The following is a 115,343-nucleotide window of genomic DNA, read 5'->3' on the forward strand; positions in this document are numbered from 1 at the left end:
ACGCCCGGTTACATTTCGAACCCGGAAGCTAAGCCTTTCAGCGCCGATGGTACTGCAGGGGGGACCCTGTGGGAGAGTAGGACGCCGCCGAACAACCCGCCCTTTTAGCTCAGTCGGTAGAGCGTCTCCATGGTAAGGAGAAGGTCAACGGTTCGATTCCGTTAAAGGGCTCTGACTTGACAAAAAGGCCCCCGCCAACAGGCGGGGGCCTTTCTTGCGTTCTAGCCTCGTTCTCGGTGCGACGCCATCGAAGGGGAGGACGAGGGAATGCAGCGACGGGAAGAGGCTGAGGTCGAGTTCGACAGGGCCTGGAACGACGCCCGCCACACGCGGGTGGAGTTGCCGGCCGTGGACGTGAACCGCGTGCTCGCGGAGCGGTACGCGACCGAGCGGCCGGTGCTCCTGACACGGGCCTCGCTCTGGGACATGGAAGTACGGAAGGCCGGAGATCCCGCGTCCTTCATCCCGTACGTCGTGGAGGAGGGGACCGCGGAGGCCTGGGTGCCCGGGCGGTCGGGCGGCGAGTTGGGCGACCGCTTCGTCAGGAAGTCGAGCCAGAAGCTGTGGCGCGACCCCGAGCGGTACGGGCTCGTGCTCGAGGAGGTGTGGCTCGACCACGAACGACAGGTCGTCACCTTCCTGGGGCGGGCGGAACTTCCCGACGCGCGGGGCGACCTGCTGAAGGCGGACACGGGGCAGCCGCTGTTCCACGTACAGCACGGGGTGGCGGGTACCGAGGAGCGGCCGACGAACACCTGGCGGATCGTCCTGCTGACCGCCGAGGCCGACGAAGAACTCCTGGACGTCTTCCGGGCGATGGCGGCCGACCCGTGGCTCCCCGGATTCGTGGAGAACTACGTGCGCGACGTGCTCGGCGTCGAGCCGACCCGTCGCGACACCGCCTGAACGACGGCGCGGGACCCCTTACGTGGCCTCGCGCTGGTGGGGGACGCGGAAGGCCAGGATGGCCATGTCGTCCGAGGCGGGCTCGGCCGCGAAGCGCTCAACGGCGCGCAGGACGCGGGAGGCGACGGCGCCGGCGGTCAGGCCCGTACAGGTCGTGAGGACCTCGGCCAGGCCGTCGTCGCCGAGCATGCGGCTGCCCTCGCGGCGTTCGGTGACCCCGTCGGTGACGCACAGCAGGACGTCGCCCGGGTCCAGGGTGAGGGTCTGCTCGTAGAGGTCGAGGTCGTCGATCACGCCCAGCAGGGGCTGCGGCTCCGCGTACGGGGTGACCTCACCGTCCGGGCGCAGGCGCAGCGGGAGGGGGTGGCCGGCGCAGACGACCTTCATCAGGGCGCCGCCGTCGGGCTGGGGGTGCAGCTCGCCGTAGAGGAGGGTGAGGAAGCGGCTGCGGGCGCCCTCGTCGAGGATGGCCGCGTTCAGCCGCTCCAGGACCGCGGGGCCGCCGAGGCCCTCGCGGGCCAGGAGGCGCAGGGCGTGGCGGGCGAGGCCCGTGACCGCGGCCGCCTCGGGGCCGGTGCCGCAGACGTCGCCGATGGCGAAGCCGTACGCGCCGTCGCGGATCGGGAAGACGTCGTAGAAGTCGCCTCCGACCTCGTTGCCCTCGCCGGCCGCGCGGTAGATGACCTCGACCTCCATACCGGGGATTGCGGGGGAGCCGGGCGGCAGCAGGCTGCGCTGGAGCGAGCGGCTGATCGCGGTGCGCTCGGAGTAGAGGCGGGCGTTGTCCAGGGCGAGCGCGGCCCGGCGGGAGAGGTCGTCGGCCAGTTCGAGGATCTCCTGGCGGAAGTGCTCCTCGTGGGGGCGGCCGAGGGTGAGCATGCCGATGACCCGGTTGCGGGCCAGGAGCGGCAGGACCACCGTGTCCCCGCCGACGGCGGAGGTGGCGGCGGGCCAGGGGCGGGCGCCCGCCTCGCGGACCGGCTCGGGCGGATCCACCTGTGCCAGGAGGGCCTTCAGGCCGTCGATGCGTTCCTCGTCCTCGTGGAGGACGTAGGCGAGGTAGGGGTCGGAGGCCTGGTCGGCGATGGTGTAGACGGCGCACCAGGTGGCCAGGGTGGGGACGGTCATCTGGGCCATGAGGGCCAGCGTCTGGTCCCGGTCGAGGGTGCCGGCCAGCAGGTCGGAGGCCTCGACGAGGAAGGAGAGGGAGCCGCGGCGCAGGCGTTCCAGCTCGCCGAGGCGGGCGGACTCGACGGCGAGGGCGATGCGGTCCGCGGCGAACTGGAGGCGCAGGGCGTCCTCGTTGTCGTAGAGGCCGGGGCCTTCCGCGGCGACGCCGAGGGAGCCCGTGAGGCGGCCCTCGACCTTGAGGGGCACGGTGATCACCGAGCGCATGCCGGTGGACTCCAGGAGCGGGATGGCTCCGGGGACGGCCGTGAGGTCGTCGTGGACGGCGGGCATGCGGGCGGAGCCGTAGCGGGCGGTGCCGGCCTCGACGGGGACGCGGGCGAAGCGCTGGCGGGTGGAGGGCAGGCCGGTCGTGGCCCGGACCTCCAGTTCCGTCTCGTCGTCGGTGGCCAGCAGGAGGAAGGCGGCGTCCGCGTCGAGCATGTCGCGGGCCCGCTCCACCGTGCGCTGGAGGAGGCCGTCGAGGTCGTCGGGGGCGGGGGAGCCGATGAACACCTCGAAGGGGTCCGCGGGGCGGGGCTCGGAGTGCGGGGAGCCGTCGGAGGAGGCGACGCGTACGGGGCTCTGGAGCAGGGCGCGCTCGTCGTCGTGGACGAGGAGGCAGACGATGGACGGCTCGCCGTGGGCGTCGCGGACGCGCAGGTGGGAGGCGTAGACGGGGATCACGCGGCCGTCGGCGCCGCGGATGCCGTAGCTGCCCTCCCAGCGGGACAGGCGCAGGGCCTCGGCGATGCCGGTGCCGGTGCCGGGGGTCTGGGGCCAGGCGGCCAGTTCGGCGAGCGGGCGGCCGACGACCTTCTCGGCGGGGTAGCCGAAGATGTTCTCGGCGTCGTCGTTCCAGGCGCGGACCTGGTCGGCGGCGTCGATCTGGAGGACGGCGACCCGGACCCGGCTCTCGGCCAGGGGCAGGAAGCTGTCCGGGACGACGGGCCCCGCCGAGCGGGTACCGACCGGCCGGTCCGGCAGGTCGAGGCGGAACCACACGTGTTTCTGCGTGGCGGTGTACTCGACGCCCCAGCGGGTGGCGAGGGCGGCGCACAGCATGAGGCCGCGGCCGCTCTCGCGGTCGGCGTCGGCGTACGGGAGCCGGCCGGGCGGCTGGAGGGGGAGCTCGCGCTCGGGGTAGCGGTCGGCGACCTCGACGCGTACGCCGTCCTCGGCGCGCAGGCACAGGACCTCGGCGCGGGTGCCGGCGTGGACGACGGCGTTCGTGACGAGCTCGCTGGTGAGCACCACGGCGTCGTCGACGATGTCGGCGAAGCCCCAGCCGTGCAGGGTGTCGCGGACGAACGCGCGGGCGGCGGCGACCGAGCGCCCTTGAGGGTCGAAACTGGCAGCCGCCCGTGCCGTGATCACGAGTCTCCTTCGACGCGGTTGGACATCGGATGCCAGGTTACTTACCTTCGCGGGCGCCAGGAGGCCGTCGTACGGGATTCCACCCGCAGGGTGCGGCCCGTGTGCGATGGTGCCGAAGTGTTATGGCCGTGTTCGGCCGGGGTGAAACACTGGGCAGGCTTGAAGAGCCGGGATCTGGATATTCGGATGTCCGGTGGAACAGCGGTCGACCCTTTCGGGAGGGACACGGTGGAGTCTGGCGCGGCGGTGCGTCGTACGGGAACGCGCCCGAAGGGCGGACGCGCCCGGCGGAACGGGACGACGGAGGTCGATACCGCCGCTCTGAACCGGTTGCTCACGGCACTGGTGTCGATGCGGGACGGGAACTTCCGCAAGCGGCTGACGGTGTCCGGCGAGGGCGTGATGGCGGAGATCGCCGCCGTCTACAACGAGGTCGCCGACCGCAACCTCCACCTGACCGGGGAGCTGTCCCGGGTCCGGCGGACGGTGGGCCGTGAGGGCAAGCTGAGCGAGCGGCTGGAGACGGGGGCCTGCGAGGGGTCCTGGGCGGCGGCGATCGACGCCTCGAACCAGCTCGTGGACGATCTCGCCCGGCCGGTGTCCGAGGTGGGCCGGGTGCTGTCGGCGGTGGCCGAGGGCGACCTGGACCAGCGGATGGACCTGCGGACGAAGAGTCCGGACGGGGTGGGGCACCCGCTGCGCGGGGAGTTCCTGAAGGTCGGGCGTACGGTCAACAACCTGGTCGACCAGCTGTCCGCGTTCACCGACGAGGTGACGCGGGTCGCGCTGGAGGTCGGCACCGAGGGCAAGCTCGGCGGTCAGGCCCAGGTGCGCGGGATGTCCGGTTCGTGGAAGGACCTGACCGACTCCGTCAACACGATGGCGTACCGGCTCACCGCCCAGGTGCGTGACATCGCCCTCGTGACGACGGCGGTGGCCAAGGGCGATCTGTCGCGCAAGGTCACGGTGCACGTGGCCGGCGAGATGCTCCAGCTGAAGAACACCGTGAACACGATGGTGGACCAGCTGTCCTCGTTCTCCTCCGAGGTGACGCGGGTGGCCCGTGAGGTGGGTACCGAGGGGGAGCTGGGCGGCCAGGCGAAGGTGCCCGGGGTCGCGGGCGTGTGGAAGGACCTGACCGACTCCGTCAACACGATGGCGGGCAACCTGACCGCCCAGGTGCGCGGGATCGCGCAGGTGACGACGGCGGTCGCGAACGGTGACCTGTCGCAGAAGGTGCGGGTGAGCGCGCGCGGCGAGGTGGCGCAGCTCGCCGAGACGATCAACCAGATGACCGAGACGCTGCGGACCTTCGCGGACGAGGTCACGCGCGTGGCCAGTGAGGTCGGGGCGAAGGGTCTGCTCGGTGGTCAGGCGCAGGTGCCGGGTGCGGCGGGGACGTGGAAGGACCTCACCGACTCGGTGAACACGGTCTTCCGCAACCTCACGACGCAGGTGCGCGACATCGCGCAGGTGACGACGGCGGTCGCGAACGGCGATCTGTCGCAGAAGGTCACCGTCGACGTGGCCGGCGAGATGCTGGAGCTGAAGAACACCGTCAACACGATGGTGGACCAGCTCCAGTCCTTCGGTTCCGAAGTGACCCGGGTGGCCCGTGAGGTCGGTGTCGAGGGTGAGCTCGGTGGTCAGGCGCAGGTGCCGGGTGCGGCGGGGACGTGGAAGGACCTCACCGACTCGGTGAACACCGCCTTCCGCAACCTGACGGGGCAGGTGCGCAACATCGCGCAGGTGACGACGGCGGTCGCGAACGGCGATCTGTCGCAGAAGGTCACCGTCGACGTCTCGGGCGAGATGCTCCAGCTGAAGAACACCGTGAACACGATGGTGGACCAGCTGTCGTCGTTCGCCGACCAGGTCACGCGGATGGCGCGGGACGTGGGTACGGAGGGCCGGCTGGGCGGTCAGGCCCGGGTGGAGGGGGTGTCGGGCACCTGGAAGGAGCTGACGGACTCCGTCAACTTCATGGCGGGGAACCTGACCTCGCAGGTGCGCCAGATCGCGCAGGTGACGACGGCGGTGGCGCGCGGTGACCTGTCGCAGAAGATCGACGTGGACGCGCGCGGCGAGATCCTGGAGCTGAAGAACACCATCAACACGATGGTGGACCAGCTGTCGGCGTTCGCGGAGCAGGTGACCCGGGTCGCCCGGGACGTGGGTACGGAGGGTCGGCTCGGCGGTCAGGCGCAGGTGCCGGGCGTGGCCGGGGTGTGGCGCGACCTGACCGACTCGGTGAACGGCATGGCGGGGAACCTGACCTCGCAGGTCCGCAACATCGCGCAGGTCGCGACGGCGGTGGCGCGCGGTGACCTGTCGCAGAAGATCGACGTGGACGCGCGCGGCGAGATCCTGGAGCTGAAGAACACCCTCAACACGATGGTCGACCAGCTCTCGAACTTCGCGGAGCAGGTGACGCGGGTGGCCCGTGAGGTGGGCACCGAGGGCATCCTGGGCGGTCAGGCCGAGGTGAAGGGGGTCTCCGGGACCTGGAAGGACCTCACGCAGTCCGTCAACTTCATGGCGAACAACCTGACCTCGCAGGTGCGCAACATCGCGGAGGTGACCACGGCGGTCGCCACCGGCGACCTGTCGAAGAAGATCACCGTCGACGCCAAGGGCGAGATCCTCGAACTGGTCACCACCGTGAACACGATGGTCGACCAGCTGTCGTCCTTCGCGGAGCAGGTGACGCGGGTGGCCCGTGAGGTGGGCTCCGAGGGCATCCTGGGCGGTCAGGCGCGGGTGCGCGGGGTGACCGGCATCTGGAAGGACCTGACCGACAACGTCAACCTGATGGCGAACAACCTGACCTCTCAGGTGCGCAACATCTCGCAGGTGTCGGCGGCCGTCGCCAACGGCGATCTGACGAAGAAGGTCACCGTCGAGGCGCGCGGCGAGGTCGCGCAGCTCGCCGACACGGTGAACACGATGGTCAAGACGCTGTCGTCGTTCGCGGACGAGGTCACGCGCGTGGCGCGTGAGGTGGGTACGGAGGGCCGGCTGGGCGGTCAAGCGCACGTGCCGGGGGTCTCGGGCACGTGGAAGGACCTCACGGACTCGGTGAACTTCATGGCCTCCAACCTCACCGGTCAGGTGCGGCAGATCGCCATGGTCACGACCGCCATCGCCAAGGGCGACATGACCAAGAAGATCGACATCGACGCGCGCGGCGAGATCCTGGAACTGAAGACGACGATCAACACGATGGTCGACCAGCTGTCGTCGTTCGCCGACCAGGTGACGCGGGTGGCCCGTGAGGTGGGCACCGAGGGCATCCTCGGCGGTCAGGCCCGGGTCCGCGACGTCGACGGGACCTGGCGCGACCTCACCGAGTCGGTGAACGAGATGGCCGGGAACCTCACCCGTCAGGTGCGGGCGATCGCGGCCGTGGCGACGGCGGTCACCCGGGGCGACCTGAGCCTGAAGGTCGACGTGGACGCGGCCGGTGAGATCCAGGTGCTCCAGGACAACATCAACACGATGATCGTGAACCTGCGCGACACCACCTTGGCCAACAAGGAGCAGGACTGGCTCAAGGGCAACCTCGCCCGGATCTCCGCGCTCATGCAGGGGCGCCGGGAGCTGGACGACGTGGCCTCGCTGATCATGAGCGAGCTGACCCCGGTGGTCGCCGCGCAGCACGGTGCCTTCTTCCTGGCGCTGCCCACGGGCGGCGGTGCCGAGATCGGGGCGGAGGGAGCCGGGGAGGGCTCGTACGAGCTGCGGATGCGCGGGAGCTACGCGTACGCCGGAAGCCAGATGCCCATCTCCTTCCGGCCGGGCGAGGGGCTGATCGGGACGGTCGCCGAGGAGAAGCGGACCATCCTGGTGGAGAACACCCCGCCCGGCTACCTGAAGATCTCCTCGGGGTTGGGCGAGGCGCCGCCGGCGCACGTGATCGTCCTGCCGGTGCTGTTCGAGGGGAAGACGTTGGGCGTCATCGAGCTGGCCTCCTTCCAGCCGTTCACGCAGATCCAGAAGGACTTCCTCAGCCAGATCGCCGAGATGATCGGGACGAGCGTCAACACGATCTCCGTCAACTCCAAGACGGAGGTGCTCCTCAAGCAGTCGCAGGAGATGACCGAGCAGCTGCGCGAGCGGTCGGACGAGTTGGAGAACCGGCAGAAGGCCCTCCAGGCCGCCAACGCGGAGCTGGAGGAGAAGGCCGAGCTGCTGGCCCAGCAGAACCGGGACATCGAGGTGAAGAACACCGAGATCGAGGAGGCCCGCCAGGTCCTGGAGGAGCGGGCGGAGCAGCTCGCGGTCTCGATGCGCTACAAGAGCGAGTTCCTGGCGAACATGTCGCACGAGCTGCGCACGCCGCTCAACTCGCTGCTGATCCTGGCCAAGCTGCTCGCCGACAACGCCGACGAGAACCTGTCGCCGAAGCAGGTGGAGTTCGCCGAGACCATCCACGGCGCGGGTTCCGACCTGCTCCAGCTGATCAACGACATCCTCGACCTGTCGAAGGTCGAGGCCGGGAAGATGGACGTCTCGCCGACCCGGATCGCGCTGGTGCAGCTGGTCGACTACGTGGAGGCCACCTTCCGGCCGTTGACCGCGGAGAAGGGGCTCGACTTCTCGGTACGGGTCTCCCCGGAGCTGCCGGCGACCCTGCACACCGACGAGCAGCGGCTCCTGCAGGTGCTGCGCAACCTGCTGTCGAACGCGGTGAAGTTCACCGACAACGGGGCGGTGGAGCTGGTCATCCGCCCGGCCGGCGGCGACGTGCCGACGGCGATCCGGGAGCAGTTGCTGGAGGCCGGTTCGCTGCGCGACGCGGACGCGGACCTGATCGCCTTCTCGGTGACGGACACCGGCATCGGGATCGCCGAGAGCAAGATGCTGGTGATCTTCGAGGCGTTCAAGCAGGCCGACGGGACCACGAGCCGCAAGTACGGCGGCACCGGTCTCGGGCTGTCCATCAGCCGGGAGATCGCCCGGCTGCTGGGCGGGGAGATCCACGCGGCGAGCGAGCCCGGCCGGGGGTCGACGTTCACGCTCTACCTGCCGCTGCACCCGAGCGAGCTGCCGCCGCAGGGGTACGCGCCGCCCACCCCGGGCGGGGCGCGCGGGGAGTACCGCAGGGCGGTCGAGGAGGCGGGGGAGCGGATGCCGGAGCTGCCGGCCGCTTCGGCCGAGGTGCCCGTCGCGGGAGCGTTCTCCCGCGACGCGGCGCCGGTGCGGCCGGCGCTGCCGGCGGCGGAGTCCGGGGGGCAGGGTTCGTCGGCGCTGTTCCGGCGGCGCCGCAAGCCGGTGCCCGCCGCGCTGCCGCGCACCGAGGTGCCGGGGCAGTCGGACGGCGAGGCGTGGGAGGCGCAGGAGCCTTTGCCGACGCCGCCGCGGAACTACGACTTCCACGGTGAGCGGGTGTTGATCGTGGACGACGACGTGCGCAACGTCTTCGCGCTGACGAGCGTGCTGGAGCAGCACGGGCTGGCGGTCCTCTACGCCGAGAACGGGCGGGAGGGCATCGAGGTCCTGGAGCAGCACGACGACGTGGCGGTGGTCCTGATGGACATCATGATGCCGGAGATGGACGGGTACGCGACGACTTCGGCGATCCGGCGGATGCCGCAGTTCGCGGGGCTGCCGATCATCGCGCTGACGGCGAAGGCGATGAAGGGCGACCGGGAGAAGGCCATCGACTCCGGGGCCTCCGACTACGTCACCAAGCCCGTGGAGCCCGATTACCTGCTGTCGGTGATGGAAGGGCACATGCGCGGGGACGGATGACGGGTCCGTGAAGACGGGAGGGCGCGGGGGAACCTTCCGCCCTCCCGTCACGTTTCCGCTTCGTGCACAGTGACATCTTGGTGACAGGGTGTGGCGATCTCGGGACTGGGGCTACGATGACCGGCACAAGGACGGACGGCTCAAGGATGCCGTCCTCTGGGGCGGGGCCCGGCGCACAGGCCGGAGCCAGGAGCCGGGGAGGCCCCATGCCGGGGCGAGGAGGACAGGGCATGGTGCAGAAGGCCAAGATCCTCCTGGTCGACGACCGGCCGGAGAATCTGCTGGCGCTGGAGGCCATCCTCTCCGCGCTCGATCAGACACTGGTCCGGGCGTCGTCGGGGGAGGAAGCGCTCAAGGCGCTGCTGACGGACGATTTCGCGGTCATCCTGCTGGATGTCCAGATGCCGGGAATGGACGGGTTCGAGACGGCCGCGCACATCAAGCGGCGCGAGCGTACCCGGGACATCCCGATCATCTTCCTCACCGCGATCAACCACGGTCCCCACCACACCTTCCGCGGGTACGCGGCGGGCGCGGTGGACTACATCTCGAAGCCCTTCGACCCGTGGGTGCTGCGCGCCAAGGTCTCGGTCTTCGTGGAGCTGTACACGAAGAACTGCCAGCTGAGGGAGCAGGCGGCGCTGCTGCGCCTGCAACTGGAGGGCGGCGGGTCCAACGGTGACGGCAGCAAGGAGACGGCCGGCCTGCTGGCCGAGCTCTCCGCGCGGCTCGCGGCGGTGGAGGAGCAGGCGGAGGCGCTGACCAAGCAGCTCGGCGAGGACTCGGCCGAGGCCGCGGTGGTGGCGACGGCCGCCCATCTGGAGCGCAAGCTGACGGGGCTGCGGCGGGCGTTGGATGCGCTGGAGCCGGGTACCGGCGGGGTCGCGCCGGTGTTGCCCGCGCAGGGCTGAGCGGCGGTCTTCCCCCGGGGCGCGCGGCCGGGGTCGCGCCGTGCGCGACCCCGCGAACGGGCTTCGACCGGGATCCGTCTGGGTGGGCGTCAGGTCTGGTGCGGCGTCAAAGCGCGTACGTACGGGGCGACACGAACGGGTGAAGGGGTGGGCACGCGTGTCCACCGGCGTGCGCACCGGTAACCTCGGCCCCATGGCCTCAAGTACGTCCGGCAAGGGTTCCCCGAGCACCGCCGGCGCCGCGAAGGGCCGCACCGGCCGTACGACGGCGCCGGCCAAGAAGGCTGCTCCCGCCCGCAAGCCGCCCGCGAAGAAGGCCGCGGCGGCCAAGCGTCCCCCGGTCAAGAAGGTCGCCGCCAAACCGGCGCCGTCCCCGACCGGGGGCGTGCTGCGGTTGGTGCGCGCCTGTTGGCTCGGCATCGCGCACGCCGTCGGCGCGGTCCTGCGCGGTGTCGGTCGCGGTGCCAAGAACCTGGACCCGGCCCACCGCAAGGACGGCGTCGCGCTGCTGTTGCTGGCGCTCGCGCTGATCGTCGCCGCCGGCACCTGGTCGAACCTCAGCGGGCCCGTCGGGGACCTGGTGACGATGCTGGTCACCGGCGCCTTCGGCCGGCTCGACCTGCTCGTGCCGATCCTGCTCGCCGTCATGGCGGCACGTTTCATCCGCCACCCCGAGCAGACGGACGCCAACGGCCGCATCGGCGTCGGCCTGTCCGCCCTGGTGGTCGGGGTCCTCGGGCTCGTGCACATCGCCTGCGGGGCGCCGGGCCGCGACGAGGGCACCACCGCCATGCAGAACGCGGGCGGGCTCATCGGCTGGGGCGCCTCCAAGCCGCTCATCTTCACCATGGGCGCCCCGCTGGCGGTGCCCATGCTGGTGCTGCTCACGCTGTTCGGGGTGCTCGTGGTCACCGCGACCCCGGTCAACGCCATCCCGCAGCGCCTGCGGAAGCTGGGCATCCGCCTGGGGATCATCGCGCCGAACGAGTACGACGAGGGGTACGGGGAGCCCGAGGGCGCCGGCCGCGACCGGCAGGACCGCCACGACGCCGAACAGTGGCGCGCCCGTACCGGGGCGCCGGGCGCGCCGGAGGACCCGGTCGACGCCGCCGAGGAGGCCGCGTTGGCCCGTCGGCGCCGGCCGCGGCGCGGCGCCGGGCGGCCGGGGGAGCGCGAGATGGACGCCGTCGACGTGGCCGCGGCGGCCGCCGCCGCGCTGGACGGGGCCGTCTACGGAGGACTGCCGCCGTCCGCGCTGGTCGCCGACCTCACCCAGGGCATCTCCGGCGAGCGCGACGGCGTGGAGATCACCGCCCCCGTGCCGCCCGCGCGGGCGGAGGTCCCGCCCGTGCCCACTGCGCCCCCCACCGCGCCCCCCGCCACGCCCGCCGTGCCGCCCACCGTGGCGGCCGGTCCGCCCCCGGGCGCCGCCGAGGACCGCGACGCGCCGCACGAGCGGACCGCCGCGGTGTCCGGGACGCTGTCGGTGCCCGACCTGACGAAGACGCCGCCGCCGGCCCAGCCGCTGCCGCCGCGCGCCGAGCAGCTCCAGCTGCGCGGGGACATCACGTACGCGCTGCCCTCGCTGGACCTGCTGGAGAAGGGCGGGCCCGGCAAGACCCGCAGCGCAGCGAACGACGCGGTCGTCGCCTCGCTGACGAACGTCTTCACCGAGTTCAAGGTCGACGCGCAGGTCACCGGCTTCACCCGGGGGCCGACGGTCACCCGCTACGAGGTCACGCTCGGCGCGGCGGTCAAGGTCGAGCGGATCACGGCGCTGGCGAAGAACATCGCCTACGCCGTGGCCTCCCCGGACGTGCGCATCATCAGCCCGATCCCGGGCAAGTCGGCCGTCGGCATCGAGATCCCGAACACCGACCGCGAGATGGTCAACCTGGGTGACGTCCTGCGCCTCGCGGACGCCGCCGAGGACGACCACCCGATGCTGGTCGCGCTCGGCAAGGACGTCGAGGGCGGCTACGTCATGGCCAACCTCGCGAAGATGCCGCACGTCCTGGTCGCGGGCGCCACCGGCTCCGGCAAGTCCTCCTGCATCAACTGCCTGATCACCTCGATCATGGTGCGGGCCACCCCGGAGGAGGTGCGGATGGTGCTGGTCGACCCCAAGCGGGTCGAGCTGACCGCCTACGAGGGCATCCCGCACCTGATCACGCCGATCATCACCAACCCGAAGCGGGCCGCCGAGGCCCTGCAGTGGGTGGTCAAGGAGATGGACCTCCGCTACGACGACCTGGCCGCCTTCGGCTTCCGGCACATCGACGACTTCAACCAGGCCATCCGGGACGGCAAGATCACCCTGCCGCCGGGCAGCGAGCGCGAGCTCAACCCGTACCCGTACCTGCTGGTGATCGTCGACGAGCTCGCGGACCTGATGATGGTCGCCCCGCGCGACGTGGAGGACTCGATCGTCCGCATCACCCAGCTCGCCCGCGCGGCGGGCATCCACCTGGTGCTCGCCACCCAGCGCCCCTCGGTGGACGTGGTGACCGGACTGATCAAGGCGAACGTGCCCTCGCGGCTCGCCTTCGCGACCTCCTCGCTCGCCGACAGCCGCGTCATCCTGGACCAGCCCGGCGCGGAGAAGCTGATCGGCAAGGGTGACGGGCTGTTCCTGCCGATGGGTGCGAACAAGCCGATCCGCCTCCAGGGCGCCTTCGTCACCGAGGAGGAGGTCCAGGCGGTCGTCGGGCACTGCAAGCAGCAGATGACGCCCGTCTTCCGGGACGACGTGACCGTCGGGCAGAAGCAGAAGAAGGAGATCGACGAGGAGATCGGCGACGACCTCGACCTGCTGTGCCAGGCGGCGGAGCTGGTGGTCTCCACCCAGTTCGGCTCCACCTCGATGCTCCAGCGCAAGCTGCGGGTGGGCTTCGCCAAGGCCGGGCGGTTGATGGACCTCATGGAGTCGCGGGGGGTCGTCGGCCCGAGCGAGGGTTCGAAGGCGCGCGACGTACTGGTCAAGCCGGACGAACTGGACGGGGTGCTCGCGGTGATCCGGGGCGAGGGCCCGGCGTAGGGCCGGGGCGGGGGGCTCGCGCGGGGGCGGGGGCGACGGCGGGGGACCGCGGGGGGAACAGGGACCGGACGGCGCCCGCCGGGCTCACTCGACCGTATGGGATCCGCGGGCAACCGTTTCCCTTGGGCGTGCGTCAAGTTGAGGGAGGCAGCCGCGGGTGTTCCCGAAGCCATTCGGATGGCGTAGGGAGCGGACCCTCCGGTTGCCCCACCCTTTCGTCACCCCCCTAGACTGGTAATCCAGCAGGTGGCTACACGCTCGAAAGGCGCCCACGTGTCCATCGGCAACGCCAACTCCCCCGAAGAAGAGCGGCCTTCGACCGACGACCGGTCCGAGGACCGCCTCGTCAAGCCCCCCGCCGAGGAACCGTCCATCGGGACGGTCCTCAAGAAGGCCCGGATCGCCGCCGGGCTCACCGTCGACGAGGTCAGTTCCACCACCCGCGTGCGCATCCCGATCGTGCACGCGATCGAGGAGGACGACTTCACGCGGTGCGGTGGCGACGTCTACGCCCGAGGCCACATCCGTACCCTCGCCCGCGCCGTCGACATCGATCCGGCACCCCTGATCGAGAGCTACGACGCGGCCCACGGCGGTCGGCCGGCACCCACCCCCGCCGCGCCGATGTTCGACGCCGAGCGCATCCGTCCCGAACGGCAGCGACCCAACTGGACCGCCGCCATGGTCGCCGCCATCGTCGCCGTGATCGGCTTCGTGGGCTTCACGGCCTTCGGCGGCGGCGACGACGGCGGCAAGCGACCCGTGGCGGAAGGTTCCGCCGCCGCCCGACCCGCGGGAAAGCCGGCCACGCAGCCCCAGCAGCCCGCGGGGAAGCCGGCCGACACCACCGGGCAGACCCCGCGGGCGCCCAAGCCGGAGCCCTCGGACAGCGCCATCGCGGCGGCTCCCAAGGACCTCGTCACGGTCGTCCTGACGGCCGACACCGGCGAGAGCTGGATCTCCGCGAAGGACCACAGCGGCCGACTGCTGTTCGACGGCACCCTCGCGCAGGGCGAGTCGAAGACGTTCACCGACAAGGAGTCCGTCGACCTCGTACTCGGCGACGCCGGGGCCGTCAAGCTGTTCGTGAACGGCAAGGAGATCAAGGACGACTTCCAGCCGGGACAGGTCGAACGTCTCACCTACACCAGGAACGACCCGGCCGAGGGCCAGGCCCAGGCGGGCTGACCAGCACGGAACGAGAAATTCCAGATCCCCGGGATCCCGCGCGGCACCGGCCGCCGGCCCCGGGGATCTTGCTGTCGGGGGACGTGAGGCGGGGGTCGGCGCCGGGACGAAGTAGTCTTGAGTCCATGCCCGAACGCCGTACCGTCGCCCTTGTCACTCTTGGCTGCGCCCGTAACGAGGTGGACTCGGAGGAGCTCGCAGGCCGCTTGGCGGCGGATGGCTGGGAGCTCGTCGAGGACGCCTCCGACGCGGATGTGGCCGTCGTCAACACCTGTGGCTTCGTCGAAGCCGCCAAGAAGGACTCCGTAGACGCCCTGCTGGAAGCCAACGATCTCAAGGATCACGGCAAGACCCAGGCCGTCGTCGCCGTCGGCTGCATGGCCGAGCGCTACGGCAAGGAACTCGCCGAAGCGCTCCCCGAAGCCGACGGAGTCCTCGGTTTCGACGACTACGCCGACATCTCCAACCGCCTCCAGACCATCCTCAACGGTGGCAGCGTCGAGGCCCACACCCCGCGCGACCGCCGCAAGCTGCTGCCGATCAGCCCCGCCGAGCGCCAGAGCGCCGACGTGTCCCTGCCCGGCCACGCGCAGGCGCCCGCCGAGGAGCCGGCCCCCGCGCCCGCCGACCTCCCCGACGGCCTCGCGCCCGCCTCCGGGCCCCGCGCGCCCCTGCGCCGCCGCCTGGACAAGAGCCCGGTCGCCTCGGTCAAGCTCGCCTCCGGCTGCGACCGCCGCTGCTCCTTCTGCGCCATCCCGTCCTTCCGCGGCTCCTTCATCTCGCGCCGCCCCAGCGACGTGCTGGGCGAGACGCGCTGGCTGGCCGAGCAGGGCGTCAAGGAGGTCATGCTGGTCTCCGAGAACAACACCTCGTACGGCAAGGACCTCGGCGACATCCGCCTGCTGGAGACCCTGCTGCCGGAGCTCGCCGCCGTGGACGGCATCGAGCGCGTCCGCGTCAGCTACCTCCAGCCCGCCGAGATGCGCCCCGGCCTGATCGACGTACTGACCTCGACGCCCAAGGTCGTCCCGTACTTCGACCTGTCCTTCCAGCACTCGGCCCCCGACGTGCTGCGCGCCATGCGCCGCTTCGGTGACACCGACCGCTTCCTGGAGCTGCTGGACACCATCCGTTCCAAGGCCCCGCAGGCCGGCGTCCGCTCCAACTTCATCGTCGGCTTCCCCGGCGAGACCGAGGCGGACTTCGCCGAGCTGGAGCGTTTCCTCACCCACGCGCGGCTCGACGCCATCGGCGTCTTCGGCTACTCCGACGAGGACGGCACCGAGGCCGTCACCTACGAGAACAAGCTCGACGAGGACACGATCGCCGAGCGCCTGGCCCACATGCAGCGCCTCGCCGAGGAACTGACCTCGCAGCGCGCCGAGGAGCGGATCGGGGAGACCCTGGAGGTCCTCGTCGAGTCCGTGGAGTCCCTGGACGAGGACGGCGAGGGCGCCTACGGCCGCGCCGCCCACCAGGCACCCGAAACCGACGGCCAGGTCGTCTTCACCGACGGCACGGGCCTGGTCCCGGGGCGTATCGTCACGGCAAAGGTGGTCGGCACCCTCGGTGTGGACCTCGTGGCCGAGCCCCTGGGCGTGGATCTTGAGGAGGCGGCCGGATGACCGGAGTCCCGGCATCTGCGGCGGGCGGGACCGGCCGCCGGCCCGTACCCGGCGCGAAGCTCGGGGCTGCGGCCGTCAACCAGGCCAGCCTGTGGAACATCGCCAACATCCTGACGATGATCCGGCTCGTGCTCGTGCCGGGATTCGTCCTGCTGCTGCTCGCCGACGGGGGATACGACCCCGTCTGGCGGGCGCTGGCGTGGGCGGCCTTCGCCGTCGCCATGATCACGGACATCTTCGACGGGCACCTCGCCCGGACGTACAACCTGGTCACCGACTTCGGGAAGATCGCCGACCCCATCGCCGACAAGGCGATCATGGGGTCGGCGCTCGTCTGTCTGTCGTGGCTCGGCGAGCTGCCCTGGTGGGTGACCGGGGTGATCCTCGGCCGGGAGCTCGGCATCACGCTGATGCGCTTCTGGGTGATCCGCTACGGCGTGATCCCCGCCAGCCGGGGCGGGAAGCTGAAGACCCTCGCCCAGGGCACGGCCGTGGGCATGTACGTGCTCGCCCTGACCGGGCCGCTGGCGACCCTGCGGTTCTGGGTGATGGCGGTGGCCGTCGTGCTGACCGTCGTGACGGGCCTGGACTACGTACGGCAGGCCATCGTGCTGCGCCGGGCCGGATTGGCCGCGGAGCGGGCCGAGAGGTGACATACGGGGCGGGGGAGTCGCCGGACGCCGCGCTCGCGGCGGAAGCCGGCGTGCGGGCGGCCGAAGAGGTCCTGCGGCTGCTCGCGCAGAGTGACCAGACCCTCGCGGTGGCGGAGTCCCTGACCGGCGGGATGGTGGCCGCCGAGCTCACGTCGGTGCCCGGGGCCTCGCGCTCCTTCCGCGGCTCGGTCACCGCCTACGCCACCGAGCTGAAGCACCGGGTGCTCGGGGTGGACGCGGAACTGCTGGCGGCGCACGGCGCGGTGAACGCGCAGGTCGCGCAGGAGATGGCCGTCGGGGTACGGCGTGCGCTGGGCGCTTCGTGGGGGATCGCGACGACGGGAGTGGCCGGTCCCGACCCCCAGGACGGGCAGCCGGTGGGCACGGTTTTCGTCGCCGTAGCGGGCCCGTCGGGCAGGAAAACGGTCCGTCTGTGGTTGAACGGCTCCCGTGCGGAAATCCGTAGGGAGAGTGCACGCACAGTGCTCGAACTTCTCTCGAGCGAACTCCGCGAGAATCTGCGGGGGCAGGATACGGAACAGAACGGGGGGATTTGATGTTTGCAGCCCTGAGTGAACACGACATCGCTCCCCGCACGGCCGCGGCGCGAGGCGGTACGGTGGGGCGTGAAGGTTACGGCTACACGGTCAGAGGAGGGAGCCACCGATGATTCTGCTCCGTCGCCTGCTGGGTGACGTGCTGCGTCGGCAGCGCCAGCGCCAGGGCCGTACTCTGCGCGAAGTCTCCTCGTCCGCCCGAGTTTCTCTCGGCTATCTCTCCGAGGTGGAGCGGGGGCAGAAGGAGGCGTCCTCCGAGCTGCTCTCCGCGATCTGCGACGCGTTGGACGTACGGATGTCCGAGCTGATGCGCGAAGTCAGTGACGAGCTGTCGCTGGCGGAGCTTGCGCAGTCGGCCGCTGCAAGCGAACCGGTGCCGGCACCGGTGCGCCCGATGCTCAATTCCGTCTCCGTGGCCTCGGTCACGGGCGGACCCGAACGGGTGACCATCAAGGCACCCGTGGAAGCGGTGAACGTCGTAGCCGCTTGAGTGCACACGTGAGCGTGTGAGCGTGGTGAGGGCCCCGGACGGTGCGTGAAGCACCGGCCGGGGCCCTTCGCCGTGCCGGGGGCGTGGGCGGGGCGCCGCGCGGGTGTTCTGGGTGCGGGCGCGGGGGCGGTGCGGGAGGATGGGGCCGTCCGTGAACCGGCCCGCTGGGAGGTCGCCGTGCGGCGGTTACTGCACATACCTCCGACCGTGGCCCTCGCGGTGGCCGTGGGCGCCCTGTGGTGGTGGGCCGTCCTGAGGCTGGCGCTGGCGCCGGACGAGGCCGGGCCCGTGGAGGGCGCGGTGGCGGTGGGCGGCTGGGGGCTGGGGCTCCTGCCGGTGCACTGCGCGCCCTGGCGGCCGGTGGCCCGGCGGCCGCGGAAGGCCGCCCGGGGTGCCGACGGGGCGGGCGCGGGGCCCGGCGGGGCGAGGGGCGAGGGCGTCGCGGGGCGGCGTCCGCGCGGGGGCCGGGAGGTCACCAGGGCATCGACACTCCCCCGTTCGGGCGAAGGATCTGGCCCGTCATGAACGAAGAGGCGTCGGAGGCCAGGTAGAGGACCGCTTGAGCGATGTCCTCGGGTTCGCCGACCCGCCGCAGCGGCGACATCCGGACCATGGCCGCCTCCGTCTGTTCCTGGACCGCGGGGTCGTGCCGGGCGGTCATGGGGGTGCGGATCCACCCCGGAGCGACCGCGTTCACGCGGATCCCGTGCGGGCCGCTCTCCGTGGCGAGGGTCCTGGTCAGCTGGACCACCGCCGCCTTGGCCGCGCTGTAGCAGAGCAGGCCGGGTTGGGCGGCGTCCACGGCGCCGGAGGCCATGGTGATCACCGAACCGGGCCGGCCGGCCGCGATCATGGACCGGACCGCCTCCTGGCAGGTGCGCAGGACTCCCTTGAAGTTGATGTCGAGGATCCGGTCGAGGTCCTCGTCGGTGGTCTCCAGGACGCTGCTCGTGTGCATGACCCCCGCGATGGCGGCCGTGACGTCGAGGGGGCCCGCGGTGGCGACGGCGGCCCGCAGGGCGGCCCGGTCGGTGACGTCGAGGGGGTGGGCGCGGCCGAGGCCGCCGGCCGCGGCGATCAGGTCGACGGTGTCGGCGAGGCCCCCCTCGTCGCGGTCGGCGCAGTGCACGGCCGCGCCGGCGCCGGCGAGGAGGAGGGCGGTGGCGCGGCCTATGCCGCCGGCGGCTCCGGTGACGAGGGCGGTGCGGCCGGTCAGGTCGTACGGGGCGTGGGGTGTGGGCATGCCGGGACCGTACGAGCAGATCTGACGGGGCGTCAACTATGCGGCGGGGTCGTTCGGGGTCGGCCCCGTCTGGCAGCGGGGGCACCAGTAGGTGGGGCGGTCGTCCTGCGGGGCCTCGCGGACGGGGGTGCCGCAGCGCAGGCAGGGGCGGCGGGCGCGGCCGTAGACGAACAGCTCCCGGCCGGGGCGCCGGCTGCCGGTGGTGTTGCGCCGGCCCGACCGGTCGGTGTCGCCGATGTTCGCGGCCAGCAGGCGCTGCGCGGCGGACGCCAGGCGGGGCAGGGTGGTCGGCGGATCGGGGAGCGCGCCGACCGGGGTCCAGGGGGTGACCTGGGCGAGGAAGCAGAGCTCGGCCTTGTAGATGTTGCCGATGCCCGCCAGGTTGCGCTGGTCCAGCAGGGCCTCGCCGAGCGGGCGCCCGGGGTCGGCCAGGAGGTTCGCCGCGGCGCGGGCGGGGTCCCAGTCGGGGCCGAGGAGGTCGGGACCCAGGTGGCCCACCACCCGGTCCTCGTCGCGGGTGCGCAGCAGCTCCAGGACGGGCAGGCGGTAGCCGACGGCGGTGGCGTGCGCGGTGGCCAGCACGGCCCGGATCTCGTGGACGGGGCCGCCGTGCCACGGCCGGCCGGGGGCGAAGACGTGCCAGGCGCCGTCCATGCGCAGGTGGCTGTGGAGGGTGAGGCCGCCTTCGATGCGGGCGAGGAGGTGCTTGCCGCGCGGGGTGACATCGAGGGTGGTGCGGCCGGTGAGGTCGGCGGTGGCGAAGCGGGGGACGCGCAGGTCGAAGACGGTCAGCGGGCTGCCGGCGAGGGCGGCGTTCAGGCGGGCCGCCGCGCGGTGGACGCTGTCTCCTTCGGGCACCCCGCCATTGTCCCTCGCGGGGCCCTGAGGCGGGGCGGGGAGCCCGGGCGGGTGTCGTGCCGGAGCCGTCGGGGCGGTGGTCTCGTGGGGCGGTCGTGTCGTGGCGGGGAGGGGCGCAGGGCCCCCGGGGCGGGGCGTCGCCCCGGGGGGTCGGTCCTCGGGCGGCCGGTGGGCGGCGCCGGGGCCCCTACTTCCAGACGAGGCCCTTGTTCTTGTTCAGGGAGTTGTACGGGTCGCCCCAGTACTCGGCGCCGGAGACCTTGGTCTGCGCGGACGGGGCCAGGGCCACGGCGCAGCTGGTCTGGGTCTTGCCGTTGGTGAACCCCTTGGGCAGGGACTCGTTCGGGCACTTCTCGAACTTGCCGATGATCGAGACGCCCTGCGCCTCGGATCCGTCCCCGAGGAGGCCCTTGATGTGGCCCACGGAGGAGTAGGACAGGTCCGTCGTGCCGGTGTTCTTGACCGAGTAGCGGATGTAGTAGGGGATCATCCCCTTGACCTTGTCGCCCAGCTTGAGGACGTCCAGGTCGGCCGGGTCGCCCTTCTCGATCGCGGTGACGGTCAGGGCGATCTGGCCGCCCTTGTTGTTGCCGTAGCTGAACGGGACCGTCGCGGCCTCGCCGATCTTGAAGGTCTGGCCCGACTTGGCCGTGCCGCCCGCGCCCGCCTCGGCGCCGCCGGCCGGGGCACTGGCGCTCGCGCCGGTGCTCGGGGCTGCCGAGGTGCCGGGCTGCGCGGCGGGGTCGGAGGGGGCGGAGGACTGGCCGGCCGACGCGGCCGCCGAGGGCTGGGCGGGGGAGAGCTCTTCGTTGCCGTCCTTGCAGCCCGTCAGGACGAGGGTGCCGGCGACCGCCAGACCGACCGAGGCCAGGGTGGTCTTGCGCATGCTGATGGTGCTCACTTCTCTTGTCCCCCATGGTGGTGTGCGTTTCACTGCGTGGTGTGCGTTCCACTGCGTCGAACGCGACGTGTGTGATCACCTTGATAAAGCACGGATAAGCGATTCGGTCGCCCTGCCGGCAACCGGCGACCGACTCGTGACATGCCCAAGACATACGATGCGCGGTCGATACCGTCGGGCGCGCTCAGTCGCGCAGGCGCAGCCCCCGCGGGGTGGCGTGGAACCCGGCCGTCTCCAGGGCGGAGCCGAACGGCGAGGTCAGGGCCGCCGCCGTGTTGATCCGCTCCACCGTCAGCGTCGGCAGACCGCCCGAGCGGGAGGCAGCCACCAGGGCCGCCGCGGCCGCCGCCAGACGGGGATCCGCCGGCTCCGGCGGCCACGCCAGCAGCGTCTTCCCGCCCCGCTCCAGGTACAGCGTCAGCTCCCCGTCGACCAGCACCACCAGCGAGCCCGCCTTGCGGCCCGGCTTGTGCGTGGCCCCGGCCGGCGGCTCCGGCCAGGGCAGGGCCGCGCCGTAGGCGTTCGCCGGATCGGCGGCCGCGAGGACCACCGCCGCCAACGGGGGCGGCGTACGCTCGGCCGCCCGCAGCCGGTCCACCGCCCCGTCCATCGCGAACTGGGCGGCGCCCAGCCCCTCCACCACGTACCCCCGCCGGGCCTGCCCGCTGTCCTCGAACGCCGACAGGATCCGGTAGACCGCGCTGAAGCCGCCCTCGACGCCCTCGGCGGCCACCGCGCCCCGCGTGACCACGCCGTGTCGGTCCAGCAGCGTCCGGGCCAGGGCGTGGGCGCGGTGCGTCGGGTCGGGCGCCGGCGCCGGCAGCAGCGACCAGCGGCCGGAGACCGTGGGCGGTCCGCTACGGGTCACCGTGGCCCCCAGCGTGCCGTACCGGCCGCGCGGGACCGTACGCCTGGCCCGGTGCGCGGTGGCGCCGGCGGTGCGGCCCGAGCCCAACAGGGACCGCAGCGGCGCCAGGCTGTCGTTCGTCAGCCGGCCCGACCAGGCGAGGTCCCACACCACCGAGGACAGGGCCGCGTCCGAGACCTCCGGGTGGTGGGCCCGCACGGCGTCGGTGAGCTGGCGGAAGAAGAGGCCGTAGCCGCCCGCGAGGGCGTCGAGCACGGCCCGGTGCAGCTCCGTCAGCTCCAGCGGGTGCGGCTCGGGCAGCAACAGGGGGGCCGCCTCCGCCAGGTACAGGGAGATCCAGCCGTCCTTGCCCGCCAGCGCCCCGGCCCCCGCCCACACCACCTCCCCGCTGGTCGTCAACTCGTCCAGCAGGCCCGGGGCGTAGCCCGCCACCCGCGAGGGCAGCACCAGCCGCTCCAACGCCGACGCCGGGACCGGCGCGCCCTGGAGCTGCTCCACCGCCCGGGCCAGCCCGTCGATCCCGCGCAGTCCGCCGCCCAGGTGCTGCCACTGCGGCAGGAAGACGGCCAGCGACGCGGGCGGCACCGGCTCCAGCTCCTGGCGCAGCGCGGCCAGCGACCTGCGCCGCAGCCTGCGCAACACCGCCGCGTCGCACCACTCCTGGCCGATGCCCGCCGGATGGAACTCGCCCTGCACCAGCCGGCCCGCCGCCGCCAGCCGGTGCAGCGCGCCCTCCGTCACCGCCGCGCCCAGGCCGAAGCGGGCCGCCGCGACGGCCGTGGTGAACGGTCCGTGCGTCCGGGCGTACCGGGCCAGGAGATCGCCCAGCGGATCCTTCACCGGCTCGGTGAACGCCTCCGGCACCCCGACCGGCAGCGCCGTGCCCAGCGCGTCCCGCAGCCGGCCGGCGTCCTCCACCGCGGCCCAGTGCTCGGCGCCGCCGATGCGCACCCGGATGGCCCGCCGGGCCGTCTCCAGCTCCCGCGCCCAGGCCGCCTCGGCGCCCCGCGCGGCCAACTCCGCCTCCGTCAGCGGGCCCAGCAGGCGCAACAGGTCGGCCACCGACTCGGCGTCCTTGGCCCGCCGTTCCTCGGTGAGCCACCCCAGCTCGCGCTCCAGTTCCTCCAGCACCTCGGCGTCGAGGAGTTCGCGCAGCTCCGCCTGGCCGAGCAGCTCGGCCAGCAGCCGGGAGTCCAGCGAGAGCGCCGCCGCCCTGCGCTCGGCGAGCGGCGAGTCCCCCTCGTAGAGGAACTGGGCGACGTAACCGAACAGCAGGGAGCGGGCGAAGGGGGAGGGCTCGGGCGTGGTGACCTCGACCAGACGGACCCGCCGCGCCTCGACGTCCCCCATCAGCTCGGTGAGCCCCGGCACGTCGAACACGTCCTGGAGGCACTCCCGTACGGCCTCCAGCACGATCGGGAACGAACCGAACTCCGAGGCCACCTGGAGCAGCTGCGCCGCACGCTGGCGCTGCTGCCACAACGGCGTGCGCCGGCCGGGATCGCGGCGCGGCAGCAACAGGGCGCGGGCGGCGCACTCGCGGAAACGGGAGGCGAACAGGGCGGAGCCGCCCACCTGGTCGGTGACGATCCCGCCGATCTCGCCCTGGTCGAAGGTGACGTCGGCGGCGCCCAGGGGGGCCTGTCCGTCGTCGAACTCGAAGGAGGGCGCCGCCACGTGCGCCGGATCGTGGTCGAGGAGGTCCATGCCGAGCAGGTCGGCGTCCGGCAGGCGCAGCACGATGCCGTCGTCGGCGTGCATGACCTGGGCGTCCATCCCGTAGCGCTCGGCGAGGCGGGCGCCGAGGGCGAGCGCCCACGGGGCGTGCACCTGCGCGCCGAACGGGGAGTGGACCACGACGCGCCAGTCGCCCAACTCGTCGCGGAAGCGCTCCACGACGATGGTCCGGTCGTCCGGCACGTGCCCGCAGGCCTCGCGCTGCTCGGCGAGGTAGGCGATGACGTTCTCCGCGGCCCAGGCGTCCAGTCCGGCCGCCAGCAGCCGCAGCCGGGCGTCCTCGGCGCCGAGCGCGCCCAACTCGCGCAGGAACGCGCCGACCGCCCGGCCCAGTTCGAGGGGGCGACCCAGCTGGTCCCCCTTCCAGAAGGGCAACCGGCCCGGCACTCCGGGGGCCGGGGTGACCAGGACCCGGTCGCGGGTGATGTCCTCGATCCGCCAGGAGGTGGTGCCCAGGGTGAACACGTCCCCCACGCGGGACTCGTACACCATCTCCTCGTCCAGCTCGCCGACCCGGCCGCCGCCCTTCTTCGGGTCGGAGCCCGCGAGGAACACGCCGAACAGCCCCCGGTCCGGGATCGTGCCGCCGGAGGTCACCGCGAGGCGCTGGGCCCCCGGCCGGCCGGTGATCGTCCCCGCCACCCGGTCCCACACCACCCGCGGTCTCAGCTCGGCGAAGGCGTCCGAGGGGTAGCGGCCCGCCAGCATGTCCAGCACCGCCGTGAACGCCGACTCGGGCAGCGCGGCGAAGGGCGCTGCCCGCCGCACCAGGGCCAGCAGGTCGTCCAGCCGCCAGGTGTCCATCGCCGTCATCGCGACGAGCTGCTGGGCCAGGACGTCGAGCGGATTGGAGGGGACGCGCAGGGACTCGATGGCGCCGACGCGCATCCGCTCGGTCACCACGGCCGCCTGCACCAGGTCGCCGCGGTACTTGGGGAACACCACGCCCGTGGAGACCGCGCCCACCTGGTGCCCGGCGCGGCCCACCCGCTGGAGCCCGGAGGCCACCGACGGCGGCGACTCCACCTGCACCACCAGGTCGACGGCGCCCATGTCGATGCCCAGCTCCAGGCTCGACGTCGCCACCACGGCCGGCAGCCGGCCCGCCTTGAGGTCCTCCTCGACCAGCGCCCGCTGTTCCTTGGACACCGATCCGTGGTGCGCGCGGGCCAGCAGCGGCGGGGCGCCGTGCGCGGCGCCCGACTGGGCCATGATCTCGGCGGGCGGGGGCGCCCCCTCGCCGAGGGTCTCGCCCGTCGCCCGCTCGTACGCGATCTCGTTGAGCCGGTTGCACAGCCGCTCCGCGAGGCGGCGGGAGTTGGCGAACACGATCGTCGAGCGGTGGGCCTGGACGAGGTCCGCGATCCGCTCCTCGACCTGCGGCCAGATCGACGGCCGGTCTCCCCCCTCGCGGCCCTCGGAGGCCGGTGAGCCGCCCAACTCGCCCATGTCCTCGACCGGGACGACCACCGACAGGTCGAACTCCTTGTCCGACGGCGGCTGCACGATCTCCACCCGGCCGCGCGGCGCCAGGTAGCGGGCGACCTCCTCCACCGGACGGACCGTCGCCGACAGGCCGATCCGGCGCGCCGGCCGCGGCAGCAACGCGTCCAACCGCTCCAGGGAGAGCGCCAGGTGGGCGCCCCTCTTGGTGCCCGCCACGGCGTGCACCTCGTCCAGGATCACCGTCTCCACGCCCGCCAGGGCCTCCCGGGCCGAGGAGGTCAGCATCAGGAACAGCGACTCGGGCGTGGTGATCAGGATGTCCGGCGGTCTCGTCGACAGCGCCCGGCGCTCGGCGGGCGGGGTGTCCCCGGAACGGATCCCCACCCGGACCTCGGGCTCCGGCAGGCCGAGCCGCGCCGACTCCTGCCGGATCCCGGTCAGGGGACTGCGCAGGTTGCGCTCCACGTCGACGGCGAGGGCCTTCAGCGGCGACACGTACAGCACCCGGCAGCGCTTGCGGGCCTCGGCGGGCGGCGGGGTCGACGCCAGCCGGTCCAGGGCGGCGAGGAACGCGGCCAGCGTCTTGCCGGAGCCGGTCGGGGCCACGACGAGCACGTCCGCCCCCTCGCCGATGGCCCGCCAGGCCCCCTCCTGCGCGGCCGTCGGCGAGTCGAAGGCCCCCGAGAACCAGGAGCGGGTCGCGGGCGAGAACGAGTCGAGCGCGGAGCGTGCCATCCCACCATCCTGCACCCGCCCACCGACAACGCCCCGGACCTGGGCAAACGCCGGCGCCGGGCGGGGCGCAGAATGGGGGGATGGGGAGCGCCGAGGGCAACGGGGAGTGGGCACGGCACTGGCGGTACGCGCAGCTGCCCGGCCTCGACCTGCTGCGCGCCCACTACGTGCGCCACACCTTCCCGCGCCACGCCCACGACGGATACGTCATCGCGGCCGTCACCGGCGGCGTCGAGGAGATCGGCCTGCCCGGGGGAGTGGTCCGGGCCGGGCCGGGCAGCGTCGTGCTGATCAACCCGGAGGTCGCGCACACGGCGCGCGCCGGCGTGCCCGAGGGCTGGGCCTACGCCACCCTCTACCCCTCCCGCGCCCTGATCACCGAGGTCGCCGCCGAGCTGGGCACCCTGCGCGGCACCCCCGGATTCACCACCGACATGGTCGCCGACGCGCAGGCCTCGAGGGCCATCACCGAGGTGCACCGGGCCGCCGAGTCGGGCAACGCGCTCGCCGCCGACACCCTGCTGCGGGGCGTGGTGGCGCGGATGCTGGGCCGGCACGCGGGCCCGCTGCCCGCCCGTACGGCCCGCGGCGCGGGCGCGGCCGACGCCGAACGGGCCCGTGAGGTGTTGGAGGGGCGGATGGCGGACCCGCCCTCCCTGGAGCGGCTCGCCGCGGAGCTCGGCACCAGCCCCTTCGCCCTGCTGCGGGCCTTCCGCGCGCGGTACGGGATGCCGCCGCACACCTGGCTCACCGACGCCCGGGTCCGGCGGGCGCGCGCGCTCCTCGACGCGGGCACGGCCCCGGCGGAGGCGGCCGTCGCCGTCGGGTTCACGGACCAGCCGCACCTGAACCGGCACTTCACCCGCATCGTGGGCGTCCCGCCGGGCGCCTACCGCCGGGAGCGGGCCCGGGAGGACTGACGCGCCGTCCCCGGCGCGGGGGCGCGGGGCGTCCGGGCGGGCGCGGAAGCGGTGCGGGCCCCGTCCCGGCCGCGGGCCCGCGGCCGGCGCCGTAGGGGGCGAAGCGGGCGCGGACGCGGTGCGGGCCCCCGCGACGTGCAAGAACGTACAAGACCCCGAACCGCCGGCCTGCGTACGTTCGGGGCGTGGGAGAAACTCGGATCGTGACACAGGAGACCCCTCCGGGGGTCGACGCCGGCCGGCCGCGCGCCGCCGTCGTACGGGACGCGCTCGGCGTGGGGGTGGCCGTCGGGCTGTCCGGATTCGCCTTCGGCGTGACCGCGGCGGGAGCCGGCATCAGCGCCCTCCAGGCCTGCGTGCTGAGCCTGCTGGTCTTCACCGGCGCCTCGCAGTTCGCGCTGGTCGGAGCCCTCGCGGCGGGCGGCAACCCGTTCACCGCCGCCGCCGGCGCCTTCTTCCTCGGCACCCGCAACGCCTTCTACGGACTGCGCCTGTCGCAGCTGCTCGCGCTGCCCCGCGCGGCGAAGCCCTTCGCCGCCCACTGGGTGATCGACGAGACCACCGCCGTGGCCCTCGCCCAGCCCGACCGCAAGTCGGCCCGGCTCGGCTTCACCGTCACCGGCCTCACGCTCTACGTGCTGTGGAACCTGACCACCCTGCTCGGCGCGCTCGGCGCCGAGGCCATCGGCGACACCGCCGCCTGGGGGCTGGACGCCGCCGGGCCCGCCGTGTTCCTGGCCCTGCTCGCGCCGATGCTCAAGACCGGCACCGAGCGGGCCGTCGCCGCCCTCGCCCTGGTCCTCGGACTGGGCTTCCTGCCGGTGCTGCCCGCCGGGGTGCCGGTCCTGGTCGCCGCGCTCGCCGCGCCCGCCGTGCTGTGGATGAAGGGACGCCGCCCGTGAACGTCTGGATCGCCATCGGGCTCACCGTCGTCGGCTGCTACGCCGTCAAGCTCGCCGGGCTGCTCGTGCCCGCCGCCGCCCTGGAACGGCCGACGGTGCGCAGGCTGGCCGCCCTGCTGCCGGTGGCGCTGCTGGCCGCGCTCACCGCCCAGCAGACCTTCAGCACCGGCAGCGCGCTCGTCGTCGACGCCCGCGCCGCCGGGCTGGCCGCCGCCGGCCTCGCCCTGCTGCTGCGGGCCCCGTTCCTCGTCGTGGTCGCCGCGGCCGTCGTGGTCACCGCGGGAGTGCGGGCCCTGGGGGGCTGACCGCGCCCAGGGGCCGCCCGTACGCCCGCAGCGTCAGCAGCGCCTCCAGGGTCGCGATCGGACGCCGCTCCAGGGAGCTGCCCGGGGCCCAGGCCCGGCGGCGCACCGGCCAGCCGCCGTCCGGCTGCTGTTCGGCGCCGAGGAAGTCCAGCGAACGCCGCATCTCCTCGTCGGTGAACCAGCCCCGGGCCAGCGACTCGGGCCGGCGGGCGTAGTCGTGCGGGAACAGCGGCTCGCCGGGGGCGCAGCCCGGGGACGACGGCGGGTACTCCTCGGCGCGGGCCGGGTCCAGCACCGCGAGGCGCAGCTCGCGCACCAGCCGGCCCAGCCGGTCGGCCGCCGCCGTCGCGCGGGGCCGGTCGGGCACCCCGTCGAGGAAGGCCACCGCGCCCAGCACCTCGTACGGGGTCGCCCGGCGCAGCGTCTCGACGCGCTCCCAGCAGAAGTCCGTGGCCCGGAACAGCCACGCGTGCCAGATCCGGTTGCGGTGCAGCACCCCCACGACCGGGCCCGTCGTCAGCAGCTCGCCCGGCGGGTCGTCGCGCACCGGGTGGTACGGGGCCGCCGGGTAGGCGCGCGGGGCGGGGACGACCAGCGGCAGCGCGCCGTCGGGCGTCGAGATCCGGGTCAGGTGGTGGCACAGCCGCTCCACGCGCCGGCCCGCGCACCGGCCGAGGCCGTCGAGGATCCGCAGGGCGTGCGCCGTGTGCAGGGGCTGGCTCAGCGGGCCGCGCAGGTCGGGGTCGAGGGCGTGCCCGTAGCCGCCGTCGTCGCCCAGGTACGCGCCGAGGGCCGCGTCGACCGGGTCGGCGTCGCCGCCGAGGAAGTGGAACGCGAACCGGCGCTGCTCCAGCACGCGGGCCGTGAGCCAGATGAACTGCTCGGCGCGGGCCAGCGGGGAGGCTTCGTCTCCAGGCATGCGAGAAACCGTAGGCGCAGGGGAGGCGGCCGGGAGGGGCGAACGGGACCGGTGCACTCTCCGGGGCGGGATACTGGGGGCATGCGGTTGACGATTTTCTGGGAGCGGATGGCCGAGCACTTCGGCTCCTCCTACGCGGACTCCTTCGCCCGGGACCACGTGATGACCGAGCTCGGCGGACTCACCGTCCACCAGGCGCTCGAAGCGGGCTGGGAGACCAAGGACGTGTGGCGCGCGGTGTGTTCGGCGATGGACGTGCCCGCCTCGCTGCGCTGAACCGGCCCCGCCGGGCGGCCGCTTCGTGGTTCGGGCGGCCGGTGGGACAGACTGGGCGGCGTGGCAGCGACAGACGAGACGACCCGCCCGCGCGGCCGGGACCCCGAGGACGTGACGACCCCGGCGACGCCGGAATCCGCCGAGAACCCGCAGGCCGGGGACCTGCGCGGGGAGCCGGCGGCCGGGGATCGGGGCGCGGCGGGGGGCGGGCCGCAGGCCCCGGGTGCTCGCGAGGGCGCTTCGGCGGGCGCCGCGGGCGCCGCGGGCGCCGCGGGTGCGACGCCGCCCTGGCCGCCGGACCCGGCCGGGCCCGGCGGTCCCGGGGGCCGGGTGCCCGGCGCGGCCGGGGCGGACGCCCGCATGCCGCGCTGGCTGCCGCGCGCGGTGGTCCTCGTACTGGCCCTCGTGGCCTGCTTCCAGCTCGGCAGTTGGGCCTTCCACCAGCTGATCGGGCTGCTCCTCAACATCCTGATCGCGTTCTTCCTCGCGCTCGCCGTGGAGCCGGCCGTGGCCCGGATGGCGGCCCGCGGCATGCGGCGCGGGCTCGCCACCTTCCTGGTGTTCCTCACCGTGTTCGTGGCGGTGGCCGGCTTCCTCGCGCTGCTCGGCTCGATGCTCGCCGGGCAGATCGTCGCCATGGTCGAGGGCTTCCCGCGCTACCTCGACTCGGTGATCGACTCGATCAACTCGACCTTCCGCACCGAGCTGTCCCGGCTGGAGATCCAGGACAGCCTGCTGCGCTCCGACTGGTTGCAGAAGTACGTCCAGAACAGCGCGAGCGGGGTCCTCGACGTGTCGGCCACCGTGCTCGGCGGGCTCTTCCGCCTGCTGACGGTCGGCCTGTTCTCCTTCTACTTCGCCGCCGACGGCCCCCGGCTGCGCCGCGCGCTGTGCTCCGTACTGCCCCCCGCCAAGCAGGCGGAGGTGCTGCGGGCCTGGGAGATCGCCGTCGCGAAGACCGGCGGCTACCTCTACTCCCGGGGCCTGATGGCACTGATCTCCGGGGTCGCGCACTACGTCCTGTTCGTGATCCTGGACGTGCCGTACGCGCCCGCCCTCGCGGTGTGGGTGGGGCTGGTGTCGCAGTTCATCCCCACCATCGGCACCTACCTGGCGGGCGCGCTGCCGACGCTGATCGCCTTCACGGTCAATCCCTGGTACGCCCTGTACGTGCTCGGGTTCGTGGTGGTCTACCAGCAGTTCGAGAACTACGTCCTGCAACCCAAGCTGACCTCGAAGACCGTCGACATCCATCCGGCCGTGGCCTTCGGTTCGGTCGTCGCGGGCACCGCCCTGATGGGCGCGGTCGGGGCGCTGATCGCGATCCCGGCCGTCGCCACCCTCCAGGCCTTCCTCGGTGCCTACGTCAGGCGCTACGAGGTCGCCGAGCCCGGCGACGGGGCTACGACGGGCGCTGGTCGCCCGGTTCGCCCGGTCCGGTCGGTCCGTTGGCGTCGAGGAGGCCGGACAGGAGCGAGCTGATCTCGGCCTCGACGGCGGCCTTGTCGACGCCGAGGACCGCGCTCAGCACGCCGTCGCCGTCCTCCAGTTCGAGGAGGGCGAGCAGGACGTGCTCGGTGCCCACGTAGTCGTGGCCCAGGCGCAGGGCCTCGCGGAAGGTGAGCTCCAGGGCCTTCCGCGAGGAGAGGTCGAAGGGGATCATCTCGGGGACCTCGGCCGCCGCCACGCCCTCGGGCAGATGGGCGGTGGCCGCCGCGCGGACGTCCTCGGGGGCGACCCCCTGCGTGCGCAGGGCGTGCGCGGCGAGGCCCTGGGGCTCGGCGAGCAGACCGAGCAGCAGGTGTTCCGTGCGGATCTCCGCGTGGCCGCCGGCGCGGGCCTCCTCCTGGGCGGCCACGACGACGTTGCGAGCGCGGGGGGTGAACCGGCCGAAGCCCTGGGCGGACTGCGGGTCGGCCGCCTTGTCCTCCTTGGGGACGAAGCGCTTCTGGGCGGCCTGGCGCGTGACGCCCATGCTGCGGCCGATGTCGGTCCAGGAGGCGCCGGACCGGCGGGCCTGGTCGACGAAGTGGCCGATGAGGTGGTCGGCGACGTCCCCGAGGTGCTCGGCCGCGACGACGGCGCCGCTGAGCTGCTCCAGGGTGTCGGTGTGGACCTTCTTGATGGCCTCGATCAGGTCGTCGAGGCGGACCGGGTTGGTCATGCGGACGGGTTCCACGGGAGGGTTCGTCATGGAGGCAACCCTAGGTTGACGCTGTGAGGAGTGTCAACCCTGGGTTGTCAGTCGGTGGGTCGGCGTGGGCCGGCGTGGGTCGTCGTGGGTCGCGGTGGGGGTGGGCGGCGGTGGGGCGGAGCGGGGTGGGGTCGCGGCCGTGCGGCCCGCGCGTATAGGCCGGCGATACGGGGGCGCCGTAGACCTGGCGGTCATGAGTGTGGATACGAGTACCGAGCGGATCGGCGCGGAGCCCGGTCGCGCCACCCTGCGGGCCTTCGCCGGGCGGGCCCCCGCGCCCGCCTCGCCCGCGCCGGCCGCGGCCCTGCACAGCGGAGGCGTCGCGGCGGCCGCGCTGCTCGCGCTCGTGGGGATCGGCGCGCTGCTGCACGAGCCGGTGTTGATCCCGCCGATCGCGGCGAGCGCGGCGATCGTCTACGGGGTGCCCGCGCTCCCGTTGGCCCAGCCGCGCAGCGTCGTCGCGGGGCACCTGCTGTGCGCGGCGGTCGGCTATCTGGGGCTGGCGCTGCTGGGGCGCGCGCCATGGGTGGCCGCGCTCGCGGCGGGCGTCGCGGTGGGGGTCATGACCCTGGCCCGGACCCCGCATTCGCCGGCGGCCGCGACCACGGTGGTGGTGGTCCTCCAGGCGCCGGATCCGGTCGTCTTCGTACCGTTGTTGACGGGGGCGGCGGTGTTGCTGGTGCTGGCCGGCATGGCCGCGTCGAGGGCGCGGCGGGGAGCCGTCCGCTATCCCGTGTACTGGTGGTGAAGTGACCCCGGCCCGGGTCGGGGGGAGGGGCGGTGGAGCGGCGGAGGGGGGCTGGGGACGGGTCCCCCTCCGCCGCCCGTCGGTCGACCGGGGAGGTCGGCCGCCGCGGTGCGGTCCGTCAGGCCGCGGGCCGGGACTGGCCGCCGAGCAGGCCCAACAGCTGGTCCATCTCGCCCCGCCAGTTGCGGTGCACGTTCATCCGGGTCGGCGCGGCCTGGCCGGGGAGCCGCATGCGGAACGAGCTCCAGATGGCGTTGCGCTTGATCTCGCTCACGGTGCCGACGGCCTCGGCCGGCGGTATCGCGAACACGATCTCCTGCGGGCGGTTGCTCATCCGGCTCGCCCGGTGGAGCACCACGGCCTGCTCGGTGACGGTCACGAAGTAGTAGGTGAGGAAGGCCTGGCCGATGAGGCCGAGCATGCTCATCAACCACACGCTGGGGCCCGCGACGGCCTGGATCGTGACGATGGGTCGGTCGGTGGGGTTCGCCTGGGCGAGGGCGTCCGCCACCTGCTGCTGGATGGTGGCCTTCTTGACGGCCATGGGTCCTCCTGGGCGGAATTTCACGCTCCCCCGGTCGGGGGCACCGCAGGGTACCGGCCCCGTGCGGCGGGGGGTCGGGCGGCCCGCGGACGTGGCCCAAGCGCCCCGGAATGATGCCCTCCGCCCGCCTCGTGGGTGTTGGGGCGATTGGCGACGGAAGGGGGCAAGAGCGTTTCCGGCCGGCCTCGTTCCGCAACTCCCCATGCCCTCTTGTGAGTTGGATTCCCCAGACAAACAATGCGCATGACAACCGAAGGATCTTCGGTCGCATCGTCACCAGAGGGGAACCCCCACATGAACAAGCCTCTCGCCGGCGTCGTGCTCTCCCTGCTCCTGACCGGAGTCGCGGCGGCGCCCGCCGTGGCCTCCCATCAGGGCGCGGACCGCTCCGATGTCGCAACGCCCGCCTCCGCCCCGGCCGTCGCGGCCCCCATCGCCGCGGGCCCCGCCGCCGACTCGGCCTCGGCCGCCGCCGTCACCTACGCCGGGACGGTCGCGCTGAGCAACTGTTCCGGCTCCGTCGTCCGCGCCCCCGGCTCCCAGCCGAACGACCCCGCGCTCGTCCTCTCCAACGGGCACTGCCTGGAGACCGGGTTCCCCGCCGCGGGCGAGGTCATCGTCAACCGCTCCTCCAGCCGTACGTTCTCGCTGCTCAACGCCGCCGGCTCGAAGGTGGCGACGCTGCGGGCCAACAAGATCGCGTACGGGACGATGACGGACACGGACGTCTCGCTCTACCAACTCACCACCACCTACGCGCAGATCCAGAGCCAGTACGGCATCAACGCGCTGACGCTGAACGACGTCCGTCCCGCACAGGGCTCCGCCGTCAAGGTGGTGTCCGGGTACTGGAAGCGCACCTACAGCTGCAACGTCGACGGCTTCGCCTACCGCCTCAAGGAAGGCGCCTGGACCTGGAAGGACTCCGTCCGCTACACCTCCTCCTGCAACACCATCGGCGGCACGTCGGGCTCGCCCGTGATCGACACCACCACCGGCAAGGTGGTCGCCGTCAACAACACGGGCAACGAGAGCGGCGGACGCTGCACGGACAACAACCCCTGCGAGGTCGACCAGAGCGGCAACGTGACCGTGCGCCGGGGCATCAACTACGCCCAGCAGACGTACACCCTCGTGCCCTGCATCGGCCCCGGCAGCCAGATCGACCTGAACCGCCCCGGGTGCGCCGTGCCGAAGCCGTAACGGCCGGCCGCGTCAGGTATCCCCGCCCGACGGTCACGGCGGTCGGGCGGGGCCTGGCGCGGCGGCCCTACCCCCTGTGGGTGAAGGAGCGGCGGTAGGCGCGGGGCGGTACGCCCCGGCGCTCCACGAACCGTTCGCGCAGGACGGCCGCGCTGCCGTAGCCCACCCGGCGGGCGACCTCCTCGACCGGCAGGTCGGTGGTCTCCAGCAGCTCCTCGGCGGCGCTCAGGCGCAGCTCCCGCAGCCAGGCGTGCGGGGTGGTCCCGGTGGCGGCGGCGAAGCGTCGGGCGAAGGACCGTTTGCTCATCACGGCCCGGCGGGCCAGATCCGCCACCGGGAGCGGCTCGTGCAGGTGCGCGCGGGCCCAGGCGAGGACGTCCGCGAGGCGCTCGTCCTCACCGTCCTCGGGGACCGGGGCGGCCAGGTACTGGGCCTGGCCGCCGTCCCGGTGGGAGGGCAGCACCATGTCCCGGGCGATGTGGTTGGCCATGGCGGCTCCGTGCTCCCGTCGGATCAGGTGCAGGCACAGGTCGAAGCCCGCGGCGGCCCCCGCGCCCGTGGTGACGCGCCCCTCGTCGAGGTACAGGGCCTCGGGCTCGACGGTGACCTCCGGATAGCTCCGGGCCAGCAGCCCGGCGAAGCGCCAGTGGGTGGTGGCCCGACGGCCGTCGAGGAGGCCGGCCGCGGCGAGCGCGAAGGCGCCGACGCAGTGCGCGGCGACCAGGGCCCCGCGCGCGTGCGCGGCCGACAGGGCGTCGAGGACGGCGGGCCCGGGCGGCGTACGGAAACCGGCCCCCGGCAGGGCGATCACCAGATCGGCGGCGGCCAGCCGGTCCAGGCCGTGCCCGATCGCCAGCGGTACGCCGAGGTCGGTCGGGACGTTCCCGGGCCGGTCCGCGCACAGGGCGAAGTCGAAGCCGGGCACCGCCTCCCCGTGCGGGCCGAACACCTCCGCGACGATGCCGACGGCCAGCATGCCGACTCCGGGCGGGACGTACGCGGCGACGGTGGTGAAGGCGGGCATGCCCGGAGTATGCCGGCGGCCCGGCCGTCTTCCCGTGGTCGGTGGCATCGGTGGCATCGGTGGCATCGATGGCATCGATGGCATCGGGGTCGGCGCGGCCGGGGCGGCCTTCCCGTGCCCCTCCGTGCCCCTCCGTGCCCCTCCGTGCCCTTCCGCTGTCCTTCCCGTGTGCGGCGGCGCGCCACCGCGGGCCCCGTCCGTCGTTGTACGGGGGCACCGGACCCGCCCGGACCGGGGGCGGCGCGGCGCGCTTGACAGGGAAATCGAACATCCATTCTGATGAGTTATCCACAGCCGAACCGGACGTGGAAGCGCATTGTCAGTGGCAGGCGTTAGCGTCAATGGCGTGAAGCGATCGACTCAAGCAAACCGGGTGGAACCCATGGCAGGCACCGACCGCGAGAAGGCTCTCGACGCCGCGCTCGCACAGATTGAACGGCAATTCGGCAAGGGCGCCGTCATGCGCCTGGGCGACAAGCCGAACGACCCCATCGACGTCATCCCGACCGGGTCGACCGCGCTGGACATCGCCCTCGGCGTCGGCGGTCTGCCGCGCGGCCGCGTGGTGGAGGTGTACGGCCCGGAGTCCTCCGGCAAGACGACCCTGACCCTGCACGCCGTGGCGAACGCGCAGAAGGCCGGCGGCACCGTCGCCTTCGTCGACGCCGAGCACGCCCTCGACCCCGAGTACGCCAAGGCCCTCGGCGTCGACACCGACAACCTCATCCTGTCCCAGCCGGACACCGGCGAGCAGGCGCTCGAGATCGTCGACATGCTGGTCCGTTCCGGTGCGCTCGACCTGATCGTCATCGACTCCGTCGCGGCGCTCGTCCCGCGCGCGGAGATCGAGGGCGAGATGGGCGACTCGCACGTGGGTCTCCAGGCCCGCCTGATGAGCCAGGCCCTCCGCAAGATCACGGGTGCGCTGAACCAGTCCAAGACCACCGCGATCTTCATCAACCAGCTCCGCGAGAAGATCGGTGTGATGTTCGGCTCGCCGGAGACCACCACCGGTGGTCGCGCGCTGAAGTTCTACGCCTCGGTGCGTATCGACATCCGTCGCATCGAAACCCTCAAGGACGGCACCGAGGCGGTCGGCAACCGCACCCGCTGCAAGGTCGTGAAGAACAAGGTCGCGCCGCCGTTCAAGCAGGCCGAGTTCGACATCCTCTACGGCCAGGGCATCAGCCGCGAGGGCGGCCTGATCGACATGGGCGTCGAGCACGGCTTCATCCGCAAGGCCGGCGCCTGGTACACGTACGAGGGCGACCAGCTGGGCCAGGGCAAGGAGAACGCCCGCAACTTCCTGAAGGACAACCCCGACCTCGCCAACGAGATCGAGCGGAAGATCAAGGAGAAGCTCGGCGTCGGAGTGCGCAAGGACGAAGCGACCGCCGAGGAGACGGCCGCCGCTCCGGCGGACGGCGCCGCGGCAGCCGTTCCCGCCCCCGCGACGAAGGCCAAGACGCCGGCCAAGGCCGCCGCCGCCAAGAGCTGACCCGGTGCGGGAACAGGAGAGGGGCGGCGCCGGAGGCCGGGAGGGCCGCCAGGAGCTGCCGCCCCAGACTCCCGAGGAGCAGGCGCGGGCGATCTGTCTGCGCCTGCTCACCGGGATGCCCCGTACCCGGCGTCAGCTCGCGGACGCCCTCGCGAAACGGGGCATCCCCGACGAGGTGTCGCAGGAGGTCCTCTCCCGGTACGAGGAGGTGGGCCTGATCGACGACGCCGCCTTCGCCGGGGCCTGGGTCGAGTCCCGGCACCGGGGCCGGGGCCTGGCCCGCCGGGCACTCGCCCAGGAGCTGCGGACCAAGGGGGTCCACACCACCCTCGTCCAGGAGGCCCTGGAGCAGCTGGACTCCGAGCAGGAGGAGCAGACCGCGCGCGAGCTCGTGGAGCGCAAGCTCCGGGCCACGCGCGGGTTGGAGCGGGACAAGCGGATCCGGCGCCTCGCCGGGATGCTCGCCCGCAAGGGGTACCCGGAGGGCATGGCCCTGCGGGTGGTGCGGCGCGCGCTGGAGGCGGAGGGCGAGGACGCCGACGACCTGGGCTACGGCGACCCGGCGGGCTGAGCCCGGCCCGGCGCGGGCCCTCGGGGGAGGGCGCGCGGGGGCGGGGCCCATGGGCGGTACGGGGCCGGGTTCGGGGCTGAAGCCCGGGGCCGGGGCTTGGGACGGAGTCGGGGTGGGGTCCTGAGCCGGGGCGGGGCCGTCGGTGGCCGGCCCTGAGCCGGGGCGGGGGCCCGTCGGTGGGCCGGGACCTGAACCTGGGGCGGGCCGGGATCGGGGTCGACGCCGGGGCCGGTTCGGGTCTGCGGCACGGCGGGCCGAAGCGCGGCGGGGGTGGGGCTAGCCCCCGGGTGCGGACGCCGGGGCGCTCCAATGTCAGGGCGCGGGCCGGACGGCAGAGTTTTCCGCATGATGCTGCGTTACGCCCTTCAGACCGTCAGGGACCGCAAGGCCGGTTTCCTCGGAGCCTTCGTCGCGCTGCTGTGCGCGGCCGCTCTGGTCACCGCCTGCGGCACCCTCCTGGAGACCGGACTCCGGGGGAAGATCGCCACCGAGCGCTACGCGGGCACGCCGATCGTCGTCTCCGCCGACCAGAACGTGCACCAGACCACGGTCAAGGAGAAGAAGGGCAAGACCAAGACGAAGCACAAGGCCAAGCCCGTCACCGAGCGGGCCTGGCTGCCCGCCGCGACCGCGGACACGGTCCGTTCGGTCCCCGGAGCAGCCCGGGTGGTCCCCGAGCTCACCTTCCCGGCCGCCGCGATGGTCGCGGGCGCCGCGGCAGGGTCCCCGCCCTCGTACGGACACGCCTGGACCTCCGCGGTCCTCACCCCCTTCACCCTGACCGAGGGCGCCGGACCCCGCGGCGGCGACGAGGTCGTCGTCGAGCGGGGCCTGGCCGCGCGGGCCGCGCTGAAGCCCGGGTCTAGGCTGACGGTCCAGGCCGGCGGCGAGCCGAAGACGTACACCGTCAGCGGTGTCGCCCGGGCGGCGCGGGGCGACCTCGCCCACCAGGGCGCGCTGTTCTTCGGCGACGCCGAGGCCGAGCGGCTCGCCGCCCGCGCCGGGCGGGTCTCCGCGATCGGGGTGCTCCCCGCGCCCGGGGTGGATCCGCGGGTGCTCGCCGGGCGGATCGGTCAGGCGCTGCGCGACGCCGAACGGGCCTCCGGCGCGCAGGACGCGGGAGCGCGGGTCGAGGGCGCGCGGGTCCCGCCGGCGCGGGGCGCCGCCGTCGTCTCCACCGGTGACGCCCGCGGCCCCGTCGAGTTCCTCGACGCCGCCGGAGCCCGCGTCAAGCTGGTGTCGATGGGCGGCGCCATGGGCGGCACCTCCCTCCTCGTCGCGGTCCTCGTGGTCGTCGGCGCCTTCGCCCTCTCCGTCCAGCAGCGCCACCGCGAACTGGCCCTGCTCCGCGCGATCGCCGCGACCCCGAAGCAGGTCCGCCGGCTGATCGGGCGGGAGGCGCTGATCGTCGGACTGGCCGCCGGTGTCGCCGGGGCCCTCGCCGGGCTTCCCCTCGCCTCCTGGCTGCACGATCGCTTCGTCGCCGAAGGCGTGGTCCCCGCCACCCTGGAACCCACCGCCGGGATCTTCCCGATGTTCGCCGCCGTCGCGGCGAGCCTGCTCGGAGCCTGGACCGCCGCGCGGATCACCGGCCGGCGCGTCGCCCGCATCCGGCCCGCCGAAGCCCTCGCCGAGGCCGCCGTGGACCGGGGCCGCCCCGGCCTGGTCCGGACGCTGATCGGGCTCGTCCTGCTGGCGGGCGGGGCGGTGCTGGTCGTCGTACTCGCCTCCCTGCGCACCGAACCGGCCTCGACCCCGGTGACCTTCCTGGCCGTGGTGGTGTTGGCCGGCGCCGTCTCGCTGCTCGGACCGCTGTTGGTCCGCGCCGCCGCGGCCCTGCTCGCCGGGCCGCTGCGGCTGGCCGGCGCCGGGGGCCGGCTGGCCGGCGCGAACCTGCGCGGCAACGCGACGCGGATGGCCTCCGCCGTCACCCCGCTCGCGCTGCTGATCGGCATGACCTGCACCGTGCTGTTCATCGCGCCGACCCTCGGGGACGCCGCCCGTACCCAGGCCCGCGAGGGCGTCCGGGCGCCGTGGGTGCTGGCCGCCCAGGGCCCCGGGGTCGGCCCGGAGGCCGTCGACCGGATCCGCCGTACGCCCGGGGTCACTGCGGCCACCGAGATCGTGCGGACCTCGGTGCGGGTCGGCCTGACCAAGTACGCCGCCCAGGGCGTCACCCCGACCGGCCTGACCCGGACCTGGGACCCGGGCGTCGTGCGCGGCAGCCTCGACGGCTTCGGCGAGGGCGACGCCGCCGTCAGCGAACTCGCCGCGCGGCAGCTCGGCCTGGAGCCCGGCAGCCCGCTGCGCCTGGCCCTGGGCGACGGGACGCCGGTCACCCTCACGGTGTCCGCCGTCTACGCGCGGGGGCTGGGTTTCGGCGACCTGACGCTGCCGCGCGACCTGGTCGCCGCGCACGTCGACAACCCGCTGGCCGCCGCCGTCCTGGTGGCGGCGGAACCGGGCACCGGCCGCCAGGCACTGACCGAGGCCGTACGGGGCTACCCGGGCGTCGCGGTGCTGTCCGCGGCGGACGCGGACGAGGCCCGGGCGGAGCGGCAGGCCGCCGGGGCGGAGATCAACCTGCTGGTGATGGGCCTGGTGCTCGCGTTCACCGCCATCGCGGTGGTCAACACGCTGGCGATGTCGACCGCCGAGCGGCTGCGCGAGTTCGCGATGCTGCGGCTGGCCGGAGCGAAGCGGTGGCAGGTGCGGCAGATGCTGCGGGCGGAGACGCTGGCCGTGCTGCTGATCGGTGCGGTGCTCGGGACGGGGATCGCGCTGGCCGTGCTGACCGCGTTCAGCGTGGGCATGACCGGCTCGGCGGCCCCGACCGTGCTGCCGCTCGCGTACGCGATGGTGGTGGGCGCGGCCGGACTGTTGGCGCTGGGCGCGACGGCCCTGCCGGGACGGGTCGCCCTGCGGACGCCCCCGGTGGAGGTGGCGATGTCCAAGGCGTAGCACCGGGGCGGGGCGGGGCGCGTCGGGCGGGTGGGGGTCGGTGGCCCCGCCCGCCCGACGCGGCTACGCCGTCGTGCCGACGGGCGGGGTGGTGGGCAGGGCCGCGTTCCGCCAGGCCTGGAACCCGCCGGTGAGGTCCGTCGCGCGGCGCAGCCCCAGCGCGTGCAGGGAGGCCGCCGCCAAGGTGGAGGCGTACCCCTCGTTGCAGATCACGACGATCCGCAGGTCGTGGTCCGAGGCCTGCGGGATGCGGTGTGAACCCCGGGGGTCCAGGCGCCACTCCAGCTCGTTGCGCTCGATGACCACCGCGCCGGGGATGAGCCCGTCCCGCTCCCGCAGCGCCTGGTAGCGGATGTCGACCAGCAGGGCCCCGCGCAGGAAGGCTTCGTAGGCCTCCTGCGGACCGACGCGGGTGTAGCCCTCGCGGATCCGCTCCAGCAGCTCGTCGATGCCGACGCCGGGGGCGCTCACTGCCAGTCCGCCGGGCGCTCGACGTGCTCCAGGGTGAGGACCGGTCCGCTGCGGCCGTACCGGCGGATCAGGGGGAGCGGCGGGTAGTACGCGTGCACGGAGATCGCGTGCTCGGAGGGGGACTCGTTGAGCACCTCGTGGACGTGGTGCTCGCCGAAGGCCCGGCCGACGCCCGCGTCGAGGCCGCGCGTGCGGTCCACATCCGGGGCCAGCTCCAGCGACTGCCAGCCCTCCGAGGGCAGTCGGACGCTCAGGGACCGCTCGGTGAGCCGGCCCCGCGCGGTGGCGAACGCGCCCCGCGACTCGGCGTGGTCGTGCCAGCCGGTGCCCGCGCCGGGGGGCCAGCCGATCAGCCAGGCCTCACTGCCGCCGGGGCCGTCCAGCCGGATCCAGGTGCGGCCCTCGGGGTCGAGGGGCAGGGAGCCCACGACCGCCGGGTCGGCGGCGGTGCGCAGGGCGAAGTCGAGGAGTTCGGCGGCCGTCGGGGCGCCGGGCGTACGGCCGGGGGCGGGAAGGTGAGCGGGTGCCGTGTGCTTCGGGGCAGGGGCGTGCGTCGATGCGGGCGCAGACATGGGATGACCGTCCTGGGTTCGCGAAGGGCGCGCCGGGCCGCGAGGGGGCACACGGGCGCGCGGAGGGAGGCGAGTCAGCAGGAAGGACGACACACGCAGCCCGCGTAGCGGAGCAGGTCCATATGGACCCTCCGCCACAGGCGTACGTCGTTGCCGGTCATGTCGGCGAGTGAACCACGACTCCCCGTGAGCGTCAATCGATCACCACTGTGGGCGTGGTGGAGGGGGAGTCCGTCGTGCGGGGCCCGCCGGCCCGCTCCGGGCCGCCGCGCCCGCCCGGGGTGTCGGCCCGCTCGGGGGCCCCGGCCCGGACCGCGTCGGCGGCCTCGTACAGCTCCGCCGGGCGCACGCCCGCGAAGGTGGCCGCCAGGTGCCCGTCGGGCCGGACGAGCAGCACGGTGTGCGCGGGGGCGCCCGGGTAGTCGTCGGCGACCAGCAGCTCCGCCGGCACCGGCAGGGCGGTGACCGCCGCCGCGAGCCGGGGCATCAACCCCGCGCCCACCCAGTGCCGCCGGTCCCAGACCCCCGTGCCCGGGGCGACGAGCAGCACCAGCAGGCGGCCCCGGCCCAGCATGTCGCGCAGCGGAACCGTGGCCCCGTCGGGCGCGGTCACGGGGACGTCGACCACCGGACCGCCGGGCTCCGTGGCCGTCGGGACCTCGCGGACGGCCACCGGCGGGGCGTACACGGGCTCGGCGCCCAGCGGGCCCCGCCCCAGGTGGCCGTCGGTGAGCAGGGTCTCGGCGGAACGGGCCGACCCCGGCAGCAGGCCGCGCAGGCCGCTGCCGCCGCGCAGGGCGGGCATGGCCTGGTCGGCGGCGCGCAGCCGGGCGGCCACGGCGGTGCGGCGTTCGTCCTCGTAGCTGTCGAGCAGGGCCTCGGAGGCGCCCTGGTGCCAGTCCAGGGCCAGCTTCCAGGCGAGGTTCTCCGCGTCGCGCAGCCCCTCCTCGACGCCCTGGGTGCCGAGCGCGCCCAGCAGGTGCGCGGCGTCCCCGGCGAGGAAGGCCCGGCCGTCGCGCCAGCGTCGGGCGAGGCGGTGGTGGAGGGTGTGCACGCCGGTGTCGATGAGGTCGTACGGGGGAGTCGTGCCGCCGCACCACCCCGCCAGGGTGTCGCGGATGAGGAGGACCAGCGCGTCGGGCGTGACGAGTTCCCCGCGCGCGGGCAGCAGCCAGTCCAGGCGCCACACCCCGTCGGGCAGCGGCCGGGCGGTGATCTCCGCGGGGCCCGAGGGCGGGTTGCGGTGCAGCAACGCCTCGCCCGGCCAGGGTAGTTCGGCGCGCAGGGCGGCCACGGCGTGGCGTTCCACCGCGGTCCGGCCCGGGAAGCGGATGCCGAGGAGTTTGCGCACGGTGGAGCGGGCGCCGTCGCAGCCGACCAGGTGGCTGCCGCGCCATCGGCCGGCGCCGGGCCCCCGGGAGTGCGCGGTGACGCCGCGACCGTCCTGCTCCAGGGACTCCAGCTTGTGGTCGGTGACCAGCCGGACGAGCGGCTCGGCTCCCGCGGCGTCGCGCAGCCCGCGCGTCAGGGCGTGCTGCGGCAGGTGCAGGGGCGCGGGGCGGTCGTCGAAGGTGACGCGCCCGCTCTCCTGTCGGCGCCGCAGGGTGCGCCAGGCGGCGTAGGGCACGCCTTCGTCGCGCAGCGTCGTACATCCGAGCCGGTGCGCCATGGCGGCGGTGTCGGCGTGCAGGACGACGGAACGGGCGGGCCGGGGTTCCTCCTTGCCGGGCCCTTCGTCGAGCAGGACGCTGGGCACGCCGTGGCCGGCGAGGGCGAGGGCCAGGGACAGCCCGACGGGACCCGCGCCGACGACGATCACCGGGTCCATGATGCGGCTCCCGATGTCCGGTATGTGATCACAGAACGTATGCAACCCACTGAAGGTGCCCGCGTCAAGTGACCCCGGTCGGGAGGACGTGGTGTGGTGCGACGACGTGTGGTGCGGCGGAGGAATCCGCCGCACCACACGGGTCACGCACGACGGCTGACTCTACGTCAGCCCCTTCGGCCCCCGGACGGGAGGGCCGGAGCTCAGGCGGCGGGGGCCGAAGGGCCCCCGGCCCGACTCAGGCGCCGGTCGCCGCGGCGCCCGTGGCCAGGTCGTCGACCCGCGCCGCGCCGTCCACCGTGCCGGAGCCCTTCTTCGACCTGCGCAGCCTGCGCTCCATCCAGGAGGCGAAGGTGGTGAGGGCGAAGTTCACCGCGATGTAGATCAGCGAGATCACGACGAGGGTCGCGATCGTGTTGCTGTAGTTCGCCGAGATCTGCCGGTTCATCGAGAGCAGTTCGGCGAGGCCGAGCAGCGAACCGCCGAGGGCCGTGTCCTTGAGGATGACCACGAGCTGGCTGACCAGGGCGGGCAGCATCGCCGTGACGGCCTGCGGAATGAGCACGTGGACCATGGTCTGGCCCTTGCGCATGCCGATCGCCTTGGCCGCGTCGGTCTGGCCGCGCGGCAGGGAGAGCACGCCCGCCCGGACGATCTCGGCGATGACCGAGGCGTTGTAGAGGACGAGGCCGGTCACCACGGCGTACAGGGGGCGCACGTCGGAGGTGACGGGCGTGAACTGAACGAAGAAGGCGCTGCCGAACAGCATCAGCATCAGCACCGGGATGGCGCGGAAGAACTCGACGAACGCGCCGACCGGACCGCGCACCCAGGCGTGGTCGGAGAGCCGTCCCATGCCGAGGAGCGCGCCCAGGGGCAGGGCGATGACCATGGCGATCACGCCGGCCTTGAGGGTCTCCAGCAGGCCGGGGATGAGGAAGGTGGTCCAGATCTGGCCGTCGGTGACGAAGGGGGACCACTTGTCGGCGGCGAGCTGGCCCTTCTCGGCCATCAGGGACAGCGCCCACCACAGGACCAGCCCGAACAGCACGACGAACGCGCCGCTGTATATCCAGTTGCGGGCCTTGGCCTTGGGGCCCGGGGTGTCGTACAGCACGGAACTCATCGCTTCACCGCCACTCGCTTGGCCACCCAGCCCAGCAGCAGACCGGTGGGCAGGGTCAGCAGACAGAAACCGAGGGCGAAGATCCCGAAGACGGCGAAGAGCGCGTCGGCCTCGTTCTCGATCATTTCCTTCATCAGCAGGGCCGCTTCGGCCACGCCGATGGCCGCCGCCACCGTGGTGTTCTTGGTGAGTGCGATCAGTACGTTGGCGAGCGGTGCGATGACCGCCCGGAAGGCCTGGGGGAGCACGATCAGGGTGAGCACCTGGAAGAAGCTCAGCCCCAGGGCGCGCGCCGCCTCCGCCTGGCCGACCGGCACGGTGTTGATGCCCGAGCGCAGGGCCTCGCAGACGAAGGTGCCGGTGTAGGCGATCAGGCCGAACACCGCGAGGCGGAAGCCGGTCTCCTTGAAGGTCTCGCCGCCCATGTTGATGCCGAGGGTCTGGCTGAGACCCAGGGAGCAGGCGATGATCAGCACGGTCAACGGGGTGTTGCGCACCAGGTTGACGTAGGCGGTGCCGAAGCCCCGCATCAGCGGGACCGGGCTGACCCGCATCCCGGCCAGGACGGTGCCCCATATGAGCGAACCGACCGCCGAGTAGAGGGTGAGCTGAACCGTCACCCAGAAGGCTCCGAGCACGTCGTACTGCCCGGAATCAAGAAAATCGAACACGATGCCCTGCGCTCTCCCCAGGATGGCCGGTGAGGTGCGCCGCCGCCCGCGGTGGGCGGGGGGCGGCGCACCTCACCGGGAAATCAGCTGCCTTCGGTGATCTGCGGGGCAGGCTCGTTCTTGTAGTCGGCCGGGCCCAGGTTCTTCTTCACGGCCGCTTCCCACGAGCCGTCCGAGACCATCTTCTTGAGCGCGGTGTTGATCTTGGTCTGAAGGTCCTTGTCGCCCTTCTTCAGACCGATGCCGTAGTTCTCGTTGCTCATGTTCAGGCCGACGAGCTTGAACTTGCCCTTGTTCTTCTCCTGCGCCGCGTAGCCGGCCAGAATGGAGTTGTCCGTGGTCAGGGCGTCGATGGACTTGTTCTCCAGGCCGGTCAGGCACTCGGAGTAGCCCGGGAGCTCCTGGAGGTCGGCTTCCTTGGCCAGGTCCTTCTTGATGTTCTGCGCCGAGGTGGAGCCGGTGACGGAGCAGAGCTTCTTCTTGTTGAGGTCCTCGACCTTGGTGATGCTCGAGTCGTCCGCGCGGACCAGCAGGTCCTGGTGGGCCAGGAAGTACGGGCCGGCGAAGTCGACCTTCGCCTTGCGCTTGTCGTTGATCGAGTAGGTGGCGACGATGAACTTCACGTCACCGTTGGCGATCAGGTTCTCGCGCTCGGCGCTGACGGCCTGCTTCCACTCGATCTGGTCCGGCTGGTAGCCGAGCTCCTTGGCCACGTACGTGGCCACGTCGACGTCGAAGCCCGTGTACTTGCCGTCCGGCGTCTTCAGGCCCAGGCCGGGCTGGTCGAACTTGATGCCGATGACGATCTTGTCCTTGCCGCCGCCGCCCGACGGGCCGGCGTCGGAGGCGGCCTTGTCGCTGCCGCCGCCACAGGCGGTCGCGGTCATGGCGAGGACGACGGCCGCGGCGACGGCCGCACCGACCTTGGAAACCTTCATGGTGAACTTCCCTCGGGTGAGACGTTGTTGAACGACGAGCGGGGCCCGTCGTGCGCGACGGCGTGCTCTGTCGACCGGATCACTACCAGACGAGAACGTCAGTGGTGCAGGATCTTCGAAAGGAAGTCCTTGGCGCGGTCACTGCGCGGGTTGCTGAAGAACTGCTCGGGAGTGGCCTGTTCGACGATCTTGCCGTCGGCCATGAAGACGACGCGGTTGGCCGCCGAGCGGGCGAAGCCCATCTCGTGCGTGACGACGACCATCGTCATGCCCTCGGCCGCGAGCTGCTGCATGACCTCCAGCACCTCGTTGATCATCTCCGGGTCCAGCGCCGAGGTGGGCTCGTCGAAGAGCATCACCTTCGGGTCCATCGCCAACGCGCGGGCGATCGCCACGCGCTGCTGCTGGCCACCGGACAGCTGCGCCGGGTACTTGTCGGCCTGCGAGCCGACCCCCACCCGGTCCAGCAGCGACTTCGCCTTCTCCGTGGCCGTCGCGGGGTCCGTCTTGCGGACCTTGAGCTGACCCAGCATCACGTTCTGCAGCACCGTCTTGTGCGCGAACAGGTTGAAGGACTGGAAGACCATGCCCACGTCGGCACGCAGCCGGGCCAGTTCCTTGCCCTCCGCCGGCAGCGGCTTCCCGTCCAGCGTGATGCTGCCCGAGTCGATCGTCTCCAGACGGTTGATCGTCCGGCACAGCGTGGACTTGCCCGATCCCGAGGGACCGATCACAACGACGACCTCACCGCGGGCAATGCTCAGATCGATGTCCTGAAGCACGTGCAGCGCGCCGAAGTGCTTGTTGACGTTGCTCAGTACGACCAGGCCGTCCGCGGCACCGGCCGCGTCCTGCACGTCCTTGGTCACTGATACTCCGCTCATCGGCTTCTTGCTCCGTCCTCCGTCGGTTGGGAGGACAGTAGTGACGACGCGCGCACACCGTCACCACATCTGAGGGAGAATTGAGCATAACGAAACGGCCTCGGCCGTATACGCTCCGTGCGCGGTCCCCGACTGGTGCACGATGTACGCGTACCGGGTGCATAACGGAAGACCGACCGGGCCGGAACCCCCTTGACGTGACACTCTCCATGGGCGTGGATGCAGGGTGGCCCGTCGTGGGTCGTGCTCCGTGGGCCACGCCCCGTCCCGGCGCCGAGAACAGGAAAGGGGACCGCTGTGAGACTGCTGCTCGTCGAGGACGACGACCACGTCGCCGCCGCCCTGTCCGCGATCCTCGCCCGGCACGGCTTCCGGGTGACGCACGCCCGCAACGGCGAGGAGGCCCTCCAGGCGCTCCTGCCGGCCGACACCCCCCAGGTCACCCCCTTCGGCGTGATCCTGCTCGACCTCGGCCTGCCCGACCAGGACGGTTACGAGGTCTGCGGCAAGATCCGCAAGCGCACCAGCACGCCCGTGATCATGGTCACGGCCCGCGGCGACGTACGCTCGCGCATCCACGGCCTGAACATGGGCGCCGACGACTACGTCGTCAAGCCCTACGACACCGGCGAGCTCCTCGCCCGCATCCACGCCGTCGCCCGGCGCACCGGGCCCGCCGCCGACGAGACCACCGGCCCCGGCTCCGGCACCACCGCCGCGGCCCCCGCCCTCGTGCGCCTCGGCCCCGTCGACATCGAGCTGCCCACCCGCCGCGTCAGCGTGCACGGCAAGGACGTCCAGCTCACCCGCAAGGAGTTCGACCTGCTGGCCCTGCTCGCCCAGCGGCCCGGCGTCGTCTTCCGCCGCGAACAGATCATCAGCGAGGTCTGGCGCACCAGCTGGGAGGGCACCGGCCGCACCCTGGAGGTGCACGTCGCCTCGCTGCGCTCCAAGCTGGGCATGCCCGCGCTCGTCGAGACCGTCCGCGGGGTGGGCTACCGGCTCGTCACCCCGGCCGCGCCCTAGCGGGGACCCGCCGTGCGCGCCCGGCTGCTCCCCCTCCTCGTCATCCTGATGGCGGGGGTCCTGCTCGCGCTGGGCTTCCCGCTCGCCGTCAGCCTGGCCGCCGCCCAACAACAGAGGGTCGTCGTCGACCGCATCGACGACAGCGCCCGCTTCGCCGCCCTCGCCCAGTTCGTCATCGACGCCGAGGGCTCCGGCGCCACCGGAGCCGACGAACGACTCGCCACCCTCCAACTCGAACTCGCCCGCTACCAGGAGCTGTACGGCATCCGCGTCGGCATCTTCGGCCGCGACGAGAACGCCATGGCCCGCGCCCCCGGCTGGTGGCAGCTGCCCGAGTCCGGCGAAGGCCACCGGGCCTACCAGGAGGCCCTCGCCGGCCGGCGCAGCCACGACCCCGGCCAGGTCTGGCCCTGGCAGACCCACGGCAAGCTCCTCGTCGCCTCCCCCGTCGTCCTGGACGGCGACGTCGTCGCCGTCGTCGCCACCGAGTCACCCACCGACCTGATGCGCGAACGCATCCTGCGCGGCTGGCTGATCATCGCCGGCGGGCTCGCCGCCGCCATGCTGCTCGCCTTCGGCGCCGCCCTGCGCCTGACCAGCTGGGTCCTCAAGCCCGTCGGCACCCTGGACGCCGCCGCCCACGGCATCGCCACCGGCCGCATGAACTCCCGCGTCGCCGCCTCCGGCGGCCCCCCGGAACTGCGACGCCTGGCCCGTTCGTTCAACGAGATGGCCGACAACGTCGAAGAGGTGCTGGAACAGCAGCGCGCGTTCGTCGCCGACGCCTCCCACCAACTGCGCAACCCGCTCGCCGCACTGCTCCTGCGCATCGAACTCCTCGCCCTCGAACTCCCCGAGGGCAACGAGGAGATCGCCTCCGTGCGCACCGAGGGCAAACGCCTCGCCCAGGTCCTCGACGACCTCCTCGACCTGGCGCTGGCCGAACACGCCTCCGCCGAGATCAGCCTCACCGACATCGGCGCCCTCGCCGGGGAACGGGTCGACGCCTGGCGCCCCTACGCCGAGGAGAAGGGCGTACGCCTCACCGGGTCCGGCCGCTCCGCCGTCACCGGCTGGGCCGACCCCATCGCCCTGTCCAGCGCCCTCGACGCCGTCATCGACAACGCCCTGAAGTTCACCCCGGCCGGCGAGGAGGTCGAGGTCTCCGTGTCGGCGGCCGGACGCAGCGCCCTCGTCGTCGTCGCCGACCGCGGACCCGGCCTCACCGAGGAGGAACTCCACCGGGTCGGCGACCGGTTCTGGCGCAGCGGACGCCACCAGAACATCAAGGGCTCCGGGCTCGGCCTGTCCATCTCCCGCGCCCTGCTCGCCGCCGGCGGCGGATCCCTCTCCTACGAGACGAACCCGCCGCACGGGCTGCGCGTGACCGTGGCCGTGCCCCGCACCGATCCGCAGGCCGACACCGCCCAGGGCTGACCGCGGGTCGGCGCGGGCCGGCGCACACGGACCGGCGCACGCGGGCCGGCGGCCGCCGGCTACCAGCGGAACGTGGTGCGGGCCGGGGCGGAGGCGGCGTAGACCTCGTCGACCGCCCGCAGCTCGAAGACCGTCACCTGTTCCCGGCCCGCGCGGCGCACGGAGGGCAGGTACAGCGCCGTACCGCAGGTGCCGCCGAGGAAGCGGCGGGCGCCGTCGGGGAGCACGCGGTGGAGCTCGTAGTGGCGCACCGGGCCCGGCGCGCGCCCCCACGACAGCCTCAGCTCGACCTCCTCGTCCCGCCGGGCGTGGGCGCCCACCTCCAGGTGCGGGGGCGGGGCCGGGCGCCGTCCGGCGGTGGTGTCGCGTACCGTCAGGGCCCCGAGCCGCCAGGACACCGGCTCCTTCCCGGGCGCGGTGATCCGTACGGCGATCGCGTACGCCGTCCTCCCGGCCAGCGGCGCGAGCGGGATCCGCGAGGTCCGCCAGCCGGAGCCGCCGCCCGGCGGCGCGGCGAACCACGCGTACGCCACCGGCTCGCCCGGGGCGGCGGGCTCGCTCGTCGCGACCCCCAGCTCGACGGAACCGGGCCCCGGCCGCGACCCGGGCCGGTGGACCAGTTCCGCGACCGTGGCACGGGTCAGCGGCAGCCGCGTCGCGTGCAGCGCCACCGTCGCCGGGGCGGTCAGGGCTCCGGACACCAGCAGGCTCGAACCACCGCGCCACGCGTCCGCGAAGTCCAGGGTGACCTCCGGGCGCGAGCCGGCCGTCTCCACCGCCCAGCGCCGGCCCGGGAGCCGGTCCTGGAGCCCGAGGTGGTTCCACGGCTCCTCGGAGACCACCCGGCCGCCGTCGTACCAGCGCAGCCCGTGCCCGGTGTTGAAGGAACAGCCGAAGGGCAGGGACCCGACCGTGGACCGGTCGGCCACCACCGTCGCGGGCGCCCGCCAACGGGCCCCGGGCGCGGGCCGCGCCGGGTCGAGCGACTCGCCCGTCCAGAGGTGGTCGTCGGCGCGGTGGAAGGCGCCGGGGGAGCGGTCGGCGAGGTGGTTGCGGGTCCACTCGGGCCGGTAGAAGCCGAGGCTGACGACGTGCTCCCGCCCGCGCGGGACGATCGCGTCCCAGCGCACCGGGGAGTCCCAGCCGGCGGACTCCAGGTCGACCGCCGCCCACAGCGCGTACCGGGAGCGGCCCAGCCGCTCGGCGAGCGCGCCGGAGGAGTCGAGCGAGGCCGCCGACCAGCGGAAGTCGACGAACAGAGTGTCCGCGACCGGGCCCGCCCGGTCCTCGAAGAACTCCTGGTTGAGCGCGTTGAGCGCGCCCTGCCAGCCGACCCGCCCGGTGCTGTTCATGGCGTCGTACCAGGTCACGCGCAACCCGTGCGGGGCTCCCAGCCGCCGCAGCGCCTGCAGGAACTCCCGCATGTCGCGTGCCAGGGCGCCGTCGCCGCCGTCCGTCTCCGCGTTGACGAACCACCCGTCGAACCCGTACGTCCGCGCCACCTCGACGAGGCGTTCCGCGAGCGGGAAACCGCCCGCCGGGTCCCGCTGCACGAGATCCCGGGTCCAGCGCAGGTCACCCCCGTAGGCGACGGGCGGCAGGAAGACGTTGCCGAGGACCGGCACGCCGTGGCGGTGGGCGGCGTCGACGACCGGGGCGTTCGGCGCGAGGACGATGCCCTCACCGGAGGACCCGCCCCAGAACACCAGCTCGTCGAGGTACGCCCAGTGCGTCAGGGCGTAGTGGTCGGCGGTCGCCGAACCCTGCGAGGGGTTGGCGGAGGTCGGCCCGAAGGAGACGAGCGCCGAGACGCGGGCCCGGTCCGCGCGGGCGTCGCGGTTCGGCGGGACGGGCGTGAACCGGGGCGCGAGGGGCACGGTCGCGGTGTTGTGGGCCAGGTCCGGATCCGCACCCGGGGTCCAGGCCTTCAGGGAGCGCCACACGATGCCGGGCCCGGGCTCGCCGTGGGGGAGCGAGTCCGGGAACCAGTAGGAGGCGTACGGGGCGAGGCCGGACGGGGCCGCGGCACCCGCCGGGCCCCTCGTGGCCGGGCCGCCGGACGGGCCGGGGCCCGTCGGCGCGGCCGTCGCCGGCGCGGGCGGGAGCAGGACCGCCCCGGCCCCGGCGACCCCGGCGGTCAGCACCGCCCGCCGGCCCGGTCGGGGCGGTTCGGGTATCGGGGGCGGGGAGGGGTGCGGGGCGGGCGTACGGGAATCGGCGCCTGCGCCGGTTTCGGACATTGCGGGCTCCTCACGCGGGGGTCGGGACGGCCTCGGGTCGGGTCGCGCAGGGTCGGGTCGCGCAGGGTCGGGTTGCGCCGCGCCGGGTCGCGCCGGGTCGCGTCGGGGCGGTTCGGGTCGGGGCGGTTCGGGTCGGCACGGGTTCAGATGACGTCGTGCACGCGCAGCACCTCGGTGATGCCGCGCGCGGACAGATGGGCCGCGTCCCCGGCCAGCTCCTCCAGCACCACGGCCGGGCGCCCCCCGCGCTCCGCCAGCGCGGCCCACGCCTCGAAGAACGCCCCGCCCGGCGCGCACACCGACCGCCCCGGGGCCTCCTCGGCCCCGCCGACGTCGAGGGCGAGCGCGGTGGTCCGTACGGCGGGCCGGTGCTCCCGGTGCCGCCAGGAGTCGGCGATCCCGGCCAGGACGGCGCCGGCGGGCTTGACCCGGCGCGCGTTGGTGAGCAGCCCGAGCCCGTACTCCAGCTCGGGGAAGTCCGCCAGCTCGCGGGACACGTCGTGCGAGCACCACCAGGTCACCCCCCACACGTCCGCGCAGTCCAGGGCGCAGGCGACGGTGGCCTCGGTGAACCGCGCCGCGTGCTCGGGCCCGATCAGCGGCGCGGGCGCCCCGACCTCCTGGAGCCACACCGGGCGGTGGGGATCCGTGGCCCAGGCCTTGGACAGCTCGATCAGGTACGCGGCGTGGTGCTCGGTGGCCGTCCCGCTCCGGCCGTGGCGCTGGGCGGTGCCGTTGAACACCCAGGAGTGCACGGCGGTCGCGGCGCCCGAGCGGGCCGCCTGGGCGGGGGTGAAGGGGTGGTCGTCGCGGTACCAGGCGGCGTCGTACTCGGCGTGCACGTGCAGCCGGCCCGGCGCGCCCTTCTCGCAGGCGGCGAGCATCCGCTCCAGCCAGCGTGCCGCGCCGGCCGGGGAGACGCGGTACGGGTCGGGGTGGGGCGGTCCGGAGAACTGGTTGATCTCGTTGCCGACGGTCATGCCGAGGAAGTGGGGCCGGTCGGCGAGGGCGGCGGCCAGCGTGCGCAGGTACTCCTCCTGCGCGGCCACCACGTCCGGATCGGTGTAGAGGTCGCGCCGGTGCCAGGTCGTGATCCACGAGGGGAGGAAGTCGAAGCTCGACAGGTGCCCCTGGAGCCCGTCGACGGCCACGTCGAGGCCGCGTTCGGCGGCGGCGTCGGCGAGCGCGACCAACTGCTCGACGGCGCGCGGCCGGATCAGCGTCCGGTTGGGCTGGAACAGCGGCCACAACGGGAACACCCGCACGTGGTCGAGGCCGAGCGCGGCGATCGAGTCGAGGTCGGCCCGCACCTCGTCGAGGTCGAAGTCCAGCCAGTGGTGGAACCAGCCCCGGCTCGGGGTGTAATTCACGCCGAAACGGAGGGTGCGGGCGGCACGGGGCATGAAGGGTCCTGGAGTTCAGTGGAATTCACCGGGTGCCCATAAACTGCCGCCCTTCCGAGGGGGAGTCAACAGGGCCCCCGCCGTTCGAAATCGAGGGCCGAGGGGCCGTGGGCGATCCACCGGCACTTATGCGCTTCAGTCCGTTCGGGGCACGGTTCCCTTATGGTCACCCCGGGCGCACTAATGCGGTTTAGTGGACCTGTCCGACCAGGGCGTACACAGGAATGGGCAGCGGCATTCCGGTCATCTTCCCGGCCGGCGTCGCGTACGGTCTGCCCAGCGCGGTGCGCGGCACCGGGGGACCGAGGGATGAGGCAGGCATGGCCCGCAGACCCACCATCAAGGACATCGCCCGCCGGGCCGGGGTGTCCGAGAGCGCGGTGTCCTTCGCGCTGAACGACCGTCCGGGGGTGTCCGACGCCACCCGCGCCCGGATCCGCGGCGTCGCCGAGGAACTGGGCTGGCTCCCCAACAGCGCCGCCCGCGCCCTGTCCGGCGAACGATCGGGTGCCGTCGGGCTCGTCCTGGCCCGGCCCGCGCACACCCTGGGCGTCGAGTCCTTCTTCCTGCGACTGGTCTCCGGGATCCAGGAGGTGCTCGCGGCCTCCGGGATCGCCCTCCTCTTCCAGGTGGTCGAGGACGTCGACGCCGAATGCGCCGTCCACCGCCGGTGGTGGGCCGAGCGGCGCGTCGACGGGGTCCTCCTCGTGGACCCGCGTACGAACGACCCGCGCCCGGAACTGCTGGCCCGTCTGGGGCTGCCCGCCGTACTGGTCGGCGGCCAGGCTGCCCCACCGGGCAGTGAAACCGCGCCCGCCGCGGCTTCCGCATCCGCCACGGCTCCCGGGCCTGCCACGGCTCCAGCGCCTGCCGCGGCCCCCGCGCTCGCCGCGGCTCCCGCGCCCGCCGACGCCCCGCCGTCCGTCACGGCGCCCGGGTCCGGAAGGGCGGCCGAGCCGACCGCGCCGCCCGCGCCCGCCGCAGGCGGCGGGCTCTCCGCCGTCCGCTCCGACGACGCCCGCGCCATGGCCGACGTCCTCGCACACCTCCATGCCCTCGGCCACCGCCGCATCACCCACATCGCGGGCCTGCCCGGCCTCGCGCACACCGACCGCCGCGTCGCCTCGCTGCGCGAGGAGGCCGCCCGCCTCGGCCTGCCCGCCGCCCGGGTGCGCTCGGTCCCCACCGACTACTCCGACACCGAGGGGGCCGCCGCCACCCGCCGCGTCCTCGCCGAACCGGAGCCGCCCACCGCCCTGATCTACGACAACGACGTGATGGCCGTCGCCGGCAGCGCGGTGGCCGCCGAACTCGGCATCCCCGTGCCCGGCCGGCTCTCCGTCGTCGCCTGGGACGACTCGCCCCTGTGCCGGGTCACCCACCCGCGGCTGACCGCCCTGGTCCGCGACACGGCCGCCTTCGGCCGGATCGCGGCCGAGGAGCTCCTCGCCCTCCTCGCCGGGGGAGCGCCCCGTACCCGCGAGAGCGAGCCGCCCCGGCTGGAGCCCCGCGAGAGTACGGCCCCGCCCCCGGCCGCATACTGAAATCCGACCCCTTTCAGGAGCGCCACCGTGACCACTCCCACCTCAGCCTTCCCCGTGCCGCGCGCCGGAGCCGTCGCGACCGCGGCCACCGGCCCGACGGTGGCGATCGACATCGGCGGCACGAAGATCGCGGGAGCGCTCGTCCACCCCGACGGCACCCTCACCGCCGCCACCCGCCGTCCCACCCCGCGCGGCACGGACGCCGAGGGCGTCATGGCGGCCGTCACCGAAGTGATCGCCGACCTCGCCGAGGACCCCCTGTGGGAGCGGGCCGTACGCTGCGGCATCGGCAGCGCCGGCCCCGTCGACACCTCCCTGGGCACGGTCAGCCCCGTCAACATCGCCGCCTGGCGCGGCTTCCCCGTCCAGGCCCGCGTCGCCGCCGAACTGAGCGCCCGCGGCGCCCGGATCCCCACCGTCCTCGCGGGCGACGGGGTCGCCATGACGGCCGCCGAACACTGGCTCGGAGCGGCGCGCGGCCACGACAACGCCCTGTGCATGGTCGTCTCCACCGGCGTCGGCGGCGGCCTGATCATCGGAGGCCGCCTCCACACCGGCCCCACCGGCAACGCGGGCCACATCGGTCACATCAGCGTCGCCGTCGACGGGGACCCCTGCGTCTGCGGGGGCCACGGCTGCGTCGAATCCCTCGCCTCCGGCACCGCCATCGCCCGCTGGGCCCGCGAACGGAACTGGACCGGCCCCGACCCCACGGCCGCCGGCGTCGCGGCCGCCGCCGAGGCGGGCGACCCGGTCGCCCTGGCCGCCTTCGACCGCGCGGGACGCGCCCTGGCCGCCGCCATCGCGGCCACCGCCACCCTCGTCGAGACCGACGTGGCGGTCATCGGCGGCGGGGTCGCCGCCTGCGGGGACACCCTGTTCCGGCCGATCCGCCGTCACCTGGCCGCGTACGCCACCCTGTCCTTCGCCCGCGGCGTCAAGGTGGTCCCGGCCGCCCTCGGCACCGACGCCGGACTCATCGGCGCGGCCGCCGCCGCCATGATGCTGCCGGCCGGGCCGAGGCCGACGAGCCCTACGGCTTGACCGAGCGGTAGTAGCGCCGCGCGCCCTCGTGCAGGTCCAGCGGATCGGTGTAGATCGCCGTCCGCAGGTCCACCAGCTGCGCCGCGTGCACCTCGTGCCCGATCCGGTCCCGGCTGAGGATCACCGTCCGCGTGAACCGCTCCGTCAGCTCCGCCCCGGTGTCCTCCCGCGTGACCAGCAGGTTCGGAACCGCCACCGTGGCCACCGCCGAGGTGTTGCGGGCCCGCGCGTAGGCGTCCTGCGGCATCACCGCGGCCCGGTAGTAGCGGGCCGGACTGCCGCTGGCCTGGAGCCGCTCCAACAGGTCGCCGAGCTGGACGAGCCGGATGTCGAAGCGCTCCGACAGCTCGCGCACCGCGTTCGTCGGGAGCCCCCCGGACCAGAAGAAGGCGTCGATGCGGCCCGCCTCCAGCTCCGCCGGCATGGTGTCGATCCCGATGCCCACCGTGGTGACGTCCCGTACGGGGTCCAGCTTGGCCGCCTTGAGCAGCCGCTCCGAGACCAGCCGGACGCCCGAACCCTCCTGACCCACCGCGACCCGCTTGCCGCGCAGGTCGCGGGCCGACTGCACCGGGGACCCGGCGGGCACCACCAGCTGCACGTAGTCGTCGTAGAGCCGCGCGCAACCGCGCAGCCGGTCCGCGCCCGGCTTGCCGTCGGCCCGGTACTTGCCGACCGCGTCCGCCGTCGCCACCGTGAAATCCGCCTCACCGGCCGCGACCCGCTGGAGGTTCTGCTGCGAACCCTCGCTGGTCGCCAGCCGGACCCGGACCTCCGGCATGTCCTGGGCGAGCGCCTGCTCCAGCAGCTGGCCGTAGCGGTGGTAGACGCCCGTACGCACACCGGTGCTGAAGGTCAGGTCGCCGGTGAGCTCCGGCTCACCGAAGGGCTTCAGCCACCACAGGAGCCCCGCGAGCACCACCAGCACGGCGGCCAGGCCCTGGAGGACGCGGCGCCGGCCGAAACGGGGAGGTATGCGGAACATGCGCGCGATCCTGCCACCCCTCCGGCCTCCTGTCACGGCACGGACCTCCCGGCGCACCCGCGCTCGGCCCCGCCCCCGGCCTCGCCCACGACCCCGCACCCGTACGCGCGGCCGGAGGTCTCCCGGCTACCGCCTACCCTTGTTGCATGACCAGCAGCAGCGACCGGAGCCCGGCAGTGGACCCCAAGGGAACTTACGAGGTGCGCACCTACGGGTGCCAGATGAACGTGCACGACTCCGAGCGACTCTCCGGTCTGCTGGAGGACGCCGGCTACGTCCGCGCCCCCGAGGGCGCCGACGGTGACGCCGACGTCGTCGTCTTCAACACCTGCGCCGTCCGCGAGAACGCCGACAACAAGCTCTACGGCAACCTCGGCCGCCTCGCCCCCATGAAGACCAAGCGCCCCGGCATGCAGATCGCCGTCGGCGGCTGCCTCGCCCAGAAGGACCGCGACACCATCGTCAAGCGGGCCCCCTGGGTCGACGTGGTCTTCGGCACGCACAACATCGGCAAGCTGCCCGTCCTGCTGGAGCGCGCCCGCGTCCAGGAGGAGGCCCAGATCGAGATCGCCGAGTCCCTGGAGGCCTTCCCCTCCACGCTCCCGACCCGCCGCGAGTCCGCGTACGCCGCCTGGGTCTCGATCTCCGTCGGCTGCAACAACACCTGCACCTTCTGCATCGTCCCCGCCCTGCGCGGCAAGGAGGAGGACCGCCGGCCCGGCGACATCCTCGCCGAGGTCGAGGCCCTGGTCGCCGAGGGCGTCTCCGAGATCACCCTGCTCGGCCAGAACGTCAACGCCTACGGCTCCGACCTGGGCGACCGCGAGGCCTTCAGCAAGCTGCTGCGCGCCTGCGGACAGATCGAGGGCCTGGAGCGCGTCCGCTTCACCTCCCCGCACCCGCGCGACTTCACCGACGACGTCATCGCCGCCATGGCCGAGACCCCGAACGTGATGCCGCAGCTGCACATGCCGCTCCAGTCCGGATCCGACCCGATCCTGAAGGCGATGCGCCGCTCGTACCGCCAGGAGCGCTTCCTCGGCATCATCGAGAAGGTCCGCGCCGCGATCCCGCACGCCGCGATCTCCACCGACATCATCGTGGGCTTCCCCGGCGAGACCGAGGAGGACTTCCAGCAGACGATGCACGCCGTGCGCGAGGCCCGCTTCGCGAACGCCTTCACCTTCCAGTACTCCAAGCGCCCCGGCACCCCCGCCGCCGACATGGACGGGCAGATCCCTAAGGAAGTCGTCCAGGACCGCTACATGCGCCTGGTCGCCCTCCAGGAGGAGATCTCCTGGGAGGAGAACAAGAAGCAGGTCGGCCGCACCCTGGAGGTCATGGTCGCCGAGGGCGAGGGCCGCAAGGACGGCGCCACCGCCCGCCTCTCCGGCCGCGCCCCCGACAACCGGCTGGTGCACTTCACCAAGCCCGACGAGGACGTCCGCCCCGGTGACGTCGTCACCGTCGACATCACCTACGCCGCCCCGCACCACCTCCTCGCCGAGGGCCCGACCCTCTCCGTGCGCCGCACCCGCGCCGGCGACGCCTGGGAGAAGCGCAACGCCGCCCCGGCGCAGCCCAAGGGCGTCCTGCTCGGCATCCCGACCCTCGGCGTGCCGGCCCCGCTGCCCGTCGCCACCTCGGGCTGCGCGATCGACTGACCGTCGACCGGCGGGGCGACTAGGCTGCGGATCATGCTCGTAGCCGCCGCCGTCTGCCCCGCCCCGCCGCTCCTCGTGCCGGAGGTCGCCGCGGGCGCCGCCGCCGAACTGGACGACGCCCGTACCGCCTGCTCCGACGCGCTCGCCGTGCTCGCCGCCTCCCGACCCGACCTCCTGGTCGTCGTGGGGGCCACCGAGGACGACCACGCCGGGCCCTACCCGCAGGGCTCCCGGGGCGGATTCCGCGCCTTCGGCCTCGCCCCCGGACAAGCCCCCGAGGTCCGCCTCGGCGACGGCGAGGAAGGGCCCCGGCTGCTGCCCCCCGCGCTCGCCGTGGGCGCCTGGCTGCTGGACCGGGCCCGCTGGGGCGCCGCCCCCGTCGAAGGCCTCGGGATCGCACGGCCCCGGGACACCGCCGCGTGCCTCGCCGCCGGCCGTGAACTCGCCGACCGCGACGCGCGCGTCGCCCTGCTCGTCATGGGCGACGGCAGCGCCTGCCGCACCCTCAAGGCCCCCGGCTACCTCGACGAACGCGCCGCCGCGTTCGACGCGGGCGTCGGCCGCGCCCTCGGCGCCGCCGACACCGCGGCCCTCGCCGCCCTCGACCCGACGCTCGCCGCCGAACTCCAGGCCGCCGGGCGCGCCCCCTGGCAGGTCCTCGCCGGCGCCGCCGAGGGCGCGGGCCTCGCGGGCCGACTCCTCTACGAGGACGCCCCGTACGGCGTCGGGTACTTCGTCGCCACCTGGTCCTGACCCCGCCCGCCCCGCCCGCCCCGGGTCCGTCCCGGCTGCCCCGCCCGCCCCGGGTCCGTCCCGGCCGCCCGGGTCCGCCCCGCCCGCCCCGGGTCCGTCCCGGCCGGCCGGGGTCCGGCCGCCCGGGCCCACGGGGCACCGGACGCGCCGAAGGGGCGCCGGACCCTCGGTCCCGCGCCCCTTCGAGCGGTGTTCCCGTACGCGCCTAGGAGGCGGCCGGCGGCGTCGGCCCGCCGGGGGTGTCCTTGTGCGCGATCTTGCCCAGGGCGTCCTTCGCCTTGTCCGTCCCGGTCGTGATCCGGTCGCTGTACTTGCCATGGGTCTTGGAGTCCACGGCCTTCGCGACCTTGTCCAGGCCCTCGCCGATCTTGCCCTCGTGCTGCTGCGCGAGGCCCTCGACCTTCTCCTTGGCAGGAGCGAGCTTGGCCTTCAGATTGTCCAGCAGGCCCATGGGGCATCCTCCAGTGGCGGTATCTACGTACGGGCGCCCTCGCCGGCCCCGCTCTCCGCGGCGACCTCGGCCGACTGCTGCTTCGGGATCTCCACGGCCTCCGCCGCGGGAACCTCCGTCACAGCCGCGGGAGTCTCCCCGGCCTCCTCGGCCGGGACGTCCTCCGTGACCTCGGCCCGCGCCGCGCCGGCCTCGGTCTCGACCGCCTCGGTCGCCACCTCGTCCTTACGGCGAAGAAACCAGTCAAAAACGCCCATGTCTACTCACCTAACGTTACTCGCGGGGGTGAAGTTCCGCTGCGGCCCGAACGGCCGGAACCAGGTGCACGCCAGGCGTACGCCGGGCCGGAACCTCTTCAGGGCAACGACCCCCGCCGTACCCCGTCACGTAACCCGATCGAGTACGTGCCGTTCGGTTTGCGAGACTGTGTCCGTGAGGAATGCACCCCCCGCCCCGCGGGTCATCGCCGTCGTCGGTCCCACCGCGGCCGGAAAGTCCGACCTGGGCGTCGCCCTGGCCCGCCACTTCGACGGCGAGGTCGTCAACGCCGACTCCATGCAGCTGTACCGGGGGATGGACATCGGCACCGCGAAACTGACGACCGAGGAACGCGGCGGCGTCCCGCACCACCTCCTCGACATCTGGGACGTCACCGAGACCGCCAGCGTCGCCGAGTACCAGCGCCTGGCCCGCGCCGAGATCGACAAGCTGCTCGCCGAGGGCCGCACCCCGGTCCTCGTCGGCGGATCGGGCCTCTACGTCCGCGGCGCCCTCGACGCCATGGAGTTCCCCGGCACCGACCCCGAGGTCCGTGCCCGCCTGGAGGCGGAGGTCACGCTGCGCGGCCCCGGAGCCCTGCACGCCCGCCTCGCCGCCGCCGACCCGGCCGCCGCCGCCGCGATCCTGCCGAGCAACGGCCGCCGCATCGTGCGGGCCCTGGAGGTCATCGAGATCACCGGCCGGCCCTTCACCGCCAACCTCCCCGGCCACGAGTCCGTCTACGACACCGTCCAGATCGGAGTCGACGTGGCCCGCCCCGAACTCGACGAGCGGATCGCGCTGCGCGTGGACCGCATGTGGGAGGCCGGGCTCGTCGACGAGGTCCGCGCCCTGGAGGCCGCGGGCCTGCGCGACGGCGTCACCGCCTCCCGCGCCCTGGGCTACCAGCAGGTACTGGCGGCCCTCGCGGGGGAGTGCACGGAGGAGGAGGCCAAGGCCGAAACCGTCCGTGCCACGAAGCGCTTCGCACGCCGTCAGGACTCGTGGTTCCGCCGCGACCCCCGCGTCCACTGGCTCAGCGGAGCCGTCGCCGACCGCGGGGAACTCCCCGGACTCGCCCGCTCGTTGGTCGAACGAGCGGTTACAGCCTGATCACGTGATGGCATCGGGACGCCCCGCGCGCCCGTCGCGGGCCCGCGGCCGTGCCATCATCAAACTTCTGAACAGCGGCGTACGAAGTCCGAGTGGGGAGGGCGCGTGGCGATGGAGGCCGGCCCTCGTCGAGACACCGGGCGGGACGACACCAGACAGGGAGCGGACCCGATGCTCCACCCCGGGCCCGCGCAGCGAGGCGCGTCCCCCGACGCCGACGCGCCCGCGCGCGGGGCCACGGGTGCCGCCGGGGCGGCCGACACCCCGCCCTCCCGATCCACGACCGCCGGGGCGCCCGACGTCCCCGACACCCTCGGCCTGCCCGCCGACCCCGCCCGACTGACCCCCGACGGCCCCGACGCGCCCGAATCCGGCGCCGAGGACGCCTCCGGCCCCGCCGTCGAGGTCGAACTGCGCCCCCAGCGCCGCCTGCGCATCTGGCAGATCGCCCCCATCGTCCTGCTCGGCGTCGCGGGATCCCTGATGTTCGGCTTCCCCCTCGCCTTCGAGTTCGGCGACGGCGGAGCCGTGGTCGCCATGCTGGGCTTCCTCATCAGCTGCTGCGCGGGCGGTTGGGGCATGATGGCCGCCCGCCGCGTCGGCTACACCTGGCCGGGGCTGCCGCCGCGCGGCAGCGGCCGCCGCGCCGACTGGCGGATGCTCGCGCTGTACGCGCTCGTCGCGCTGGCCGTCGTCGCGCTCGCCGTCTACCGCGTGGCCCGGCTGCGCTGACCGCGCGGGCCCGGCGTACCGCGTGTGGGCCACACACCGCCCCCGTGCCCCACGTGCCCCGGGCGCCCCGCGTACTTCCCTGGTGCGGCCGATCCCGCAGGTCCGGGCGGTGCCGCCCGGTCGTCGCCGCCGGCCGCTCGGTACCATGGGCCCGTGACGCACACCACCCTCTCCTTCCTCAAGGGCCACGGGACCGAGAACGACTTCGTGATCGTCCCCGACCCCGACAACGCCATCGACCTGCCCGCGACCGCCGTCGCCAAGCTGTGCGACCGGCGCGCGGGCATCGGGGCCGACGGTGTGCTGCACGTGGTGCGCTCCGCCGCCCACCCCGACGCCGCCGCCATGGCCGCCGAGGCCGAATGGTTCATGGACTACCGCAACAGCGACGGCTCCATCGCCGAGATGTGCGGCAACGGCGTACGCGTCTTCGCCCGCTACCTCCAGTACGCGGGCCACGTCGAGCCCGGCGACCTCGCCGTCGCCACCCGAGGCGGCGTCAAGCACGTCCACCTCGACAAGACCGGCGACGTCACCGTCTCCATGGGCCGCGCCGAACTCCCCGAGGGCGACGTCACCGTCTCCGTCGGCGAGCACACCTGGCCCGCCCGCAACGTGAACATGGGCAACCCCCACGCCGTCGCCTTCGTCGACAGCCTCGACCAGGCCGGCAACCTGTACGACCCGCCGCCCTACAGCCCGGCCTCCGCCTACCCCACCGGGGTCAACGTCGAGTTCGTCGTCGACCGGGGCCCCCGCCACGTCGCCATGCGCGTCCACGAGCGCGGCTCCGGAGAGACCCGATCCTGCGGCACCGGCGCGTGCGCCGTCGCCGTGGCCACCATCCGCCGCGACGGCGTCGATCCCGCCGTCACCGGCGAACCGGCCACCTACACCGTCGACCTGCCCGGCGGCACCCTCACCATCACCGAGCACCCCGACGGCCGCGTCGACATGACCGGACCGGCCGTGATCGTGGCCACCGGGGAGTTCGACGCCGACTGGCTCACCGAAACGGCTTTCGCCTGAAGGTTCCCTCTCATGGGTGATCCGTTTCACGCTGAGCGAGAGGTGGACTGCGCCACGTGGTGGGGTCGGTAACATCAGGCACCGGCCCTGAGGGCTCACCCCATGCCCACCACCGCCGGTCGAAGCCGCCGGAGGTGCCCATGAGTGCAGAGGCCACGAACCCCGAAGCACACGCTGAAGTGCGCGCTGAGCTGCGCAGACGTGGCCGGAGCCGGCTCGATCTGCGCAGGCTCGGGCGGGCGGCCCTGCTCGGGCCGACGTCCCGGGACCGTCTCCCCGACGCCATCGGACACGTAGCAGAAGCGCATCGGGCCCACCATCCGGACGCCGATCTGTCCCTTCTGCGCCGCGCCTACCTCCTCGCCGAGACCTCGCACCGCGGTCAGATGCGAAAAAGTGGTGAGCCGTACATCACACATCCACTCGCGGTCACCCTGATCCTCGCCGAACTCGGCGCCGAGACAACCACCTTGACGGCGTCCCTGCTGCACGACACGGTCGAGGACACCGACGTGACCCTCGATCAGGTCCGCGCCGAATTCGGCGACGAGGTCGCCTTCATCGTCGACGGGGTCACCAAGGTCGAGAAGATCGACTACGGCGCCGCCGCCGAACCCGAGACCTTCCGCAAGATGCTCGTCGCCACCGGCAACGACGTCCGCGTCATGTCCATCAAACTCGCCGACCGACTGCACAACATGCGCACCCTCGGCGTGATGCGCCCCGAGAAACAGGCCCGCATCGCCAAGGTCACCCGCGACGTCCTCATCCCCCTCGCCGAACGCCTCGGCGTCCAGGCCCTCAAGACCGAACTCGAAGACCTCGTCTTCGCGATCCTCCACCCCGACGAGTACGAACACACCCGGGCCCTCATCGCCTCCCACGCCGGGGAGAGCGACCCGCTGCCCGCCATCGCCGACTCCGTACGCACCGTCCTGCGCGAGGCCGGCATCGCCGCCGAGGTCCAGGTACGACCCCGCCACTTCGTCTCCGTCCACCGCATCTCCCGCACCCGCGGCGAACTGCGCGGCTCCGACCTCGGCCGCATCCTCGTCCTCGTCGGCGAGAACGCCGACTGCTACGCCGTCCTCGGCGAACTCCACACCTGCTTCACCCCGGTCGTCTCGGAGTTCAAGGACTTCATCGCCGCCCCCAAGTTCAACCTCTACCAGTCCCTGCACACCGCCGTCGCCGTCCCCGAGGGCTACGTCGCCGAAGTCATCGTCCGCACCCGGCAGATGCACCGCGTCGCCGAAGCCGGCGTCGTCGCCCTCGGCAACCCCTACGCCACCGCCGAGACCCCCGACAGCGACGAGGAACGCGTCGACCCCACCCGCCCCGGCTGGCTCTCCCGCCTCCTCGACTGGCAACAGTCCGCACCCGACCCCGACACCTTCTGGACGGTCCTGCGCGCCGAACTCGCCCAGGACCGCGAGATCACCGTGTTCCGCGCGGAAGGCGGCAGCGCCCTCGGCACGATCAGCCTCCCCGGCGGCGCCAGCTGTATCGACGCCGCCTACGCGATGCACGGCGCGGCGGCCCACGGCTGTATCGGCGCCCGGGTCAACGGGCGCCTCACCTCCCTGTCCTCCCCGCTCTCCGACGGGGACACCGTCCAGCTCCTCCTCGCCCAGGACGCGTCCTCCGGGCCCGCCCCCGACTGGCTGGACCACGCCCGCACCCCCGCCGCGCGGATCGCCATCGCCACCTGGCTCCAGAACCACCCCGGCGGCGCCGGACCCGCCACGGCGGCCCCCCGGGCACCCCTGTCCGTCGTCGGAGCCCGCGGCGACGGCGGCAACGCCGTGGCCGACCTCCCCGACGCCCACGTACGCCTCGCCGGCTGCTGCACCCCCGTACCGCCCGACGCGGTCGCCGGGTTCGTCGTACGCGGCGGCGCCGTCACCGTCCACCGCGTCCACTGCCCCGCCGTGGCACAGATGCGCTCCCTGGGCCGCACCTCGGTCGCCGTGCACTGGCGGGCCACCGCGGACTGCCGCGTCACCCTGCTCGCCGAATCGTTCGGCCGCCCGCACCTGCTGGCCGACCTGACCGAGGCGATCGCCCGCCAGGGGGTCGAAGTGGTCTCCGCCACCGTCGAACCACCCGTCGAACAGCGCGTCCGACACAGCTACACCCTGCAACTGCCCGACGCCGCCGGACTGCCCGCGCTGATGCGGGCCATGCGGGACGTACCCGGCGTGTACGACGTCAGCAGGGCCTAGCCGCGCCCGCCCGCCGGGCGGGGGCGCGGGGCGCGGGGAGCGGGCATGGCAGGGGCGCGAGGGGAGGCCAGGGGGCGCGGGGCGTGAGCCGGGGGCGTGCGGAGGCACGGCGCACGGCCGGAGCTCCCCGTTCGGGTGGCCCCGTCGCGCGCCGCGCACGAGCCCGACCCCGACGCTGATAAGCGGTGGTGGATGCAGCTGACCTCCCCGCGCCTGCGCGCAGCCCTGCTCGCCGCGGCCTCCCTGACCCTCGTCGCCGCCGTGCTGCCCCCACCGAAGCCCCTGGGCATCGGCGACCCGCTGTTCCCCGAGCTCGGCAACCCCGGCTACGACGTCCTCTCGTACGACCTCTCCCTCACGTACAAGGACAACCGCAGCCCCCTCGACGCCGTCACCGTCATCGAGGCCCGCAGCACCGCGCCGCTGGAGCGCGTCAACCTCGACTTCACCCACGGCACCGTCGCCTCCGCCGAGATCAACGGGGAGAGCGCGCGCTTCGAGAGCGTCGGGGAGGACCTCGTACTGACCCCCGCCCACCCCGTCGCCGCGAGCACACCGCTGCGCATCACCGTCCGGCACACCAGCGACCCCCGCGGCCGGGCGAGCGACGGCGGCTGGGTCGTCACCGAGGACGGCCTCGCCATGGCCAACCAGGCCGACGCCGCCCACCGCGTCTTCCCCTGCAACGACCACCCCGCCGACAAGGCCTGGTTCACCTTCCGCATCACCACCCCCGCCGGACTCACCGCCGTCGCCAACGGCGTACCCGGCGCCCTGCCCGCCGCCCGCGCCGGCGGCGCCACCGAGTGGACCTACCGCACCCTCCACCCCATGGCCACCGAACTCGCCCAGGTCTCCGTGGGACGCTCCGCCGTCCTCCACCGCACCGGCCCCCACGGCCTGCCCCTGCGCGACGTCGTCCCCGAGGCCGACCGCGAGAAGCTGGAACCCTGGCTGAAGAAGACCGCCGGCCACGTCACGTGGATGGAGGACCGCATCGGCCGCTACCCCTTCGAGAACTACGGCGTGCTCATCGCCCGCGCCCGGACCGGCTTCGAGCTGGAGACGCAGACCCTGTCCCTCTTCGAACACGCACTGTTCACCGAGGAGGGCTACCCCGACTGGTACGTCGAATCCGTCATGGTCCACGAACTCGCCCACCAGTGGTTCGGCGACAGCGTCAGCCCCCGCACCTGGTCCGACCTGTGGCTCAACGAGGGCCACGCCACCTGGTACGAAGCCCTCTACGCCGACGGCCTCGGCAAGTACCCCCTCGAACGCCGCATGCGCGAGGCCTACCAGCGCTCCGACCAGTGGCGCGCCGCCGGCGGCCCCCCGGCCGCCCCGAAGCCCGCCGCCCCCGGCGAGAAGATCGGACTCTTCCGCCCCGTCGTCTACGACGGCTCCGCCCTGATCCTCTACGCCCTCCGCCAGGAGATCGGCACCCCGGCCTTCGAACGCGTCCAGCGACGCTGGGTTGCCGAGCACAAGGACGGCGTCGCCGGCACCGACGACTTCGTACGCCTCGCCTCCCAGGAGGCCGGACGCGACCTCAAGGCCTTCCTCGACCCCTGGCTGTACGGCGCCACCACCCCCGAGATGCCCGGACACCCCGAATGGAGCGCCCCCGCCAAGACCCGCGCCCCGGCCCCGGCCCCCGTCCCGGCCCCGGCCCCCGTCCCGGCCCCGGCCGCCGTCCCGGCCCCGGCCGACGGGAAGCCGTAGGAAAACGGTATGACGGGCGAGGAACGGGCATGACACCATCGACGAGGCCGCCGGGGCGGTCCGGGGAATCTCCGGACCGGGCGACGCGTTGGACGTGTCAGCGTTATGTCACGCCCGGCGGTACCTTTGGCCCTGGCCGGCGCGAACCCATCGAATCGACGTTAAGGATCCAATGACCTCCTCTTCTTCCCCTTCCCAGGACCCGCAGGACGCGCAGAACGTGCGCGACCCGCAGAGCTTCACCGAGAGCCTTCGGGCCGATGCCCTGATGGAAGAGGACGTCGCCTGGAGCCACGAGATCGACGGCGAGCGGGACGGCGACCAGCTCGACCGCTCCGAGCGCGCGGCCCTGCGCCGCGTCGCCGGCCTCTCCACCGAACTCGAGGACGTCACCGAAGTCGAGTACCGCCAGCTCCGCCTGGAGCGCGTGGTCCTCGTCGGTGTCTGGACCTCCGGCACCGTCCAGGACGCGGAGAACTCCCTCGCGGAGCTCGCCGCCCTCGCCGAGACGGCCGGTGCCCTCGTGCTCGACGGCGTCATGCAGCGACGCGACAAGCCCGACCCGGCCACCTTCATCGGCTCCGGCAAGGCCCGCGAACTGCGCGACATCGTCCTCGAGAGCGGCGCCGACACCGTCGTCTGCGACGGCGAGCTCAGCCCCGGCCAGCTCATCGCGCTCGAAGACGTGGTCAAGGTCAAGGTCGTCGACCGCACCGCGCTCATCCTCGACATCTTCGCCCAGCACGCGAAGTCCCGAGAGGGCAAGGCCCAGGTCGCACTCGCGCAGATGCAGTACATGCTGCCGCGCCTGCGCGGATGGGGCCAGTCGCTGTCCCGGCAGATGGGTGGCGGCGGCGGTGGCGGCATGGCCACCCGAGGACCCGGTGAAACCAAGATCGAGACCGACCGGCGCCGCATCCGCGAGAAGATGGCGAAGATGCGCCGCGAGATCGCAGAGATGAAGACCGGCCGCGACATCAAGCGGCAGGAACGACGTCGCAACAAGGTGCCCTCGGTCGCCATCGCCGGCTACACCAACGCCGGCAAGTCCTCCCTGCTCAACCGCCTCACCGGCGCGGGCGTCCTGGTCGAGAACGCGCTCTTCGCCACCCTCGACCCCACCGTCCGCCGCGCCGAAACCCCGTCCGGCCGCGTCTACACCCTGGCCGACACCGTCGGATTCGTCCGACACCTGCCCCACCACCTCGTCGAGGCGTTCCGCTCCACGATGGAGGAGGTCGGCGACTCCGACCTCATCCTCCACATCGTCGACGGCTCGCACCCCGCACCGGAGGAGCAGCTGGCCGCCGTACGCGAGGTCATCCGCGAAGTCGGCGCGGTCAACGTGCCCGAGATCGTCGTGATCAACAAGGCCGACGCCGCCGACCCCCTCGTCCTCCAGCGCCTGCTGCGCATCGAACGGCACTCCATCGCCGTCTCGGCACGCACCGGCCAGGGCATCGAGGAACTGCTGGCGCTCATCGACAGCGAGCTCCCGCGACCCGCCGTCGAAGTGGAGGCCCTCGTGCCCTACACCCACGGCGCGCTCATCGCCCGGGCCCACGCCGAGGGCGAGGTGATCTCCGAGGAGCACACCCCGGAGGGCACCCTGCTCAAGGCGCGCGTCCACGCGGAACTGGCCGCCGACCTGGCGCCGTACGTGCCCGCCAAGCACTGACGGAGCCGAGGCCGGCCGCCCGGCCCGGCGCCGCGACCGACACGACGAAGGCCCCCCGCGACCGCGGGGGGCCTTCGTCACGCATCCGTACCGTCGCGGTGCCGGGGACCGGGCCCCGGCACTGCGACCACCGGCACTTCTGCCACCGCTACTGCTACCGCTTGAACTTGGCGCTCACCGCGTCGTAGATGCCCTTGGCCTCCGGACCCAGCCGGGGACCGGCCAACCAACCCGCCTTCGCCGGGCCGATCGACGTGTTCGACACCAGCGCCGGCTTGCCGTCGGCACCGGCCGCGACCCAACCGCCACCCGACGAACCACCCGTCATCGTGCACCCGATGCGGTACATCACCGGATCGGCCTGGCTCAGCGCCAACCGGCCCGGCTTGTCCGCGCACTGGAACGCCCTCTGACCGTCGAACGGGGCCGCCGCCGGGTAACCCGTCGCCGTGATCCCGGCGATCTTCGCCACCGCCGGCGCGTTGAACTCCACCGGCAGCGCCGTACCGACCGTCTCCTCCAGCGACTTCGTGCTGCCCTTCTCCGGCGTCACGTGCAACACCGCGAAGTCGTACGGGGCACCTGCGCCACCCGTCGGACCACCCGTCGCGATCCACTGGTCCGACGTCTGCGCCCAGTCGCTCCACCACACGCCGTACGGGGCCACCTGCTCGCGCGGGGCACCCTTCAGGTCCGCGGCCTGCTTGCCCGCGTTGTTGTACGAGGGGACGAAGGCGATGTTGCGGTACCAACCGCCGGCCTTGCCCGCGTGCACACAGTGCCCCGCGGTCCACACCATGTTCGACTTCCCCGGACGCGCCGGGTCCTTCACCACGGTCGCCGAGCACACCATCGAGCCCTCGGGGCCGTCGAAGAAGACCTTCCCGGACGCCGGAACGCTGGAGTGGTACGGGGCGACGGCGGGCTTGGCCGCGACCGGAGCGGGAGTCGGGTCCGTGACGCCCTGGTCCTTGCCCGCGTCCGGGTCCACCGCCGGACGCTGCGGCTGCTCGGCGTCACGCATGCGGTCCGGGTCCCACAGGCCCTCGATGATCGGGTTGACGTAGTCGCCCGCCTCGCGGAGCCAGTCCTCCTTCTTCCAGTTCTTCCACGCACCCCCCTTCCACTTCTCCAGGTCGAAGCCGTGCTGCTTGAGCTTGTCCTTGAGCTCCTGCGGGATCTGGACGCCGTCAGCGGCGCCGGACGGCAGGGGCGCGGCCACGGTCGGCTTGGAATCGCCGCCCTTGCCGGCCTCGCCGTCGCCGGGTCCGCAGGCCGCGGCGGTCAGCGCGAGCGCGGACGCGCACAGGATCGCGGTGACCGGTCGGTTCGGTCGCATGTCGTAAGTCCCCCTGGTGCTTCGAGGTGTTGAGGCGGTTTCGAGACGGTGTCGCCCGTGGCGGTGTGCAGCACCCCACTATGCCGCCGCCGGATAGGACGGCCACCCCCGGGTCCGCGGTTCCCCGCCACGACCGGCCGAGCCCCCGGCGGGCCGGCCGGGAACGCACCGGCGGACCCACCCGCGGATCCCGCCGCGGGCAAGGATCTTCGGCCGACCCGTGATCCACCGCCGCCCCCGTCGTTGGTACGTACGGGGGACGGCGCAGGAGCGTTCATGTTCGAGGCGCAATCCGGAAGATGAAGACCGTGCGGGAGGACCGACAGTCGTGGCCTTGACCGAGCCGTCCGCAGCCGCGGCGCACATCCCACCGCCGGCGGAGCCGAAGCGCGACCCCGAACCGGAATCGGCACCCGGCGCCGCACTCGGCCCGGGGCGCGAGACCGGACGGGAAACCGGGTGGGAAACCGGACGGGAACGGGGCCCGAGCCCGGAGGCCGCCCCCGCCCCCTCACCCCCGGCCGCCTCACCCCTGGCCCCCTCGCCCCCCGCCCCCTCACGCCTCGCCGCGCCCGTCCCCGGGGCGGACGCCGCGCCGGCGCACGTGCCGCCGCAGGGGGGCCGCGGGCGCGAACCCGCCTCAGCGGAAAGCATCCTGCGCCGCCAGGCCCAGCGGGAGTCCGCGGCACGGACGTACGCCCGCTCGCTGCCCATCGTCCCTGTACGCGCCCGGGGGTTGACCATCGAGGGCGCCGACGGCCGGCGCTACCTCGACTGCCTCTCCGGAGCCGGCACCCTCGCCCTCGGCCACAACCACCCCGTCGTCCTCGAAGCCGTCCGCAAGGTCCTCGACTCGGGCGCCCCGCTGCACGTCCTGGACCTGGCGACCCCGGTCAAGGACGCCTTCACCACCGAACTGTTCGCCAACCTGCCCCCCGCCCTCGCCGCCGACGCCCGCGTCCAGTTCTGCGGCCCCGCCGGAACCGACGCCGTCGAAGCCGCCCTCACCCTGGTCCGCGCCGCCACCGGACGCGACGGGCTGCTCGCCTTCACCGGCGCCTACCACGGCATGACGAGCGGAGCCCTGGCCGCCTCCGGCGGGGCCACCGACGTACGGGTGACACGGCTCCCGTACCCGCAGGACCGCCACTGCCCCTTCGGGGTCGGCGGCGAGGAGGGCGCCCGGCTGGCCGCGGCCTGGACCGAGAACCTGCTGGACGACCCCAAGGGCGGGGTGGCGCCTCCGGCCGGCATGATCCTCGAACCCGTCCAGGGCGAAGGCGGCGTCATCCCCGCCCCGGACGACTGGCTGCGTCGGATGCGCGAGATCACCGCCCGGCGGGGCATCCCCCTGATCGCCGACGAGGTACAGACGGGCGTCGGCCGGACCGGCGCCTTCTGGGGCGTCGACCACGCCGGGGTGGTGCCCGACGTCATGGTCCTGTCCAAGGCCATCGGCGGCAGCCTGCCGCTCGCCGTGATCGTCTACCGCGCCGAGCTGGACGTGTGGGCCCCCGGCGCCCACGCCGGCACCTTCCGCGGCAACCAGCTCGCCATGGCCGCCGGCACCGCCACCCTGGCCTACGTCCGCCGCAACGGCCTCGCCGAACGGGCGGCGACCCTCGGCGCGAGGATGCTGACGGCCCTGCGCGGCCTGGCCGCCGACCAGCCGTGCGTCGGCGAGGTCCGCGGCCGCGGCCTGATGATCGGCCTCGAACTGATCGACCCGGCCACCGGAGCTGCCGCACCCGGCCTCGCCGCCGCCGTGCGCCGGGAATGCCTGGACCGCGGGCTGATCGTGGAACTCGGAGGCCGGCACGCCGCCGTCCTGCGCCTGTTGCCGCCGCTGACCATCACCGACGAACAGGCCGCCGCCGTCCTGGACCGCCTCGCCGACGCCGTCCCCGCCGCAGTCCGCCGGCCCCACTGAGCGAAGGACCTCCCCGATGCCCGACCCCTCCTCCCCCCGCCCCACCCCCACCACCCCCGACAGAACCACCCCCTCCGCCCCCCACCCCCACCCCGAGCCGGGCCCGGCGGCCTCCCCCTCCGGGGAGGCCCGACCGGTGGCGCCCGCCTCCGTGCCCGGGCACGCCACCGCCCCGGTCCCCCCGCGCCCCGCCACCCCGAGCCCGGCCACCCCACCCCCGGCCGACGCGGGCACCGCCACGACGGGCCGCGGCACCCCGCGCACAGTCGCCCCTAGCCCGCCGCCCGGGCCGGCGCGACCCGCCGGGCCGGGCCCGGTCACCCCGGGCACCGTCGCCCCGAGCCCCACCACCCCGCACCCGGCCGACGCGGGCACCGCCACCCCCTGCCCGGCCGCCCCTCGCCCGGCCGACGCAGGAACCGCCGTCCTGCCCGGTGCCCCAGGCGCCGCCGCCCTGCCCGGTGCCCCAGGCGCCGCCGCCCCGGGCCCGGGCACCGCGAGCCCGCCGCCCGGGTCGGCGCGACCCGCCGGGCCGGGCCCGGCCGCGGCGGCCCCCCATCCCGACACCCCCGGGGCCCTCCCCGCCCCGCTCCCGCCCACACCGGGGGAGGCCCCGCGCTCCCGGCAGACCGGGCCGGCGCCGCTGTTCCCGCCGCCCGTCCCGGGGCACAGGCCCCGCACCGGACTGTCCCGGGAGCTGCCCGAGCCCGCGGCGGAAGTCGACGACGGCCGGTCCCACCCCGCGCCCGCACCCCGTCCGGCCGAGACCGTCCCGCCGGGCAGCGTCCCCCGGCAGAAGGACGGCACCCCCAGGCCCCGCGTGGGCGGGGTGGGCCCGGTCGGCCCCGAACCGGCCGCACTGCCCGACCTGCTGGACCACATCGACCCCGCCGTGGCCGCCGAGGCCGCCACGGTGGAGAACCTGCTGCGGTGCTGGGTCCGCGAAAGCGGCATCGGCCGCCCCGACGGGCCCGTCGGAACGCTGCTCCGCATCCCCCTCCCCGCGTCCGGGGCCACCCTGCTGGTTCCGGTCCGTCACTGGTCCCCGACGGGCTGGCACCGCTTCGCCCCCGCCCGACTCGAAGGCGCCCCCGCCCACGCGCCGGCCGTCGACGCCGTCACCCTCGCGTCCCTCATCGCCCGCGAAGGCACCGGCCGAGGCGGAGCCGACCTCGTCGGGCGCGTCGCCGACTCCGTCCGCCGCACCACCGAGTTCATCGCGGACCGGCGCACCCGCCCCACCGCACCCGCCCCTGTCGCCGGCGACCGCTTCCTCAGCGCCGAACAGTCCCTCCTCCTCGGCCACCCCCTCCAGCCCGATCCCAAGAGCCGCGAAGGACTCTCCGAAGCCGACGTACGCCACTATTCACCCGAACTCCACGGCTCCTTCCTCCTGCACTGGGTCGCGGTCGCCCCCACCGCCCTCGCCACCGACTCCGCCTGGACCGAACGAGGCCGCCCCGTCTCCGCCGCGCAACTCCTCGCCCGGCTCGCTCCCGGACTCCCGCTGCCCGCCGGCGCCACCCCCCTTCCCCTGCACCCCTGGCAGGCACGCGACCTCCTTCGACGCCCCGCCGTCGCCGCCCTCCGCGACGCCGGAGTCCTCACCGACCTGGGACCCCACGGCTCGCCCTGGTATCCCACCTCCTCCCTCCGCACCGTCCACCACCCCGACGCGCCGGCCATGCTCAAGCTCTCCCTGGGCCTGCGCATCACCAACAGCCGCCGCGAGAACCTCCGCAAGGAACTCCACCGCGGCGTCGAGGTCCACCGCCTGCTCCGCACCGGCCTCGCGGAACAGTGGCAGGCCCTCCACCCCGGCTTCGACATCGTGCGCGATCCCGCCTGGGTCGCCGTCGACGCCCCCGACGGCACCCCCGTGCCCGGCCTCGACGCCCTGCTGCGTCACAACCCCTTCCGTTCGAACGACCACGCCGTCTGCGTCGCCGCACTGACCTCCCTCCGGCCGTGGCCCGGCCGGACCACGATGCGTTCCCTCCTCGCCGACACCGTCGACCGCCTGTCGCGCACCACCGGCCGGCCCACCTCCGCCGTGGCCGCCGAGTGGTTCCTGCGCTACCTCGACCACGTCGTCCTGCCGGTCCTCGCCTTCGACGCGCTCGCCGGCATCGCCCTCGAAGCGCACCAACAGAACACCCTGGTGCTCCTCGACCCGGCGGGCTGGCCCGTCGGCGGTCGCTTCCGCGACAACCAGGGCTACTACTTCCGCGACTCCCGACGCGAGGAGCTGGAACAACGCCTCCCCGGCATCGGCGCCGCCAGCGACACCTTCGTCCCCGACGCCGTCACCGACGAACGCTTCACCTACTACCTCGGCATCAACAACGTGCTCGGCCTGATCGGGGCCTTCGGATCCCAGCGCCTCGCCGACGAACGAGTCCTCCTCGCCGCCTTCCGCCGCTTCCTCGGCAAGGCCGCGGCCCTCGGCCCCGTCCCCGCCCGACTCCTCGACTCACCCACCCTGCGCTGCAAAGCGAACCTGCTCACCCGCCTGGGCGGACTCGACGAGCTGGTCGGCCCGGTCGCCACCCAGTCCGTCTACGTCACCATCGCCAACCCCCTTCACGATTGACGCGCTCCCAAGGATCCGGAGAAGAGCCCGATGCCCCCCACCGACACCACCACCGGCTTCGTCCCCGGTGCCACCCGCCACGGGACCACCGGGCCCCGCCTCACCCCCGACCTGCTGCCCCTGCTCGCCGAGGCGGACCTCCTCGACTCGCCGGCCGGCTGGGGCACCGTCGCCACCCCGGCCGGAGCCTTCCGGCTGCAGCCCGTACGACCCGACCGCGACCTGGACCTCCTCGTCCGTTGGATGAACGACCCCGAGGTGGCCGCCTACTGGGACCTCGACGGGCCCGCCGCCGTCACCGCCGCCCACCTGCGGACCCAACTGGGCGGCGACGGACGGAGCATCCCCTGCCTGGGTCTCCTCGACGGCACCCCGATGAGCTACTGGGAGATCTACCGGGCCGCCCACGACCCGATCGCCCTGCACTACCCGGCACGCCCCGACGACACCGGTATCCACCTGCTCATCGGAGACGGCACGAACCGCGGCCGGGGTCTCGGCGGCACGCTCCTGCGCGCCGTCGCCGACCTCGTCCTCGACAACCGGCCCCGCTGCGCCCGCGTCATCGCCGAACCGGACATCCGCAACACCCCCTCCGTATCAGCCTTCCTGACCGCCGGATTCCGCTACGCCGCGGAACTCGACCTCCCCGAGAAGCGCGCCGCCCTGATGATTCGGGACCGGGCGCTGCGCAACCTCCTCTGATCGCCGCCCCGCTCCCGCTCACGCGGTGGACGTGAGCGCTTCACACAGGGAAAACTCTGCGTCGCGCAGGAAAGTTCCCGATCGTGGTCGCTTCGCCCGGACGGTCCGCCACTGTCACCGGCGCCCCGTAGGGTTGGTCCTGCTATGACGAAGCCCTCCCTCCCCGACCTGCTGCACGCCGCCGTATCCGCCGTCGGCGGTACGGAGCGGCCCGGCCAGGTGGCCATGGCCGAAGCCGTCGCCGAAGCCATCGACGAGAACTCCCACCGGCTGATCCAGGCCGGCACCGGCACCGGCAAGTCCCTCGGCTACCTGGTGCCCGCCCTCGCCCACGGTGAGCGCGTCGTCGTGGCCACCGCGACGCTCGCCCTCCAGCGCCAGCTGGTCGAGCGCGACCTGCCGCGCACGGTCGAGGCGCTGCACCCGCAGCTGCGCCGCCGCCCCCAGTTCGCGATGCTCAAGGGGAGGTCGAACTACCTCTGCCTGCACCGCCTGCACGAAGGCGCCCCGCAGGACGAGGAGGAGGGGCTCTTCGACCAGTTCGAGGCGGCCGCCCCCTCCAGCAAGCTCGGCCAGGACCTGCTGCGGCTGCGCGACTGGGCGGACGAGACGGAGACGGGCGACCGCGACGACCTCACGCCCGGTGTCTCGGACCGGGCCTGGGGTCAGATCTCGGTGTCTTCCCGGGAGTGCCTCGGCGCCACGAAGTGCGCTTACGGGGCCGAGTGCTTCGCGGAGGCGGCCCGCGAGCGGGCCAAGCTCGCCGACGTCGTCGTCACCAACCACGCGCTGCTCGCCATCGACGCCATCGAGGGCGCCCCCGTCCTGCCCCAGCACGAGGTGCTGATCGTCGACGAGGCCCACGAACTGGTCTCGCGCGTGACCGGCGTCGCCACCGGAGAGCTGACGCCGGGCCAGGTCAACCGGGCCGTGAAGCGGGCCGCGAAACTGGTCGACGAGAAGACGGCGGACTCCCTCCAGACCGCCTCCGAGACCTTCGAGCGGGTCATGGAGCTGGCGCTGCCCGGCCGCCTCGAAGAGATCCCCGAAGACCTCGGGTACGCGCTGATGGCCCTGCGGGACGCCGCCCGCAACGTGATCTCCGCGATCGGGGCCACCCGCGACAAGTCCGTCCACGACGAGGACGCCGTGCGCAAGCAGGCGCTGGCGGCCGTGGAGAACGTCCACGCCGTGGCGGAGCGCATCACCAACGGCTCCGAGTACGACGTCGTCTGGTACGAGCGCCACGACCGGTTCGGGGCCACGCTGAGGGTCGCCCCGCTCTCCGTGTCCGGGCTGCTGCGCGAGAAGCTGTTCGAGGACCGGTCCGTGGTCCTCACCTCGGCCACCCTCAAGCTCGGCGGCGACTTCAACGGCGTCGCCGCCTCCCTCGGCCTGTCCGCCGAGGGCGTCGAGGGAGAGGGCGTGCCCGTGTGGCGCGGCCTCGACGTCGGCTCCCCCTTCGACTACCCCAGGCAGGGGATCCTCTACGTCGCCAGGCACCTGGCCACCCCCGGCCGCGAGGGAACCCGCGGCGACATGATGGACGAGCTCGCCGAGCTGATCGAAGCCGCCGGCGGTCGTACCCTCGGCCTCTTCTCCTCCATGCGCGGCGCCAAGGCAGCGGCCGAGGAGCTCCGGGGCCGGCTCGACAACCCGATCCTGCTCCAGGGCGAGGAAACCCTGGGCGAGCTGATCAAGACCTTCGCCGCGGATCCGCGGACCTGCCTGTTCGGGACGCTCTCCCTCTGGCAGGGCGTGGACGTCCCGGGCCCCAGCTGCCAGCTCGTGATCATGGACCGGATCCCGTTCCCGCGCCCCGACGACCCGCTCATGAGCGCGCGGCAGAAGTCGGTGGAGGAACACGGCGGCAACGGGTTCATGGCGGTCGCCGCCACCCACGCGGCCCTGCTCATGGCCCAGGGTGCGGGCCGGCTCGTCCGGGCCTCCGGCGACCGGGGCGTCGTGGCCGTTTTGGACCCCAGGCTGGCCACGGCCCGCTACGGGAGCTTCCTGAAGGCCACCCTGCCCGACTTCTGGTACACCACGGACCGCAATCAGGTACGCCGCTCCCTGGCCGCGATCGACGCCTCGGCCAAGGCGGACGGCAAGTAGCGGGGAGGGGCGACGTGCCCGCCGCGGTGGGCCCGGCCGTCCGTACCCGGTCCCGGACATGGAACAGCTCCGGGACCGGCGCAGTGGGTCCCGGAGCTGGCTGAGGGGCGACGGGTCAGACCCGGCGCAGTACCGCGACGACCTTGCCGAGGATGGTGGCGTCGTCGCCGGGGATCGGCTGGTAGGCGGCGTTGTGAGGGAGCAGCCACACGTGCCCGTCCTCGCGCTTGAAGCGCTTGACCGTGGCTTCGCCGTCCAGCATCGCGGCGACGATGTCGCCATTCTCCGCGACGGGCTGGCGGCGGACGGTGACCCAGTCGCCGTCGCAGATGGCCGCTTCGATCATCGAGTCGCCGACGACCTTCAGGACGAACAGCTCGCCGTCACCGACCAGCTGCCGGGGGAGCGGGAAGACGTCCTCCACGGACTCCTCGGCGAGGATCGGGCCGCCGGCCGCGATCCGGCCCACGAGGGGGACGTAGGAGGCCGCCGGCTTGCCGGTGGTGTCGGTCGGCTGCGAGCTGGGCTGGTCGGAGCCGCGCACCTCGTAGGCCCGGGGGCGGTGCGGGTCGCGGCGTAGGAAGCCCTTGCGCTCCAGGGCCATGAGCTGGTGCGCGACGGACGAGGTGCTGGAGAGGCCGACGGCCTGGCCGATCTCCCGCATGGACGGCGGGTAACCCCGACGCTGCACGGAGTCCCTGATGACCTCGATGACCCGCCGCTGCCGGTCCGTGAGCCCGGAGCTGTCGGCGCGGATGCCTGGAGGTCGACCTGGCAGCGAGCGCGCGGGGCGTACGGAATCCGCCTCCGGATTCTGACCTGCGTCATTCATGGCATGCACCGGCTCGAGTCGGCTCTGGGAGCGGTTCTGGGCAGTGATGGTGGCACTGTCTGCGGTGGTGGTCACGTCGGCGGCCCCTCTCGAAATGTTCTCCCTGGCTGGACAACGGTAGTAGCTTTCGAAAGGTTGCGCCAAACACACGTTCGAGTGAAAAATCGCGGATCGCCCACCTGGGTTAGAGCGGTGGGTGTATGGACAGGTGGTCGCCCGAACGCCGGTTCGGCTCCGCCCGTGCTGTTTACGGTACCCTTCCGGGTTGGATCGCCGCCCTGCCCGGGACGCCCAGTGTGGCACTCCCGAGGCCTGTGACCGCCCGTCGGGCACCGCGACACGCGGAGTGGCGAAAATCCCGTCCAACCCAAGATCTAGTGGTTGGATGAGCGCTGCCACCCAGAAGTTGTGGTCGTCGGGTCTGCCGAGGTCTCCGACATCGCATATGCTGGTGGCTGCTCCACGAGCCCCCGGCAGAGATTTTCCTCAGCCGTTCAGGGGCTCCGTGGGGTGATTCGGTCGTGCCAAACGAAGGGTGAGGGAACCGTGCACTGCCCCTTCTGCAGGCACCCCGACAGTCGCGTCGTCGACAGCCGGACCACGGACGACGGCACGTCGATCCGCCGGCGCCGTCAGTGCCCCGACTGCTCCCGTCGCTTCACGACGGTGGAGACGGCCTCGCTGATGGTCATCAAGCGCAGCGGCGTGACCGAACCCTTCAGTCGCACCAAGGTCATCTCCGGCGTCCGCAAGGCGTGCCAGGGGCGACCGGTCACCGAGGACGCCCTCGCCAAGCTCGGCCAGCGGGTCGAGGAGGCGGTGCGCGCCACCGGGAGCGCCGAGCTGACCACCCATGACGTGGGTCTGGCCATACTCGGCCCGTTGCAGGAGCTCGACCTCGTCGCGTACCTGCGGTTCGCATCCGTTTACAAAGCGTTCGACACCCTTGAAGACTTCGAGACCGCCATCGCCGAATTGCGCGAGCCGCGGCCTCATTCTCACGAGTGCGAGCACGGAGGGACCCCTTCGGTCGTCCCCGTGCCCGCCTCCGCCGCCGACTGACCGGACGGCCGCAGTGCAGCGCGGCCGTCACCGGTAGTCGTCAGGGCGAGATCCGTAGATACAAGACACACACCGTGCCCGTGGAATAACGCTGGCACTTTAGGGCGTTTTCGCCCGATATGGGAGGCGGCATGACAGAGACGGCGAGCGGCTCGGCGCGAGGTTCCCGTACCAAGGGGACCAAGGCGGCCAAGGGCGGCCTGCGTATCGAGCGCATCCACACCACCCCGGGCGTGCACCCGTACGACGAGGTGAGCTGGGAGCTCCGTGACGTCGTCATGACCAACTGGCGCGACGGCTCGGTGAACTTCGAGCAGCGTGGCGTCGAGTTCCCCGACTTCTGGTCGGTGAACGCGGTCAACATCGTCACCAGCAAGTACTTCCGCGGCGCGGTCGGCACCCCGCAGCGCGAGACCGGTCTGAAGCAGCTCATCGACCGGATCGTGAAGACCTACACCAAGGCCGGCGACGACCACGGTTACTTCGCCTCCCCCGCGGACTCCGAGATCTTCGAGCACGAGCTGACGTACGCGCTCCTGCACCAGGTCTTCAGCTTCAACTCGCCGGTGTGGTTCAACGTCGGCACGCCCCAGCCGCAGCAGGTCTCCGCCTGCTTCATCCTGGCCGTCGACGACTCCATGGAGTCGATCCTCGACTGGTACAAGGAAGAGGGCATGATCTTCAAGGGCGGCTCCGGCGCCGGCCTGAACCTCTCCCGCATCCGCTCCTCCAAGGAGCTCCTCTCCTCCGGCGGCAACGCCTCCGGCCCGGTCTCCTTCATGCGCGGCGCCGACGCGTCCGCAGGAACGATCAAGTCGGGTGGCGCGACCCGCCGCGCGGCCAAGATGGTCGTCCTGGACGTGGACCACCCGGACGTCGAGGACTTCATCGCCACCAAGGTGAAGGAGGAGGAGAAGATCCGCGCCCTGCGTGACGCGGGCTTCGACATGGACCTGGGCGGCGACGACATCACGTCCGTCCAGTACCAGAACGCCAACAACTCGGTCCGCGTGAACGACGAGTTCATGACGGCCGTCGAGAACGGCACCGACTTCGGCCTGCGCGCCCGCATGACCGGCGAGGTCATCGAGACGGTCGACGCCAAGGCGCTGTTCCGCAAGCTGGCCGAGGCCGCGTGGGCCTGCGCCGACCCGGGCATCCAGTACGACGGTGTGATCAACAACTGGCACACCTGCCCCGAATCCGGCCGCATCACCGCGTCCAACCCGTGCAGCGAGTACATGCACCTGGACAACACGTCCTGCAACCTCGCCTCGCTCAACCTGATGAAGTTCCTGAACGACGACGGCAAGGGCAGCCAGTCCTTCGACGCCGAGCGCTTCTCCAAGGTCGTCGAGCTCGTCATCACCGCGATGGACATCTCGATCTGCTTCGCGGACTTCCCGACGCAGAAGATCGGCGAGAACACCCGCGCCTTCCGCCAGCTCGGCATCGGCTACGCCAACCTCGGCGCCCTGCTGATGGCCACCGGTCACGCGTACGACTCGGACGGCGGCCGCACCCTCGCCGCCTCCATCACCTCGCTGATGACCGGCACCGCCTACAAGCGTTCCGCCGAGCTGGCCGCCATCGTCGGCCCGTACGACGGCTACGCCCGCAACGCCGAGTCGCACAAGCGCGTCATGAAGCAGCACGCCGACGCCAATGCCCTCGCGCCGCGCACCGACGACCTCGACAACGTGATCTGGGCCGCGGCCACCGAGGCCTGGCAGGACGTCCTGCGCCTCGGCGAGAAGAACGGCTTCCGCAACTCCCAGGCCTCCGTGCTCGCGCCGACCGGCACCATCGGTCTCGCGATGTCCTGCGACACCACGGGCGTCGAGCCGGACCTGGCCCTGGTCAAGTTCAAGAAGCTCGTCGGCGGCGGCTCGATGCAGATCGTCAACGGCACCGTCCCGCAGGCCCTGCGCCGCCTGGGATACGCCGAGGAGCAGATCGAGGCGATCGTCACCCACATCGCCGAGCACGGCAACGTGGTCGACGCCCCCGCCCTGAAGACCGAGCACTACGAGGTCTTCGACTGCGCGATGGGCGAGCGCTCCATCTCCCCGATGGGCCACGTCCGCATGATGGCCGCGATCCAGCCCTGGATCTCCGGTGCGATCTCGAAGACGGTCAACATGCCGGAGACGGCGACCGTCGAGGAGATCGAGGAGATCTACTTCGAGGCGTGGAAGATGGGCGTCAAGGCGCTCGCGATCTACCGCGACAACTGCAAGGTCGGTCAGCCCCTCTCCGCCAAGAAGAAGGAGGAGGAGAAGACCGAGATCACCGAGAAGGCCGAGGAGACGATCCGCACGGCCGTCGAGAAGGTCATCGAGTACCGTCCGGTCCGCAAGCGCCTGCCCAAGGGCCGCCCGGGGATCACCACCTCCTTCACCGTCGGTGGCGCCGAGGGCTACATGACGGCGAACTCCTACCCGGACGACGGTCTCGGCGAGGTCTTCCTGAAGATGTCCAAGCAGGGCTCGACCCTCGCGGGCATGATGGACGCCTTCTCCATCGCCGTCTCGGTCGGTCTGCAGTACGGCGTCCCGCTGGAGACGTACGTCGCGAAGTTCACCAACATGCGCTTCGAGCCGGCGGGCATGACGGACGACCCGGACGTGCGGATGGCGCAGTCGATCGTCGACTACATCTTCCGCCGCGTGGCGCTCGACTTCCTCCCGTTCGAGACCCGCTCCGCCCTCGGCATCCACTCCGCCGAGGAGCGTCAGCGTCACCTCGACACCGGCTCGTACGAGCCGCTGGAAGAGGAGCTCGACACCGAGACCCTCGCCCAGTCGGCGCCCGTCGCGGCGGTCGCCGCGGCCAAGCCGGTGGCGGTCGTCCCGGTCCCGGCCCCGAAGACGGCGCACAGCAACGCCGAGCTGGTCGAGATGCAGATGGGCGTCTCCGCCGACGCCCCGCTGTGCTTCTCCTGCGGCACCAAGATGCAGCGCGCCGGCTCCTGCTACATCTGCGAGGGCTGCGGCTCCACCAGCGGCTGCAGCTGAGCCTGCCGGAACCGCATCTGCCGTGAGCAGGTGTAGCCGAGCCGCCTGAGCGGTGGCTCAAAGGGGGTGTCGACCGATGGTCGGCACCCCCTTTCGCACGTCGTCGGCGATCCGATCTCCCTCGACGACCGCGCGACCGATACGACGGCGTCCGCGACCTCTGTTCGCGCCGGCCGCTTGGTGCGGGGAGCCGGCGCGGAGATCATGAGGGGCCGGCCCGGGGAGCGGGCGTGACGACGGGGGAGCGGGACCATGTGGAGCGGTGCGGAACTGGACCTGGCGGCGTACCTGGCACGGATCGGGTACCGCGGACCGGTGGGGGAGGGCGGGGAACTCCGGCCTGACCTCGACACGTTGAAGGCAGTGCACCGCGCGCACATCGACTCCGTCGTCTTCGAGAACCTGGACGTCCTGCTCGGCCGCCCCGTCGACCTGGACATCGAGGCCATCGAGGACAAGCTCGTGCACCGCCGCCGCGGCGGCTACTGCTACGAGCAGAACTCGTTGCTGGCCGCCGCCCTGGAGCGGATCGGGTTCGAGGTCTCCGGGCGCGGTGCCCGCAACCGCAGCCGGGGAGAGGCGCTGCTCGCGGTGACGCACGCCGTCCTCGTCGTCACCGTGGACGGCGAACCCTGGCTCTGCGACGCCGGCTTCGGCTGGCAGGGCCCGCACGAGCCCGTCCCGCTCGCGCGGCCCGGAGCCGAAGTGCGCCAGGGCGCGTGGACGTTCGCCGTGCACGAGGAGGCCGACGGGATCCTCGTCCTGCGCGCCCTGCGGGGAGGGGTCTGGCGCGACCTCTACGCCTTCTCCCCGCAGCGCTACCACCCGGTCGACTACGTCCTGCTCAACCACTACAGCTCCTCCCACCCGAACTCCTCCTTCGTCGGGCGGACCGTCGTCCAGTACCCGGGCGCCTCCGTCCGGTTGGCGCTCGTGGACCGGGAGCTGTCGCGCCTCCACCCGGACGGGCGCGTCGAGCGGGAACCCGTCCCCGACGACGGACTGCTCGACCTGCTCGACCGGGAGTTCGGTCTCCGGCTGCCCGAGCGAGATGCGGCGGAACTGGTACGGATCCACCGCTCCGGGGACTGACCGGACCCGCGCCCGGCCCGTACGATGGCGCGGTGCTGGTCAAGTGGATTAGCTGCACGGTGACGGACCGACGCGCGTTCGAGCGCGGGCAGCGCAAATGGGCGGGGCTCCTCGGCGAACCCGGGTTCCGGGGCCAGGGCGGCGGCTGGAGCCGGGGCCGGCCGGGGGTCGCGCACGTCTTCGGCTTCTGGGAGAGCCGCGCCTTCTACGACTCGTTCATGGCGCGCTCCCACGACCGCCTGGCGGCCGCGCAGAACGGCACCTACGCCGGCACGCGCATCACGCTCTTCGACCACCGCTTCGACGTGAAGACCGGCTTCGAGCCGCGTTTCCACGACGCCGACGTGGTCCGCGTCGCCCATGCCCGTGTCCGGGAGGGGCGCATGGAACATTTCGCCCTGATGCAGGAGAAGGTGTGGAATCCGGCCATGGCCGGCTCCCCCGGGATGGTCCGCGGTCTCTTCGGGGAGGCCCCCGGCCGCGAGTTCCTCGTCCTGTCGATGTGGCGCTCCGCCGCGGAGCACGGCAAGTACCGGGAGGAGCGGGTGGAGCGGCTGTCGCTGCGCGCCCAGACCGAGGCCGACGTCGAGGCCCTGACCGGGGACGTCGTGGACCTGGAACCGGGCTGGACGGTATGACCGTAGGACGAACGGCCGGCTGATCGGCGTGCCCGGTGCGTGCGCGCCCCGATGGCCGAATAGGGTCGTGGAATGGTACGACCACGGCGCATCGTCCTTGTCCGGCACGGGGAATCGGAAGGCAACGTCGACGACACGGTGTACGAGCGGGAGCCCGACCACGCCCTGCGGCTGACCCGACGCGGCCACGAACAGGCCGCCGAGGCGGGCGTCCGGCTGCGCGAACTCTTCGGCGACGAGCACATCAGCGCCTACGTCTCCCCCTACCGGCGGACGCTCCAGACCTTCCGCGAGCTGCGCCTGGACCCCGCGCGGGTGCGGATGCGCGAGGAGCCCAGACTGCGCGAACAGGACTGGGGGAACTGGCAGGACCGGGACGACGTACGGTTGCAGAAGGCCTACCGGGACGCGTACGGCCACTTCTTCTACCGGTTCGCGCAGGGGGAGTCGGGCGCCGACGTCCACGACCGGGTCGGGTCCTTCCTGGAGAGCCTCTACCGCAGCTTCGAGGCACCGGACCACCCCGAGAACGTCCTGCTGGTGACGCACGGGCTGACGATGCGACTGTTCTGCATGCGCTGGTTCCACTGGTCGGTGGCCGAGTTCGAGGCCCTGTCCAATCCGGGCAACGGCGAATTCCGGGTCCTGATGCTCGGACCGGACGGCCGCTACCGGATGGACCGCCCATTTGAGCGGTGGACCACACCCGAGCCTTATGACCTGGACGGCTAGAGTGGCCCGGGATGACCGCTGATTCCGCTCCCGAAACGCGCTACGCGCGCGCGATGTCCAGCCTCAGAGGGCTGGCACTGGGTGACGCCCTGGGCTCCCAGTACTTCGTCCCCGTCAACTACCCGATGCTCAAGCGGCGCGAACTGCCGGCAGGCGACGAGACCTGGCAGTGGACCGACGACACCGAGATGGCCTGCTCGGTGCTGGCCGTCCTCGCCACACACGGCCGCATCGACCAGGACGCGCTGGCGCGTTCGTTCGCCGACCACCACGACTTCGACCGGGGCTACGGGCCCGCCGTGAACCGCATGCTGCGGCTCGTCCGCGAGGGCGAGGACTGGCGCACGCTGGCCGCCGAACTGTTCAACGGGCAGGGCTCGTGGGGCAACGGCGCCGCCATGCGGATCGCGCCGCTGGGCGCCTGGTACGCGGACGATCCCGAGCAGGCCACCCACCAGGCGGAGATCTCCGCCTACACCACCCACCAGCACCGCGAGGCGGTCTGCGGGGCCATGGCCGTCGCCGCCGCCGCCGCGCTGGTGGCCTCCCCGGCCGGGACGCCCGGCGCGGGCGACCTGCTGGACGCGGTGATCGCACTGGTTCCGCGCAGCGCCGTGGGCGCCGGCCTGCGCCGTGCGCGCGGCATGCTCGACTACGACGATGCGACCACCGTCGCGGCCGTCCTGGGCTGCGGCCGACGCACCAGCGCGCACGACACGGTGCCCTTCGCGCTGTGGTCGGCCGCGCGGAGCCTGGACGACTACGAGCGGGCGTTCTGGACCACCGCACAGGTCGGCGGTGACGTGGACACCACGTGCGCGATCGTCGGCGGGATCCTGGGCGCCCGGGGCGAGAAGGCGCTGCCGCAGGCCTGGCTGGGCCGTACCGAGGACCTTCCCGCCTGGCTGCCGGGACCGGCCGCGTAGGCGTCGAGGGGGCCTTCCACGGGCCCGACGGCACGCGCTCCCGCACCCCTCGCCCGACTCGAACGGGTGAGGGGCGGACCCGACCGTGGACCGGGCTCGTGAGGAGCCTTCGGCAGGGACCGAGAGGGCGGACGCGATGCGTTCACCCGCCGCCACCGTCGCCGCGTCCCCTTCACGCATGCGATCCCGTGCGGATCGAGAGACGTCATCCGGCCGCTTGCGGTGGCTCCATGGGGCGGGGTGCGGGCCGGCTCGTGACCTCGTGGGACCTTTCCTGATACGGGGTGGGGTGCCTGTCGGTGTGGGGGGCGCGGTGTTCCGAGCCGCCCTCCCGGTGGTGTCGGGGCTCCGAGCGGGAATGTGCGGCCGTGAATCGTCTGCCGATGGGCCCGTCGTGCCGAACGGCCGGGCGCCGGCCTCCCCGCTCGCTGCGCGAGCCCCGTGCGCACCGTCCCGCACGGGTGATGGGCGGGGGCGTACGAGCGGCCCGGGAGCGGCGTACGAACGGTCCGGAGGGGCGGTCGCGAGCGGTGCGCGAGCCGCCGTCGAGCGCCCGTGGAGGGCGGCGTACGCGGGCCGCGCGCACATCCCCGCCGCGTCGAGGGTGGCCCGGGGTGTGCAGGCGGCTCCGGGCGGCGTAACCTTGCTGGCGCCATGCCGTACGAAGCACCCACCCACACCGTCGAGCGCTCGCTCCGTGCCACCACCGGCGCCAAGGTCATCGCCGGGGTCGACGAGGTCGGACGAGGGGCCTGGGCCGGTCCCGTCACCGTATGCGCGGCGATCACCGGTCTGCGCCGGCCGCCCGCGGGGCTCACCGACTCCAAACTGCTCACACCCAAGCGCCGCGACGCGCTGCTGGAGGTCCTCGAGGACTGGGTCACCGCCCACGCCCTCGGACACGCGTCCCCGGAGGAGATCGACGAGCTGGGGATGACGGCCGCGCTGCGGCTCGCGGCGGTACGCGCGCTGGAGGGGCTGCCGGTGCGGCCCGACGCGGTGATCCTCGACGGCAAGCACGACTACCTCGGCGCGCCGTGGCAGGTCAGGACGGTGATCAAGGGCGACCAGTCCTGCGTCGCCGTGGCCGCGGCCTCCGTGATCGCCAAGGTCCGGCGCGACCGGATGATGGCCGAACTGGGTCAACCGGGCGACGGAACCGCGGACTTCGCCTTCGCGGCCAACGCCGGCTACCCCTCGCCCGTGCACCGGGCCGCACTCGAACTGCGCGGCCCCACCGTGTACCACCGGCTCTCGTGGTCCTACCTCGACGCGCTGCCGCAGTGGCGTCACCTGAAGAAGGTGCGCCGGAGCGAGGAGGCGATGGAACTGGAAAACGGAGGCCAACTCGGCTTCGATTTCTGATCGCACCCACGTGCAACCCACCGGTACGTTTCGTACCGGTGTTTGATAGATATCAACTCATGCCTCTCACCCCCGCCATCGAGGAGCCTCAGATTCACGAGAGTGCCCAGGGTCCCCGCGTCACGCCGGCCGCGAGCCGCACCGCGCAGACCCCCCGCCCCGTACCTGGTCCGCGTCCCGCCGCCGTACCCCGGCCCGGACGCCCCGGTCCCGTCCGTCCCGGCCCGCCCGCGCAGCGCGCGGCGCAGGCCACTGCCGGACCCGTTCCCGCAGCCCCCGCCGCGCCGTCCGTCTCGGCGGCCGTGCCGCAGCTCCAGGTGATCCCGGCCTCCGCCGAGGGCGCCCTGGACGCGGCCGAGGAGGCCGTGGACCTGCTGCTCGACACCGGGCGCGCGCCCGGTGACGTCCTGGTGATCACCACCGGCGACCCGCACCCGTGGGCCGCTCACGAGCTGTCCTTCGGCGAGGCCCGCTACTGGGCCCAGCACGATGCCGAGGACGACGTCTTCTACGTGGACGCCGCGCAGGTGCAGCGCGCCGCGGGCCGTCCCGTCGTGGTCTTCGCGGCCAACGGCGGACCGGCCGGGGCGATCGCCGAGGCCCTGCCCGTCGCTCTCTCCAAGGCGGGCGCGCTGCTGATCGTCTGCGGTGACGTCGCGCAGATCAACTCCGTGCTGGGCACGGGCGTCTGACGCTCCGTACCCCACACGGGCGAGGGGCGGGGCGGGCCGACGGCCGGCCCCGCTGAAGTCCGAGGCCCGACCGGCCGTACGCCCCGCCGGGAGTGCGGCGGTGAGGGCCGTCCGCGCCGCCGAGCCGCCCCTCAGGGCGCCGGGCGGCCCGGTTTCGCCGGGCGCCGCCGCGTTCGTACGCCCCCGCACACGCGTGAGCGGACGTTCGTGGCCGCGCCCCCGCGAGCACGGGTCGGGCACCCGCCGCCGGGCGGCACCCGCCACCCACGAGACGGCTCCGAGGCGGCTCAGCGGGCGGCGGTCCGGCGCAGCGCCTCCGCCGCGCCGCCACCGGTCCGCAGGGTCAGCGGCGCCGGCTCCATGACCGTGGAACCGAGGTGCTCGGTCCGCGACCCCGCGCCCGGGCTGCGTCCGCCACGACCGTCACCGAGGACCTGCCACCCGCCGCGCGTCAGGGTGACGTAGGCGCCGCAGCGCAGGCCGTGCAGGGTGCAGGCGTCCCGCAGCCCCCACATCCAGGCCCCGTCCTCCTCCGTCCACCGCTCGTCGCCGTCGCGGCAGTACAACAGCACCGCGGTCCGGACGGGGGTCCGACGCCTCAGGTCGTGCGGGATGACGCGGCGCAGCCGCGACAGCAGCGCGTTGCGGGACTCCCACCCGTCGACCGAGGTCGACCGCTGGACGAAGGAGGCGCTCGCGACGATCCGTTCCTCCGGGCCGAGCACCGCCAGGACGGCGGTCGACGGCACCGGGGCGTGCAGGGAGTGCAGAGCGCTGACGACGTCGCGCGGGTTGGTCAGCAGGGGGATCCCCGCAGCCGTCCACTCGGCGGGTTCGAGCAGTCTGCCGTGCCGGCTGACGCTGCCGGTGGCCGTCGTCAGCGTGGTGGTCGAGGGCGGGGCGAATCCGAAGGTCACGGTCCTCCCTTCGGGTACACGCCCGCGAGCGGGCACGGCTGGGCTGTGGGCGCGCTGCGGCGCGGCCCTGGAGAGTGCCGACGAGCCGAGCGGGAGCACTCCGATTCTCGCGTGGCCCGCGAGGATGGGGCAATGAGCATTTGAGGCCGCAGACCGGAATTCGCCGGTATGCCGTTCATATCCTTGCCCCGCCACGCCGGAGACGACGCATTCCGCTACGGCTGGAGTGCGAGTACCAGCGGAAACACCCCCTGCGCGCCCGCCCGGCGCAGGAGCCGCGCGGACACCGCGAGGGTCCAGCCGCTCTCGGCGCGGTCGTCGACGAGGAGTACGGGACCCGCGGCCGAGGTCAGGGCGGCGGCCAACTCGGCGGGGACGGTCAGGGCCTGATGGAGTCCGCGCACGCGCTGGGCGCTGTTCGAGGACGGCAGCCCGAACTCCGGTACCCGGTCGGTGTACTCGAGCGACCCGAGCAGGGGCATCCGTCCGACCTCCGCGATCCGCGCCGCCAGGGAGGAGACCAGCAGGGGGCGGCCGCGCGAGGGCAGCGCCACCACGCCCACGGGCCGGGCCGGCGCGTCCGCCGCTCCGGATGCCCAACCGCCCGGTCCTCGGGCCCAGTCGGCCAGCACGGCGACGACGGCCTGCGCGACATCGTCCGGAACGGGCTGGTCGGGTGCCTGGGCCGCGAGCATCGGACGGAGCCGGTTGCCCCAACCGATGTCGGAGAGCCGGCCCAGGGCCCGCCCCGTCGAGGCCTGTTCGCCGGCGGGAATGCGGCCCTTGAGGTCGACACCGACCGCCGCGAGCCCCGTCGGCCACATCCGACGCGGTTCCAGTTCCACGCCCGGGCGCCCCAGTTCACCCCGGGCGGTGTCCAGCGCCGCGGTGGAGACGTCCGCGGTGAAACGCGCCCCGGCGCAGTTGTCGCAACGGCCGCAGGGCGCGGCCTCCTCGTCGTCGAGCTGGCGCCGCAGGAACTCCATGCGGCAGGTTCCGGCCGCCGCGTAGTCGCGCATGGCCTGCTGCTCGGCGGCCCGCTGGCGGGCGACCCACGCGTAGCGCTCGGCGTCGTACACCCAGGGCTCGCCCGTGGACGTCCAGCCGCCCTTCACCCGGTGGACGGCGCCGTCCACGTCGAGCACCTTCAGCATCGTCTCCAGGCGGGTGCGGCGCAGGTCGACGAGGGGCTCCAGGGCGGGCAGCGACAGCGGCCGGCCCGCCTGGGCCAGGACGTCCAGGGTGCGGCGCACCTGCTCTTCCGGCGGGAAGGCGACGGAGGCGAAGTACTGCCAGATCGCCTCGTCCTCCCGGCCGGGCAGCAGGAGCACCTCGGCGTGCTCCACGCCACGACCGGCGCGACCCACCTGCTGGTAGTAGGCGATGGGGGAGGAGGGGGAGCCGAGGTGGACCACGAAGCCCAGGTCGGGCTTGTCGAAGCCCATGCCGAGGGCGCTGGTGGCCACGAGCGCCTTGACCCGGTTGGCCTGGAGGTCGTTCTCCGCCTGCTCGCGGTCGGCGTTCTCGGTCTTCCCGGTGTACGAGGCCACCGTGTGGCCGCGGTGGCGCAGGTAGGCGGTGACCTCCTCGGCGGCGGCCACCGTCAGGGTGTAGATGATCCCCGACCCGGGCAGGTCGGCCAGGTGGTCGGCGAGCCAGGCCAGCCGGTGCGCGGCGTCGGGCAGGGTGAGGACGGCCAGGCTCAGGCTCTCGCGGTCCAGCGGGCCGCGCAGCACCAGGGCGTCCGTACCGGCTCCCGTGCCGAGCTGTTCGGCGACGTCGGCCGTCACTCGGGCGTTGGCGGTGGCGGTGGTGGCCAGCACGGGGACGCCCGGGGGGAGGTCGGCCAGCATGGTGCGCAGGCGGCGGTAGTCCGGGCGGAAGTCGTGGCCCCAGTCGGAGATGCAGTGCGCCTCGTCGACCACCAGTAGGCCGGTGGCGGCGGACAGCTTGGGGAGCACCTGGTCGCGGAAGTCGGGGTTGTTGAGGCGCTCCGGGCTGACCAGCAGGACGTCCACTTCCCCCGCCGCGACCTCAGCCTGGATGCCCTCCCACTCCTCCGGATTGGCCGAATTGATGGTGCGGGCGCGGATTCCGGCGCGGGCCGCGGCCTCCACCTGATTGCGCATCAGCGCGAGCAGGGGGGAGACGATGACGGTCGGGCCGGCGCCGCTCGCCCGCAACAGGGACGTGGCCACGAAGTAGACCGCGGACTTGCCCCAACCCGTCCGCTGGACGACCAGCGCCCGCCGCTTGTGGGCGACGAGGGCCTCGATCGCCCGCCACTGGTCCTCGCGCAGCCGCGCGGTGCCCGTGGGGTCACCCACGAGGCGGGCGAGGACGGAGTCGGCCGAGGACCTCAGGTCTGCGTTCATGCCTCCATGCAACCCGATGCCTCCGACATCGCGCCAATGGCGCCCTGGCACCTGTGGATGTCGAAGGCCGAACGAGGAGCGCGTGCGAGGGTCCCGCGGAGTTATCCACAGGGGTTTCGTGATCGTCCCGGACACGGGAACGTCGAGGCATGACGACGAACCACGCATCAGACGGGGCCGCCGGCCACCCGGCCGCGAGCCCGACCGACTGTCCCTCCAACCCCCAGATCACCCTGCGCAGCCCGGCCGAACTGGCCGACGCGCTGCCCTACATGCTCGGCTTCCACCCGACGGACTCCCTGGTCATGGTCACCGTCCAGGGAGAGGCCGGACGCTTCGGCGGCAGGCTGCGCGTGGGCATCCCCACCGCGCCCGCCGAATGGGAGGACACCGCCCGACAGGTCGCCGACTGCCTCATCCGGGGCAGCGAGCGGCGTGGGGGCAAGCCCGACGGGATCGTGCTCTTCCTGTGCCAGGACCCCCGGGACGGGGAGAGCCCGCAGCGGGTGATGACCAGGCTGAGGCCGTTCGCCCAACGGCTGCGGCTCGCCTGCGGCGCGCTGGACGTGCCCGTCCTGGAGGCCCTGTGCATCTCGGCCGGCCGCTACTGGTCCTACACCTGCGGCGGTACCGACTGCTGCCCGGCCGAGGGCACCCCCCTGGCTCAGCCCGGAACCTCCGTGATGGCGGCCACGGCCACCTTCGCCGGACTGCGCGTACGGGGATCGCTCAAGGACATCGAGGACCGGCTCGCGCCCCTGCGGGGCCCCTGGGCCGCCGAACAGGAGGAGGCCCTGGAACGGGCCGCCACGGCACTGGTGCCGAAGATCCTCGACGGGGCGACCCGCGAGGAGGTCGGCGCCGAGACCCTCGCCCTGGCCAGGGCCCTGATGCGCCGCATGACCCTCGCCCCGCCGGTCGAAGGAGGACCGCGCGCCGACGACTGGGACGACGCGCTGCTCGGACACGACGAGGCCGCCGCGCTGATCCTCGGACTGCAGGACCGGGAGATCCGCGACATCGCCGCCGAGTGGATGGAGGCGGACGAGGCAGCGCCCGCCCTGCGGCTGTGGCGGGCCCTCGCCCGGCGCTGCGTCGGGGCCTACGGGGAACACGCGGCGGCCCCGCTCACCCTCGCGGGCTGGGTGTCCTGGGCCGGAGGGGACGAGCCGACCGCCCGGATCGCCCTCTCCCTGGCGCTCCGGGCCGACGCCGACTACCGCTTCGCGCAACTGCTGCACCACGCCTGCAACGAGGGCATCGACCCCGAGGGCCTGCGCCGGTGCCTGCGGGAGGAACGCGGGCGCCGCGAGCGGAGCCGCCGCCGGCCCGCGGGCACCACTCGCCCGCCCGGGCGCAGGACCTCGGACCGACGCCGCCGCACCCCCCGCCGCAGCGAGGGGAACGAGCAGTGAGCGCCCGACGGACGGCGAGGAGCGGCTGCCCGGTCCGCCGGTGGTGGCACGCCTCCCGGGCGAGCACACGGCACCGGAGCACCGCGCCGCCCGGGCAGCCGCCACCGGGGCCCGTGACCCGGGCGGGGGCGGGGGCGTTCCCCTGGAGGGTGACGGGAGCCCGGCCACGCCGTCGCCCAGCCGAACCGGCCGGCGCGCAGACAGGGCGACACATGGCTCCCCCCGTACCCGAAACCGACCCGGCGGGCGCCGCTCCGCCGGCGGCTCCCGCCACGCTGAGCCCGACCCCGACCCCGACCCCAACCCCACCCCATCCCGTTCCCGGGGCCGCCCCGCCGGTCGGGGCCGGGCCCCAGCGGGGCCCGGGCGGTCCGACGGGCGACGCGGATCCCACCCCGGGGCGCGCCGCCGGGCCTCACAGGGAGGCCCGGCAACCCGACGGGCGGGACGGGCCGACGTGGACCGGCCGTGTGCCCGTACCGGCCGGGGCGCCCGGGTCGGGCACCGGGCCCGGGTCGGGCCGCGCGGGCGAGGCGCCCCCCGGACACCCCGCGGCGGGCACGGCGCCCCCGATCCGGCCCGAACTGCCGCCCGTACACGCCTCCGTCATCTGCGTCGCCGCACCCGGCCTGGTGATCTCGCCCGAACACGGGCAGCTCACCGGCCGGGGCGTCGACGGGATCTACCGGTCCGGGAGGCGGCTGCTCTCCCGCTGCGTCCTGCGCGTCGCAGGCCGAGATCCCGTCTCCGTGCAGGGACGCGGGCTCGCCGCCGACCGGGCCTCCTTCACCGCCACCGTCCGCACCGGTGTCGATGCCGGGCCCGACCCCGACATCGGCGTCGAACGGGTCCGCCACGCCGACGGCACCGAGCGCATCACCCTGCGCAGCTTCGCCGCGCGACCGCTGCGCCTGCCCGTGGAGGTCGCCCTCGGCACCGACCTCGCCGAACTGGCGGCGGTGGCGGCGGGCCGGGCCGGGCCGGAGCTCCCCGCCGCCGTACACGCGGGCGGCCTGCGCTGGAACGCCGCGGACACCTTCACCGTCACGGTCGCCGACCCCGCGCCCGACGACTGCCTCGCCTCCGCCGGACTCCTGCGCTGGGAAATCCCGCTGGGCCCCGGCGAATCCCGGACCATCGAGCTGCGCACCTCCCGGGACCGCACGGTACGGGCGCCCGCCGGGCGGGTCGCGAACCCCCTCGCCGACGCACGGGCCGAAGGGGACGACCCCAGGGCCGACGCCTGGTTCCGCACCAGCCTCGACGATCTGCGCGCCCTGCTCATGCGGGACCCCGACCGGCCGGGAGACGCCTTCGCGGCCGCGGGAGCGCCGTGGAGACTGGGTCTGGCGCCGGCGGAGTCGCTGTGGGCCGCCCGGATGGCGCTGCCGCTCGGCACCGGCTTGGCCGCCGCCACCCTGCGCACGCTCGCCCGGACCCAGACGCAGGGGCGCGGGCCCGACGCGGGGAAGATCCCGGGCCCGCTGCGCGCCGCGGGGGCGCAGCTGCCGCCCGGGTGCACCGGAACCGAAGCCACCCTCGCCTTCCCGACGGTGCTCGCCGAGGCCCGGCTGTGGGGGCTGGCCCAGGACGAGGTGGCCCGGCTGCTGCCCGCCGCCGAACGCTGCCTGGACTGGTTGCGCGGGGCGCTCGGGGCCGACGGGTTCCTCGCGGATCCCGACCCCGGGCCGCGACGCGTCGAGACCCAGGCCCACGCCCACCGGGCCGCGCTGCTCGGCGCCGACCTGCTCGAACGATGCGGGCGGCCCGGAGCCGCGGAGTGGCGGGAATGGGCCGCCGCACTGGCGCGGGGGTTCCGGGCCCGGTTCTGGATCGACGGCCCGGACGGCGGACGTCCCGCCGCCGCCCTGCACCCCGACGGGCGGCCGCTGCCCCGACTCACCGGAGCCGCCGCGCACCTGCTGGACACCGGTCTGCTGGGCGGGGGCCGGCTCGCTCCCGGTCTGCTGGACCCCGTCCGCACGGAGCAACTCGCCCGTCTCCTCGGCTCCCCGGGCATGGACTGCGGTTGGGGGCTGCGGAGCATGGCCCTCAGAGAGCCGGGACACAACCCCTTCGGCCACCGGTCCGGCGCCGTCCGCGCCCACGAGAGCGCCGTCGCGGTGGCCGGGTTGATCCAGGCCGGCTTCGAGAAGGAGGCCGCGGGGCTGCTCCGCGGACTGCTCGACGCGGCCGAGGCGTTCGACCACCGACTGCCCGAGATGTACGCCGGCCGGCAGCGCACCGCCGACAGCGCCCCCCTGCCCCACCCGGCGGCCTGTCGACCGGCGGCGGTGGCGGCCGCCGCCGGGATCCACGCGCTCGTCGCCCTCGCGGGGATCCGCCCCGACGCCCCGGCCGGGGCGGTCGCCGTGTCACCGCCGGCGGGTGCCCCCCTCGGCGCCCTGCGCCTGTCGGACCTGCGGGTGGCGGGGGAGCCGTTCACCGTCCGGATCAGCCGGCTCGGCGTCGGCTTGGTGGAGGAGGCGGCCGATGGGCTCCAACTGGGAGGTTGAGACGGCCCTTCCGGACCCCGCCCGTCCGGGCCGGGTCGGGCCCGGCGGCCGCCGGGGCGGACGGGCGGGAGGGGCCGGCGCGCTCGGCAGGCTGCGCGTCGGGTTCCGGATCACCGTCTCCGGGATCGCGAAAGCTCTGTTTATCGTCAGGAAGACGACTATGATCGGCGCATGTCTCCCTACGACCCGTCGGCCTTCCCGCCCTTCGCCGTCACCGTCGACCTGGTCGTGCTCACCGTACGGCGCCACGCGCTCTGCGCGCTGGCCGTCAGACGCGGTGAGCAGCCGTTCCAGGGACGATGGGCGCTGCCCGGCGGCTTCGTCCGCGGAGACGAGGACCTCGGGGCGGCAGCGGCCCGGGAACTCGCCGAGGAGACCGGCCTGTGCGCGCACGACGCGGCCGTGCCCGGCGTCGACAAGGGCGCCCACCTCGAACAGCTCGCCACCTACGGGGACCCGCGGCGCGACCCCCGGATGCGGGTGGTCAGCGTCGCGCACCTGGTCCTCGCCCCCGACCTTCCCGCACCGCGCGCCGGCGGGGACGCCAACGGCGCCCGCTGGGCCCCCGTCGACGAACTCCTCGAAACCCCGGACCAGCCGTCCGCCGGGCTCGCCTTCGACCACGCGCGGATCCTCGCCGACGGAGTGGAGCGGGCCCGCTCGAAGATCGAGTACTCCTCCCTGGCCACCGCCTTCTGCCCGCCCGAGTTCACCGTCGGGGAACTGCGCCGGGTCTACGAGGCCGTGTGGGGCGTGGCGCTCGACCCGCGCAACTTCCACCGCAAGGTCACCGGGACCCCCGGCTTCCTGGTTCCGGCCGGAGGCACCACGACCCGTCAGGGTGGCCGACCCGCCCAGCTGTTCCGCGCCGGCGGCGCGACCCTGCTCAACCCCCCGATGCTGCGGCCGGAGGTCTGAGCCCCCCGGGGCGGGGCCACCGCCCCGGGGTCCGGTGGCATGCCGGCCGACACGCGCCCGACCCGTACAGGCAGAGTGCGCTGAAAATCGGACATATCGCGTTATCTTTCTTGCGGTACTCACCCTGCCGCAGAGCGGTCTCACCCCCCGCGAGAGAAGCGATGCTCCAGGCCATCGGACTCACCAGCTCCCCCCGTCGAAACCACTCCCCCCTCGTGGACGACCTCACCTTCGAGGCCCGCCCGGGATGTGTGACAGCCCTGCTCGGAGAGCCGGGTTCGGGCAAGACCACCGCGCTGCGGCTCATGCTCGAACTCGAACCGGGTCGGGGCGTCACCTACTTCCGCGGCCGCCCGCTGCACCGGGTCCCGCATCCCGCCCGAGAGGTCGGAGTGCTCCTGGGCGACGTCCCCGGGCACCCCTCCCGGACGGTCCGCAACCAACTGCGGATGCTCTGCGCCGCGGTCGGCGTGCCCGCCTCCCGGGCGGACGTGCTGATGGAGGTCGTCGGCATCGCCGGACTGCGCGACCAGCGGCTCGGCTCCCTCTCGGCCGGCATGGACCGCCGTCTCGGTCTGGCGGTCGCCCTGCTCGCCGACCCCTGCACCCTCCTGCTCGACGAACCCGCCGCCGGGCTCCCCGCCCGCGAACGGGCCTGGCTCTACGGACTCCTGCGCGGCCACGCCGCCCTCGGCGGAGCGGTGCTCTACACCACCGACGACGCCAAGGAGGCGGCCCGCAGCGCCGACCGGGTCGTCTCGATCGCCTCGGGCCGCCTCGTCGCCGACCAGGACGTCGCGGACTTCGCGCGCACCCGGCTGCGCCCGCGGGTCGCGGTGCGCACCCCGCACGCCGCGCGGCTCGCCGACGTGCTGGGCCGCGAGGCCCGGGCCGCCCAGCGGGCCGTGGAGATCGTCGAGGAGAGCGGCAACCGCCTGTCCGTGTACGGAAGCGACTGCGCCGAGATCGGCGAGGCGGCCTTCCGCAACGGGGTCCTCGTCCACCAGATCGCCGACGAGACCGGCGACGCCGGAGCCCCGGTCCCGCCCGTCCCGCAGGCCCGCACCCGTACCGGTGTCGCGGTGAGGACGGAGGCCCGTATCGAGGTCGCCGCCCACACACGGGCGGTCCCGCCCTCTCCCGCGGTCCCGCCCGGCACGCTCCCGGAGGCCTTCGCGATCCCCGGTCACCCCCCGGTCCCCGACGGGCCCCACCCCGACGCACAGCGCGCCGCCGAGGCCGGTGTCGAGGACCGGCCCGAGGCCCGGCCCGAGTTCCGGGCCGACGGGCGGGGCGAAGGCCGTGCCGAGTCGTGGCCCGAAGCCTCCTGCGAAGCCCACCCCGCGGGGGCGGCCTCGGGGGGCGAGCCCTCGGGTGCGTCCTCGCGGGCCCTTCCCCCGGTGCGCCGCGTCCGTGGCCCGCTGCGGCCGGTGCGCTACGAACTGCTGCGCGTCTTCGGCACCGCGGCCCCCTACCTGACGGCCGCCCTGGTCGTCGTCGTCTCCGTCGTCACCGCCCTGCTGCTCGCCCGCGCCGGTCACGCCCCGCGGACCCGGATCCTCGTCGCCTGGCCGGAGCTGTCGCCCCTGCCGCCCGCCGCCCTCGGCGCCGGGTTCCTCGGCGCCCTCGCCTTCGGCGAGGAGTACCGCTACCCCGCCCTCGCGGCGGCCCGCGGCACCGTGCCGCGACGGCTGGGGCTGCTCCTCGCCAAGCTCGGTGTCTGCGCCGCCCTCGCCCTGACCCTCGGAGCGCTGGTCGTCGCGGCCGACGCGGCCGCCCTCCGCCTCGTGTTCGACGCCGCCGGCCCCCTGGGCGCTCCGGCGAACGTGGTCTCCCCGGCGTTCGGTTGGGCCGGACTGCTCGTCGGCTCCGCCTGGGCCGGGGTCCTGGCCTCCGGCGCGTTCCGCTCCGTCTCGGCCGGACTGGCCGCGGTGCTCGCCGTGCCGGTGATGGTGGCGCCGCTGGTGCGCAAGGCGCTCGAAGGGCCGTCCGCGTACCCGATGGACGGCCGCGCCTCCCGACTGCGCGGACTGAGTTGGACGCCGTGGCCGCCCGAGGCGGACCGGCTCGTCGTGGGGGCCCTTCGAGTGATGGCCCAACCCGTGGGAACGGCACTGGTGTTGTCGCTTATGGTCCTGTTGTGCGCCTATGGGTTCACAGGATTGCGCGGTCGCGTCCGTTGGTGATCGATCCGGTGCGGGAGTCGACGCCCGGGGGATCGGGGAAGTCCGGATCGCACCCCATCATGCGAAGGGGACCGCAACTCCTCGCAAAAGGCCCGATTCTTTACGATAAGTCGTCAATTGCGTAGGTGGCACCGATCACCCTTTCGTGTGCTTTTCACCAAAGACCTCAAGGGTCATGGAGGCACGACCGACAAAGGATTCGTGAGTACCCTTGCGCACACCATGATGACCGCCGCCCGCCATGCCGACACCGGCCTCGCCGGCTCGGGCGAACTCGACCGCTACCCCTACCCGGAGGCATCCGGGTCCGACCGCGTCGGCCCGCCCCACTGGGACGGCGCCGACGTCGAGTTGAGCCGTGTCGGCCGCCGCGCCGCGGGCAGCCGCGGCCGCGGACTGCACGGCCAACTCGTCCAGCAGCTCGGCCAGATGATCGTCTCCGGCGACCTCGGCGCGGACCGTCCCCTGGTCCCGGAGGAGATCGGCCAGCGCTTCGAGGTCTCCCGCACCGTCGTACGCGAGTCGCTGAGGGTCCTGGAGGCCAAGGGCCTCGTCAGCGCCCGCCCCAACGTGGGCACGCGCGTCCGGCCGGTGGCCGACTGGAACCTGCTCGACCCCGACATCATCGAATGGCGCGCCTTCGGACCCCAGCGCGACGACCAGCGCCGCGAGCTCAACGAGCTCCGCTGGACGATCGAGCCGCTGGCCGCCCGCCTGGCCGCCGGCCACGACCGCCCGGACATCCAGCAGCGCCTCGCCGACATGGTCGAGATCATGGGTCACGCCCTCGGCCAGGGCGACGCCATCACCTTCACCCGCGCCGACAACGAGTTCCACGCCCTCCTGATCCAGATCGCCGGCAACCGCATGCTGGAGCACCTCTCCGGCATCGTCTCCGCCGCGCTCCAGGTGTCCGGCGGCCCCGTCACCGCCTGCGACCGCCCCAGCGAGACCTGCGTCGCGCACCACGCGCGCATGGTCGAGGCCCTCGCCGCGGGGGACGCCACGGGTGCCGAGAACGCCATGCGCCAGCTGCTGACGGTGCATCCGGAGGTCGAGCGCGTGGTCCCCGCCCCGCGCGAGCACTGACCCGCCGACGCGCGGGGGCGCGGGGTGCACCACTGTCGCCGGGCCCGAGTACGGGTCCGGCGACTCCGGCGTGCGGGGCCGCCGCGCGCCCCGGGCGGGGCGTGTACGCCCGTGGTACCGGCGTGTGCGCGGGGCGGATGTGATTCGGGCCACGAAAGATTGGGCGTAACGCTCCGCGACGTCACGCGATGACCTAAGCAGTGATGGCCGACGGAGGGAAGACAGCAGCCCTTGGGGGTGCTGGACAGCTCCCCGGCCCCTGCCCGCGCCCCCGGCCCATCCCCAGTCGGTGGTCGTCGGCTCCGGTCCAGCACCAGGCCGGGGTCGGAAGCCGTTCCCATCGTTCCGAGAGGTTGTTCGTGTCGGCCAGCACATCCCGTACGCTCCCGCCGGAGATCGCCGATTCCGAGTCTGTGATGGCGCTCATCGAGCGGGGCAAGGCCGAGGGGCAGATCGCCGGCGATGACGTGCGTCGGGCCTTCGAGGCTGACCAGATTCCTGCGACCCAGTGGAAGAATGTTCTGCGCAGCCTCAACCAGATCCTCGAGGAAGAGGGTGTGACGCTGATGGTCAGTGCCGCGGAATCGCCCAAGCGCACCCCCCGCAAGAGCGTCGCGGCGAAGAGCCCCGCCAAGCGGACGACGACGACCCGGACCGTCGCGGCGAAGCCGGCGGTCGCGCCGACCGCCGCCGACGCTCCCCCGACCGGGGAGAACGGGACGGCGGCCCCCGAGCCCGTGGACGGCCTCGCCGAGGCGGACGCCGCCGAGCCCGTGGCGAAGAAGACGGTGGCGAAGAAGGCGACGGCCAAGAAGACCGCCGCAAAGAAGACGACCGCGAAGAAGACGGCGGCCAAGAAGACCGCCGCCAAGAAGGACGCGGACGAGGGCGACGAGGAGACCCCCGACGAGGGTCCCGACGCGGCGAAGGCCGAGGGCGAGGAAGAGGAGGAGGGCGAGGGCAACAAGGGCTTCGTCATCTCCGACGACGAGGACGACGCCCCCGCCCAGCAGGTGGTCGTGGCGGGAGCCACCGCCGACCCCGTCAAGGACTACCTCAAGCAGATCGGCAAGGTCCCCCTCCTCAACGCCGAGCAGGAGGTCGAGCTCGCCAAGCGCATCGAGGCCGGACTCTTCGCCGAGGACAAGCTCGCGAACTCCGACAAGCTCGCGCCCAAGCTCAAGCGCGAGCTGGAGATCATCGCCGAGGACGGCCGCCGCGCCAAGAACCACCTGCTGGAGGCCAACCTCCGCCTCGTGGTCTCGCTGGCCAAGCGCTACACCGGCCGCGGCATGCTCTTCCTGGACCTGATCCAGGAGGGCAACCTGGGTCTGATCCGCGCCGTGGAGAAGTTCGACTACACCAAGGGCTACAAGTTCTCCACCTACGCGACCTGGTGGATCCGGCAGGCGATCACCCGGGCCATGGCCGACCAGGCCCGCACCATCCGCATCCCGGTGCACATGGTCGAAGTGATCAACAAGCTGGCCCGCGTCCAGCGGCAGATGCTCCAGGACCTGGGCCGCGAGCCCACCCCGGAGGAGCTGGCCAAGGAACTCGACATGACCCCCGAGAAGGTCATCGAGGTCCAGAAGTACGGCCGCGAGCCGATCTCCCTGCACACGCCGCTCGGCGAGGACGGCGACAGCGAGTTCGGTGACCTCATCGAGGACTCCGAGGCCGTCGTCCCGGCGGACGCGGTGTCCTTCACGCTCCTCCAGGAGCAGCTGCACTCGGTCCTCGACACGCTCTCCGAGCGCGAGGCGGGCGTGGTCTCGATGCGCTTCGGCCTCACCGACGGCCAGCCCAAGACGCTGGACGAGATCGGCAAGGTCTACGGGGTCACCCGCGAGCGCATCCGCCAGATCGAGTCCAAGACCATGTCGAAGCTGCGCCACCCGTCGCGTTCGCAGGTGCTGCGCGACTACCTCGACTGATCGGGTAGCCGACACCGCTCGCGCTCGCGCCCGCACACGCCGTTCGGCCGGGCCCCTGAAGGGGTCCGGCCGACCTGCGTCCGGGGCGGGGCGGGGCGGGGCGGGGCGGGGCGGGGCGGAAGCGACGGGGCGGGACGACACGGCGCGGTGCGTTCCTCCGGGAGGGGGCGCACCCGTCGGAGGTACGCACGCCGGTCGGGGCGCGCACGTCCGCCGGGGCACGCGCGCACGCCGCTCGTGCGGGTGCGCCGCCGTTCGCGCGGGTGCGCACGGCCACGGGTCATTCCACTCTGGGTGGAGTCGTACACACTCAGCGTCAGGAGACCCTATGCGTCTTTCCCTGCCCCGTGCCCTGGTGGGCGCCCTGGCCCTGGTGGCGGGCGCCGCCGCGACTCCGCTGGCCCCGGCCCCCAGGGCCGCCGCCGACGGCGTCGTCATAGGTGGCAAGCCGGTGAAGGTGGCGGACAGCCCCTGGGTGGTGGCCCTCGCCAGCCGTGACCGGTTCGGGGGTATCCGCGACGGGCAGTTCTGCGGCGGGGTCCTCGTCGCCCCGACCACGGTCGTGACGGCCGCCCACTGCCTGGGCCGCCAGGTGTTGGGCGGCCCCGTCGAGTCCCTCACCGACCTGCGGGTGATCACCGGCCGTACGGAACTGCACGGCGACGAGGGCCGCGAGATCGCGGTCAGCGCGGCCCGGGTCAATCCGGACTACGACGCGCGCAGCAACGCGGGGGACCTGGCGGTGCTGGAGCTGGCCGAGGCCGTGCCGGCGGCCCACGTCCTGCCGATGGCGACGGCCGGTGACGACGCGTACGCGGCCGGTACGGACGCCGACGTCTACGGCTGGGGCGACACGAGCGGCTTCGGGGACTACGCGTACGGGCTGCGGGCGGCGCGCGTGACGGTGCTGGACGACGAGTCCTGCCTGCGGGCGTACCCGGGAGGCGCGGACGGCCGCTACCTCGCGGAGTCCATGGTGTGCGCCGGTGACCAGGGGGGCGGCAAGGACGCCTGTCAGGGGGACAGCGGGGGTCCGCTGGTGGCACGGGGCCGGTTGATCGGGCTGGTGTCCTGGGGGCGCGGCTGCGGGCGTGCGGACAGCCCGGGGGTGTACACGCGGATCGCGCCGTTGGTCGCCTTCGTGAGCGGCCCTGAGAGCGGCTCGCGGCAGGACGGGGTGTAAGGCACCGTACGGGGTGCCCGGAGGGGCTCCAGGCACCCCGTACGGCCCGGCAAGGGGGTGCGGGGGTCGAACGGTGCACCCGGTGCGGGAAGTGCCCCGGATATGAGGACGGGCGACGTCCCTGGGTTACAGGGGCGCCGCCCGTCGACCGGCCGGGCCGGTCCTTGCTCGTCGGATGCGAGGTCAGGCCTTGTGTCAGCGGTCCTCGTGGTCGGCCGTGTTGGCGGCCGGAGCGGTGAGCCGCTCGGTCTCATCCTGTATTTCCGCGGCGATCTTCTTGAGTTCCGGCTCGAACTTGCGCCCGTGGTGGGCACAGAAGAGCAGTTCACCACCGCTCAGGAGGACGACGCGCAGATATGCCTGGGCGCCGCAACGGTCGCATCGGTCAGCGGCCGTCAGCGGGGTCGCGGGGGTCAGAACAGTAGTCACGTCGCCTCTTCTCTAGCTCGACGAGCTGTCGTACCAGGGTCAACATCCAACCAGGCCGAAAACGTTCCCGCTCGCGGCTTTTCCTCGAAACTTCCTTCCGAAGCTGGCCGGCTGTTGCCGGTTGGCGGCGAAGGAGCCGTATTGCGTTGCTTTACGGTTTCGCGTTGTCAGTCGTTCGCTTGTAGCAGTTCCCGTCCTCCCCGGCGTGAGTGCCGGTTGTTCATGAGGACGTGCCCGAACCCTAAATGGTTCATGCCTGGAAGGGAACGTGATGTTTGCTTCACCCTGACGGGGGATCGAACACCCGTGCGGATCTGGACTAGGCTGTGGAACCCACGAGGGTGGCGTTGCATCGGCTCTACCAGGCCTCGGTACCCTTCGACCGGCAACCGAGCCACCCCTGCGCCCGACCGGGCCAGAAAAGAAATTCAGCGAGGAGCGAACTGCGTGACCGCCGACACGTCCGTGCCTTCCAGCGCGCTGCTGTCCGGAGCAGACCGGGACGGCTCCAACTACACCGCGCGGCACCTGCTCGTCCTCGAAGGCCTCGAGGCCGTCCGCAAGCGCCCCGGCATGTATATCGGGTCCACCGACAGCCGAGGCCTGATGCACTGCCTCTGGGAGATCATCGACAATTCCGTCGACGAGGCCCTGGGCGGCTACTGCGACCACATCGAGGTCGTCCTCCACGAGGACGCCTCGGTCGAGGTCCGCGACAACGGCCGGGGCATCCCGGTCGACGTCGAGCCCAAGACCGGTCTCTCCGGGGTCGAGGTCGTCATGACCAAGCTCCACGCCGGCGGCAAGTTCGGCGGGGGCTCGTACGCGGCCTCCGGCGGTCTGCACGGCGTCGGCGCCTCCGTGGTCAACGCCCTGTCGGCCCGCCTCGACGTCGAGGTCGACCGGGGCAGCTCGACGCACGCGATCAGCTTCCGGCGCGGCGTTCCCGGCCTCTTCACCGAGCAGGGCGCCGAGAGCCCCTTCGACCCGGGGAACGGCCTGCGCAAGGTCAAGCGGATCGCCAAGGGCAAGACCGGCACCCGGGTCCGCTACTGGGCCGACCGGCAGATCTTCCTCAAGGACGCCCGCCTCAACCTGGAGACGCTCTACCAGCGCGCCCGCCAGACCGCCTTCCTCGTCCCCGGCCTGACCATCGTGGTCCGCGACGAGCGGGCCATCGACGGCGCGGGCAAGACCGAGGAGACCTTCCGCTTCGACGGGGGCATCAGCGAGTTCTGCGAGTACCTCGCCCAGGACAAGGCCGTCTGCGACGTGCTGCGCCTGACCGGCTCCGGGACCTTCAAGGAGACCGTCCCGGTCCTCGACGACCGCGGCCACATGACCCCCACCGAGGTCACCCGCGAGCTGGGCGTGGACATCGCCCTGCGCTGGGGCACGGGCTACGAGACCAACCTCAAGTCCTTCGTGAACATCATCGCCACCCCCAAGGGCGGCACCCACGTCTCCGGCTTCGAGCGCTCGGTCGCCAAGACGGTGAACGAGGTCCTGCGCTCGGCGAAGCTGCTGCGCGTGGCCGAGGACGACGTGGTCAAGGACGACGCGATGGAGGGCCTCACGGCCGTCGTGACCGTCCGGCTCGCCGAGCCGCAGTTCGAGGGTCAGACCAAGGAGGTGCTCGGCACCTCGGCCGCCACCCGCATCGTCGCCGCGGTGGTCGCCAAGGAGCTGAAGGCGTTCCTGACCTCGACCAAGCGGGACGACAAGCAGCAGGCCCGCGCCGTGATGGAGAAGATCGTCGCGGCCGCCCGGACCCGCATCGCGGCCCGCCAGCACAAGGAGGCCCAGCGCCGCAAGACCGCGCTGGAGTCCTCGTCGCTGCCGGCCAAGCTGGCCGACTGCCGCAGTGACGACGTGGACCGCAGCGAGCTCTTCATCGTCGAGGGCGACTCGGCCCTCGGTACGGCCAAGCTCGCGCGGAACTCGGAGTTCCAGGCGCTGCTGCCCATCCGGGGCAAGATCCTCAACGTCCAGAAGTCCTCCGTCTCGGACATGCTCAAGAACGCCGAGTGCGGCGCGATCATCCAGGTCATAGGAGCCGGCTCGGGCCGCACCTTCGACCTCGACGCCGCCCGCTACGGCAAGATCGTCCTGCTCGTCGACGCCGACGTCGACGGCGCCCACATCCGCTGCCTGCTGCTCACGCTCTTCCAGCGCTACATGCGGCCGATGGTGGAGGCGGGCCGGGTCTTCGCGGCCGTGCCGCCCCTGCACCGCATCGAGCTGGTCCAGCCGAAGCGCGGCCAGGACAAGTACGTCTACACGTACTCGGACAACGAACTGCGCCGCACGCTCCTGGAGTACCAGCGCAAGAACATCCGCTACAAGGACTCGATCCAGCGGTACAAGGGCCTCGGCGAGATGGACGCCGACCAGCTCGCGGAGACCACGATGGACCCCCGCTTCCGCACCCTGCGGCGGATCAACATCGGCGACCTGGACTCCGCGGAGCAGGTCTTCGACCTGCTCATGGGCAACGAGGTGGCTCCGCGCAAGGAGTTCATCACCGGCTCCGCGGCCACCCTGGACCGCTCGCGCATCGACGCCTGATCCGCACGGGTCGGCTCCGGGAGCGTCGGACGCGCCCGGAGCCGATTCCCGCGCACGGCACACCGGTGCTCTTCCCTCCATCACCTGAAGGAGTGAAGAGCACCGGGACACCAGTCCGGAATCCAGCCATTCCGCACATCCTTGTGGGCACGCGGCCAATGCGGCGGCGGACAAGGAGAGTTCGGTGGACAAGCACGACGGTCGTGATGCCGGAACGATCCGGCTGGACGACCCCTGGTACGACGCTCTGGCCGTGGGCTGGGGCGAGGGCGACGAGCCGGTCCCGGTCGGACCCGCCGCCGAGGGGCGGACCGCGCCCGACGCCTCCGACATCTACCTGGAGGTACAGCGCAGCGCCGCCTTCCAGGAGGTCCGCGCCCGGTACCGAAGGTTCGTCGTCCCCGCGACCGTCGGCTTCCTCCTGTGGTACGTCGCCTACGTGATCGCGGCGACGGCGGCGCCCGGGCTGATGTCCCGGCCCGTGTTCGGCGCCGTCAACGTGGCCCTCCTGGCCGGTCTGGGACAGTTCCTCAGCACCTTCCTGCTGACCTGGGCGTACGCCCGGCACGCGCGGTTGCGCCGGGACCGGGCCGCTCTCGACCTGCGCTGGACCGTCTTCGAGCAGGAGCGCGGCCAGGAGCGCGGTCGCCGGCGGGGTGAGGGCCGATGACCACCGAACACCGGATGCTGGCGCTGGTCCTCTTCAGCCTCTTCATCGCCGTCACCCTCGGCATCACGACGTGGGTCAGCCGCAACCGGCACGGCTCGGCCGAGGAGTTCTACGCGGGAGGGCGGCTGTTCTCCCCCATGGAGAACGGTTTCGCCATCGCCGGCGACTACATGTCCGCCGCCTCCTTCCTCGGCATCTCCGGCCTCATCGCCCTCTTCGGCTACGACGGCCTGCTGTACTCGGTCGGCTTCCTCGTCGCCTGGCTCATCGTGCTGTTCCTGGTCGCCGAACTGGTCCGCAACTGCGGGCGCTTCACCCTCGCCGACGTCGTCGCCGCCCGGATGCGGGAGCGCCCGGTGCGGATCGCCGCCGGGACCTCCTCGGTGGTGGTCTCCGTGCTGTACCTGGTCGCGCAGATGGTGGGCGCGGGCAGCCTCGTGGGGCTGCTGCTCGGGGACTCCGGCCCCGGCGCCCGGACCCTGACCGTCATCGGGGTCGGCGCGCTGATGGTCGTCTACGTGTCCTTCGGCGGGATGCGGGCCACCACCTGGATCCAGATCGTCAAGGCCGTCCTGCTGATGGGGGGCGCGGTCGCGCTGACCGTGCTGGTCCTGCTGCGCTTCCACGGGAACCTCGGCCAGCTGCTCTCCTCGGCCGCCGAACGCAGCGGGCACGGGGCCCGGTTCCTCGGTCCCGGACTGCGGTACGGCGGCGGCTGGACGGACAGGATCGACTTCATGAGCCTCGGGCTCGCCCTCGTCCTGGGCACGGCCGGGCTGCCGCACATCCTGTCGCGCTTCTACACGGTGCCGACGGCCCGGGCGGCACGCCGCTCGGTGGTGTGGGCCATCGGCCTGATCGGCGGCTTCTACCTGATGACCATCGTGCTCGGCTTCGGCGCGGCGGCGCTGGTCGGGCCGGACGAGGTGAAGGCCTCCAACGCCTCCGGGAACACCGCGGTCCCGCTGCTCGCGGCCCAACTCGGCGGCGGCGCCGGATCCACCGGTGGCGCGGTGCTCTTCGCCCTGGTCGCCGCCATCGCCTTCGCGACGATCCTCGCGGTGGTCGCCGGGATCACCCTCGCCTCCTCGGCCTCCGTCGCACACGACCTCTACGCCTCCCTCAAGCGCCGCCGCGCCCGTCAGCGCAGCGAGGTGGCCGTGGCCCGGACCGCCGCCGTCGGCATCGGGGCCGTGGCGATCGCCCTCGGGCTGCTCGCCCAGGACATGAACGTGGCCTTCCTGGTGGGGCTCGCCTTCGCGGTGGCCGCCTCGGCGAACCTGCCGGCGCTGCTGTACTCGCTGTTCTGGCGGGGATTCACCACGCGGGGGGCCGTCTGGTCGGTGTACGGGGGACTGGTTCCGGCGGTCCTGCTGGTGGTGCTCTCGCCGGTGGTCTCGGGGAGCCCCGACTCGCTCTTCCCCGGCGTGGACTTCCAGTACTTCCCGCTCCAGAACCCGGGGATCGTCTCGATCCCGCTCGGTTTCCTCGCGGGCTGGCTGGGCACCGTCACCTCCGGCGAGGAGGCCGACGAACGACGGCACGCGCAGACGGAGGTCCGCTCCCTGACCGGGGCCGGGGCGGTCTGAGCCCCACCGGACGGGGCCACCCGGGTCCGGGGCACGCCCGGGTGGCAGTGGCCCCGGGGCGTCACGTGCCGGTGGACGGGCGCCAGGCGTAGCGGTGTTCGGGGCGGCCGGTCTCCCCGTAGCGCAGGGCGAGGGTGACCCTGCCCGCCCGGTCGAGGAGCTTGAGGTAGCGCTGCGCGGTCTGGCGGCTGATGCCGGCGCGGTCGGCGACCTGCTGGGTGGACAGGGGGCCCTCGGCGGTGCGCAGGACCTGGCGGACGAGCTCGGCGGTGGTGGGGGAGTGGCCCTTGGGCAGTTCGTTCGGGGCGCCGGCGGCGGCGAGGGCGCCGAAGATGCGGTCCACCTCGTCCTGTTCGGCCTCCCCGCCGCCGGAGAGGGAGCGTCGCAGGGCGGCGTAGGCCTCCAGTTTGGCGCGCAGTCCGGCGAAGGTGAACGGTTTGACCAGGTACTGGAGGGCGCCCAGGCGCATGGCGGCCTGGACGGTGGCCAGGTCGCGGGCGGCCGTGACCATGATCACATCGGTGTGGTGGCCCTGTTGGCGCAGGCGGCGGACGAGGTCGAGTCCGTTCTCGTCGGGGAGGTAGTGGTCGAGCAGGAGCAGGTCGACGGGGCGGGTCGTGAGGAACTCCAGTGCCTCGGCCGCCGAATGGGCCTGTCCGCAGACCCGGAACCCGGGAACCTTCGCGACGTAGGCCGCGTTGATCAGGGCGACACGCACGTCGTCGTCGACGACCAATACGTGGATCGGGGTCTCGTTCACCGCAGGGCCTCCGGAAGTACGACGGAGAACTCCGCCCCTCCGTCCTCTGCCTCGCCGGCCCGGGCGCTGCCGCCCTGCCGCTCCGCGAGGCGGCGTACGAGGGCGAGGCCGAGGCCGCGCTCGCGGTGGGCCTTGGGCTGCTTGGTCGACCAACCCTCCGTGAAGATCTCCTCGCGGCGCCCGGCGGGGATGCCGGGGCCGCTGTCGCGCACGGTCACCACGGCCGTGCGGCCCTGCGCGCGGATGTCGACCTCGACCAGGGGCGAGGCCGAGCCCACGGCCGCGTCGAGGGCGTTGTCGACGAGGTTGCCGAGGATCGTCACGAGGCCGCCCGGGTCGACGAGACGATCGGGCAGCAGCGCCGCGGGAGCGAGGCGCAGGGGGACGCCGCGTTCGGCGGCGACGGTGGCCTTGCCCACCAGGAGGGCTGCCAGCAGGGGGTCCCCGACCTTCTCGGTGACCTGCTCGGCGGTGCTGCGGTGCACGCCCACGACCTCCGTCACGAAGGCGACGGCTTCCTCGTGCAGGCCCAGTTCGAGGAGGCCCAGCAGGGTGTGGAGGCGGTTGGCGTGCTCGTGGTCCTGGGCGCGCAGGGCGTCGATCAGGCCCCTCGTGGAGTCCAGCTCGCGGCCGAGGTGCTCGACCTCGGTGCGGTCGCGCAGGGTGGCGACGGCGCCGCCGTCGGCGGTGGGCATCCGGTTGGCGACCAGGACGCGCGGGCCCTGGACCGTGAGCAGGTCGCGGCCGGTGACGCGGCCGGCCAGGACGTCGCTGGTGCGGCCGGGGTCGAGGACCTCGTCCAGGGGGCGCCCGGCGAGGGTGTGCGCGGTGTCCGGGGGCAGACCCAGCAGTCGGGCGGCCTCGTCGTTGACGAGCCGGACCCGGTCGTTCCCGTCGAGGGCGATCACTCCCTCGCGGATGGAGTGGAGCATCGCCTCGCGCTCCGCGAGGAGGCTCGCGATATCGGAGAAGGCCAGGTCCCGGGTCTGCCGCTGGATCCTGCGGGAGAGCAGGTAGGCGGCGAGGGCGCCGACGGCGAGGGCTCCGCCGGCGTAGGCGAGGAGGCTGGGGATGGCGGCCAGCAGCCGGTCGCGGACGCCTTCGTAGGCGATGCCGACGGACACCGCGCCGACGATCTCCCCGTCGGGGGCGACGAGGGGGACCTTGCCGCGTGCGGAGCGGCCCAGGGTGCCCTCGTCGATCTCCATCACCTCGCGGCCGGCCAGGGCGTCGGCGGGGTCCGTGGAGACGGGCCGACCGATCCGGTCGGGGCTGGGGTGGGAGCGGCGGATGCCGTTCAGGTCCAGGACGACCACGTACTCGGCGCCGGTCGCGCGGCGCACCCGCTCGGCGGCGGCCTGGACGGGGCTGTCCGCCGTGGGGGGCGTCGTGAGGAGGTCCGCGGCCACGTTCGGGTCGGACGCCGTGCTCTGGGCGATGGCGAGCGCGCGCCGCATAGCCTGGTCGTCGAGCTGGGCGCTCAGCGGGGCCAGGAACAGCCCCGTGGCCAGCGCGAGGACCCCGGCGGCGAGGGCCAGCTGGGTGAGCAGGATCTGCGAGACGGCCCGCCGGGGCAGGCCGAGGCGCCGCGTGCTCGTGGGGAGGTACCGCATGAGCAGTAACCGTAGGTCGCGGACGGCGGCAGCGGAATGCCCGGCTTCACCCGACGTGCCGGGGAGGGGTCCGGACCCCCCGCCCACGCGCGGTCACGGCCGGGCCCTTCCCGCGGGCCGGAACGCCGTCGGGTCAGGGCAGGGGGCGGGGAGGGCGGGGGCCCACGTAGTGGCCGCTGGGGCGCATGCGCAGGGGCCGTTCCCGGTACTCCTCCAGGGCGTGCGCGATCCAGCCGGCCGACCGCGCCACCGCGAACACCGTCTCCCCGGCCTCCGCCGACATGCCGCAGGACAGCGTCAGCACCGCGAGCGCCAGGTCCACGTTGGGGTGCAGCCCGTGCCGGGCCATCACCGTCGCGACGTCGCGGGCCGCGTCCGCCGCCGGCGCGGCCCCGGGCACGGCCTCCAGGCGCGTGAACAGGGCCCGTGCCCGGGGGTCCTCGCCCCGGTAGAGCCGGTGGCCGAGTCCGGGGACGCGGCGGCCGGCGCGCAGGTACTCCGCGACCACGGGCGCGGCGCCGCCCCGTTCCAGCACCTCCGCGAGCATCCGGTGCGCGAGCCGGCCCGCCGCCCCGTGCAGGGGGCCTTCGAGGGCGCCGAGCCCGGCGGAGACCGCCGCGTACGGGTGGGCCCGGGCGGAGGCCGCGACCCGAACGGCGAGGGTGGAGGCGGCCAGGTCGTGGTCGACGAGGAGGGCCAGGGCCAGGTCGAGGGTGTCCAGGGCCTCCCGGTCCGGCTCCCGTGGGGTCAGCCGCGCCCAGAGCTCCCGGGCCAGCCGGCCGTCACCGCCCGTGCCGCCGCCGGGGCCACCGCGGGCGCCGCCGTCAGGGTCGTCGGAGGCGGGGGAGCGCACCGGCAGGGCCCCGACCAGGGTCGGGACCAGGCAGCGCGCGGAGCCCAGGACGGCGTCCTCGGACAGGTCGAAGCGCAGCGGGTCCGCCACCGCCGCCGCGGCCACGGCGACCCTGAGCCGGTCGATCGGGCCGCTGTGCGCCGGGAGGGCGGCGACCGCGCGACGGGCGGCGGCCAGGGTCTCCGGGGGCGCGGTGAACCTGGCCCCGGGCGAGGCCGTTCCCGTCCACAGCCACTCGGCGACCTCCTCGTACGCGTACCGCGCGGCGAGTTCCACGGCGTCGACGCCCCGGAAGAAGTACCGGTCGGCCTCGATGAGGGTCAGCGAGGTGCGTACGGAGAGTTCCCCGGTCGCGCCGGCGGGCGCGGCGGCCTCGCGCCGACTGCGCCGGGCCAGGGCCTCCACCTCCGCCGCGTCGAAACTGCTGCCCCGGCCGACGGGGTCGCGTTGGCTGGTGAGCTGCCCGCGGCTGACGTACGCGTACACGGTCGAGGGCTTCACCCCGAGGAGGAGGGCCGCCTCCCGGGTGGTGAGCCGTCGCGCGTCGCGCGCGCCGGACGGGGTGCCGGTGGGCGGCTGATCAGTCATGACGCACACCCTACATATATTGATTCAATCAACGTTGACAAGGATTGAGTCAAGCATGGATGGTCGATCCATGAACACCACCGCCATCACCCCCACTCCCGCCACGCCCGCCGCCCCCGTCGACGTACCCCGCGGTCTCGCGGGCGTCGTGGTCACCGAGACGGCCCTCGGCGACGTCCGGGGGCGCGAGGGCTTCTACCACTACCGCGGGTACTCGGCCGTCGACCTGGCCGCCACGCGCACCTTCGAGGACGTCTGGCACCTGATGTTCCGCGGCGCCCTGCCCGCGGACGCCGCCGAGCGCTCCGCCTTCACCGCCGAGACGACCCGGCTGCGGCACCTGCCCGCCGAGGTGCGCGAGGCGCTGCCCGCCCTGGCCCGCGCCACCGCGCGGTCCGGGCCGCTCGCCGGGCTGCGCACCGCGCTCTCCCTGCTGGGGGCCCACGCCGGCTTCCGCCCGGTGTACGACCTCACCCCGGCCGACCGCGCCGCGGACGCCCTCGCCGCCTGCGCCGCCGTACCCACCCTGCTGGCCGCCCTGTACCGGCTCGGGCGGGGGCTGGAGCCGGTCGAGCCGCGCGACGACCTCCCGTACGCCGCCAACCACCTGTGGATGCTGACCGGCACCGAGCCGGATCGGGTGCGGGCGCGCGCCGTCGAGCGGTACCTGATCTCCACCGTCGACCACGGCTTCAACGCCTCCACCTTCACCGCCCGCGTGATCGCCTCCACCGGCGCCGACGTCGCGGCCTGCCTGACCGGGGCGATCGGCGCGCTCTCCGGTCCGCTGCACGGCGGGGCGCCCAGCCGCGCGCTGGACACGCTCGACGCCATCGGCACGGCCGACCGCATCGGGCCGTGGATCCGGGAGAGGGTGCTCGCGGGGGACCGGATCATGGGCTTCGGGCACCCCGTGTACCGCACGGAGGACCCGCGCTCGCGGATGCTGAAGGAGATCGCCCTCGGGTTCGGCGGGCCCCTCGTGGAGCTCGCGGTGGAGGTGGAGCGGCAGGTCGAGGAGATCCTCGCCGAGCTCAAGCCGGGCCGGGAGCTGCACACCAACGTGGAGTTCTACGCGGGGGTGGTCATGGAGCTGTGCGGGCTGCCGCGCGAGATGTTCACCCCGACGTTCTGCGCCGCCCGCGTCGTCGGCTGGAGCGCGAACGTCCTCGAACAGGCCGCCGACACCAAGATCATCCGTCCGGCCGCGCGCTACACCGGCCCGACGCCGCCCCGATCGGTCCCCGCTCCGATCTGACTACGATCGACCGGGTGAACAGCAGGCAGCAGCAGCCCGAGCGGACCGTTCCCGTCGTCGTCCTCTCCGGCTTCCTCGGATCGGGCAAGACCACCCTCCTCAACCACCTCCTCACCCACCGGGAGGGCACCCGGGTCGGGGTGGTCGTCAACGACTTCGGGTCGATCGAGATCGACGCGATGTCGGTGGCGGGCCAGGTCGGCGACTCGATGGTCTCCCTCGGCGGGGGGTGCCTGTGCTGCGCGGTCGACGGCAGCGAGCTGGACGCCTACCTCGAGAAGCTCGCGGCGCCCGTCCACCGGATCGACGTGATCGTCATCGAGGCCAGCGGGCTCGCCGAACCGCAGGAGATGGTCCGGATGCTCGTGGCCAACGAGAACCCGACGATCCGCTACGGCGGGCTGGTCCAGGTCGTGGACGCGGCCGAGTTCGACGCGACCCGCGCCCGACACCCCGAGACCGACCGCCACCTCGCCGTCGCCGACCTGGTGGTGCTCAACAAGACCGACCGCGTGGACGCCGCCGAACGTTCCCGGATCGAGGGTGAACTCGCCCGGCTCTGCGCCCCGGGCACCCCGCTGATCGGCGCCGACCACGGACGGATCGATCCCGAGCTCCTCTTCGACCGGCGGCCCTGGACCGAGACCCGGGGCCAACTCTCCTTCGAGGACCTCCTCGCGGAAGACCGGGCGGAGCACGCCCACCCGGACGCCCACGACACGCACGACGGGCACGACGGGCACGACACGCACGCCCACGCGCTGTACGAGAGCGTCGAGTTCACCTCCGGGCAGGCCCTCTCCCCGCGCCGGTTCATCGACTTCCTCGACCGCCGCCCGGCCGGCCTCTACCGGATCAAGGGCTTCGTCTGGTTCGGCGTACCGGGCCACGAGGAGCGCTACGAGGTCCACGCGGTCGGCCGCTTCCTGCGCTTCGCCCCCGGCCCCTGGGGGCGGGGGGAGCCGCGCCGCACCCGGTTGGTCCTGATCGGCTCCGGCACGGACGGGCCGGGCCTGCTGCGCGAACTGGAGGCCTGCCGCGAGCCGGCCCCGCGCGAGCTGCCCCCGGAGAGCATGTGGGGCGTGCTGCGGTACGTGCCGAAGCCGCCGTCCGGGGCCGAGGGGGAGCCGGTGGAGCCCGGGGACGGCTCCTACGGGCGGGAGGAACCCGAGGGGTTCTGACCCGTCGGCGGAGACGTCGTCGGACGCGTCGTCGGAGGCGCCGGCGGGTGCGGGCCCGGGCGGCCTCAGGCCACGTCGACGCCGTGCTCGCGCAGCAGGTCCTCCAGCCCGCCCCGGTACCCCTTGCCGCCGACGACGAACTTCCAGTCGCCGTTCGGGCGGCGCCGGAACGAGCCGAGGACCAGGGCCGTCTCGCCCGCCCGCCCGTCGGAGACCTCCAGGCGGTCGATCTCCCGCCCGCCGGCGTCCAGCAGGCGGATCCGGGCGTCCGTGAACCCCGCGAGGTCGGCGTCCGGATCGACCTCCGGGTCGATCGCGGCCACCAGCACCAGACGGTCGGCGCGCCGCGGCAACGCGTCGAAGCCGACCTGCACGGCGGCCCTGTCGGGTGCGGAATGCGGACGGGAACGGACCGAACCGTCCGGGGTGGCGGGATTGTTGAAGAACACGAAATGGTCCTCGCTCAACACCCGGCCGCCCTCGCAGACCAGCGCGCACACGTCCAGCGCCACCGAACCGGACCAGGTCATGCCCAGCACGTTGTGGTCGGCGGGGACGGGCTCCGCGGGCGCGGGTACCGGCGCGGCCGCGAGGGGCACGGCGACCAGCGTCGGCGCGTGCGCGCGCTGGTTCGGAAGGGTCGCGGCCGAAGCCGAAGCCGAAGCCGAAGCCGAGGCGGAAGCCGAGGACGGGCCGGACGCCGGGGTTCTGCCCAGCCGTCCGCGCAGCCCGTACCGGTGCAGCAGCTCCACCAGGTCCACCCCGGGAACCAACTCCAGCGGCTTCCCGTTGGCGAAGGTGTACGACCCCGGCCCGAAGGACGAGGTGGTGACCAACACCCCCTTGTTCGCCCCCGCGTCCTGGACCGTGCCGTACAGGTCCCGTACCGCCGTCGGCGGCACGGTGTTGCGGTACCGCTTGACCTGCACCACGATCCGCCCGCCCCGGATCGGGGCCGGGTCCAGCGCCTCGACGTCCACGCCGCCGTCGCCCGACCTCCGCGTGGTCACCGCCTCCATGCCCATCGCCCGGAACAGCTCCGCCACCAGGTTCTCGAAGGCGATCGGGTCCATCGCGAAGAGGTCCGGCTCGTCCTCGCCGTCGCCCGCCTGCCCGCCGTGGCTCACGACGGCGTCCGCGCCCGCGACCTCGTCGGGCCTGCGCCCCGCCCGTACGGCCGTCGGCTGCTCCGGGCGCGCCGACAGCTGCCCGCGCAGCCCGTCGGTCAGGCAGTCCACCGCGCTGACCTGCTCCAGCCGCAGCCCCGAGAAGGCCGCCCGGGTGGCCTGCACGGTGGCCAGGACGATGCGGGCCTCCTGGCCCGTCACCGGATCGTGGTCGTCCACGAACCCGTTGACCACCACCGAGTCCAGTGCCCCGAACTCGTCCGCCGCGTACAGCTCGCGCAGCACCAGCAGCACGCACTGGGCCAACACGTCCCGGTACAGGGCACGGCGCTGCGTGGCCGGCCGGGCCGTCTCCCGGTCCTGGTCCGTGCTCGGCATGTAGCGCACGGACTTCGTCTCCGGTACCACCCCGAACCGGGGCAGCTCCCAGTCCAGGACGAGTTGGCGCGGGCCCCGGTCGTAGGCGGCCGACACCTGGCGCGGCAGGTCCCGGTGCCAGGCCGTGGAGGCGTACAGGGCCGCCGAGAAGTACTCCACCACCGCGTCCGCGTCGCCGGCGCGCAGGGCGTCCGCCAGTTCGGCGAGCCCGCTGTTGTGCCCGCGGACCTCCGCGAGCCGGTCGGCCGCCCACCGGTCGTACTGCGCGCGGTACGCCGCCAGTTGCCGCAGCCGCTCCTGCTCGGCGGCGTGTGCGGCCTGCCAGGCCCGGGTGTAGTGGTCGTGCGCCTCGCGTTCGGCCTGCGCCCGGCGGCCGGGGCCGAGCGCCCATCCGCCGCCCTGCTGCTGGAACTGGCGCAGCTGCGGCATCGGCACCGGCTGCCCGAGCGGGCCCGGGTCGAAGGGTTCGAGCCGTTCGTCCCGGACCATGGCGGCCATCCGGAACGCGGGCGCCCGACAGCCCGCCGCCAGCAGCCCCTGAAGGGCCGCCACCTCCGCGTCGAGCTCCTCGGTACGGCGCGCAGCCTCGGCGTCGCGGTACTGGCGGTAGGCGGCCTGCTGCTCCCTGCGCCCGCGGGCCAGCTCCCGCTCGTGGGCCCGCTCACGGCGTTCGGCCTCGCGCTGCTGAAGCAGCCGGGCCCGCTGCTCCTGCCGCTGGGCCTCGGCCCAGGCCCCGATCATCCCGCTCGGCCGACGACTCATCCGCTGTGCTCCCCCCACCCGCGCGTACCGGGAAAACACTAGTCGTCACGCGGGGTGCGCGACCCGCCGCCGGCGAAGACCGGCGGCGGGACGGCGTCCCACCGCGCCCACCGCGCTACAGCGCGGACCCCGCCAGGTGCTCCACCGAGGCCGGCAGAGCCGTGCCCGAGCCGTCACGGCGCGGGTCCACGGCCGGCAGCGCGGCCGGGGCGCCGCTCGCGGCGGCGGCCAGCACCGGGGCGTTCCCGGCCCAGGCCAGCACCAGGACGTCCTCGCCCTTCAGGAAGCGCTGGCAGCGCACGCCGCCCGTCGCGCGGCCCTTGCGCGGGTACTGGTCGAACGGCGTCAGCTTCCCGGAACGCACGGAGTCGTCGAGCGTCCCGTGCGAGCCCGCCACGCTGAACACCAGGGCGTCGCGCGCCGGGTCCACCGCCGAGAAGTGGATCACCTTGGAGTCGCCGGCGAGCTTGATGCCCGCCATGCCGCCCGCCGGACGGCCCTGCGGCCGCACCTGTCCGGCCGGGTAGCGCAGCAGCTGTGCGTCGTCGGTGATGAAGACGAGGTCCTCCTCGCCCGTGCGCAGCTCGACCGCGCCGACGATCCGGTCGCCCTCCTTGAGGGTGATGACCTCCAGCTCGTCCTTGTTCGCCGGGTAGTCCGGCACGACCCGCTTGACCA

Annotated in this window: 87 protein-coding genes, 1 tRNA gene and 1 rRNA gene (1 of these 89 running past the window's edge); 57 read left to right on the plus strand and 32 right to left on the minus strand. The window is 73.5% G+C overall.

Annotated elements, in window-relative coordinates:
* From rrf to ACZ6ZI_RS11015, 3 genes are all read left to right on the plus strand, one after another.
* Window positions 1-93: ribosomal RNA gene (gene rrf, locus ACZ6ZI_RS11005) — 5S ribosomal RNA — on the plus strand; the annotation flags it as partial.
* 5 nt (window positions 94-98) lie between these two features.
* Window positions 99-171: transfer RNA gene (locus ACZ6ZI_RS11010), tRNA-Thr, on the plus strand.
* A gap of 96 nt (window positions 172-267) precedes the next feature.
* Entirely contained in the window at window positions 268-906 is a 639-nt protein-coding gene (locus tag ACZ6ZI_RS11015) for a hypothetical protein (RefSeq protein WP_469518697.1), read from the plus strand.
* Window positions 907-924: 18 nt separating this feature from the next.
* Here ACZ6ZI_RS11015 and ACZ6ZI_RS11020 read toward each other — a convergent pair whose 3' ends face one another.
* Window positions 925-3,510, minus strand: coding sequence for a SpoIIE family protein phosphatase (locus ACZ6ZI_RS11020; protein WP_469519558.1), 2,586 nt, complete (start codon window positions 3,508-3,510; stop codon window positions 925-927).
* A 126-nt stretch (window positions 3,511-3,636) separates the two neighbouring features.
* On the opposite strand from ACZ6ZI_RS11020, the gene ACZ6ZI_RS11025 reads away from it, so the two are divergent.
* The 8 genes from ACZ6ZI_RS11025 to ACZ6ZI_RS11060 all read left to right on the plus strand — a co-directional run bounded on the left by ACZ6ZI_RS11025 (window position 3,637) and on the right by ACZ6ZI_RS11060 (window position 17,665).
* On the plus strand, window positions 3,637-9,204 hold the full coding sequence (locus ACZ6ZI_RS11025; protein WP_469518699.1) for a HAMP domain-containing protein: 5,568 nt from the start codon (window positions 3,637-3,639) through the stop codon (window positions 9,202-9,204).
* Between the two features lie 230 nt (window positions 9,205-9,434).
* A complete protein-coding gene (locus tag ACZ6ZI_RS11030; RefSeq protein ID WP_363052431.1) occupies window positions 9,435-10,115 on the plus strand; it encodes a response regulator in 681 nt (226 codons plus the stop codon).
* Between the two features lie 193 nt (window positions 10,116-10,308).
* Window positions 10,309-13,152 carry an FtsK/SpoIIIE family DNA translocase gene (locus ACZ6ZI_RS11035; protein WP_469518702.1) on the plus strand — a complete coding sequence of 948 codons (2,844 nt, stop codon included), beginning with the start codon at window positions 10,309-10,311 and terminating at the stop codon, window positions 13,150-13,152.
* A 273-nt stretch (window positions 13,153-13,425) separates the two neighbouring features.
* Entirely contained in the window at window positions 13,426-14,340 is a 915-nt protein-coding gene (locus ACZ6ZI_RS11040) for a helix-turn-helix domain-containing protein (protein ID WP_469518704.1), read from the plus strand.
* 125 nt (window positions 14,341-14,465) lie between these two features.
* A complete protein-coding gene (rimO, locus tag ACZ6ZI_RS11045) occupies window positions 14,466-15,965 on the plus strand; it encodes a 30S ribosomal protein S12 methylthiotransferase RimO (protein ID WP_469518706.1) in 1,500 nt (499 codons plus the stop codon).
* Window positions 15,962-16,618 carry a CDP-diacylglycerol--glycerol-3-phosphate 3-phosphatidyltransferase gene (pgsA, locus tag ACZ6ZI_RS11050; RefSeq protein WP_363052438.1) on the plus strand — a complete coding sequence of 219 codons (657 nt, stop codon included), beginning with the start codon at window positions 15,962-15,964 and terminating at the stop codon, window positions 16,616-16,618. Before rimO ends, pgsA begins: the two co-directional genes overlap by 4 nt.
* 50 nt (window positions 16,619-16,668) lie before the next feature.
* The gene (locus ACZ6ZI_RS11055) at window positions 16,669-17,175 is read left to right on the plus strand and encodes a CinA family protein (RefSeq protein WP_469519560.1); all 507 of its coding nucleotides are present in this window, start codon (window positions 16,669-16,671) and stop codon (window positions 17,173-17,175) included.
* Window positions 17,176-17,284: 109 nt separating this feature from the next.
* Entirely contained in the window at window positions 17,285-17,665 is a 381-nt protein-coding gene (locus ACZ6ZI_RS11060; protein ID WP_007266936.1) for a helix-turn-helix domain-containing protein, read from the plus strand.
* A gap of 472 nt (window positions 17,666-18,137) precedes the next feature.
* Here the strand turns inward: ACZ6ZI_RS11060 and ACZ6ZI_RS11065 are convergent, their stop codons facing one another.
* The 4 genes from ACZ6ZI_RS11065 to ACZ6ZI_RS11080 form a co-directional block, all read right to left on the minus strand.
* A complete protein-coding gene (locus tag ACZ6ZI_RS11065) occupies window positions 18,138-18,908 on the minus strand; it encodes an SDR family NAD(P)-dependent oxidoreductase (RefSeq protein ID WP_469518709.1) in 771 nt (256 codons plus the stop codon).
* A 36-nt stretch (window positions 18,909-18,944) separates the two neighbouring features.
* Window positions 18,945-19,766 carry an Fpg/Nei family DNA glycosylase gene (locus ACZ6ZI_RS11070; RefSeq protein WP_469518710.1) on the minus strand — a complete coding sequence of 274 codons (822 nt, stop codon included), beginning with the start codon at window positions 19,764-19,766 and terminating at the stop codon, window positions 18,945-18,947.
* Between the two features lie 187 nt (window positions 19,767-19,953).
* Window positions 19,954-20,667, minus strand: coding sequence for a hypothetical protein (locus tag ACZ6ZI_RS11075; protein WP_469518712.1), 714 nt, complete (start codon window positions 20,665-20,667; stop codon window positions 19,954-19,956).
* Between the two features lie 184 nt (window positions 20,668-20,851).
* Window positions 20,852-25,453 carry an ATP-dependent helicase gene (locus ACZ6ZI_RS11080; RefSeq protein WP_469518714.1) on the minus strand — a complete coding sequence of 1,534 codons (4,602 nt, stop codon included), beginning with the start codon at window positions 25,451-25,453 and terminating at the stop codon, window positions 20,852-20,854.
* Window positions 25,454-25,533: 80 nt separating this feature from the next.
* Between ACZ6ZI_RS11080 and ACZ6ZI_RS11085 the strand changes: the two genes are divergently transcribed.
* The 3 genes from ACZ6ZI_RS11085 to ACZ6ZI_RS11095 all read left to right on the plus strand — a co-directional run bounded on the left by ACZ6ZI_RS11085 (window position 25,534) and on the right by ACZ6ZI_RS11095 (window position 27,580).
* Entirely contained in the window at window positions 25,534-26,373 is an 840-nt protein-coding gene (locus tag ACZ6ZI_RS11085) for an AraC family transcriptional regulator (protein ID WP_469518715.1), read from the plus strand.
* Between the two features lie 203 nt (window positions 26,374-26,576).
* Window positions 26,577-27,275 carry an AzlC family ABC transporter permease gene (locus ACZ6ZI_RS11090; protein WP_469518716.1) on the plus strand — a complete coding sequence of 233 codons (699 nt, stop codon included), beginning with the start codon at window positions 26,577-26,579 and terminating at the stop codon, window positions 27,273-27,275.
* The gene (locus ACZ6ZI_RS11095; RefSeq protein ID WP_363052448.1) at window positions 27,272-27,580 is read left to right on the plus strand and encodes an AzlD domain-containing protein; all 309 of its coding nucleotides are present in this window, start codon (window positions 27,272-27,274) and stop codon (window positions 27,578-27,580) included. The genes ACZ6ZI_RS11090 and ACZ6ZI_RS11095 overlap by 4 nt, the downstream gene beginning before the upstream one ends.
* Here the strand turns inward: ACZ6ZI_RS11095 and ACZ6ZI_RS11100 are convergent.
* Window positions 27,549-28,499, minus strand: coding sequence for a hypothetical protein (locus tag ACZ6ZI_RS11100; protein ID WP_469518719.1), 951 nt, complete (start codon window positions 28,497-28,499; stop codon window positions 27,549-27,551). The genes ACZ6ZI_RS11095 and ACZ6ZI_RS11100 overlap by 32 nt on opposite strands.
* Window positions 28,500-28,580: 81 nt before the next feature.
* On the opposite strand from ACZ6ZI_RS11100, the gene ACZ6ZI_RS11105 reads away from it, so the two are divergent.
* Both ACZ6ZI_RS11105 and ACZ6ZI_RS11110 read left to right on the plus strand, forming a co-directional pair.
* The gene (locus tag ACZ6ZI_RS11105; RefSeq protein WP_363052452.1) at window positions 28,581-28,775 is read left to right on the plus strand and encodes a DUF3046 domain-containing protein; all 195 of its coding nucleotides are present in this window, start codon (window positions 28,581-28,583) and stop codon (window positions 28,773-28,775) included.
* 360 nt (window positions 28,776-29,135) lie between these two features.
* Window positions 29,136-30,257: an AI-2E family transporter gene (locus tag ACZ6ZI_RS11110; RefSeq protein WP_469519563.1), complete on the plus strand. Its 1,122-nt coding sequence runs from the start codon at window positions 29,136-29,138 to the stop codon at window positions 30,255-30,257.
* Here ACZ6ZI_RS11110 and ACZ6ZI_RS11115 read toward each other — a convergent pair.
* Window positions 30,178-30,969, minus strand: a complete 792-nt coding sequence (locus ACZ6ZI_RS11115) for a Clp protease N-terminal domain-containing protein (RefSeq protein ID WP_469518721.1) — start codon at window positions 30,967-30,969, stop codon at window positions 30,178-30,180. The two genes, ACZ6ZI_RS11110 and ACZ6ZI_RS11115, sit on opposite strands and share 80 nt — an antisense overlap.
* 193 nt (window positions 30,970-31,162) lie before the next feature.
* Here ACZ6ZI_RS11115 and ACZ6ZI_RS11120 point away from each other — a divergent pair, with 193 nt between their 5' ends.
* Entirely contained in the window at window positions 31,163-31,717 is a 555-nt protein-coding gene (locus ACZ6ZI_RS11120) for an HPP family protein (RefSeq protein ID WP_469518724.1), read from the plus strand.
* A gap of 118 nt (window positions 31,718-31,835) precedes the next feature.
* On the opposite strand, the gene ACZ6ZI_RS11125 is transcribed toward ACZ6ZI_RS11120, so the two are convergent.
* Entirely contained in the window at window positions 31,836-32,261 is a 426-nt protein-coding gene (locus ACZ6ZI_RS11125) for a hypothetical protein (protein WP_469518725.1), read from the minus strand.
* 294 nt (window positions 32,262-32,555) lie between these two features.
* Here ACZ6ZI_RS11125 and ACZ6ZI_RS11130 point away from each other — a divergent pair, with 294 nt between their 5' ends.
* Complete coding sequence (locus ACZ6ZI_RS11130; RefSeq protein ID WP_469518726.1) at window positions 32,556-33,464, plus strand: S1 family peptidase; 909 nt, start codon at window positions 32,556-32,558, stop codon at window positions 33,462-33,464.
* Window positions 33,465-33,531: 67 nt separating this feature from the next.
* On the opposite strand, the gene ACZ6ZI_RS11135 is transcribed toward ACZ6ZI_RS11130, so the two are convergent.
* A complete protein-coding gene (locus ACZ6ZI_RS11135; RefSeq protein ID WP_469518728.1) occupies window positions 33,532-34,488 on the minus strand; it encodes a GlxA family transcriptional regulator in 957 nt (318 codons plus the stop codon).
* 382 nt (window positions 34,489-34,870) lie between these two features.
* Between ACZ6ZI_RS11135 and recA the strand changes: the two genes are divergently transcribed.
* The 3 genes from recA to ACZ6ZI_RS11150 all read left to right on the plus strand — a co-directional run bounded on the left by recA (window position 34,871) and on the right by ACZ6ZI_RS11150 (window position 39,518).
* Window positions 34,871-35,986 (plus strand): recombinase RecA, encoded by a 1,116-nt coding sequence (gene recA / locus ACZ6ZI_RS11140; RefSeq protein WP_363052463.1) that lies wholly within the window; start codon window positions 34,871-34,873, stop codon window positions 35,984-35,986.
* A gap of 4 nt (window positions 35,987-35,990) precedes the next feature.
* Window positions 35,991-36,557, plus strand: a complete 567-nt coding sequence (gene recX / locus ACZ6ZI_RS11145) for a recombination regulator RecX (protein WP_469518731.1) — start codon at window positions 35,991-35,993, stop codon at window positions 36,555-36,557.
* A gap of 345 nt (window positions 36,558-36,902) precedes the next feature.
* Entirely contained in the window at window positions 36,903-39,518 is a 2,616-nt protein-coding gene (locus ACZ6ZI_RS11150) for an ABC transporter permease (RefSeq protein ID WP_469518733.1), read from the plus strand.
* A 63-nt stretch (window positions 39,519-39,581) separates the two neighbouring features.
* Here the strand turns inward: ACZ6ZI_RS11150 and ACZ6ZI_RS11155 are convergent, their stop codons facing one another.
* The 8 genes from ACZ6ZI_RS11155 to ACZ6ZI_RS11190 all read right to left on the minus strand — a co-directional run bounded on the left by ACZ6ZI_RS11155 (window position 39,582) and on the right by ACZ6ZI_RS11190 (window position 46,008).
* Complete coding sequence (locus tag ACZ6ZI_RS11155) at window positions 39,582-39,989, minus strand: rhodanese-like domain-containing protein (RefSeq protein WP_469518735.1); 408 nt, start codon at window positions 39,987-39,989, stop codon at window positions 39,582-39,584.
* On the minus strand, window positions 39,986-40,561 hold the full coding sequence (locus ACZ6ZI_RS11160) for a cupin domain-containing protein (protein WP_469518737.1): 576 nt from the start codon (window positions 40,559-40,561) through the stop codon (window positions 39,986-39,988). Before ACZ6ZI_RS11160 ends, ACZ6ZI_RS11155 begins: the two co-directional genes overlap by 4 nt.
* A 74-nt stretch (window positions 40,562-40,635) precedes the next feature.
* A complete protein-coding gene (locus ACZ6ZI_RS11165; protein ID WP_311318651.1) occupies window positions 40,636-40,722 on the minus strand; it encodes a putative leader peptide in 87 nt (28 codons plus the stop codon).
* Window positions 40,723-40,754: 32 nt separating this feature from the next.
* A complete protein-coding gene (locus tag ACZ6ZI_RS11170) occupies window positions 40,755-42,389 on the minus strand; it encodes an FAD-dependent monooxygenase (protein ID WP_469518739.1) in 1,635 nt (544 codons plus the stop codon).
* 238 nt (window positions 42,390-42,627) lie between these two features.
* On the minus strand, window positions 42,628-43,515 hold the full coding sequence (locus ACZ6ZI_RS11175) for an amino acid ABC transporter permease (protein ID WP_363052473.1): 888 nt from the start codon (window positions 43,513-43,515) through the stop codon (window positions 42,628-42,630).
* A complete protein-coding gene (locus tag ACZ6ZI_RS11180) occupies window positions 43,512-44,186 on the minus strand; it encodes an amino acid ABC transporter permease (protein ID WP_363052475.1) in 675 nt (224 codons plus the stop codon). The genes ACZ6ZI_RS11175 and ACZ6ZI_RS11180 overlap by 4 nt, the downstream gene beginning before the upstream one ends.
* A gap of 83 nt (window positions 44,187-44,269) precedes the next feature.
* Window positions 44,270-45,124: a glutamate ABC transporter substrate-binding protein gene (locus tag ACZ6ZI_RS11185; protein WP_469518742.1), complete on the minus strand. Its 855-nt coding sequence runs from the start codon at window positions 45,122-45,124 to the stop codon at window positions 44,270-44,272.
* 98 nt (window positions 45,125-45,222) lie between these two features.
* Window positions 45,223-46,008, minus strand: a complete 786-nt coding sequence (locus tag ACZ6ZI_RS11190; protein WP_363052479.1) for an amino acid ABC transporter ATP-binding protein — start codon at window positions 46,006-46,008, stop codon at window positions 45,223-45,225.
* A gap of 297 nt (window positions 46,009-46,305) precedes the next feature.
* Here ACZ6ZI_RS11190 and ACZ6ZI_RS11195 point away from each other — a divergent pair, with 297 nt between their 5' ends.
* Entirely contained in the window at window positions 46,306-47,034 is a 729-nt protein-coding gene (locus ACZ6ZI_RS11195) for a response regulator transcription factor (protein ID WP_469518743.1), read from the plus strand.
* Window positions 47,035-47,046: 12 nt separating this feature from the next.
* Window positions 47,047-48,471 carry a sensor histidine kinase gene (locus tag ACZ6ZI_RS11200; RefSeq protein ID WP_363052483.1) on the plus strand — a complete coding sequence of 475 codons (1,425 nt, stop codon included), beginning with the start codon at window positions 47,047-47,049 and terminating at the stop codon, window positions 48,469-48,471.
* A gap of 59 nt (window positions 48,472-48,530) precedes the next feature.
* On the opposite strand, the gene ACZ6ZI_RS11205 is transcribed toward ACZ6ZI_RS11200, so the two are convergent.
* Window positions 48,531-50,711 (minus strand): endo-beta-N-acetylglucosaminidase, encoded by a 2,181-nt coding sequence (locus ACZ6ZI_RS11205; RefSeq protein ID WP_469518746.1) that lies wholly within the window; start codon window positions 50,709-50,711, stop codon window positions 48,531-48,533.
* A 143-nt stretch (window positions 50,712-50,854) separates the two neighbouring features.
* A complete protein-coding gene (locus ACZ6ZI_RS11210; RefSeq protein ID WP_469518748.1) occupies window positions 50,855-52,114 on the minus strand; it encodes a glycoside hydrolase 5 family protein in 1,260 nt (419 codons plus the stop codon).
* A 320-nt stretch (window positions 52,115-52,434) separates the two neighbouring features.
* Here ACZ6ZI_RS11210 and ACZ6ZI_RS11215 point away from each other — a divergent pair, with 320 nt between their 5' ends.
* Entirely contained in the window at window positions 52,435-53,658 is a 1,224-nt protein-coding gene (locus ACZ6ZI_RS11215) for a LacI family DNA-binding transcriptional regulator (protein WP_469518751.1), read from the plus strand.
* Between the two features lie 27 nt (window positions 53,659-53,685).
* Window positions 53,686-54,702 carry an ROK family protein gene (locus tag ACZ6ZI_RS11220; RefSeq protein WP_469518753.1) on the plus strand — a complete coding sequence of 339 codons (1,017 nt, stop codon included), beginning with the start codon at window positions 53,686-53,688 and terminating at the stop codon, window positions 54,700-54,702.
* On the opposite strand, the gene ACZ6ZI_RS11225 is transcribed toward ACZ6ZI_RS11220, so the two are convergent.
* Window positions 54,692-55,687 carry a TAXI family TRAP transporter solute-binding subunit gene (locus ACZ6ZI_RS11225; protein WP_469518755.1) on the minus strand — a complete coding sequence of 332 codons (996 nt, stop codon included), beginning with the start codon at window positions 55,685-55,687 and terminating at the stop codon, window positions 54,692-54,694. The genes ACZ6ZI_RS11220 and ACZ6ZI_RS11225 overlap by 11 nt on opposite strands.
* A gap of 146 nt (window positions 55,688-55,833) precedes the next feature.
* On the opposite strand from ACZ6ZI_RS11225, the gene miaB reads away from it, so the two are divergent.
* Both miaB and ACZ6ZI_RS11235 read left to right on the plus strand, forming a co-directional pair.
* Window positions 55,834-57,351: a tRNA (N6-isopentenyl adenosine(37)-C2)-methylthiotransferase MiaB gene (miaB, locus tag ACZ6ZI_RS11230; RefSeq protein WP_469518757.1), complete on the plus strand. Its 1,518-nt coding sequence runs from the start codon at window positions 55,834-55,836 to the stop codon at window positions 57,349-57,351.
* A 33-nt stretch (window positions 57,352-57,384) separates the two neighbouring features.
* Complete coding sequence (locus ACZ6ZI_RS11235) at window positions 57,385-58,104, plus strand: class III extradiol dioxygenase subunit B-like domain-containing protein (RefSeq protein ID WP_469518759.1); 720 nt, start codon at window positions 57,385-57,387, stop codon at window positions 58,102-58,104.
* Between the two features lie 205 nt (window positions 58,105-58,309).
* Here ACZ6ZI_RS11235 and ACZ6ZI_RS11240 read toward each other — a convergent pair whose 3' ends face one another.
* Window positions 58,310-58,555, minus strand: coding sequence for an antitoxin (locus tag ACZ6ZI_RS11240; protein ID WP_363052496.1), 246 nt, complete (start codon window positions 58,553-58,555; stop codon window positions 58,310-58,312).
* A gap of 23 nt (window positions 58,556-58,578) precedes the next feature.
* Window positions 58,579-58,773, minus strand: coding sequence for a gliding motility protein (locus tag ACZ6ZI_RS11245; protein ID WP_469518762.1), 195 nt, complete (start codon window positions 58,771-58,773; stop codon window positions 58,579-58,581).
* Window positions 58,774-58,987: 214 nt separating this feature from the next.
* Between ACZ6ZI_RS11245 and miaA the strand changes: the two genes are divergently transcribed.
* From miaA to hflX, 6 genes are all read left to right on the plus strand, one after another.
* Window positions 58,988-59,926, plus strand: coding sequence for a tRNA (adenosine(37)-N6)-dimethylallyltransferase MiaA (gene miaA, locus ACZ6ZI_RS11250; RefSeq protein WP_469518763.1), 939 nt, complete (start codon window positions 58,988-58,990; stop codon window positions 59,924-59,926).
* A 105-nt stretch (window positions 59,927-60,031) separates the two neighbouring features.
* Window positions 60,032-60,658, plus strand: a complete 627-nt coding sequence (locus ACZ6ZI_RS11255) for a hypothetical protein (protein WP_469518765.1) — start codon at window positions 60,032-60,034, stop codon at window positions 60,656-60,658.
* Window positions 60,659-60,811: 153 nt separating this feature from the next.
* Window positions 60,812-61,687: a diaminopimelate epimerase gene (gene dapF, locus ACZ6ZI_RS11260; protein WP_469518767.1), complete on the plus strand. Its 876-nt coding sequence runs from the start codon at window positions 60,812-60,814 to the stop codon at window positions 61,685-61,687.
* 140 nt (window positions 61,688-61,827) lie between these two features.
* Entirely contained in the window at window positions 61,828-63,912 is a 2,085-nt protein-coding gene (locus tag ACZ6ZI_RS11265) for a RelA/SpoT family protein (protein WP_469518769.1), read from the plus strand.
* Window positions 63,913-64,104: 192 nt separating this feature from the next.
* Window positions 64,105-65,637, plus strand: a complete 1,533-nt coding sequence (locus ACZ6ZI_RS11270) for a M1 family metallopeptidase (RefSeq protein ID WP_469518771.1) — start codon at window positions 64,105-64,107, stop codon at window positions 65,635-65,637.
* A gap of 172 nt (window positions 65,638-65,809) precedes the next feature.
* Window positions 65,810-67,315 carry a GTPase HflX gene (gene hflX / locus ACZ6ZI_RS11275; RefSeq protein WP_469518773.1) on the plus strand — a complete coding sequence of 502 codons (1,506 nt, stop codon included), beginning with the start codon at window positions 65,810-65,812 and terminating at the stop codon, window positions 67,313-67,315.
* Between the two features lie 154 nt (window positions 67,316-67,469).
* On the opposite strand, the gene ACZ6ZI_RS11280 is transcribed toward hflX, so the two are convergent.
* The gene (locus ACZ6ZI_RS11280; RefSeq protein ID WP_469518775.1) at window positions 67,470-68,654 is read right to left on the minus strand and encodes a trypsin-like serine peptidase; all 1,185 of its coding nucleotides are present in this window, start codon (window positions 68,652-68,654) and stop codon (window positions 67,470-67,472) included.
* A 604-nt stretch (window positions 68,655-69,258) separates the two neighbouring features.
* On the opposite strand from ACZ6ZI_RS11280, the gene ACZ6ZI_RS11285 reads away from it, so the two are divergent.
* The 4 genes from ACZ6ZI_RS11285 to ACZ6ZI_RS11300 all read left to right on the plus strand — a co-directional run bounded on the left by ACZ6ZI_RS11285 (window position 69,259) and on the right by ACZ6ZI_RS11300 (window position 75,997).
* Entirely contained in the window at window positions 69,259-70,584 is a 1,326-nt protein-coding gene (locus ACZ6ZI_RS11285) for a diaminobutyrate--2-oxoglutarate transaminase family protein (protein ID WP_469519566.1), read from the plus strand.
* Window positions 70,585-71,281: 697 nt separating this feature from the next.
* Window positions 71,282-73,177 (plus strand): IucA/IucC family protein, encoded by a 1,896-nt coding sequence (locus ACZ6ZI_RS11290; RefSeq protein WP_469519569.1) that lies wholly within the window; start codon window positions 71,282-71,284, stop codon window positions 73,175-73,177.
* Between the two features lie 30 nt (window positions 73,178-73,207).
* Window positions 73,208-73,882 (plus strand): GNAT family N-acetyltransferase, encoded by a 675-nt coding sequence (locus tag ACZ6ZI_RS11295; protein ID WP_469518776.1) that lies wholly within the window; start codon window positions 73,208-73,210, stop codon window positions 73,880-73,882.
* A gap of 144 nt (window positions 73,883-74,026) precedes the next feature.
* The gene (locus tag ACZ6ZI_RS11300) at window positions 74,027-75,997 is read left to right on the plus strand and encodes an ATP-dependent DNA helicase (protein WP_469518778.1); all 1,971 of its coding nucleotides are present in this window, start codon (window positions 74,027-74,029) and stop codon (window positions 75,995-75,997) included.
* A gap of 115 nt (window positions 75,998-76,112) precedes the next feature.
* Here the strand turns inward: ACZ6ZI_RS11300 and lexA are convergent, their stop codons facing one another.
* The gene (gene lexA / locus ACZ6ZI_RS11305; protein ID WP_363052520.1) at window positions 76,113-76,904 is read right to left on the minus strand and encodes a transcriptional repressor LexA; all 792 of its coding nucleotides are present in this window, start codon (window positions 76,902-76,904) and stop codon (window positions 76,113-76,115) included.
* 471 nt (window positions 76,905-77,375) lie between these two features.
* Between lexA and nrdR the strand changes: the two genes are divergently transcribed.
* From nrdR to ACZ6ZI_RS11345, 8 genes are all read left to right on the plus strand, one after another.
* Entirely contained in the window at window positions 77,376-77,891 is a 516-nt protein-coding gene (gene nrdR, locus ACZ6ZI_RS11310; RefSeq protein WP_363052522.1) for a transcriptional regulator NrdR, read from the plus strand.
* A 131-nt stretch (window positions 77,892-78,022) separates the two neighbouring features.
* Entirely contained in the window at window positions 78,023-80,908 is a 2,886-nt protein-coding gene (locus tag ACZ6ZI_RS11315; protein ID WP_469518780.1) for a vitamin B12-dependent ribonucleotide reductase, read from the plus strand.
* 252 nt (window positions 80,909-81,160) lie between these two features.
* Window positions 81,161-82,000, plus strand: a complete 840-nt coding sequence (locus ACZ6ZI_RS11320) for an arylamine N-acetyltransferase family protein (protein ID WP_469518781.1) — start codon at window positions 81,161-81,163, stop codon at window positions 81,998-82,000.
* A gap of 32 nt (window positions 82,001-82,032) precedes the next feature.
* Window positions 82,033-82,638 carry a YdbC family protein gene (locus ACZ6ZI_RS11325; protein ID WP_469518783.1) on the plus strand — a complete coding sequence of 202 codons (606 nt, stop codon included), beginning with the start codon at window positions 82,033-82,035 and terminating at the stop codon, window positions 82,636-82,638.
* A 72-nt stretch (window positions 82,639-82,710) separates the two neighbouring features.
* On the plus strand, window positions 82,711-83,370 hold the full coding sequence (locus ACZ6ZI_RS11330) for a histidine phosphatase family protein (RefSeq protein WP_363052529.1): 660 nt from the start codon (window positions 82,711-82,713) through the stop codon (window positions 83,368-83,370).
* An 11-nt stretch (window positions 83,371-83,381) separates the two neighbouring features.
* On the plus strand, window positions 83,382-84,296 hold the full coding sequence (locus tag ACZ6ZI_RS11335) for an ADP-ribosylglycohydrolase family protein (protein ID WP_469518785.1): 915 nt from the start codon (window positions 83,382-83,384) through the stop codon (window positions 84,294-84,296).
* Between the two features lie 654 nt (window positions 84,297-84,950).
* Window positions 84,951-85,661 (plus strand): ribonuclease HII, encoded by a 711-nt coding sequence (locus ACZ6ZI_RS11340; RefSeq protein ID WP_469518787.1) that lies wholly within the window; start codon window positions 84,951-84,953, stop codon window positions 85,659-85,661.
* Between the two features lie 59 nt (window positions 85,662-85,720).
* Window positions 85,721-86,353, plus strand: coding sequence for a hypothetical protein (locus tag ACZ6ZI_RS11345; RefSeq protein WP_469518789.1), 633 nt, complete (start codon window positions 85,721-85,723; stop codon window positions 86,351-86,353).
* A gap of 287 nt (window positions 86,354-86,640) precedes the next feature.
* Here ACZ6ZI_RS11345 and ACZ6ZI_RS11350 read toward each other — a convergent pair whose 3' ends face one another.
* Together ACZ6ZI_RS11350 and ACZ6ZI_RS11355 are read right to left on the minus strand one after the other, a co-directional pair.
* A complete protein-coding gene (locus ACZ6ZI_RS11350) occupies window positions 86,641-87,270 on the minus strand; it encodes a hypothetical protein (RefSeq protein WP_363052536.1) in 630 nt (209 codons plus the stop codon).
* A 215-nt stretch (window positions 87,271-87,485) separates the two neighbouring features.
* Entirely contained in the window at window positions 87,486-89,645 is a 2,160-nt protein-coding gene (locus ACZ6ZI_RS11355) for a RecQ family ATP-dependent DNA helicase (RefSeq protein WP_469518791.1), read from the minus strand.
* A gap of 149 nt (window positions 89,646-89,794) precedes the next feature.
* Here ACZ6ZI_RS11355 and ACZ6ZI_RS11360 point away from each other — a divergent pair, with 149 nt between their 5' ends.
* The 7 genes from ACZ6ZI_RS11360 to ACZ6ZI_RS11390 all read left to right on the plus strand — a co-directional run bounded on the left by ACZ6ZI_RS11360 (window position 89,795) and on the right by ACZ6ZI_RS11390 (window position 100,889).
* Window positions 89,795-91,060 (plus strand): DUF4192 domain-containing protein, encoded by a 1,266-nt coding sequence (locus ACZ6ZI_RS11360; protein WP_469518793.1) that lies wholly within the window; start codon window positions 89,795-89,797, stop codon window positions 91,058-91,060.
* 470 nt (window positions 91,061-91,530) lie between these two features.
* Window positions 91,531-93,576 carry a glycogen debranching N-terminal domain-containing protein gene (locus ACZ6ZI_RS11365; RefSeq protein ID WP_469518796.1) on the plus strand — a complete coding sequence of 682 codons (2,046 nt, stop codon included), beginning with the start codon at window positions 91,531-91,533 and terminating at the stop codon, window positions 93,574-93,576.
* Window positions 93,577-93,747: 171 nt separating this feature from the next.
* Window positions 93,748-94,494: an NUDIX hydrolase gene (locus ACZ6ZI_RS11370; RefSeq protein WP_363052543.1), complete on the plus strand. Its 747-nt coding sequence runs from the start codon at window positions 93,748-93,750 to the stop codon at window positions 94,492-94,494.
* A 161-nt stretch (window positions 94,495-94,655) separates the two neighbouring features.
* The gene (locus ACZ6ZI_RS11375; protein ID WP_469518798.1) at window positions 94,656-96,680 is read left to right on the plus strand and encodes an ATP-binding cassette domain-containing protein; all 2,025 of its coding nucleotides are present in this window, start codon (window positions 94,656-94,658) and stop codon (window positions 96,678-96,680) included.
* A 147-nt stretch (window positions 96,681-96,827) separates the two neighbouring features.
* Window positions 96,828-97,769 carry a FadR/GntR family transcriptional regulator gene (locus tag ACZ6ZI_RS11380; protein WP_363052547.1) on the plus strand — a complete coding sequence of 314 codons (942 nt, stop codon included), beginning with the start codon at window positions 96,828-96,830 and terminating at the stop codon, window positions 97,767-97,769.
* 359 nt (window positions 97,770-98,128) lie between these two features.
* Window positions 98,129-99,706: an RNA polymerase sigma factor gene (locus ACZ6ZI_RS11385; RefSeq protein ID WP_469518799.1), complete on the plus strand. Its 1,578-nt coding sequence runs from the start codon at window positions 98,129-98,131 to the stop codon at window positions 99,704-99,706.
* A gap of 328 nt (window positions 99,707-100,034) precedes the next feature.
* Window positions 100,035-100,889, plus strand: a complete 855-nt coding sequence (locus ACZ6ZI_RS11390; RefSeq protein WP_469518801.1) for a S1 family serine peptidase — start codon at window positions 100,035-100,037, stop codon at window positions 100,887-100,889.
* A gap of 195 nt (window positions 100,890-101,084) precedes the next feature.
* Here the strand turns inward: ACZ6ZI_RS11390 and ACZ6ZI_RS11395 are convergent, their stop codons facing one another.
* Window positions 101,085-101,318 (minus strand): DUF7455 domain-containing protein, encoded by a 234-nt coding sequence (locus ACZ6ZI_RS11395; protein ID WP_363052553.1) that lies wholly within the window; start codon window positions 101,316-101,318, stop codon window positions 101,085-101,087.
* Window positions 101,319-101,765: 447 nt separating this feature from the next.
* Between ACZ6ZI_RS11395 and ACZ6ZI_RS11400 the strand changes: the two genes are divergently transcribed.
* The 3 genes from ACZ6ZI_RS11400 (at window position 101,766) to ACZ6ZI_RS11410 (ending at window position 106,145) form a co-directional block, all read left to right on the plus strand.
* Complete coding sequence (locus ACZ6ZI_RS11400) at window positions 101,766-103,886, plus strand: DNA gyrase/topoisomerase IV subunit B (protein ID WP_469518804.1); 2,121 nt, start codon at window positions 101,766-101,768, stop codon at window positions 103,884-103,886.
* 184 nt (window positions 103,887-104,070) lie between these two features.
* On the plus strand, window positions 104,071-104,556 hold the full coding sequence (locus ACZ6ZI_RS11405) for a DUF485 domain-containing protein (protein ID WP_469518807.1): 486 nt from the start codon (window positions 104,071-104,073) through the stop codon (window positions 104,554-104,556).
* Complete coding sequence (locus ACZ6ZI_RS11410) at window positions 104,553-106,145, plus strand: solute symporter family protein (RefSeq protein ID WP_469518809.1); 1,593 nt, start codon at window positions 104,553-104,555, stop codon at window positions 106,143-106,145. Before ACZ6ZI_RS11405 ends, ACZ6ZI_RS11410 begins: the two co-directional genes overlap by 4 nt.
* A 61-nt stretch (window positions 106,146-106,206) precedes the next feature.
* Here the strand turns inward: ACZ6ZI_RS11410 and ACZ6ZI_RS11415 are convergent, their stop codons facing one another.
* The 3 genes from ACZ6ZI_RS11415 to ACZ6ZI_RS11425 all read right to left on the minus strand — a co-directional run bounded on the left by ACZ6ZI_RS11415 (window position 106,207) and on the right by ACZ6ZI_RS11425 (window position 109,959).
* A complete protein-coding gene (locus ACZ6ZI_RS11415) occupies window positions 106,207-106,905 on the minus strand; it encodes a DUF7342 family protein (protein ID WP_469518810.1) in 699 nt (232 codons plus the stop codon).
* Window positions 106,902-108,518: an ATP-binding protein gene (locus ACZ6ZI_RS11420; protein ID WP_469518812.1), complete on the minus strand. Its 1,617-nt coding sequence runs from the start codon at window positions 108,516-108,518 to the stop codon at window positions 106,902-106,904. Before ACZ6ZI_RS11420 ends, ACZ6ZI_RS11415 begins: the two co-directional genes overlap by 4 nt.
* Before the next feature lie 133 nt (window positions 108,519-108,651).
* On the minus strand, window positions 108,652-109,959 hold the full coding sequence (locus tag ACZ6ZI_RS11425) for a citrate synthase (RefSeq protein ID WP_469518813.1): 1,308 nt from the start codon (window positions 109,957-109,959) through the stop codon (window positions 108,652-108,654).
* 70 nt (window positions 109,960-110,029) lie between these two features.
* On the opposite strand from ACZ6ZI_RS11425, the gene ACZ6ZI_RS11430 reads away from it, so the two are divergent.
* Window positions 110,030-111,217 (plus strand): citrate synthase, encoded by a 1,188-nt coding sequence (locus ACZ6ZI_RS11430; protein WP_469518815.1) that lies wholly within the window; start codon window positions 110,030-110,032, stop codon window positions 111,215-111,217.
* 14 nt (window positions 111,218-111,231) lie between these two features.
* Window positions 111,232-112,398: a CobW family GTP-binding protein gene (locus tag ACZ6ZI_RS11435; RefSeq protein ID WP_469518817.1), complete on the plus strand. Its 1,167-nt coding sequence runs from the start codon at window positions 111,232-111,234 to the stop codon at window positions 112,396-112,398.
* 65 nt (window positions 112,399-112,463) lie between these two features.
* On the opposite strand, the gene ACZ6ZI_RS11440 is transcribed toward ACZ6ZI_RS11435, so the two are convergent.
* Together ACZ6ZI_RS11440 and ACZ6ZI_RS11445 are read right to left on the minus strand one after the other, a co-directional pair.
* The gene (locus ACZ6ZI_RS11440) at window positions 112,464-114,665 is read right to left on the minus strand and encodes a restriction endonuclease (RefSeq protein ID WP_469518820.1); all 2,202 of its coding nucleotides are present in this window, start codon (window positions 114,663-114,665) and stop codon (window positions 112,464-112,466) included.
* A gap of 115 nt (window positions 114,666-114,780) precedes the next feature.
* Window positions 114,781-115,343, minus strand: partial view of a DNA gyrase/topoisomerase IV subunit A gene (locus tag ACZ6ZI_RS11445; protein WP_469518822.1) — the 3' end only. It continues 1,894 nt past the right edge of the window; only the last 563 of its 2,457 coding nucleotides appear in the window; the start codon falls outside the window, past its right edge; the stop codon is at window positions 114,781-114,783.

The sequence above is a fragment of the Streptomyces sp. NPDC103540 genome, from assembly GCF_055584445.1.

What these genes read in the sequence shown, in the direction of transcription:
- ACZ6ZI_RS11015 (WP_469518697.1), top strand. Translation starts at nt 268, where the DNA reads ATGCAGCGACGGGAAGAGGCTGAGGTCGAGTTCGACAGGGCCTGGAAC.
- ACZ6ZI_RS11025 (WP_469518699.1), top strand. Translation starts at nt 3,637, where the DNA reads ATGTCCGGTGGAACAGCGGTCGACCCTTTCGGGAGGGACACGGTGGAG.
- ACZ6ZI_RS11030 (WP_363052431.1), top strand. Translation starts at nt 9,435, where the DNA reads ATGGTGCAGAAGGCCAAGATCCTCCTGGTCGACGACCGGCCGGAGAAT.
- ACZ6ZI_RS11035 (WP_469518702.1), top strand. Translation starts at nt 10,309, where the DNA reads ATGGCCTCAAGTACGTCCGGCAAGGGTTCCCCGAGCACCGCCGGCGCC.
- rimO (WP_469518706.1), top strand. Translation starts at nt 14,466, where the DNA reads ATGCCCGAACGCCGTACCGTCGCCCTTGTCACTCTTGGCTGCGCCCGT.
- pgsA (WP_363052438.1), top strand. Translation starts at nt 15,962, where the DNA reads ATGACCGGAGTCCCGGCATCTGCGGCGGGCGGGACCGGCCGCCGGCCC.
- ACZ6ZI_RS11060 (WP_007266936.1), top strand. Translation starts at nt 17,285, where the DNA reads ATGATTCTGCTCCGTCGCCTGCTGGGTGACGTGCTGCGTCGGCAGCGC.
- ACZ6ZI_RS11065 (WP_469518709.1), bottom strand. Translation starts at nt 18,908, where the DNA reads ATGCCCACACCCCACGCCCCGTACGACCTGACCGGCCGCACCGCCCTC.
- ACZ6ZI_RS11080 (WP_469518714.1), bottom strand. Translation starts at nt 25,453, where the DNA reads ATGGCACGCTCCGCGCTCGACTCGTTCTCGCCCGCGACCCGCTCCTGG.
- ACZ6ZI_RS11085 (WP_469518715.1), top strand. Translation starts at nt 25,534, where the DNA reads ATGGGGAGCGCCGAGGGCAACGGGGAGTGGGCACGGCACTGGCGGTAC.
- ACZ6ZI_RS11100 (WP_469518719.1), bottom strand. Translation starts at nt 28,499, where the DNA reads ATGCCTGGAGACGAAGCCTCCCCGCTGGCCCGCGCCGAGCAGTTCATC.
- ACZ6ZI_RS11105 (WP_363052452.1), top strand. Translation starts at nt 28,581, where the DNA reads ATGCGGTTGACGATTTTCTGGGAGCGGATGGCCGAGCACTTCGGCTCC.
- ACZ6ZI_RS11110 (WP_469519563.1), top strand. Translation starts at nt 29,136, where the DNA reads ATGCCGCGCTGGCTGCCGCGCGCGGTGGTCCTCGTACTGGCCCTCGTG.
- ACZ6ZI_RS11115 (WP_469518721.1), bottom strand. Translation starts at nt 30,969, where the DNA reads ATGACGAACCCTCCCGTGGAACCCGTCCGCATGACCAACCCGGTCCGC.
- ACZ6ZI_RS11120 (WP_469518724.1), top strand. Translation starts at nt 31,163, where the DNA reads ATGAGTGTGGATACGAGTACCGAGCGGATCGGCGCGGAGCCCGGTCGC.
- ACZ6ZI_RS11125 (WP_469518725.1), bottom strand. Translation starts at nt 32,261, where the DNA reads ATGGCCGTCAAGAAGGCCACCATCCAGCAGCAGGTGGCGGACGCCCTC.
- ACZ6ZI_RS11130 (WP_469518726.1), top strand. Translation starts at nt 32,556, where the DNA reads ATGAACAAGCCTCTCGCCGGCGTCGTGCTCTCCCTGCTCCTGACCGGA.
- ACZ6ZI_RS11135 (WP_469518728.1), bottom strand. Translation starts at nt 34,488, where the DNA reads ATGCCCGCCTTCACCACCGTCGCCGCGTACGTCCCGCCCGGAGTCGGC.
- recA (WP_363052463.1), top strand. Translation starts at nt 34,871, where the DNA reads ATGGCAGGCACCGACCGCGAGAAGGCTCTCGACGCCGCGCTCGCACAG.
- ACZ6ZI_RS11150 (WP_469518733.1), top strand. Translation starts at nt 36,903, where the DNA reads ATGATGCTGCGTTACGCCCTTCAGACCGTCAGGGACCGCAAGGCCGGT.
- ACZ6ZI_RS11160 (WP_469518737.1), bottom strand. Translation starts at nt 40,561, where the DNA reads ATGTCTGCGCCCGCATCGACGCACGCCCCTGCCCCGAAGCACACGGCA.
- ACZ6ZI_RS11165 (WP_311318651.1), bottom strand. Translation starts at nt 40,722, where the DNA reads ATGACCGGCAACGACGTACGCCTGTGGCGGAGGGTCCATATGGACCTG.
- ACZ6ZI_RS11170 (WP_469518739.1), bottom strand. Translation starts at nt 42,389, where the DNA reads ATGGACCCGGTGATCGTCGTCGGCGCGGGTCCCGTCGGGCTGTCCCTG.
- ACZ6ZI_RS11175 (WP_363052473.1), bottom strand. Translation starts at nt 43,515, where the DNA reads ATGAGTTCCGTGCTGTACGACACCCCGGGCCCCAAGGCCAAGGCCCGC.
- ACZ6ZI_RS11185 (WP_469518742.1), bottom strand. Translation starts at nt 45,124, where the DNA reads ATGAAGGTTTCCAAGGTCGGTGCGGCCGTCGCCGCGGCCGTCGTCCTC.
- ACZ6ZI_RS11190 (WP_363052479.1), bottom strand. Translation starts at nt 46,008, where the DNA reads ATGAGCGGAGTATCAGTGACCAAGGACGTGCAGGACGCGGCCGGTGCC.
- ACZ6ZI_RS11205 (WP_469518746.1), bottom strand. Translation starts at nt 50,711, where the DNA reads ATGTCCGAAACCGGCGCAGGCGCCGATTCCCGTACGCCCGCCCCGCAC.
- ACZ6ZI_RS11210 (WP_469518748.1), bottom strand. Translation starts at nt 52,114, where the DNA reads ATGCCCCGTGCCGCCCGCACCCTCCGTTTCGGCGTGAATTACACCCCG.
- ACZ6ZI_RS11215 (WP_469518751.1), top strand. Translation starts at nt 52,435, where the DNA reads ATGGCCCGCAGACCCACCATCAAGGACATCGCCCGCCGGGCCGGGGTG.
- ACZ6ZI_RS11225 (WP_469518755.1), bottom strand. Translation starts at nt 55,687, where the DNA reads ATGTTCCGCATACCTCCCCGTTTCGGCCGGCGCCGCGTCCTCCAGGGC.
- miaB (WP_469518757.1), top strand. Translation starts at nt 55,834, where the DNA reads ATGACCAGCAGCAGCGACCGGAGCCCGGCAGTGGACCCCAAGGGAACT.
- ACZ6ZI_RS11235 (WP_469518759.1), top strand. Translation starts at nt 57,385, where the DNA reads ATGCTCGTAGCCGCCGCCGTCTGCCCCGCCCCGCCGCTCCTCGTGCCG.
- ACZ6ZI_RS11240 (WP_363052496.1), bottom strand. Translation starts at nt 58,555, where the DNA reads ATGGGCCTGCTGGACAATCTGAAGGCCAAGCTCGCTCCTGCCAAGGAG.
- ACZ6ZI_RS11265 (WP_469518769.1), top strand. Translation starts at nt 61,828, where the DNA reads ATGAGTGCAGAGGCCACGAACCCCGAAGCACACGCTGAAGTGCGCGCT.
- ACZ6ZI_RS11270 (WP_469518771.1), top strand. Translation starts at nt 64,105, where the DNA reads ATGCAGCTGACCTCCCCGCGCCTGCGCGCAGCCCTGCTCGCCGCGGCC.
- hflX (WP_469518773.1), top strand. Translation starts at nt 65,810, where the DNA reads ATGACCTCCTCTTCTTCCCCTTCCCAGGACCCGCAGGACGCGCAGAAC.
- ACZ6ZI_RS11280 (WP_469518775.1), bottom strand. Translation starts at nt 68,654, where the DNA reads ATGCGACCGAACCGACCGGTCACCGCGATCCTGTGCGCGTCCGCGCTC.
- ACZ6ZI_RS11295 (WP_469518776.1), top strand. Translation starts at nt 73,208, where the DNA reads ATGCCCCCCACCGACACCACCACCGGCTTCGTCCCCGGTGCCACCCGC.
- ACZ6ZI_RS11300 (WP_469518778.1), top strand. Translation starts at nt 74,027, where the DNA reads ATGACGAAGCCCTCCCTCCCCGACCTGCTGCACGCCGCCGTATCCGCC.
- ACZ6ZI_RS11315 (WP_469518780.1), top strand. Translation starts at nt 78,023, where the DNA reads ATGACAGAGACGGCGAGCGGCTCGGCGCGAGGTTCCCGTACCAAGGGG.
- ACZ6ZI_RS11320 (WP_469518781.1), top strand. Translation starts at nt 81,161, where the DNA reads ATGTGGAGCGGTGCGGAACTGGACCTGGCGGCGTACCTGGCACGGATC.
- ACZ6ZI_RS11330 (WP_363052529.1), top strand. Translation starts at nt 82,711, where the DNA reads ATGGTACGACCACGGCGCATCGTCCTTGTCCGGCACGGGGAATCGGAA.
- ACZ6ZI_RS11335 (WP_469518785.1), top strand. Translation starts at nt 83,382, where the DNA reads ATGACCGCTGATTCCGCTCCCGAAACGCGCTACGCGCGCGCGATGTCC.
- ACZ6ZI_RS11340 (WP_469518787.1), top strand. Translation starts at nt 84,951, where the DNA reads ATGCCGTACGAAGCACCCACCCACACCGTCGAGCGCTCGCTCCGTGCC.
- ACZ6ZI_RS11345 (WP_469518789.1), top strand. Translation starts at nt 85,721, where the DNA reads ATGCCTCTCACCCCCGCCATCGAGGAGCCTCAGATTCACGAGAGTGCC.
- ACZ6ZI_RS11355 (WP_469518791.1), bottom strand. Translation starts at nt 89,645, where the DNA reads ATGAACGCAGACCTGAGGTCCTCGGCCGACTCCGTCCTCGCCCGCCTC.
- ACZ6ZI_RS11360 (WP_469518793.1), top strand. Translation starts at nt 89,795, where the DNA reads ATGACGACGAACCACGCATCAGACGGGGCCGCCGGCCACCCGGCCGCG.
- ACZ6ZI_RS11370 (WP_363052543.1), top strand. Translation starts at nt 93,748, where the DNA reads ATGTCTCCCTACGACCCGTCGGCCTTCCCGCCCTTCGCCGTCACCGTC.
- ACZ6ZI_RS11375 (WP_469518798.1), top strand. Translation starts at nt 94,656, where the DNA reads ATGCTCCAGGCCATCGGACTCACCAGCTCCCCCCGTCGAAACCACTCC.
- ACZ6ZI_RS11390 (WP_469518801.1), top strand. Translation starts at nt 100,035, where the DNA reads ATGCGTCTTTCCCTGCCCCGTGCCCTGGTGGGCGCCCTGGCCCTGGTG.
- ACZ6ZI_RS11410 (WP_469518809.1), top strand. Translation starts at nt 104,553, where the DNA reads ATGACCACCGAACACCGGATGCTGGCGCTGGTCCTCTTCAGCCTCTTC.
- ACZ6ZI_RS11420 (WP_469518812.1), bottom strand. Translation starts at nt 108,518, where the DNA reads ATGCGGTACCTCCCCACGAGCACGCGGCGCCTCGGCCTGCCCCGGCGG.
- ACZ6ZI_RS11425 (WP_469518813.1), bottom strand. Translation starts at nt 109,959, where the DNA reads ATGACTGATCAGCCGCCCACCGGCACCCCGTCCGGCGCGCGCGACGCG.
- ACZ6ZI_RS11430 (WP_469518815.1), top strand. Translation starts at nt 110,030, where the DNA reads ATGAACACCACCGCCATCACCCCCACTCCCGCCACGCCCGCCGCCCCC.
- ACZ6ZI_RS11440 (WP_469518820.1), bottom strand. Translation starts at nt 114,665, where the DNA reads ATGAGTCGTCGGCCGAGCGGGATGATCGGGGCCTGGGCCGAGGCCCAG.